Genomic DNA, 103,059 nt, shown 5'->3' with positions numbered 1-103,059 from the left:
TCTTTTCGGTCACTTGTTTGACCGCCTGGATTTTGAATTCTTCGGGATATCGCTGGTTGCTCATGGCACCTCCTAATGGGCCTCATTTTAAGGCTTGGAGGTGTCTACGAAACTAGGGGCGATTCAGTTTAAGGATTCGCCGTGCATAGCCGAGCAGTACATGGCCTTCGGGAGTGAGGCTGACATTGCGCCCGTCGCGCTGGAACAACGCGCATTTGAGCACGTCGTCTTCGAGCCGTTTCATCTGCATGCTGACCGCCGACTGCGTGCGATTGACCACTTCGGCGGCGCGAGTAAAACCGCCGTGATCGGCAATGGCGGCAAAGGTACGCAACAGGTCGGTATCGATACTGGGGAATTCGGCCATTGATCAATCTCGCAGATGTATCGCATAAGAAACATTCGTTGGATTGATCTTAAGCCCGGGCAGAAACTTGAGCCATCCCTACGGAGGTCTCAAGTGATGAAAGGTCAAAAAGGTTTTGTCTGGATCGCCCGGCCAGTCAGTCAGAAGTCCTGGGCGCAAAAGGTGATGGCTGTGATTGCCCGCTGGTACCAGCTGTCGCGCCAAAGGGCGCATCTGCGGCGGATCAGTGATGCGACGCTTAAAGATCTGGGGCTGAGCCGGGCGGATATTGAATCCGAAAGTCATCGGGCTTTTTGGGATGACCCGTTCAACAAATAAGCTTGCCGGTAAAGGTGCAGAGCCCCTGTGGGAGCTGGCAAGCCGGCTCCCGCAGTTCGCGCACAAGTCAGGCGGTTCAGCGTTTGACCTGTTTCAGCGTTTCGGCAATCAGGAACGCCAGTTCCAGCGACTGGTCGGCGTTCATGCGCGGGTCGCAGTGGGTGTGGTAGCGGTCCGACAAACCGTCTTCGGTGATGGGCTTGGCCCCGCCAATGCACTCGGTGACGTTTTGCCCGGTCATCTCGATATGAATCCCGCCGGCATAGCTGCCTTCGGCCTCATGGACCTGGAAGAACTGCTTCACTTCGCCAAGAATCTGCGCAAAGTCGCGGGTCTTGTAGCCGCTGCTGGCCTTGATGGTGTTGGCGTGCATCGGGTCGCAACTCCACAGCACTTTCTTGCCTTCGCCTTCAACCGCACGGATCAGCTGCGGCAGGTGGTCGCCAACCTTGTTGGCGCCCATGCGCACGATCAGGTTGAGGCGGCCCGGGTCGTTGTCGGGGTTGAGGATGTCGATCAGGCGCAGCAGTTCTTCGGTATTCATGCTCGGGCCGACCTTGACCCCGATCGGGTTGTTGACCCCGCGCAGGAACTCGACGTGGGCACCGTCGAGCTGGCGCGTGCGGTCGCCGATCCACAGCATGTGCGCCGAGCAGTCGTAGTAATCGTTGGTCAGGCTGTCGCGCCGCACGAAGGCTTCTTCGTAATTCAGCAACAGCGCTTCGTGGGCCGTAAAGAAGCTGGTTTCGCGCAGTTGCGGCGAGCTGTCCATGCCGCAGGCGCGCATAAAGGCCAGGGTTTCGTCGATGCGGTTGGCCAACTGGCTGTATTTCTCCGCCAGTGCCGAGTTGGCGATGAAGTCCAGGTTCCACTTGTGGACCTGATGCAGATCGGCAAACCCGCCCTGGGCAAAGGCGCGCAGCAGGTTCAGGGTGGCCGTGGACTGGTGGTAGGACTGCAGCAGGCGCTCCGGGTCGGGTACGCGGCTTTTTTCATCGAAGCCGATGCCGTTGACGATGTCGCCGCGATAGGCCGGCAGGGTCACGCCATTGATCGTTTCATCGTTGGCCGAGCGCGGTTTGGCGAATTGCCCTGCCATGCGCCCGACCTTGACCACCGGGCAGCCAGCAGCGAAGGTCATGACGATGGCCATCTGCAGCAGCACTTTGAAGGTGTCGCGAATCTTGGCCGCCGAAAACTCGGCAAAGCTTTCTGCGCAATCGCCACCCTGTAACAGGAACGCCCGACCTTCAGTGACCTCGGCAAACTGGCGGCGCAGTTCACGGGCTTCGCCGGCGAACACCAGTGGCGGATAACTCGCCAGGCTTTGCTCCACGCGCAGCAGGTGAGCGGCGTCAGGGTAGCGGGGTTGTTGCTGGATCGGCAGGGCGCGCCAGCTGTCAGGGCTCCAGGGTTGGCTCATTGCAGACTCTAGTATTGGAAGGGGATGGCCCATGTTAGCAGCAATTAGTGCGTGACCTGTTGCGCCGCAATGGCCGACAATCGGCGCTTTCTGCTCGGCGCCGAGTGGTTGTTTTTTAGAGCGATGCCCGGGTTGTGCCGGGACGCGGCAAGGAGAGGAAATGTCTGAGGAGCGCGTTGAGCGTCTGCTCGCTGAAGTTCATGATGACTTCGGCATGATTCGGGTACTGGAGGTAGCCGACTACCGCTTCCTCGAGTTTGGCGATGCGATCGAGCAAAGCTGTGTTTTTACCGCTGACCCCAGCTGGCTGGAATACGACTACACCCGCGCCATGCTGATCGGCGCGCTGTGTCATGAGGCGCCTGAAAGCGCGCTGTTTCTGGGGCTTGGCGCCGGAACCCTGACCCAGGCCTGTCTCAAGTTTTTGCCCCTTGAAGATGTTGAAGCCATCGAGCTACGACCGGATGTACCGCGCCTGGCCATTGAATACCTGGGACTGGACGATGACCCGCGGCTGTATATCCGCATCGGAGATGCCCTGGAGCTGCTGGACAGCGCGGAGCCTGCGGACCTGGTTTTCGTCGACCTCTACAACGATCTGGGGCCGGCTACCGGTCACCTGGCCTGGAAGTTTCTTGAAGACTGTCAGAAAAAACTGTCCGCCAATGGCTGGCTGGTGATCAATCAATGGGCGACCGATGACGGCAAGCCGCTGGGGGCCGCCTTGCTGCGCGGTTTGTATCACCGCCATTATTGGGAGCTGCCGGTGAAGGAGGGCAACGTCATCCTGCTGGTGCCGTCCGATCTGGATCAGACTCTGGATATCGACGCGCTCACCGCCCGGGCCCAGGCCCTGGCTCCGCGTCTGGGCTACTCGCTGGACTCGCTGATCAAGGCGATTCGCCCGGCCACCTGAGGTCCGGCGATGAAACGTTTTAGCGTTTGCCCCAGAAGGGGCAGGCGCCAGGGGATTTCACAAAGGCGAAAATATTGCCAAAGCCCGGTATGCAGAGGCATACAGACGAGTTGGTCTTAAAAAAACACTTCTTTTTTTTGATAAATCCGGTATAGTGCGCGCCGGCCTTTAGCCGGGCCACGTTTAGGTGTCGCATTTCCCGAAGCACGCTTCGGCTGCTCGTCCGTTTCGCGGACAACCCTGAACGCTCCATTCATTTAACGTTTTCGCAAATCCCCGCCGACAAAGCAGCCAGGGCGACTCTTGAGTCTTACACGGCATGCGCAGCTTTGGAGCATGGGTCTTTGCGGATGCACTTAGAGGCAGACCCATGACCCAGGAAACCGGCGGCTTCGCCGCTTTTAATCTTAATCCGAACATTCTTGCAGCTGTCATTGCGACTGGCTACGAAGAACCTTCGGCTATTCAGCAGCAATCGATCCCGATCATTATGGCCGGTCACGACATGATTGGTCAGGCGCAAACCGGTACGGGTAAAACCGCCGCGTTCGCCCTGCCGATCCTGCATCGCATCGATCCTGCTAAGCGCGAGCCGCAAGCCCTGATCCTGGCGCCAACCCGTGAGTTGGCGCTGCAAGTAGCAACCGCTTTCGAAACTTATGCCAAGCAAATGCCTGGCGTTACCGTTGTGGCCGTTTACGGCGGCGCCCCTATGGGTCCACAACTGAAAGCAATCCGTAATGGCGCACAGATTGTTGTCGCCACTCCGGGCCGTCTGTGCGACCACTTGCGTCGTGACGAAAAAGTATTGGCAACCGTGAACCATCTGGTTCTCGACGAAGCTGACGAAATGCTCAAGCTGGGCTTCATGGATGACCTTGAAGCGATCTTCAAGGCTTTGCCTGCTACCCGTCAGACCGTATTGTTCTCGGCTACCCTGCCGCAGTCGATCCGTGCCATTGCCGAACGCCATCTGCGCGATCCGCAACACGTAAAAATCCAGACCAAGACTCAGACCGTTACCGCGATCGAACAGGCTCACCTGTTGGTTCACGCTGACCAGAAGACCTCGGCTGTATTGAGCCTGCTGGAAGTCGAAGATTTCGACGCCCTGATCATGTTCGTACGTACCAAGCAAGCGACCCTGGATCTGGCAAGTGCCCTGGAAGCCAAAGGCTATAAAGCTGCTGCGCTGAACGGTGACATTGCTCAGAACCAACGTGAGCGCGTTATCGAATCCCTCAAGGATGGCCGTCTGGACATCGTTGTAGCGACCGACGTAGCGGCTCGTGGTCTTGATGTTCCACGTATCACTCACGTGTTCAACGTTGACATGCCTTACGATCCAGAGTCCTACGTTCACCGTATCGGCCGTACTGGCCGTGCAGGTCGCGAAGGTCGCGCGCTGTTGCTGGTAACTCCGCGTGAGCGCCGCATGCTGCAAGTGATCGAGCGTGTAACCGGTCAAAAGGTTGCTGAAGTCCGCCTGCCGGATGCTCAAGCTGTTCTCGATGCCCGCATCAAGAAGTTGACCAACAGCCTGACGCCACTGGTTGCTGACGCTGAATCGACCCACGGTGATCTGCTGGATCGCCTGATTGCCGATATCGGTTGCAGCCCGCGTGCTCTGGCCGCTGCCCTGTTGCGCAAAGCTACCAACGGTCAGGCTCTGACTTTGGCTGCGATCGAGCGTGACCGTCCACTGGTGCCGAACAGCGCACCGCGTGAGCGTTCGTCCGAGCGTACTGGCGACCGTCCGGATCGTGGTGATCGTGAGCGTCGTGCTCCGGTTCCATTGGCCGAAGGTCGTGCCCGTTGCCGTACTGCGCTGGGTGCGCGTGACGGTATCGCTGCCAAGAACCTGCTGGGCGCTATCCTCAACGAGGGTGGTCTGGCACGTGAAGCAATCGGTCGCATCCAGGTGCGTGACAGCTTCAGCCTGGTAGAACTGCCGGAAGTTGGTCTGGAAAGCTTGCTGGCCAAGCTCAAAGACACCCGCGTTGCCGGCAAGCAGCTCAAGCTGCGTCGCTACCGCGAAGATTAATCACTGCCTGGCTGTGATTGATCGCTAAAAAAATCCCCGACTGGTTCGGGGATTTTTTTTGCCTGCAAATTGAGGCGCGGGCGACATAAAACTCTATGGGCGGGTGTGCGTGGCCTCACCCGAACCGGTAAATATCCATCCCCAGTGCGCCCAGCGTCCAGCCCTGGTGGGCAATGCTGAAAGAGCCGCCTGCGCCGCGGGCGAAGTACAGCGGCAGAAGATGTTCGTCACTGGGATGATTTTTGGCGGCAAAAGGCGCCAGTTGCCGGTACTGGTGCAGGGCCGGTTGGTCATCGGCGGCAAGTTTTTCGATCATCCAGTCGCGAAAGGATTTGGCCCAGGGCTTTATGCTTTCCGGGCCCGCGTGCCAGTCCAGCTCGCGCAGGTTGTGGGTGATGCTGCCCGAGCCAATGATCAGGATGCCTTCGCTGCGCAAGGTTGCCAGTGCGCGGCCGATTTCAGTCAGGCCCCCAGGCCCGGGCTGACCGGGCAATGAAACCTGAACCACGGGAATATCGGCCTGCGGGTACATCAACGACAGCGGCACCCAGGCGCCATGGTCAAAGGGCCGCTGGGCGTCCAGCCGGGCAGGCAGGCCGCGCCCGGCGAGCAGTTCAACAATGCGTGCGGCCAGGGCGGGGTCGCCGGGGGCCGGGTATTGCACGGCATACAGTTCAGGCGGGAAACCACCGAAGTCATGCCATGTTTCGGGCGCAGGGTGGCTGGCTACCCTCAGGTCGCTGGTTTCCCAGTGTGCAGACACCAGAACAATGGCTTTGGGGCGGGGGAGTCCGGCTGCCAGACGTTTGAGTGCCGGGCCGCTGGCACCAGGCTCGAGTGCCAGCATGGGAGAGCCGTGGGAGATAAACAGGCTGGGCAGCATGGCAGGGGTCCTCAGGGTTAAGATGAACCATCTTCAACCTGGTATTGATCTAAATCCAATATAAGTTTTAGTGCTTATTGATCGAATTTAAAGGTGAATCATGCAGCCCGAATTTTGGCACGACCGCTGGCAGCGTAATCAGATCGGTTTCCATCAGGAGCAAGTCAATTCCTACCTGCAGCGGCTGTGGCCCCGGCTTGAATTGCCCCGGGGCGCCCGGGTGCTGGTGCCTTTGTGCGGTAAAAGCCTGGATTTGAACTGGCTGGCGGCCAGTGGTTTCGAGGTTCTGGGTGTAGAGCTGTCGCAAACGGCCGTGGAGCAGTTTTTCAGTGAGCAGGGGGTCACGCCACAGATCAGGCAGCAAGGCGGCTTCAAGGTGTACGAGGCTGGCCCGGTGAGCCTCTGGTGTGGCGACTTCTTTGCCTTGAGTGCGGCAGACGTGGCTGAGTGTGCGGGGTTGTATGACCGTGCGGCGATCATTGCCTTGCCGGCTGAAATGCGTGAGGCCTATGCCCGGCATCTGACGCAAATCCTGCCCCGGGGCTGCGAGGGACTGCTGATCAGCCTCGATTATCCCCAGGGAGAAATGCAGGGGCCGCCGTTCTCGGTGCCGGATGTCGAGATTCAGCAATTGCTGGTGCCTGCCTGGGACTTGCAGATTATCGAGCAGTCCGATGTTCTGGAGCAGAACGGCAAGTTTCTCAAGGCCGGTGTTACCCGTCTGGTGGAGCGGGTCTACCGGCTACGCAAGAACGCTTGAATGGCGGGCACAAAAAAGGGCGACTCAAGTCGCCCTTTTTCGTATTGCCGTGCTGTCAGCCGCGACGACGCAGAGCATCGATACGTTCTTCCAGTGGCGGATGGCTCATGAACATCCGCGCCAGGCCTTGCTTGAGGCCGCCGTTAATGCCAAAAGCCGCCATGGTGTCAGGCATGTGTACCGGCAGTCCCTGCTCGGAGCGAAGGCGCTGCAGGGCACTGATCATGGCCGCCGTGCCTGCCAGTTGTGCACCGGCTTCGTCTGCGCGGAATTCACGCTTGCGCGAGAACCACATGACGATGGCGCTGGCAAGGAAGCCCAGTACCAGTTCAGCGAAGATGGTCGCGACGTAATAGGCAATGCCGCGGCCTTCGTCGTTCTTGAATACCACTTTGTCGACAAAGTTACCGATGATACGGGCGAAGAACATGACGAAGGTGTTCACCACGCCCTGCACCAATGCCAGGGTCACCATGTCGCCATTGGCGACGTGGCCGATTTCGTGGGCCAGTACGGCTTTTACTTCATCGGGTGAAAAGCGTTCCAGCAAACCCTGGCTGACCGCGACCAGCGCGTCGTTTTTATTCCAGCCAGTGGCAAAGGCGTTGGCCTCGTATGCCGGGAAAATACCCACTTCAGGCATCTTGATCCCTGCTTCGCGGGACAGTTGCTCAACGGTTTGCATCAGCCATTGTTCATGGCGGGTACGAGGCTGGGTAATCACCTGGGTGCTGGTGCTCATCTTCGCCATCCATTTGGAGATGAAGAGCGAGAACAAGGACCCTGCAAAACCAAAGACCGCACAGAATACCAACAGCTGACTGAGGTTCAGATCAACCCCGTTGGCCGCCATGAACCCGTCAAAGCCGAACAGGCTCAAGGTAATGCTGGCAATCAGCACGACCGCCAGGTTAGTGGCCAAAAACAGCAGAATGCGCATCATGGTTTAAAGAATCTCCTCGACTTAAAGGTATTGCCGTATGCGGGTATATAAGGTGCTGCCACAGGCTATTCAACCGGGCGACTATTTCAAACTGTGTCCTACGGCTTGATTTTAGTAACAAACCAGTCATTTCCTGATCCGGAATGACTTTTTTTAAGCGCACAAATTCGATCGGAGCCCAGCAAACCTTGGGTGCAAGCATTTTTTTGAAGTGAAAAAGGCTGCGTAGAAGGGCAGCAGGGAAGAGTAGGTGAAGAAAGTTTTACTCGACACATGCTGTGCGATATTTCCTTGATCGCACAGCATGTGAAGGGGTTACTGACGGTAGGTCTTCAAGAAATTACCGATTCGACCAATAGCCATATCCAGTTCATCGACCCGCGGCAAGGTCACGACGCGGAAATGGTCCGGCCATGGCCAGTTGAATGCGGTGCCTTGAACCACCAGCAATTTTTCCGAGAGCAGCAGATCCAGGACGAATTTTTCGTCGTTCAGGATCGGGCATACTTTTGGATCGATGCGGGGGAATGCATACAGCGCGCCCATGGGTTTCACGCAGCTGACGCCGGGGATGTCATTGAGCAGTTCCCAGGTGCGGTTACGTTGCTCCAGCAAGCGGCCGTTGGGCAAGACCAGATCATTGATGCTCTGGTAGCCGCCCAGTGCGGTCTGGATCGCATGCTGGCTGGGCACGTTGGCGCACAGGCGCATGTTGGCCAGCATGTCGATGCCTTCGATGTAGCTTTGTGCATTGTGCTTGGGGCCGGAGATGGCGATCCAGCCTGAGCGGAAGCCCGCCACCCGGTACGACTTGGACAAGCCGTTGAAGGTCAGGCACAGCAGGTCCGGTGCCAGCGAAGCGGTGCAAATGTGCACGGCATCGTCGTACAGGATCTTGTCGTAAATCTCATCCGAGAACACCACCAGGTTGTGCTGGCGGGCCAGTTCCAGCATGCCCAGCAGTACTTCCTTGGAATACACCGCGCCCGTCGGGTTGTTCGGGTTGATGATGACCATGGCTTTGGTGTTGGGGGTGATCTTGGCTTTGATGTCAGCCAGGTCAGGCCACCAGTTGGCTTGCTCGTCACACAGGTAATGCACCGGGTGACCGCCGGCAAGGGTTACGGCAGCGGTCCACAGCGGGTAGTCGGGTGCCGGCACCAGAACTTCGTCGCCGTTGTTGAGCAGCGCTTGCAGCGACATCACGATCAGCTCGGATACGCCGTTGCCCAGATAGACGTCTTCAATGCCGACGCCTTCTACCTGTTTCTGCTGGTAGTACTGCATTACCGCCTTGCGCGCGCTGAACAGGCCTTTGGAGTCGCTATAACCTTGCGCGGTCGGCAGATTGCGGATCACGTCCTGAAGGATTTCGTCCGGCGCTTCAAAACCAAAGGGCGCCGGGTTGCCGATATTCAGCTTGAGGATGCGATGGCCTTCCTCTTCCAGTCGTTTGGCGTGCTTGAGCACTGGGCCGCGAATGTCATAGCAGACGTTGGCGAGCTTGTTTGATTTGCTGACCTGCATGGCGATGTGATCCTGAAAATGAACGATCCAGGCCGTGTGAAATCCCGGCCCTGGCTAATCCTGCCTTGCAAACACCGCATTGCTTCAAGAATCCGTTTGAATGCAGATAGAGCGGGTGCCAGACTGGCGCATTACGAGGCGCAATCATACGTGCCACCCGACCCCTGGAAAAGCCACCGGGCAGGGTTTTTCAGCGACAGAGGCAGAACCATGGAAAAGTTGAACAAAACACTGGACGAATGGAAGGCCATGCTCGACCCCGAGCAATACAACGTGTGCCGTCTCAAAGGCACCGAACGGCCATTTTCGGGCAAATACAACGCCACCAAAACCGATGGCGTCTATCACTGTGTTTGCTGCAATCAGCCGCTGTTCGATTCCAGCGCCAAGTTCGATTCGGGTTGCGGCTGGCCAAGCTTTTATCAACCGATTGGCGACAGCGCGATGATCGAGATCCGTGATGCGAGTCACGGCATGGTGCGCACCGAAGTGGTCTGCTCCAAGTGCGAGGCCCACCTGGGGCATGTTTTTCCGGATGGCCCGCCGCCGACCGGGCTGCGTTATTGCATCAACTCGGTATGCCTGGACCTGGTTCCTCGCGCCTGACCTTTGCTGGAGAGACGCCGTCATGACTGGCAACCTGCTCAATATTCCCTGCACCACCCTCAGTGGCGAGCAAAAGACTCTGGCGGACTTCCCGGGCAAGGCAGTGCTGGTGGTCAATACCGCCAGCAAGTGCGGATTCACCCCGCAGTACAAAGGGCTTGAAGCCTTGTGGCAGCAATACAGGGATCAAGGGTTGGTGATTCTCGGCTTCCCCTGTAATCAGTTCGGCAAGCAGGAACCCGGTGACGCCGCCGCCATCGCCGAGTTTTGTGAACTGAACTTCGGGGTGACCTTCCCGCTGTTCAAGAAGATCGAGGTCAATGGCAGTCAGGCGCACCCATTGTTTGCAGCGCTTAAAAAAACGGCGCCAGGACTGCTGGGGACCGAAAGGATCAAGTGGAACTTCACCAAGTTCTTGATTGGCCCGGACGGCAGCGTCAAGCGTTACGCCCCGACCACCAAACCCGAGGCACTCAGGGCGGATATTGAAGCGTTGCTGCAATAAGCCGCCACAGCCTCACGCCGCGACTCTTGCCACGGTTCAGCGCGGCGCCTGCTTGTGCATTGCTCAGGTGTTCAGCGGCACCCAGGTGTCGAGCAGGGTTTCGAGCTCTTCGCGGCGGAAGGGTTTGGCCAGGTAGTCGTTCATCCCCGCCGCGCGGCAGCGCTCACGCTCTTCGGGCATGGCATTGGCAGTCAGGGCGACAATTGGCAGCTCTGGCCAGCGGCCACTCTGACGAATTTGCCGGGTGGCTTCGTAACCATCCATGACGGGCATGTTGCAGTCCATCAGTACCAGATCGAAGTTGTTGCGCTCCAGCTGGCTCAGCGCCTCACCACCATGGGCCGCAATCACCACGTCACAGCCAAGTTTGCCGAGCATACCCTTGGCCACCAGTTGGTTGACCGGGTTGTCCTCAACCAGCAGCACTTGAGCGCGGTGCAGAACGAAGGATCTCCTGGAGTGAGTGCTCGGGTGGTTGCCGCCTTCTTTTTGCAGCAACTGCTGCAAGGTCTGATACAGCGCGTGCCGTGATAAAGGCCGGGCTTTTTGTTGCAGGGGAGCCAGGGCGTTGACCTGGTCGCCGGGCATGAAGTTGCCATAGGCGGTGACCAGTAAAATCGGGGTGCTGATGGTGGGGCGCAGGCCGAACAGGCACTCTGGGCAGTCCGTAATCAGCAGGTCCGGATTAGCGCCCGCCAGTGAGTCGTCGAGCGAGTAACGCTGGTAATCCAGGCCCCATAAAGGCAAAAAACTGCTCAATAGTTCAGTCAGACCGCTGCCCGCAGGGCTCACGGCAATTACCCGGCCAGACAAGGGCATGGGCTTGATGGCGGGAGTGTGGCAGGGTAGAGGCAGCTCGGCACAGAACTGGCTGCCGAAACCGATTTGCGAGCTGATGGTCAGTCGGCCGTGCATGACTTCACACAGGCTGCGGGTCAATGCCAGGCCCAGGCCGGTACCGCCAAACTGGCGGGTAATACCGGCCCCGGCCTGGGTAAAGGGTTTGAATATGCGTGTCTGCGCTTCGTGGGCGATGCCGATGCCCGTGTCACGCACCTCGATCCGTACCTGGTCGTTGTGCGCGCTAAGGCGTACATCAACGCGCCCGAACCGGGTGAACTTGAGGGCATTGGACAGCAGGTTGCTGACAATCTGCCGCACCCGGGTTGGATCCCCCATCACCAATGCCGGGAAGTGCGGATCAATCAGGCAGGTCAGCTCTACGCTGGGCGCCGCGTTCTGAGACAGCAGGTTGGCGGTGTCTTCGGTCAGGGTGCCGAGATCGAAAGCAATATGTTCAAGTTCCAGTTTCCCGGCGTCGAATTTTGACAGGTCGAGAATGTCGTTCAGCAGTTCGACCAGAACCTTGCCCGAGTCGTGGGCTATTGAAAGCTGCTGCAGTTGCTCGGCGTTCAGCGGGCTGTCCAGACACAGTTCCAGCATGCCCAGCAGGCCATTGAGGGGCGTGCGTATTTCGTGGCTCATGTTGGCCAGAAACGCCGACCGCGCCTGAGCCATTTTCAGTGCCGTGCTGCGGGCTGCCTCCAGTTCTTGATTGGATTGACTGAGGCGCGAATTGATTGCTTCAAGTTCCTGGGTGCGGGCCTTGACCATGTCTTCAAGCTGGGACGAATACTCGGTCAGGCGATTTTCTGCATTGCGCCGCTGCTCGATTTCCCGGGCTACGGCGTCAAATTGCTGATTGGCAGCGTTGACCAATACACCGATTTCGTCGTCTTCATGTCCGCGCGGGCACTCGATGCGCGATGGCTTGGGATTACCGGGTTTGCTTCTGCTGAGCTCGCCAATAACCCGTACCAGCGGCTTGGTCAGCATCACATAAAACAGTCCCAGCAGAATAAAGGTCAGCAGCAGGCTTCTGGCAAAACCACTGAGCAGTGTGAGCTCGGCACGGTGCAGGAATCGACTGCCAAACGGGTAGGTATCCACCTCAAGGTGAAGCACCCCCACGCTTTGCTCGGGCAAGTGGTTGAAGTACAGGCGATCGTCGAAGGTGCGCATGGAGCCGAACAGGAAATCACTCAATGCCCGGTAGCGGCCGTTATCGGGCTGCTCGCGGCCATTGGCCAGCATGTTTTTGTCGTTATCGCTGATTTGCACCCCGGTAATGGCCGGCGCGCGCATCAGGCCCATCACCAGCTCTTGTGCGAGTTCTGAGTCCAGGTTGTAGGCAATACGTGAGGCCGGGTTATGGCTGATATCCAGGAGGGATTCGATTTCACGATTGATGGCTGCGTTTTCACTGGCATAATCCATACCGATTTGCAGCAGACTGAGCATTGTCCCCAGGACAAAGCCGACCAGCACTGTCAGCCTGGCCTGTTTGTAAGACAGGCGATGGGTAAGTTTTATGTCCATGGGTGCAGCACCTGATTCCATTTCCCTTCGGCGGGCAAGAATAATCGATTAGTCGGTTAACAGGCAGGTATAGCTGCAGTATTTACAGGCAGGTTGTATCAATCACCTCATGGACGGGCGCTGCGCGCGGTCCATGTCAATGCGCTATCACTGTGTATCAGTCTGAGGAGATGTTGTGGATTCTAAACTGTATGCCTTTCTAGAGCGGGCTGAAGCGGTCCTGGCGCGTCTTGAGCCGTTGCTGCCTGCGCAGCGCGAGCCGATTGAGTGGGGCGACTGCCTGGCAGCCCGCTGGCAACGCGAAGGCCGTTCGGGTTATCTGATGCCGCTGCAAGTCAGTCTTGAGATGCGTCTTACGGATCTGATCGGAGTTGATACCCAGCGCGATCAACTGGGCCGCAATACTAAACAATTCCTCGATGGCTTTCCGGCCAACCATGCGTTGCTGTGGGGCTCGCGCGGCACGGGCAAGTCTTCGATCATTCGGGCCTTGCTGGCCGAGTACGCGCAGTCCGGGTTGCGCTTGATTGAAATCGAACGTGATCACCTGGCCGATCTGCCACGAGTGGTGGAGCAGCTACAGGGCCAAAAGCAGCGTTTTATCCTGTTTTGCGATGACCTGTCTTTCGACGCCGGTGAAGGCGATTTCCGGGTTCTGAAAAGTGTGCTCGACGGCTCGCTGGAGCAAGCCCCGGACAACGTCTTGCTGTATGCCACCTCGAACCGCCGGCATTTGGTGTCCGAAAAAGAAAGCGACAACGAAAACTGGAAGAACGTCGACGGTGAGCTTCATCCCAGCGAAGCGGTGGAGGACAAGATTGCATTGTCTGATCGCTTCGGCCTGTGGTTGTCGTTCTACCCGTTTACCCAGGAGCACTTCCTCAACGTGGTCGAGCACTGGATTGAGGTACTGGCCGGCAAGGCCGGTCTGAAGTGGCAGCGTGACGAAGCGCTGGATATTCTGGCCGTGCGCTGGGCGACCGGGCGTGGCAACCGTAATGGCCGGTGTGCTTATCAATTTGCACGTTACTGGGTTGGATTGAAATTGCTGGAGCAAAACAATGATTGATTTGAATGCCACAGGCGCCGGTCTGGATGGCTATGGTTTGCTGCGGGCCCAGTTGGAGTCCTTGCTGGCGGATGAGCGCGATTTTATTGCCAACGCCGCGCAGTTTTCGGCTTTTTTGTACCATCAATTAGATGACCTGAACTGGGCCGGTTTTTACCTTAATCGTAATGAAGAGCTGGTGCTGGGGCCTTTTCAGGGGCAGATCGCGTGTGTCCGCATTCCTTTTGGCCGGGGCGTCTGTGGCGCCGCTGCGGCTAGCAGACAGACCCAGCGGGTTGAGGATGTACATGCTTTCCCGGGGCATATTGCCTGTGACAGTGCTTCCAACAGCGAACTGGTGGTGCCTTTGATCAAGGACGGGCGCCTGATCGGCGTGCTGGATCTGGACAGCCCTAGCGTCGGCCGGTTTTCCGAGCAGGATCAGCAAGGTATTGAGGCACTGGCTGCGATCTTCCTGCGTTTGAGTGAGTGCTGATAGCTCCTGATTGTTAGGGGCCGTGGTGCTTCGACTCGGGCTGGTCAGGCTGTAGCGGCTCCAGGCACGGCCGGGCGTATAGCAACATGCTCGCGCCCAAGCCGCGGGAACAGTTGCCGCGGGCCCACTGGTGATTCACTTGGGGCCGCGGTGACGTTCGGCTCAGGTGCCGGCAGGGTGGGTGCATTCAGGCGTGTTTGGCCAGTTCGTTGATCAATGTTACCTCCAGTGCTTCCATGGCCTGCTGCACGGCACTACGGCGAGACTCCAGAGTTGCAAGGCTGGCTTGCTCCAGCGCATCGCAGCGTTTGATCAGGATGTCGGCACTCACAATGCGCGCTGCGCCCTTGATCCGGTGTGCTATGACGAAAAAAGGTTGCAGGCCGTTGTCGACGCGCAGTTCAAGCAGTGTCTTGAGATCCTGCCGATTGCTGCGCAGCAGCTCTTCGAGCAGCATTCTGATTCGCGCGTTGTCCTGTCCTGACAGTGCGTAAAAGCTCTCAATATTGAGATTGGGTGCCCTCGCGGATGGGGCTGCGGGTTCGATCGCGGCCAGGCGTTGACCCAACAGTCTCAGGCTGATGGGTTTGAACAAACAATCGTCCATCCCGGCCTGCTTGCAACGCAGTCGCTCTTCGGGCTGGGCATTGGCGGTGAAGCCCAGAACCGTACAGCGGCTGTGTCGGGATGCCTGCTCATGCTGACGGATCGCCCGGGTCAAATCGTAGCCGTTCATGACCGGCATGTTGCAGTCAGCGATAACCAGATCAAACCTCGATTGTTTCCAGGCTTTTAACCCCTCAGCTCCGTTTTTTTCACTGGTAAAGCGATGCCCCAGAAATCCCAGTTGCTGGCACAGCAACAGGCGATTGGCAGGGTGGTCGTCCACCACCAGTACATTGAGCTGGGTGGTAGCGGGGTGGATTTGCGATTCTTCGGCGGTGGGCGGCGTGCAGGGCTCCAGCGCAGGCAACCTGAGGGTTATTTGAATTTGCGTGCCTACGTTGGGCTGACTGCTCAGGCTCAGGGTACCGCCCATCATTTCGCACAAACTACGACAGATCACCAGACCCAGACCGGTGCCGTTGATCGCCAGTTTTGCGCTGTTTTGCCCCTGGGCGAAGGGCTCGAACAGGCGCTCCTGATCCTGTTGGCTGATACCTATGCCGGTGTCCCGGACCCGCAACTGCAGATCAACATGGTGCGGGGTGTCGCTCGCCAGCAAGTGCAGTTCGAGGTTTACCTGGCCGCGCTCGGTGAACTTGATGGCGTTGCTGATCAGATTGGTCATGATTTGCTTGAAGCGCAGCGGATCGATCATGACATCAGGCGCCCGGCCTTCGGGTTTGAAAGTCAGTGAGAGGTGCAGGGATTTCTGTCTGGCCAGGCCGTCAAATACCCGGATCACCGAGCTGGCCAGATCCCGCAGATTGACCCGCTCTGGAGTCAGGCTCATTCGACCGGATTCGATGCGGGCGATATCGAGAATGTCGCCGATCAACTCCAGCAGGTCTTTGGCCGAATGATAGGCGACCTCTATTGAGGGGCGGTCGAGATGACCCTGGTCAGCGCGTTTCAAGGTCAGCTCAAGCATGCCGATGACTGCATTCATCGGGGTGCGGATCTCATGGCTCATGGTTGCCAGGAATGTGCTTTTGGCCCGGTTGGCGTCTTCGGCCAGGTCTTTGGCGGTGCGCAGATCCTCCAGCAGCTGGCGGCGATCGCTGATGTCGATCCAGCCGCCGATGATGCCCTGTACTTCGCCCAGGGCATCGCGATAGGGAAGAATCCAGTGGTAGATGGTGAGGGTTTTATCGCCTGCCTGCAGTGGCCGGTCGACGATAAGCGGGGTGCCTTCCGTCATGACCCGCAGACAGTCGGCCTGATAATCATGGGCTTCGTGTTCATCACGCATAAGGCTGCAGGTTTGCATCAGCGTTTGTCCGATGGCCTCTTCGCGCCGGGTTGAAAAAGCGTCCAGGTAGCTGTCATTGCAGGTTCGCAGAACCCCGTCGCGATCTTGCATATAAATCGGATGTGGCGTGCCATTGACCAGAACCCGCAGGAACTCGAACTGATCACTGAGTGCCTGCTCGGTCATTTTCCGTTGCCGGATCTGCCGGCGCATGCAGGCGTTCCAGATCAGCAACAGCAACAGCAAAAGGCTGGCGCCAATGATGATCTGGTAAATCAGGCGATGGTAAGGGTGCCAGTAGCTCTCCGGCGCCGGGGCATGCCCACCCCAGCGGCTGTGGATAATGCCCAGTTCTTCGGGCGCAATGCCGAGCAATGCCTTGTTGAGGATAGAGCCCAGTTCTGTGGCATCCCTGGAGGTGGCCAGGGAAAACGTGGCGGGCCGGGTTCCCAGGGAGGCGCTGATCTGCAACCGGTTGTGGAGCAATTTTGAAGACAGCCAGTAGTTGGCAATGGCCAGCGAGTTGACCGCCCCCTGTACTTTTCCCGCGGCCAGGAGTTCGGTTGCCTGATAAATGTCATCGGTGTTGACCAGAACTATTTGCGGATGCTCGGTACGCAAATAGTCAGTCAGGGGGTTGCCCAGGGGCAGGGCCAGTTTTTTGCCTGCCAGTTGATCAAGACTTGCAGGTTTGCCGGAACCCTTTGCGGTGAGCAACACGAATGAGTTCTCAAAATAGGGCCGACTGAAACTCAGCGAGCTTTCTCGGGAAGCAGAGGGACTGATGGCGGCAATGATGTCGGTTTCATGCCTGTTGATCATCTGGATCATGGTCCCGAAGCTGCGTGCACGCTGTATCTCGAAAGTCAGCCCGGTACGCAGGCGAACGATCTCCAGCAAGTCGGCAGTAATGCCTCTGAAATTTCCGTCCGGGTCAAAAAATGTCAGCGGCGCCAGGGTTTCATTGACCACCACTTTGACTACCGGGTGCTGGCTCAGCCACTGCTCTTCGCGCTCGGTCAGTTGCAGTTTTTGACTGGCCAGCAAACTATTGCTGCCGGCGTTCCAGCGCCTGGCAATACTATCGCGCTCACTGCCGGGCACGGCTTGCAGGGTAGTGTTGATCATCTCCAGCAGTTGCCGATTGTCCCGGTGTACGGCAAAGCTGAAGCCATGGGGTTGCGGCTTGCCGAAGTTGGCCATTTTAATGTTCTTCAGATGACCCTTGCTGATCATGTAATGCGCCGAGACCGTGTCCCCCAGAAATACATCTGTCTGCCCGAAAGCCACCGAGTTGATGGCGTTCTGAGTGGACGGATAGGAATGGATGATGGCCTTGGGGTAGAGCGCCTTGACCTCATCCAGAGGCAGGTAGTGGTGCACCAGGCTCAGGCGCAAACCGGCAAGGTCCCGGGGCAGAGAACGGCTGTCTCCCTCGCGGGTCACCAGGACCGGCTGGTCAATTGCATAGGGAGTGGACAGCAGCAGTTGCGGGTTGTCGGCTTCAAAGCCGTTTGAAGTACCAAGCAGGTCGATGCTGCCTTCTTCAAGTGCCTTGATGGCTGCGAGTCTGGAGTGGAATCGCTGGACTTTGATGGGGAGGTCAAGGGCACTGGCCAGAATTCCCAGGTAATCGGCGGTCAGGCCTTCATAGTCCCGGGCACTGGCGGTGAGGTCGAACGGTGGATAGTCAGGGGCCGAACTGCCGACCCGTAACTCGCGCTTGCCCTGGAGCCAGGAGCGCTGCTGTTGGTCCAGAGCAACCACCATGGGGTAGGTTCCGGAACGGCTGAGCAGCACATGGCTCTCTGCCCGGGCTGTGGCGCTGAACAGGAGGGTATCCAGGAGCAGGCCTGCGATCAATGACAGGTACTTGTTTAACCATGAGGGCATTGAGTTCTTCATACCAAAGCGTTGCGTTTAGCCAGTTCGATAAGGTTGATCATTGAGCTGACTTGCAGTTTTTGCATGAGCCGTTTTTTGTAAGTGCTCACGGTCTTGTTACTAAGAAACATGTCTGTGGCTATTTGCTTGTTTGTTTTTCCCTGGGCAAAGAGTTTCAGGACCATGAGTTCGCGGTCGTTGACAAGTTTGAACAGTTGCATTTCGGACGACTCACCGTTTTCGTACTTTTCTGAACTCAATGCCTGGCCGGGGAAGTAGTGGTAGCCGGAAAATACAGCTTTGATGGCACTGACAAGTTCGCTCAGGTCTTCTTGTTTGCATACATACCCGGCTGCACCTGAATGCATGCAGCGCATGGCAAAAAGTGCAGGGGGCTGGGCCGTCAAAACCAGGGTTTTAACCCTTGTGTTCATTGTGTTGAAGCGCGCCAGCACTTCAAGACCATCGAGCTTTGGAATGCTGATATCGAGAATGACCAGGTCCGGCACGGACTCGCGGATCATCTGCATTGCATCTACACCATTATCGGTTTCCCCGACTATTTCATAACCCTCATGCTCTAACAGCATGCGGATGGCAAGTCGGATCACAGGATGGTCGTCAACAATGAATACGGTGTTCATAAAAAACCCCACAAAGTACGGTATAGAATAGGCGCACCTTAGCTTAGTTATATGGAGTGATATACGATTGGGTAGGCCAGTAAGGGTAGTATGGGAATAGTCCTACATTAAATAAGGCAGGGGTTAAGGGTTTACTTGGAAAGTTGGAGAAGGTGAGCGAGGCAGTCAAAGGTTTACTTGAAATAACGCCTGGATTTTATCGAATTTTCTTTTGTGTAAAGTGAATTTTCCTACAGTTTTTTTCTGTTTTTATACAGGGGTAGTTGAAGGGGGGTGGGAGTTCCGGGTGGCGACAAGTGTCCGCGTTTGATTCAGCTCGGCACAGGCCGGAAACACGGCGCCCCGCCCTTTTTACAAGGGCGGGGCCGTTGTCAGGTCGGGCTGGAGCGCCCGGTCATTTCCCGGGCCATCTCGGTGGCATAGCTATCGGTCATCCCGGCAATAAAGTCGATGATCCGCATAAACGCACGATGCAACGGCCATTGCGGATGGGGGGCGTTATTCCCCAGCAGGTCGAGGATCCGGCGACTCTTGAACGACGGGGTTCGTCCGCCATACTGCTCCAGTGCTGCGCCACAAAAGGCGTTCAGCAGAATTTCGAGCGTGGTGTAGGCGCCGATTTCATGCAGGGTTTTGCGTTTGTCCTGGAAGATCTTCTTGCGCGCCATGTCCTTGGCATCCAGTACACAGCGCTTGGCCGGACCGTGCATGTGCTCCACCAGATCCCCGGGCAGGGTGCCGGCCAGCAGTTGCTCTTGCTGCTCAACGAATGCCAGTGCAGCAGCGTTGGTCAGGTGCTCGATGGCTTTGCCGCGCAGAATCGCCAGCTTGCGCCGTTGGGAGTCCTGGGGGCCGAGCAGGCGATAGGTTTGCGGCAGGTCATCGCCCACCAGCCCCAGTAACAAGGATTCAACTTCGTCATACTGCAGAAGATCCATCTCCAGGCCATCTTCAAGGTCGATCAGTGCGTAGCAGATGTCATCGGCCGCCTCCATCAGGTACACCAGCGGATGCCGCGCCCAGCGCTGGTCTTCGATTTGTGGCAGGCCGAGCTTGTGGGCAATGTTTTCGAGCAGGTGCAGTTCACTTTGATAGCAGCCGAACTTGTGCTTCTTGTAGCCCAAAGCGTCCGCATGGCGTGCGGTCCAGGGGTATTTGAGGAAGGTGCCAAGGGTGGCGTAGGTCAGGCGGGTACCGCCATCGAACTGGTGGTATTCAAGTTGCGTAAGCACCCTGAAGCCTTGCGCATTACCTTCAAAACTCAGGAAATCATTGCGCTCGGCATCGCTCATGTCGTTCAGCCAGCCCCGGTCTGCTGCCTGTTGAAACCAGTTGCGAATGGCGTCTTCACCCGAGTGGCCAAAGGGCGGGTTACCAATGTCATGGGCCAGACAGGCGGACTGAACGACCATGCCCAGGTCGGCCGGATCGCACCATTCGGGCAGCGCGCTACGGATCGTTTCACCAACCCGCATACCCAGTGAGCGTCCCACGCAACTGACTTCAAGTGAGTGGGTGAGGCGGGTATGGATATGATCGTTACTGTTGACCGGATGGACCTGGGTTTTGCGTCCCAAACGACGGAATGCGCCAGAAAATATGATCCGGTCATGGTCTTTATGGAAAGGGCTGCGCCCGAGTTCTTCGGGGCTGTGGTGGGGTTTTCCGAGGCGTTCGCGGTTAAGCAGGGTTTGCCAATCCAAGGCGCAGTGCTCCGTCAGTGACTGAGGCCCCAGCTTCTCGCTTCACACAGGATGGTGCAAGCCGCAGATGGTTCCATGCATGTCCAGGGCATTATCGGTGTTGCCTCCATGTGCAGGAACGAGGCAAGCCCGCTCCTGCACATGGCCCGTCAAGGCTTGCGCGACGAGGCTGCCTGGATGACCATTTTGATCAGTGGCAACAGGCCTGTGGTCAGACCGATCCAGCGTGATGTTCCATCGCTGCCTTTGCTTTTTGCACTTCTGCCCGTCAGAAAGCCGAGTACGCTGACAAGCCCCACGGCCCACAGCGAACCGTGCTTTATCCCCAGGTTTTCTTGCCAGTTGCTGGCCATGCCGCGCACTTTTTGCAGTGGTTGCAGCAGTTGTTGCGATTCGTGACGAATCTCCTGGCGGTGCATTTCCATGCGCAGACGGATCAACAGTTTGCGCATCTCGCGCCGTGAGGCGTTTTGTGGCATTTCAGGATGGCTCATGGCATCAATCGCTCACGGTCTTTGGCCAGCTCTTCCAGCGTGGCGTTGAAAGGAGAAGACTCATCGAACACCGCCGCTTTAAGGCGCACGCCGCAGAACGCCGCCGCCAGCGCATAAAACACGCAGAGCCCGATAATGCCGCTCAGGCGATAACTGTCCCAGAGCAATATCAACACCAGCGCCGACAGACCGATCAGCAACAACAGGGCGAACACCAGTGCCAGCCCGGCAAATAACAACAGGCTGACCGTGCGCGCTTTCTGCTCTTGCAGTTCGATGCCCAGCAACTCGACATGGCTATGCAACAGACCCAGAACCGCGGCACCCAGGCGCCGCGGTGTGGAACGGGAGGAGCCGGATTCTTCAGTTGTCATATCAGCGCCGGGTGGCCAGCAGGCCAATCAGAAAGCCCACGCCCGCCGCGATGCCAACGGACTGCCAAGGGTTGGACTGAACATAATCTTCGGTGGCCACTACGGCAGCCTGGCCACGCTCCTGTAACGACTCCTTGGTATCAGCAAGCGATTCGCGGGCCTTGAGCAGGCTGTCCTGGATTTTGGCGCGTACTTCCTCAGCGCCGTCGCCGGCCAGAGTCGCAGAGTGCTCCAGCAATCTTTCCGTGTCGTTGACCAGGGCCTGGAAGTCGGCCAACAGGATTTCTTGAGCATTCTTTGCTTTTATGCGGGCCATGGGTAACTCCGTTAGTGGCTTGTTGATGGTTCGAGTGTAGGCATTCGGTGAAGGTTCACTGCATTTCTCTGACACCTTGTGGGATTGCCCAACCTGAATGCCAGAGATATCCCGCTGAGCGATTTAAAACCTTACCTCAATTTATTCATTTTCGCGGGGGAAACCAGACCCTTCCCGCGGCTCTGTACTTTCAAAGCAGCCTTCAAGCAAGTGATAGCGGTTATGCCGCACTTCATCCACCCGGCGCTGTACGGTTTTTTCTGACAGCCCCAGCATGATCAGGGCATGGGAGGCGAGCATCAGGCTCGACTCCAGCAATTCAGGTACCACTTCAGTTGCCCCGGCGGCCTTGAGCTCGGCGAGCTTACTGTCGTCGCGGGTTCTGACCAGAATGGGCACGTCCAGGGTAATGAGCCGGGCCTCCTCGAGTACGCTCATGGCCACGTCCGTGCTATCCACCGCGATAACCAGCAGGCGTGCCCGGTCCAGGCCGATAGCGCGCAGCAAATCACCCCGACGGGCATCGCCGTAGTGCACGCTGCTGTTTCCTTTGGCCGCTTCCTGAATCCGCTCCGGGTCGTAGTCCAGAGCCACGAAATGTTTGTTCTCGTTGCGCAGAAAACGCCCGATGGACTGGCCAACACGACCGTAACCGCACATCACCACATGGCCATGCAGCTCGGCACTTTGCGCGGCGATTTGTTCCAGCTCGGCTTCTTCATTGGACTTGCGGTGCAGGGCCGCGGCAATTTTAGGTGCGGCCCGCAGCAGCAGGGGAGTCAGCAGCATCGAACAGAAAGTGGCGGCCAGCAGGTAAGCGGCGATATCTGGCGGGATCAGCGAGTTGAGTTGCATCTGGGCCATCAGGGCAAAGCAGAACTCACCGCCCTGGGCCAGCGCCAGGCCACTGCGCCAGGCCGTTTCGCCATCGCTGCCGCGCAGCTTGACCAGGGTCGCGACGACAATGCCTTTGATCAGCATCAAGGCCAGGGTCAGGCCGAGAATCAGAAAGCCGTCGTGAACGAACAGTTGCAGATCGATCAGCATGCCGATACTGACAAAGAACAGCCCCAGCAAGATGTCGCGGAATGGCCGGATGTCGGCTTCAATCTGATGCCGGTAGTGGCTTTCCCCCAGCAACATGCCGGCCAGGAAGGCCCCCAGCGCAGGCGACAAACCGAGCAGGTGGGTCAGCCAGGCGGTCAGTAATACGATCACCAGTGCCAGCAGCACGAACAGTTCGGCCGATCGGGAAGCAGCAACTTCGTGAAACAGGCGTGGCAGCACGAAGCGACTGGCAAACAGCAGGCCAACAAACAAAATAACGGTTTTGCCCAAGGTGACCGGCAATGCCCAATACCAGGCCTGGTCGCTGCTGCCGGCAAATACCGGTACCAAGGTCAACAACAGCACCGCGACCACATCCTGAAACAGCAGCACGCCAATGGCGTTTTGCCCGTGGCGACTGAAAATTTCGCCCAGGCTGGTCAGTTCCTTGCTCACGATGGCCGTGGATGACAGAGAGAGGCCTGCGCCCAGCAAGAATGCGGTGTTGGCGCTCATCCCGAACGCATACAGCAAGCCGCCCAGAGCCGCGGTGCTCACCAGTACCTGCAGGCTGCCCAGGCCAAACACCACGCGGCGCAACTTGAGCATCTTGGGCAGTGAGAACTCCAGCCCCAGCGAGAACAATAAAAACACCACCCCCAACTCTGCCAGATCAGGCAGGTCCGGGCTGTCATTGACCCAGTCCAGTGCCGTCGGGCCCACCAGCAGGCCGACAGATAAATAACCCAGCACGGGGGGTAGTTGCAGGCGCCGGAACAGCGCGATCACCACCAGGGATGAGGCAAGGATGATTAACAAATTGGCGAACACGAAAGTCTTCCTTGTCAGTTCGAGTAAAAAAGTCGCGAGCATCCAGCAAACGAGCAGTGCCGGCGCTGATGTACATCATTCTTTGCTGCCAACCCCGCAAGGGGCCGGTTCTTTGCCATTGCTGGTCTAGGGTAGTCGCAAGCAGCGGTATAGAGCGATTGTATTCTTCTGCCCGGAGGGGGGCGGCCCGCAAACCCAGCGCGCCAGCAAGCGCCTCGACGTGTTGGGGCAAGGCTCTTAAACTGGACGCTTATTCAAACAAGGTCATTATTTATGCCTCCCGAATGTCAACTGTTCGGCACCCTTGGCTGCCACTTGTGTGAACTGGCCGAGGCTGAACTGATGCCTTTGGTCGAACATGGATTGCTGGTGGAGCTGGTGGATATCGCAGAAAGTGAAGCGCTGTTTGAGGCCTATGGCTTGCGCATTCCGGTACTGCGTCGGGTCGATACGGGCGAAGAGTTGAGTTGGCCATTTGATACGGCCCAAGTGGTGAATTTTCTCCAATAGCCCTGGGCGGTTGCTGTGCGCGATAATCACCGGCTGCATTTACCGTCCGAGTTATCTATGTCGACCCAGCCTTTCAACGCCGCCGAGCACCAAGCCAGCACTTTGTACCTGCCTGCCGGTAGCTGGCTGACCGTGCTCGATTGTTTGTGCGAGCATTTTCGCGCCATCAGCCGCGAGCAATGGCTTGATCGCATCGCCCGCGGCCGGGTGCTGGATGCTGACGGTGCGCCGATCAGTGCGCAGTTGCGCTACAAGGAAGGCCTGCGCATTCACTACTTTCGCGAAGTGCCCAACGAGACTCCGATCCCGGTGCAGGAAACCATCCTGTATGCCGACGAGCATTTGGTGGTGGCGGACAAACCGCATTTCCTGCCGGTCACGCCGGCGGGCGAATACGTTGAGCAAACCTTGCTGCGGCGCTTGATTCGTACCCTGGGCAATCCGCACCTGGTCCCGCTGCACCGCATCGACCGGCACACGGCTGGCCTGGTGCTGTTCTCGGCCAATCCAGAAAGCCGGTCTGCTTATCAATCGTTATTTCCCACGCGCAAGATCGAAAAACGCTACGAAGCGATTGCCAAAGCCCTGCCTGACCTTGAGTTGCCACTGGTGCACAAAAGCCGGTTGGTGGCGGGCGAGCCGTTTTTCCGCATGCAAGAAGGCCCGGGTGCCAGCAACACCGAGACCCGGGTCGAGGTGTGTGAGAAAAACGCCGATTTGTGGCGATATGCGCTGTATCCGGTGACGGGCAAGAAGCATCAGCTACGGGTGCATATGGCGGCGCTGGGGGCGGGGATATGCAATGACCCGTTCTATCCGGACGTGCTCAAGGATGCACTTGATGACTATGCCAACCCGTTGAAGTTACTGGCCCACAGCCTGCGTTTCGCTGACCCGTTGACGGGGCAGGAGCGCTACTTTGAAAGCCGGATTCATCTGGACTGGTAAACATCCCCCGCAGGCAGCCCCAGAAACAACAAAACCCGCACCAGGCGGGTTTTGTTTTGATGCGAGGCTTACAACTCTTTAACGGTACGAATCTGGTCTTTGTTGATGCGGGTTTCTTTACCGTCCAATTGTTTGAACTGGTAGAAGCCTGAATCTTCATCGTACTTTGGCGTGTCGATTGCCTGGATTTCACGACCGTCGTTGAGCGTGATCACTGTTGGCGAGGCGCAGCCGGCAAGGGCGGCCATGCCAGCAGCGAGCATGAGGGCGGCGAGAGTCCGATGAGTCATTGTGGTTCTCCAACAAATTAAAGTGCTGTTATAGATCTATCTGTCCCTGAGACGTATACAACGTCCGCAAGTTCCCTGGCTAGGGGCACAAGTGCAGCATGCCCGGTCAATCCAGTAGGTCAGGGGTGTTGAAATTGCTAAGCCGGGGGTCATTCTCTGCGCATTGCCAGGCACGGGCATTGAGCTGGAGCATGATTTTACGCGGGCTGCGCTCACCCGCGAGCCATGCCTGCTCGAAAGCCTCAGCCAGTGCCGTCGGGATCACACAGAACAGCGGCTCCCAGTGTTCGCCGTGGTGCACCATACAGGGTTGCTCCGGATATTGGCGGGCGGCGTTGAGCAGGGCGCAGAGCAAGTCACTGTCGACCCTGGGGGCGTCACAGGGCAACACCAGCAGGTGCGAGTGCCGGGCAACAGCCAGCCCGGCGCGGATACCCGCCAATGGCCCGGCAAAATCCTCATTGCCGTCACTGACCAGCACGTCTGCATAGTCTGCATACAGTTCGCGGTTGCGGTTGCAGGAAATGATCAGGTCATCGGTCAGCGGCCGCGCCACGCGCTGGGCGTGGGCGATCAGCGGCAGGCCCTGCCACATGACCAGGCCTTTGTCCTGCCCGCCCATACGCTGGCCACGGCCCCCCGCCAGCAACAGAATGGAGCATTGAAACTCGCTCATGGATGGACTCCGCGCAACCAGGCAAAAGAAGCGCTGTGATATAACACCGGGCTGTTTCTCCTACAACTGGACCTCGTCTATGAAAGCCAAGGTTGATGTGCCTTTCGTGCCTTTGAACATCGCTGTTCTGACTGTCAGTGATACCCGTACTCTCGAAACCGACACCTCAGGCCAGGTCTTTGTCGACCGCCTGAGCGAGGCCGGGCATCAACTGGCGGCCCGGGTGCTGCTTAAGGATGACCTGTATAAAATCCGTGCCCAGGTCGCGACCTGGATTGCCGATGACAGCGTGCAAGTGGTGCTGATTACCGGGGGCACCGGTTTTACTGCCCGTGACAGCACGCCAGAAGCGGTGAGCTGTTTGCTGGACAAGCAGGTCGATGGTTTCGGCGAGTTGTTCCGGCAGATCTCGGTGGCCGATATCGGCACCTCGACCGTGCAGTCCCGGGCCCTGGCCGGCCTGGCCAATGGCACGCTGGTGTGCTGCCTGCCGGGCTCGACCAACGCAGTGCGCACCGGTTGGGACGGGATTCTGGCCGAGCAACTGGACTCGCGTCACCGCCCATGTAACTTCGTGGCCCATTTAAAGCAGGCGCCGGCCTGTGATACCCGTGGATAAGCCGGGTCGCACCGGCGAGCTGATGCCCGTCGAAATCGCCCTGGCGCGATTGCTGGCGTTGGCCGAAGCAGCTCCAATTCGCCACACTGAATCGCTCGCGCTAGCGGCCTGCGAAGGCCGGGTGCTGGCCCAGGATCTGATCTCCACCCTGGATCTGCCGCCATGGCCCAACAGTGCCATGGACGGTTACGCGCTGAACCTGGCCGACTGGTCCGGCATGCCGCTGCCGGTCAGCCAGCGAATTTTTGCCGGTCAGGCCCCCGAACCTTTGGCGGCGGGTACCTGTGCGCGGATCTTCACCGGTGCACCCGTGCCCGCAGGTGCCGATTGCGTCGAAATGCAGGAAAACGCTCAGGTCCAGGCTGATGGCCGGGTAGTGTTCACTGAAGCTTTGCACGCGGGTCAGAATATTCGCCCCCAAGGGCAGGAAACCACTGTCGGGGAGATCGTGCTTGCCGCGGGCACCCGTTTGGGCCCGATCGAGCAGGGGCTGGCGGCGTCTTTGGGGTGTGCCGCGCTGGATGTGATCAGGCGGGTCAGGGTTGCGGTGTTGTCCACCGGCGATGAACTGATCGAGCCGGGCCAGGCATTGGGCCCGGGGCAAATCTACAACAGTAATCGCGTATTGCTGTGCAGCTGGCTGACGCGCCTGGGGTGTGAAGTGGTCGATGCCGGGATCTTGCCCGACGACTTGCCGGCAACCCGTCAGCGCCTGGCAGAACTGGGGGCGGTGGACCTGATTCTGTCCACCGGAGGCGTATCCGTCGGCGAGGCTGACTTCCTGGGTATTGCGCTGCGCGAAGAAGGTGAACTGGCGTTGTGGAAGCTGGCAATCAAGCCGGGGAAGCCTCTGACCTGCGGGCATTTTCGGGGTGTACCGGTGATTGGCCTGCCGGGCAATCCGGCATCGACCCTGGTGACCTTTGCACTGCTGGCGCGGCCTTACATCCTGCGCCGCCAGGGCGTACAGGCCGTCGAGCCGTTAAAGTTCCAGGTGCCGGCCGGGTTCGTCTGGCCCAAGGCGGGTAATCGCCGTGAGTACCTGCGTGGCCGGCTGGAGCAGGGGCGGGCGGTGATCTACAAAAACCAGAGTTCGGGTGTTTTGCGCAGTGCAGCCTGGGCCGAAGGGCTGGTGGAAGTGCTTGAAGGGCGAACCCTGGTTGAAGGTGACCTGGCAGGCTTCATCCCGTTAAGCGAAGTGTTGGGTTAAATCCCCGAAGACCTGCAGGCGCGAGCTTTTTATCGAGCTTAAATTGAGTAGTGAGCTCGGTATTCTTCAGAAGCTCGCTCTTGCAAAACGCTTACCGTGCCACAGGCACCCGGCCATAAATGTCGCTCAGGCGCACTATGTCGTCTTCCCCCACGTACTCACCGCTCTGCACCTCAATCATCACCAGATCAACCGCCCCGGGGTTGACCAGGCGGTGGGCTCTGCCAGGTTTGATAAAGGTCGATTCGTTACTGTTGAGCTCAAACTGACGGTCGCCATTGGTGACCTGGGCGATGCCGCTCACCACAATCCAGTGTTCGCTGCGTAGCCGATGCATTTGCAGGGACAGCGCACCTTGCGGTTTGACCACGATACGTTTGATTTTCAGCCCCGGTCCTTCTTCGAGCACCGTATAGGTGCCCCAGGGGCGGGTGACGGTGCGGTGCAGGCGATAGGCATCGTGGCCCTGAAGCTTGAGCGCCTGGGCGATGTATCTAACATCCTGGCTACGCTTGGCATCAGCGACCAGCAAGGCGTCAGGGGTATCAATGATGATCAGGTCGTTGAGCCCGACCCCGCCGACCAGACGTGTGGGCGAGTTGATATAGCAGTTGTGCACATCGTGCAGAACGCTTTCACCATTGCACTGGTTGCCGTTGGCATCCGCCGGGCTCAGCTCACGCACCGCCTGCCATGAGCCGATATCGCTCCAGCCCAATTGACAGGGAACCACCGCCACTTTTGTTGAACGTTCCATCAGCGCGTAGTCGATGGAAATATCGGGTGCCAGGGCGAAGGTGCGACTGTCCAGCTCAAGGTGCAGATCCTGTTGCCCCTCAAACGCCTGACTGTGTTCAAGGCAGTGGCTCACTGCCGCCAGCACCTGTGGCGCGTACTCCTGGAGTTCACGCAGCAGGCTGTCGACCCGCATGCAGAACATGCCGCTATTCCACAGGTGCTGGCCGCCGTCCAGAAATTGCCGGGCCGTGATGGCATCGGGCTTCTCAACAAATTGCGCCACCTGGAACCCGTCACCGTTCAGCGCCGGGCCTTTTTCTATATAGCCAAAGCCGGTTTCTGCCTTGCTCGGGCGGATGCCGAAAGTCACCAGCCAGCCCTGGTCGGCCAATCGCCGTGCGCTGTCGACGGCGTCGGCAAAGGCGGCCAGATCGGTGATCAGGTGGTCGGCCGGCAACACCAGCAGTTGCGCGTCCTCGCCGTAGCGTCGAGCTACGTGTAATGCGGCAGCAGCAATGGCCGGGGCGGTATTGCGTCCCACGGGCTCAAGAATGAAATCCAGAGCCACGGCGCCATCGTTCAGTGGGCGATAGTCATCAAGGGTGCGGAAAAACACCTCGCGACTGGTCACCGTCAGCAAGCGGTTGACGTCTGCCAGGCCAGTTGCCCGATGGAAGGTCTTTTGCAGCAGGCTCTCGCCGTCGGGCAGGCGCATAAAGGGTTTGGGCATGGACTCACGGGACACTGGCCAAAGCCGGGTGCCAGCGCCTCCGGCGATGATGCAGGGAATGAGTGTGCTCATTCAGAAGGCCTCTGGCGTCAATGGGCTGCTTTGGGCGGTGGAGTTTGACCGGTTCTGCGCGATTGATCGACTGGTTGACGACAATAGTGCGGTATCGGGCAAATAAGTCGTGGCAGCATGGGTCTTTTCGGTTCGGCTGCTGTCCAAAAATTCAGACCGCTTTTGTCGAGGGAGATAGAGATGAGTGCAGGTAAGGCATTTTTGATTTTGCACGGTAAGCAAGCGCTCAACGAAGACGTGCGGGCTGCGGTGGAGCAACGGCGCGCCATGGGCTGGGAGCTGACAGTACGCCTGACATGGGAGACCGGGGATGCCCAGCGGCTTGTGCACGAGGCTCTGGAGGCGGGCTATGGCCAGATCATCGCGGGCGGTGGCGATGGCACCTTGCGCGATATTTGCGAGGCCCTGGCATTGGCCGATACCGAGGCCGGTCTGGTGCTGTTGCCGTTGGGCACTGCCAATGACTTTGCCCGGGCTGCCGGTATCCCGCTGCAACCCGATGAAGCCCTGGCCTTGCTGGACGTCCCCGCCCAAGCCATCGATCTGGGGGAGGTGGGTGGCCAGATATTCTTGAACATGGCCACGGGCGGCTTTGGCAGCCAGGTTACGGCCAATACCTCGGAAGACCTGAAAAAGGTGCTGGGCGGGGCGGCCTATCTGTTTACCGGGCTGACGCGTTTCACCGAACTGCACGCCGCGTATGCCGAGCTGCAAGGGCCGGACTTTCACTGGCAGGGTAATTTGCTGGCGCTGGGGATCGGCAACGGTCGCCAGGCCGGTGGCGGGCAGGAGCTGTGCCCACAGGCCCTGGTCGATGACGGTTTGCTGGATATCAGCATTCTGCCTGCACCCCAGGAAGTGGTCAGCACCTTGAAAGAGTTGATGGCCGGCGGCTGGAGCCTGGATAACCTGTTTGTCCGGGCGCGTGTGCCCTGGGTTGAAATCAAGGCGGCCGAGGGGCTTTCAATGAATCTGGATGGCGAGCCGCTGGAGGGTGATGCCATGCGCTTTGAAGTACGCAAGGGCGCGTTGAAGGTGCATTTGCCAGAAAACTCTCCACTGCTCAGCACGTCGACCCCACTTGATCCCGCGCAACTGCAGGAGGGATGACAGCAGCAACTGCCAGTCATAAAGAATCAGCCAGGCCGGCCGATAACCCCGGGCATCAAGCCCTTACGCCCAGGAGTTATTCATGGCCGGCATTCTCGACACGGTAGATCAGCGGACTCAGTTAGTGGGAGAAAACCGGCTGGAACTTCTCATGTTTCGCCTGGCGGGCCGGCAACTGTTCGCGATCAACGTGTTCAAGGTGCAAGAAGTCCTCCAACTGCCCAAATTGACCCTCATGCCGCACCGTCATCCTCATGTGTGCGGTGTGGTCAACCTGCGCGGCAAAACCCTGCCGGTGATCGATCTGTCCCGGGCGATCGGCATGCGCCCGGTGGTGCCGGGGCCCGACAGCACGATCATCGTCACCGAGTACAACCGTTCAGTTCAGGCGTTCCTGGTGGGCAGCGTGGACCGTATCGTCAATATGAACTGGGAGGCCATTCTGCCGCCGCCGGGCAGTGCCGGGCGCCAGCATTACCTGACCGCGATCAGCAAAGTCGATGAACAGCTGGTGGAGATTATCGACGTGGAAAAAGTGTTGGCCGAGATCGTCCCGTACAACGCCCGGGTCTCGCGCGAAAAACTGGCAGATCCGCTGCTGGAGCAGGCCCGTGGCCGTGAAGTGCTGCTGGTGGATGACTCCAGTGTGGCGGTGGCGCAATTGCGTGAAACGCTGTCGCAGTTGGGGCTCAAAATGCATGTTGCCAGCGATGGCCTCAAGGCCTTGAATATGCTCAAGGCATGGGCGGACACAGGCCAGGTCATGACGGACAAGTTGCTGATGATTTTTACCGATGCCGAAATGCCGGAAATGGACGGTTATCGCCTGACCACCGAAATTCGTAACGACCCGCGTTTGCGCAGCCTGTACGTGGTGTTGCACACCTCGTTGTCGGGGAGCTTCAACGAGTCGATGGTGAAGAAGGTCGGCTGCGACAACTTTCTCTCCAAGTTCCAGCCGGACAAGCTGGTGGATGTGGTGCGTCAACGCTTGATGCTGGAGCAAGTGCCGGCGTAACTTCGGGGGAAAAACTGATTTTTGCTCGTATACTTTGGCTTTTTAACTCTCTCGAGGCAGGCCAATGTTGCGTCTAAGCGCGCTTTATCGTTTTCCGCTGAAATCCGCCAAGGGCGAAAGCCTGCCCCAGGCCCGTCTGGACCGGCTGGGCCTGGTTGGTGATCGACGCTGGATGCTGGTCGATGAAGCGAGCGGCAGGTTCCTGACCCAGCGTGCCGACCCTGTAATGAGTCAGCTGTCGGCACTGTGGAACGCCGCCGGCGGTTTGACCCTGAATGCCCGGGGTTTTGACCCGCTGGACGTGAAGGTGCCGGATGCCGAGTCGAATCTGCGGGGTGTCACCATCTGGCGTGACACTTTGCGAGTACCGGATGCGGGCGACGCTGCCGCTGACTGGCTAAGCCGCTTTGTCGAGAAGCCGGTACGGCTGGTGCATGTTCCGCTGGAGCGTGCGCGCACCACTGAAGCGGGCTATGGCCGTGATGATGACAAAGTGGCGTTTGCCGATGGCTACCCGCTGTTGCTGATAGGTCAGGCGTCGCTGGATGATCTTGGCGCCAGGGTCGGTCGCGAACTGGACATGCTGCGTTTTCGGCCAAACCTGGTGATTGAGGGCAGCGAAGCCTTTGCCGAAGACGGCTGGAAGCGCATCCGCATTGGTGATACCGAGTTTCGTGTGGTCAAGTCCTGCTCGCGTTGCATCCTCACGACGGTTGATCCGCACACCGGTGTGCGTGATGAACAGCGCGAGCCGCTGGCCACCTTGATGACTTATCGCAAGCAGGCAGAAGGGACTATGTTCGGTCAGAACCTGGTGAATGACGGTAACGGTGTGCTCGAAGTCGGCATGCCGGTAACCATTCTGGAGTAAACCCTTACCCTGTAGGAGCGAGCTTGCTCGCGAGCTGTTAAAAGCTCGCGAGCAAGCTCGCACCTACAGCAAATCGGTGTGTTTACTGGTCGTCAAAATAACGTTCGTGCCAGTCCACCAGCGGCTGCGGTACGTTGAGCTTTTGGCCGTAGATCACCGAATAAGACAGTACGTTCTGCACATACTGGCGTGTTTCGTCGAACGGGATGCTTTCGATCCAGACATCAAAGCCCAGGTGGTTTGCACCCTTGAGCCATTGGCGAACGCGGCCGGGGCCGGCGTTGTAGGCCGCGGAAGCCAGCACCCGGTTGCCGTTGAACTGGCCATGGACCTGACTCAGGTAGGCAGCACCCAGCTGGATGTTTTTGTCCGGGTTGAGTACTTGCTGTGGCGAGGCCAGCGGAATGCTGAATTTGCGTGCGGTTTCTTTGGCGGTGGCCGGCATCAACTGCATCAAGCCGCTGGCGCCCACACCCGAGCGGGCGTCATCCATAAAGGCACTTTCCTGGCGGGTAATGGCAAATACCCAGCTCGAATGCAGCCCACGAACTTTGGCTTCTCGTACCAGCGTGTCGCGGTGTGCCATCGGGAAGCGAACATCCAGGTCATCCCAATACTGCGCTTGCGCCATGGTACGAATGGCGGGGAAGTACCACTTCAGGTCGTAGGCCAGTTTGGCCTGGGCGACCATTTCATCGCGGCTGAACAAGCGGCTGACGTAATACCACTCACGTCGGCCATCGACGATTTGTCCGCGCTCATGAAATTCCAGTGCGCGCTGCACGCCGGGCGTGTTGCGTACTTTATTGATCAGCTGCGGGCTGAGCATCAGCGGCTTGTTATTGAGCTGATACGGGGTCTGGGCCCGGTCGGCGGCCAGAAAGCCGTAAAAATCCCGCTCACCGGCGACTTTTTTGAACAGCGCCAGCGCTTGCGGGTTTTTAGGCTCGGCCAGTTCAAGGCTGCGGGCTTGCCAGTAACGCCAGCGGCTGGTGGTTGCCAGGTCCTGGGGCAGTTTGGTGGTCAACTGGTAGGCGTCCTGCCAGCGTGCCAGGCGTAACAGCAGGCGCAGACGCCATTCGGTGACCGTGTTGTCCCGCAGTTCCGGGTCGTACTTGGTCATGATGTCCAGGCCGCGACTGTCGTAGCGACGGGCGAACGTCAGGCCGATTTCCCGGGCTATGGCGACTTTTTCGTCCCGCGAGAAATGCATGCTGCTGGCGTAGCTGTCGAGCAGGGATGCGGCTTTTTCCGGGTCCTGGCGTGCCAGACGGCGCAGGCCAAGGCCAACGGCATCAGACATGGCTTCGCTGGCGGGGGCGAAGCGCGACGGCTGGCTGAGCATGTCGGGCTTCTGGGCCACATCAATCATCAGCCTGGCTTGTGGGCCCAGCGTGTTGAGGCCGTTGGCCAGGGAGGTGGCAAGCCCGTAGTTGCGCGCTTCAGCTGCCAGCTTGACCCGCTTCCAGCGTTTTTGCTCGGTCAACTGGCCTTCGGCGGCCCACTGGCTGAACAGCGCGTCGCAGGCGGCAGGCTGTGCCTTGCCGACCATCCACAGTTTTTCGGCGTTGGCATAGCCTTCGGCCTTGAGGTTGTGCTTGAGCTGATACTGGCCGTTGAGGCAATCGAGTTCGGTGAAATTGAGCTTGGGGTCGTAATACTTTTCAAAAGTCGCCCAGTCGCCGCGCTCTGCCAGCCAGCGCAGCCAGCGCAACTTCATCCAGTTGGCCTGGGGCAGGTCGCCGTGTTGGGCCAGGAACTGCTCGATTTCAGGGTTGCTGGCCGACTTCAGACGTGCGGTCAGCTCGTCGTAGGCCAGATAGGGGGTCAGGGGATAACTGCGCAGCGCGGCGGCATTTTGAAAGTAAGGGCCGGAATCACCCTTGGCCAGGGCGCGCTTGGCATCATCGTAGAGCTGACGTTGTTGAGTGAGATCTGCAGCGTGGGCGGTTTGCACGGCGCAGGTAGTGAGAAGCAGGCAGGATAAAAAGTTGAAAAGACGACTGCGCATGTGGCTTCCGTACAAATGAAAAACGCGACAAGCGCAGGGCGACCCGCGCTGATTGTGCCGTAGCTTAGCCTTTTGCCAGCGCCCCGTGAAAGCCTTGCCGGCCAACCGGTGCTACTTGGCACTAAATGAAGGGTAGACGGGGCCGTACAAGAAATACCCGGCCGCCTGGGGGCTCAAATCAGGTAGAATGCGCGCCCAGTTTTTGGAGAAGCTCATGACCCTGCTCAAATTCAGCGATGTGTCCCTTGCTTTCGGCTCTATGCCGTTGTTGGACAAGGTGTCCTGGCAGATCGCCCGTGGAGAGCGGGTGTGCATCATCGGCCGCAACGGCACCGGAAAGTCCAGCATGATGAAGCTGGTAAAAGGTGATCAAAAACCCGATGACGGCTCTGTTTGGCGCGCGCCCGGCCTCAAGATTGGCGAATTGCCGCAAGAGTTGCCTGCGGCCGACGAACGGACCGTGTTCGACGTGGTTGCCGAAGGTCTGGACGGTGTTGGTGAACTGCTCGCGCAGTACCACCACCTGAGCCAGAACATCGTTACCGATGCTGACCTGGACAAGCTGATGCACGTCCAGCAAGACCTCGAAGCCCGCGACGGCTGGCGCTTGCAGCAATTGGTAGACAGCACCCTGAGCCGTCTGCAGTTGCCGGCTGACAAAACCCTCGCCGAATTGTCCGGCGGCTGGCGTCGTCGCGTCCTGCTGGCACAGGCTCTGGTTTCCGAACCGGACCTGCTGCTGCTCGACGAACCGACCAACCACCTGGACATCGGTGCTATTGCCTGGCTCGAAGAGGCCTTGATGGGCTTCCAGGGCGCGGTTCTGTTTATCACCCACGACCGTTCCTTCCTGCAGAATCTGGCCACCCGGATTCTGGAGCTGGACCGTGGCGGCCTGATCGACTGGAACGGCGACTACGCCAGCTTCCTGGTGCACAAAGAAGCCACCCTGGCAGCTGAAGAAACGGCTAACGCCCTGTTCGACAAGCGTCTGGCCCAGGAAGAAGTGTGGATCCGCCAGGGCATCAAGGCGCGCCGCACCCGTAACGAAGGCCGTGTTCGCGCCCTTAAAGAGCTGCGCGTTGAGCGCAGTGAGCGTCGCGAACGCACCGGCAAGGCCAATATCCAGCTTGATACTGCCGACAAGTCCGGCAAGCAAGTGATGGTGCTGGAAAACGTCAGCTTTGCTCACCCGGGTGGTCCGTTCCTGCTCAAGGACTTCTCCATGGTGCTGCAGCGTGGCGACCGTATCGGTCTGCTGGGCGCTAACGGTACCGGTAAAACTACCCTGCTGAAGTTGATGCTGGGCGGCCTGGTGCCTACCGAAGGCACGGTTGAAGAGGGGACGCGCATCGACGTGGCTTACTTCGACCAGTTGCGCCATCAGCTGGATCTGGAAAAAACCGTGATCGATAACGTGGCCGAAGGCCGCGACTTTATCGATATCGACGGTCAGAGCCGCCACGTGCTCAGCTACTTGGGTGACTTCCTGTTCAGCCCTCAGCGTGCCCGCACGCCGGTCAAGGCGCTGTCAGGTGGTGAGCGTGCCCGTCTGTTGCTGGCCAAGCTGTTCAGCAAGCCAGCCAACCTGCTGGTGCTCGATGAGCCGACCAACGACCTGGACGTTGAGACCCTGGAGCTGCTTGAAGAGGTCTTGCTGACCTTCAAGGGCACCGTGCTGATGGTCAGTCACGACCGGGCATTCCTCGACAACGTGGTGACCAGCACCCTGGTATTCCAGGGCGAAGGCAAGGTCCGTGAATACGTCGGTGGTTATCAGGACTGGTTGCGTCAGGGCGGCTCGCCGCGCCTGTTGGGTGTTACCGAGAGCAAATCCGGTAAGGCCGACCTGACTTCGGCAGTGGTCACCGCAGCACCGGCTCCGGCCGCCGCTGCACCTGCACCGGCAGCGAAAAAGAAGCTGAGCTACAAGCTGCAGCGCGAGCTGGAAGCCTTGCCAGGCGATATCGATGCGAAAGAGCAGGCAATTGCCGCCGTTGAAGCCGAAATGGCTGATGCGGGCTTCTATCAGCTGCCAGCCGCCAAAACGGCTGAAGTCATCGCCCGGCTTGAGAAGTTGCAAGCCGAGCTTGAGCAGCTGGTTGAGCGTTGGGCCGAGCTGGATGCCTGATTGAGCACCTGCTGAACTGAAAAAGCCCGGCCCTTTGAACAAGGGGGCCGGGCTTTTTTACTGTTGCGGGAGGCTTAATCAGGTTTTTTCAGGCTGACCGCCAGCACATCGCACGGAGCACCATGCAGCACATCGTTGGCAGTGGAACCCAGCAGCAGTGCCAGGCCGTGACGGCCATGGCTGCCGACCACGATCAGGTCGCAGTTTTCGGCTTTCGCGAAGCCATGGATTTCCTGGCGCGGCTGGCCATAGGCGAGTTTGCAGTTGTCTTTGGACAGTTGCGGGTAGATATCGATCAGGCGTTCAAGGCGTTCCTTGGCCTGATCAAACTGTTGTTGTTGCAGTTGCGACAGGTCCATCGGAACATCGCCGCCAAAGGCCATGGCCATAGGCTCGACGATGTGGATCAGCGACAGTTTGGCACCGTTGGCCTCGGCGCTGGCGCTGGCGCGATAGATCACCGGATCGCATTCTTCGGTCAGATCGACGGCGACTAGAATGTGGGTGTAAGGCTTTGGCGTGGACATGTGCGGCGCTCCTGTAAATGGTGAATTGTTATGAGTATGGCCCTTTTTGTAGAGCCTTGGTTCAAGTCAGGGTCAACTCGTTTAGTCAGGTAATGAGAGTACAGATATGACGGTATGGATAGTGGTGTCAATCCTGGCGCTGGTTCTTAGCCCCCTGGCATGGTTGCGGCCTTCACGTAATCAGAGTGGCCGGATGGATCTGCGCATGGAGGCGCGGCGCATGGGGCTGGCCATGCAACTGGCGCCCCAGGAGTGGCCGCACTGGCTTGAGCCGGAGCCGCCGAGTTCCTGTGCGCAATACCATCGCCCGCGCCGCAGTACTAAGCCTGATGTATGGTGCTATTGGCAATCGGCTCCGGGGAAATGGCTCAATCGCTGGCAGGAAGAATGTGTGGATGAGCGCTTGCTGGCGCAGTTTAAAAAGTTGCCGGCCAACGTCTACAAAGTTGAGGCCGATGCGCAAATGATCGTGCTGGTATGGGGCGAACGAGGCGATCCTGCGGTCTTGAAGGCCATTGATCAAGTGCTCCGGGCGCTGGCGTAGCGCTTGTGGAGCGAGCTTGCCTCGCGATGCAGGCACTGCGTTTTGCTTGAAACACCGCGGTGATGCAATGGCGGGGCAAGCCCGCTCCTGCAGGGTGGTTTTGTCATCGTTGTTTTGGACAATTGACAATCGCGGGCTTTTCCCTGAAGGTGTCGACACCCAAATCAAACGGGCGTATGAATTGAGCGTTTGTCTTCCTCGACGGCGCTCACAGAACCCCGACTATCGCGTTGGCGGGTGTGCCTGGCGGCCTGGCATCAACATTGACGCAAAGGTCAGTGACAGCCAGACGCTAGCGTCCGACGTGTACTGTTCAGCTTCCATATCGTGGAGATCAGTTGATGATTTACGAAGGTAAAGCCATCACGGTTACGGCTCTTGAAAGTGGCATCGTCGAACTCAAGTTCGATCTCAAGGGTGAGTCCGTCAACAAGTTCAACCGTCTAACCCTGAACGAATTGCGTCAGGCAGTGGATGCGATCAAGGCAGATGCTTCGGTCAAGGGTGTTATCGTTTCCAGCGGCAAAGACGTGTTTATCGTCGGCGCAGACATCACCGAATTCGTCGAAAATTTCAAGTTGCCGGATGCTGAGCTGATCGCGGGTAACCTCGAAGCCAACAAAATCTTCAGTGCTTTCGAAGACCTCAATGTACCTACCGTTGCGGCCATCAATGGCATCGCGTTGGGTGGCGGTCTGGAAATGTGCCTGGCAGCGGACTTCCGCGTCATGGCCGACAGCGCCAAGATTGGCCTGCCTGAAGTAAAACTGGGCATCTACCCGGGCTTCGGCGGCACCGTACGTTTGCCGCGTCTGATCGGCGTTGATAACGCTGTTGAATGGATTGCCTCGGGTAAAGAAAACCGCGCTGAAGACGCCCTGAAAGTCGGCGCCGTTGATGCTGTTGTCACCCTGGACAAACTGGGTGCAGCTGCGCTGGACGTGATCAAGCGCGCCATCAGTGGCGAGCTGGACTACAAGGCCAAGCGCCAGCCAAAGCTTGAAAAACTCAAGCTGAACGCAATTGAACAAATGATGGCTTTCGAAACCGCCAAAGGTTTCGTCGCCGGCCAGGCCGGACCAAACTACCCGGCCCCGGTTGAAGCGATCAAGACTATCCAGAAAGCCGCGAACTTCGGTCGTGACAAGGCGCTGGAAGTTGAAGCCGCAGGTTTCGCCAAACTTGCAAAAACATCGGCTTCACAATGCCTGATCGGGTTGTTCCTCAACGACCAGGAATTGAAGAAAAAGGCCAAGGCCTACGACAAGATCGCCAAAGACGTGAAGCAGGCAGCCGTACTCGGCGCTGGCATCATGGGCGGCGGTATTGCCTATCAGTCGGCTTCCAAAGGCACGCCGATCCTGATGAAAGACATCAACGAACACGGCATCGAGCAAGGTCTGGCAGAAGCCGCCAAGCTGCTGGTAGGTCGCGTTGATAAAGGTCGCATGACCCCGGCGAAAATGGCCGAAGTGCTCAACGGTATTCGTCCGACCCTGTCTTACGGTGATTTCGGCAACGTCGACCTGGTGGTCGAAGCTGTAGTCGAGAACCCGAAGGTCAAGCAGGCCGTACTGGCTGAAGTGGAAAACCACGTCCGCGAAGACGCGATTCTGGCGTCCAACACTTCGACTATCTCCATCAGTTTGCTGGCCAAGGCCCTCAAGCGTCCGGAGAACTTTGTCGGCATGCACTTCTTCAACCCGGTGCACATGATGCCGCTGGTTGAAGTGATTCGTGGCGAGAAATCCAGCGACCTGGCTGTAGCAACCACCGTTGCCTACGCCAAGAAAATGGGTAAAAACCCGATCGTGGTCAACGACTGCCCGGGCTTCCTGGTCAACCGTGTGCTGTTCCCGTACTTCGGCGGTTTCGCCAGGCTGGTCAGCGCCGGTGTCGACTTTGTGCGCATCGACAAAGTGATGGAAAAATTCGGCTGGCCGATGGGCCCGGCGTACCTGATGGACGTGGTCGGCATCGACACCGGTCACCACGGTCGTGACGTGATGGCTGAAGGCTTCCCTGATCGCATGAAAGACGATCGCCGCTCGGCGATTGACGCTCTGTACGAAGCCAAGCGCCTGGGCCAGAAGAACGGCAAGGGCTTCTACGCCTACGAAGAAGACAAGCGCGGCAAGCAGAAGAAAGTCGTTGATTCCAGCGTACTTGAAGTGCTCAAGCCGATTGTCTACGAGCAGCGCGACGTGACTGACGAAGACATCATCAACTGGATGATGATCCCGCTGTGTCTGGAAACCGTACGCTGCCTGGAAGACGGCATCGTTGAAACTGCGGCCGAGGCCGATATGGGTCTGGTTTACGGCATTGGCTTCCCGCTGTTCCGTGGCGGCGCATTGCGCTACATCGACTCGATCGGTGTTGCACAGTTCGTGGCCCTGGCTGATCAGTACGCTGAACTGGGCGCGCTGTACCACCCGACTGCGAAGCTGCGCGAGATGGCCAAGAACGGTCAGAGCTTCTTCGGTTAAGCGCCCCATTAGAGTGAGAGTGAAATTATGAGCTTGAATCCTAGAGACGTGGTGATTGTTGACTTCGGTCGCACCCCGATGGGCCGCTCCAAGGGTGGCATGCACCGCAACACCCGTGCTGAAGACATGTCTGCGCACCTGATCAGCAAAGTGCTGGAGCGCAACAACAAGGTTGACCCGAACGAAGTGGAAGACGTGATCTGGGGCTGCGTAAACCAGACCCTGGAGCAGGGCTGGAACATCGCACGCATGGCGTCGCTGATGACCCAGATCCCACATACTTCGGCCGCGCAAACCGTGAGCCGGCTGTGCGGTTCGTCCATGAGCGCCCTGCACACTGCTGCCCAGGCGATCATGACCGGTAACGGTGACGTTTTCGTGGTCGGTGGCGTCGAGCATATGGGTCACGTGAGCATGATGCACGGCGTTGATCCTAACCCGCACATGTCGCTGTACGCGGCGAAAGCCTCGGGCATGATGGGTCTGACCGCTGAAATGCTGGGCAAGATGCATGGCATCACCCGCGAGCAGCAGGATGCCTTTGCCGTGCGTTCTCACCAGTTGGCCCACAAGGCGACCATTGAAGGCAAGTTCAAAGACGAAATCATCCCGATGCAGGGATATGACGAAAATGGCTTCCTGAAGATGTTCGACTACGACGAGACCATTCGTCCGGATACGAGCATGGAAAGCCTGGCTGCGTTGAAGCCGGCCTTCAACCCCAAGGGCGGGACAGTGACTGCGGGCACTTCGTCGCAGATTACCGATGGTGCCTCGTGCATGATCGTAATGTCGGCCCAGCGTGCGAAAGACCTGGGTCTTGAGCCGCTGGCAGTGATCCGCTCGATGGCTGTTGCCGGTGTGGATCCTGCGATCATGGGCTATGGTCCTGTACCGGCCACGCAAAAAGCATTGAAGCGCGCAGGCTTGAATATGGCCGATATCGACTTCATCGAGCTCAACGAAGCTTTCGCTGCACAGGCCCTGCCGGTGCTGAAAGATTTGAAAGTGCTCGACAAGATGAATGAGAAGGTTAACCTGCACGGCGGTGCCATCGCCCTGGGCCATCCATTTGGATGTTCGGGTGCTCGCATCTCCGGCACTTTGCTCAATGTAATGAAGCAAAATGGCGGCACTTTCGGGTTGTCCACCATGTGCATTGGTCTTGGCCAGGGCATTGCCACTGTCTTCGAACGCGTCTAAAGCGTTGCGTTGATGGAAGCCGGGGCCATGTGCCCCGGTTTTTGTTTTTTGGATGTTTTGAATTTTTTTCTTTTAGGGAGCGCAACATGTCGGTACAACTTGGGCTCTACCAACACTATAAAGGCCCGCAATATCGGGTGTTCAATGTGGCGCGCCACTCCGAGACCGAAGAGGAGGTCGTGTTTTACCAGGCCTTGCATGGTGAATTCGGCTATTGGGTGCGTCCGCTGAAAATGTTTATTGAAACGGTCGAATATGAGGGCAAAACAGTCCCCCGATTCGCTCTGGTAAAGGCTGAACCGAGTATTTTTCCCAAGCCATGAGGCGAGGTCGCGCAGAACCCTGTGCTTGACCTCACCTTGTAGCCACTATATATAGCGGTGCCGCGTCAGGCGCGAACCGCCTTTCACTTCTAGAATTCAGGAATTTTCTGATCCATGGGCAAATCGCTGGTCATTGTGGAATCCCCGGCTAAGGCCAAGACCATCAACAAGTACTTGGGTAACGAGTACGTGGTGAAGTCGAGTATCGGCCATATCCGAGACCTGCCCACCAGCGGTTCGGCTAGCGCCAGCAAAGAACCTGCTGCCAAGCGCGGCAAGGCGGCGGCTGGTGAAGTGCCGGCCCTGTCGCCAAAAGAGAAGGCTCAAAAGCAGCTGATCTCGCGCATGGGTGTCGATCCGGAACATGGCTGGAAAGCCAAGTACGAGATCCTCCCGGGCAAGGAAAAGGTCATCGAAGAGCTGCGCCGGCTCGCCAAGGATGCTGACACCATCTATCTCGCAACCGACTTGGATCGCGAGGGGGAAGCCATTGCCTGGCACCTGCGCGAAGCCATCGGTGGTGATGACAGCCGCTACAAGCGCGTGGTGTTCAACGAAATCACCAAGAAGGCGATTCAGGAAGCCTTCTCCAGGCCGGGCGAGCTGGACATCAACCGTGTCAACGCCCAGCAGGCGCGTCGTTTCCTCGACCGCGTGGTGGGTTACATGGTTTCGCCGCTGCTGTGGGCGAAAATCGCCCGTGGCCTGTCGGCCGGTCGGGTGCAGTCGGTTGCCGTGAAGCTGGTGGTTGAGCGTGAGCGTGAGATCCGTGCCTTCAACCCTGAAGAATACTGGGAAATCCACGCCGATCTGGGCACTGCCAAGGGCGCGAAAGTGCGCTTCGACGTTGCCCGTGAAAAAGGCGAAGCCTTCAAGCCGCTGAACGAAACTCAGGCCATGGCGGCGCTGGAGAAGCTAAAAGCCTCCAGCTACACCATCTCCAAGCGTGAAGACAAGCCGAGCAGCAGCAAGCCTTCTGCGCCATTCATTACTTCCACCCTGCAACAGGCTGCGAGTAACCGCCTGGGCTTCGGGGTGAAGAAAACCATGATGATGGCCCAGCGTCTGTATGAAGCCGGCTACATCACGTATATGCGTACCGACTCCACCAACCTTTCGGCTGATGCCGTGGAAATGGCGCGCACTTACATCGAGGGTGAGTTCGGTGCTGCCTACCTGCCGCCGGCCCCCAACGTATATAGCAGCAAGGAAGGCGCGCAGGAGGCTCACGAAGCCATTCGTCCTTCTGACGTAAACACCGATCCAAGCAAGCTGTCGGGCATGGAACGTGATGCTGAGCGGCTCTACGAGCTTATCTGGCGCCAGTTTGTTGCTTGCCAGATGCTGCCGGCCAAATACCTGTCGACCACCGTCAGCGTCGCTGCTGGTGACTTTGAGCTGCGTGCCAAGGGCCGCATCCTGAAGTTCGACGGCTACACCCGGGTCATGCCGCAAATTGCCAAGCCTGGCGACGACGATGTACTGCCGGACATGGCCCAGGGCGACGTGCTGAAACTGATCGAACTCGATCCGAGCCAGCACTTTACCAAGCCGCCTGCGCGTTACTCCGAAGCCAGCCTGGTAAAAGAGATGGAAAAACGCGGTATCGGTCGTCCTTCGACCTACGCCGCGATCATCGGCACCATCCAGGATCGTGGTTACGTGGCGCTGCATAACCGCCGCTTCTACTCCGAAAAAATGGGCGACATCGTTACCGAGCGTTTGTCCGAGAGCTTCTCTGACCTGATGGACTACGGCTTTACCGCCGGGATGGAAGAAAATCTCGATGATGTGGCGCACGGTGAGCGCGACTGGAAAAACGTGCTGGACGAGTTCTATGGCGACTTCAAAAAGAAACTTGAAGTAGCGGCCGCGCCGGAAGGCGGGATGCGTGCCAACCAGCCGGTAATGACCGACATCCCGTGCAAAGAGTGCGGGCGTCCGATGCAGATTCGTACCGCGTCGACCGGTGTATTCCTGGGTTGCTCGGGCTACAGCTTGCCGCCTAAAGAGCGCTGCAAGGCCACGGTAAACCTGGTGCCTGGCGACGAAATTGCTGCCGACGACGAGGGTGAGTCCGAATCGTTGGTGCTGTTGGGCAAGCACCGCTGCCCGATTTGCAGCACCGCGATGGATGCGTACCTGCTGGATGAGAAGCACAAGCTGCACATCTGCGGTAACAACCCGGATTGCACCGGCTACGAAATCGAAGAAGGCAGCTACCGCATCAAGGGCTACGAAGGGCCAAGCCTGGAGTGCGACAAGTGCGGCAGCGAGATGCAGCTCAAGACCGGTCGTTTCGGCAAGTTCTTCGGTTGCACCAACGCCGAATGCAAAAACACCCGCAAACTGCTGAAAAGTGGTGAAGCTGCGCCGCCGAAAATGGACCCGGTAAAAATGCCGGAGCTCAAGTGCGAGAAGGTCAACGACACGTATATTTTGCGTGACGGTGCTTCGGGGTTGTTCCTGGCGGCCAGCCAGTTCCCGAAAAACCGCGAGACCCGTGCGCCGCTGGTGATTGAAATCGTGCCGCACAAGGACGAGATCGATCCCAAGTACCACTTCCTGTGTGAAGCGCCGAAGAAGGACCCGGATGGTCGTCCAGCGGTGATTCGCTACAGCCGCAAAACCAAGGAGCAGTACGTGCAGACTGAAGTTGAAGGCAAGCCGACAGGCTGGCGTGCCTTCTACGACGGCAAAAGCTGGAAGGTTGAAGACAAGCGTAAAGAGAAAGACGCTTGATTTAGCGTGACGGCTTAACAAAAAACCGCGCAAGGGCTGCATGTCTTGCGCGGTTTTTTTGTGATTGTCCTGTACGGGCCTGTGGCAACTGCAACACAAGCGCAGGATTGGCGCTTGCTCCCGTAGCCCCTGATCCCTGAGACTGCTCAGTCTGCACTTATCCAATTCGCTGTGGAGCGCGCCCGCATGGCTCATGAACTCTATACCCGCACCAATCAGAAAATTTACTTCGCCGGTCTGGCCCTGGATGCCATGAACAAGGCCGGCGAAGGTCGGGCCATGAATGCTCAGGCGCTGGTACAGGCCGAACGCGAATCAGCGGTGTTCCATTTGTATGGTGCGTTGCTCGGGCTGTGCCATGAAATCGCGGGTTTCTACCGTCTGCCTCAGGCCGGCGCGCCCAGGGTTGAACTGTTGCTCACTCAGGAGGTGCTGGAGGCAATAGCCATCCCCGAACTGGCAGAAATGGTCGAGCTGGCGCGTGCGCCGCAAACCTGGCTGGCCCAATTGATCGCCGCCCATGGGGCGTTGTACCAGCCGTTGCAGGCTCCGAAAAAGGTCAAGGCAGATGTCTTCCAGCCCTTGATCGTAGCGGTCAGTCTGGAGGACGAGACACCCGGGGAGTTAGGCCGGGAAACCCTGGAAGAGTGGCGCCAGAACTTGAAATCCCTGGCTGTCCGCTTTCGCGACGGGCTCAATGAGTGCTGATGGTCGAAGGCAAAACTGTACAGTCATTCATCAGTCTGTAATGAAACCAGCACAGTTCCTGGCAAATTCCCAGTGGATGACTGATATAATCCCGCGCTTTCGTGGAGAACAAACTTTTATGCCAACGTCCTTTCTTGAAATTGTCGAATTGCCAGACGGCCGTATCGAGTTGCGTCGGGCTGAAGACGAGGGGTCTTTGGTGACGCTGAACTTCTCTGAAGATGCCAAGGCTTTTCTTCAGGGTCAGCACGTAGAGGTGGCCAAGGCCATGCTTAGCGTAGGTGTGCAGATGGCGGGCCGACTGGCCGAAGGCGAACTCGAAAAGGATGACGGACCGCGTATTCTTCATTAAGACGCGATCCATGCCCCAGGCGTGTCACGGACCGGCTTTTGTATTCAGCAAAAGCCCTGTGACAACGTCCGCTGTTTAGCCCAGACGAATATTCAAACTTTGCCCGTGACCGGTGCGTGCTGCGCCAATCAGCTGTTGGCGGGCTGCGGCATTCAGTGGATTGATCCAGCTGACCACCGTGTGGCTTCGGCCCAGGCGCAGAGCTTCGCAGGTGAGTTGCAGCGTGCTTTTATTGCCGTTGGGCTGCAGCAGCAAAATACGTTCACGGTTGAGGCCGGCATCCCGTAGCCAGCTTTGAGTCAGGCTGGCGGGTGGCGCTATCAGTGTCAGCCAGCGGTCGTCCGGTTGTTCGCTCAGTTCGCGCAGCATGGGCGCAAGCAGGTTCAGGCAGTTTCCGGCAGCACCGCGCAGCGACAGTTCACTGAATGCTTCGGGTTCGACGCTCCAGGGTGAATCGAGCACGTCTTTGATCGCGGGGGTCATTGGTTTTGCCATGAACGCCTCGAAAAGATTGAGTTGTGCTGGCAGCGGTGTGTGTGGGAACTGCATGAAGCCTCCTTTAGCGGCGAATGACGCCGACACTCAAGCCTTCAATGACCAGTTCCTGGTCCTTGAGGTTGACTTCAATCGGGGCGAAGTCAGGGTTCTCGGCGATCAGCCAGACCTTGTTACCTTCACGCTTGAAGCGCTTTACCGTCACTTCGTCGTCGATGCGGGCCACGACAATCTGGCCGTTACGGGCTTCGCGACAGGTATGAACGGCAAGCAGGTCGCCATCAAAGATGCCGACGTCCTTCATGCTCATGCCTTGTACCCGCAGCAAATAGTCAGCGCGCGGATGGAAGAAGGTCGGGTTGATATTGCATGACTCTTCGACGTGCTCCTGCGCCAGGATCGGGGCGCCGGCAGCAACCCGGCCGATGATGGGCAGGGTGGATTCGTCGGACTTGGCTTCGAAACCGGGGATGCGAATGCCCCGCGATGCTCCCGGAGTCATCTCGATGGCACCCTTGCGGGCAAGGGCCTTGAGGTGTTCTTCGGCGGCGTTCGGCGACTTGAAGCCCAGCTCCTGTGCGATCTCGGCACGGGTGGGCGGGTATCCGTTGTCATCCAGGCATCGCTTGATGAAGGCCAGGATCTCAGCTTGGCGTGGCGTCAGTTTTAGCATGTTGATCGCTCTGTCTTTTTATACAGTGACTGGGATTATATACAGTGATAGCTGATTGGCAATCACCCATTTTCAGGAGTCCGCCGGACGGTCGCCTGTCAGGCTGCGCACTTTATCAGCTGCGACCCGGCGGGCCGAGGCTGTGGTTAAATGCGAAACCGCCCGGTCGCAATGTGAATACGTCACCTTGACTTTTTACAAGCTGAAACGTATGTTTCAAACAACTGTTTAAATGTTTGTCAGGCGGAGTAGCCATGGCCCAGTCGGAAACCGTTGAACGTATCCTTGATGCTGCCGAGCAGCTGTTCGCGGAAAAAGGGTTTGCCGAAACCTCATTGCGGCTGATTACCAGCAAGGCCGGGGTTAATCTTGCGGCTGTCAATTACCATTTCGGTTCAAAAAAAGCGCTGATCCAGGCAGTTTTTTCGCGGTTTCTGGGGCCTTTTTGCGCCAACCTCGATCGAGAACTGGAGCGCCGTCAGGCCAGGCCGGAGAATCGACCCACCCTTGAAGAACTGCTGGAAATGCTGGTGGAGCAGGCGCTGGTAATCCAGCCCCGCAGCGGCAATGACCTGTCTATCTTCATGCGCTTGCTGGGGCTGGCATTCAGTCAGAGCCAGGGGCATTTGCGGCGCTACCTTGAAGACATGTATGGCAAGGTTTTCCGCCGCTACATGTTGCTGGTCAATGAGGCCGCCCCGCAAATCCCCCCGATCGAACTGTTCTGGCGTGTGCATTTCATGCTCGGCGCGGCGGCTTTCAGTATGTCCGGAATCAAGGCATTGCGCGCCATTGCCGAAACCGACTTCGGGGTAAACACCTCGATCGAACAGGTGATGCGTCTGATGGTGCCTTTCCTCGCCGCAGGCATGCGTGCTGAAAGCGGCGTGGTTGATCCGGCAATGGCCGCCGCACAGCTTCGTCCCCGCAGCAAAACCCCGCAGGTCAGCGTCAAGGTTTGACCTGCTGCGGGTGGGCGTGGCAGCTGAGTTCCGCTAAGCTAGCTGCCATGTTCGTTCCTGATCCATTTCCTGTTGCCGACTCGTTGCTGTCTCATTCAGGTGAGGCCCGTAGCCCTGTGTCCGCTATTTTTTATTCAAAGGATTATCCATGAGTTCTGCCCTGCAAGGCTCCTTGATGGTGGACGTCGCCGGTACCTGGCTGACGGCCGAAGATCGGCAATTGTTGCGCCAGCCTGAAGTGGGCGGGTTGATCATTTTTGCCCGTAACATCGAGCACCCGCGCCAGGTGCGTGAGCTCAGTGCGTCGATTCGCGCCATTCGTCCTGACTTGCTGCTGGCGGTCGACCAGGAAGGCGGGCGGGTTCAGCGTCTGCGTCAGGGCTTCGTGCGTCTGCCGGCCATGCGCGCAATTGCCGATAACCCCAATGCCGAGTACCTGGCCGAACAGTGTGGCTGGATCATGGCCACCGAAGTGCTGGCTGTCGGGCTGGACCTGAGCTTCGCCCCGGTACTGGATCTGGATTACCAGCGCAGCGCTGTGGTCGGTAGTCGTTCATTTGAGGGTGACCCGCAGCGTGCTGCGGTGTTGGCCGGGGCGTTCATTCGCGGGATGAATGATGCGGGCATGGCTGCAACCGGCAAGCATTTCCCCGGTCACGGCTGGGCCGAGGCCGATTCCCATGTAGCGATTCCCGTAGACGAACGCAGTCTTGAGCAGATCCGCAGCCATGACCTGGTGCCATTTGCCCTGTTGAGCAAGCACCTGGCGGCAGTCATGCCGGCCCATGTGATCTATCCGCAAGTGGACAGCCAGCCAGCCGGATTTTCCCGTCGCTGGTTGCAGGATATTTTGCGCGGCGAGCTTGAGTTTGACGGCGTGATCTTCAGTGACGATCTGTCGATGGCCGGCGCCCATGTGGTCGGCGATGCTGCCAGCCGTATCGAAGCGGCGCTGTCGGCCGGTTGCGACATGGGCCTGGTGTGCAACGACCGGGCAGCGGCCGAGCTGGCACTCAGTGCAGCGCAGCGTCTGAAGGTGACCCCTTCACCGCGGATTGCCCGCATGCGTGGCCAGGCATGGGCCAGCACCGACTATCGCGAGAGCCCGCGCTGGCTGGTGGCGATGGGTGCGCTTAGAGATGCCCAGCTGATTGATTGAAGGGCCAATGCAATAAAACTGCAGGAGCGTCGACCGGCTGCTCCTGCAGCATTCACGTTGTTTCAGCGCTTTTCGATTTTCGGCGGCAACGGTGCAAACAGCGCATCGATGTCGTCGTCCTGCAGTTTCCAGTCTCCGGCTATGCGGCCATCCAGAACCCCTGCGGCCAAATCCGATTTTTCCTGCTGCAAGTGCTGGATTTTCTCCTCCACGGTGCCGCGGGCAATCATCTTGTACACAAACACCGGTTTTTCCTGGCCGATGCGGTAGGCGCGGTCGGTCGCCTGGTTTTCCGCCGCCGGGTTCCACCACGGGTCGTAGTGGATCACGGTGTCAGCCTCGGTCAGGTTCAAGCCCACGCCGCCAGCCTTCAGGCTGATCAGAAAGATTTGCAGGGTGCCGCTCTGGAAGTCCTTCACCGGTGCGCGACGGTCACGGGTTTGCCCGGTGAGGATGGCGTAGCGCACCTTGCGTTTCTGCAGTTCGGCTTCGATCAGCCCGAGCATCGAAGTGAACTGCGAAAACAGCAGGATGCGCCGGCCTTCGGCGAACAGTTCTTCAAGCATCAGCATCAGGCTGTCGAGCTTGCCGGAGGTGCTGCCTTTTTTCGGCGGGGTGTCACTGATCAGTCGCAGGTCGCAGCACACCTGACGCAGTTTGAGCAGAGCTTCAAGAATGATGATCTGGCTGCGACCCACACCTTTGCGGGTGATTTCGTCGCGGACCTTTTTGTCCATGGCCAGGCGCATGGTCTCGTACACATCGCGCTGGGCTTCGTTGAGATCCACCCAGTGGATGATCTCGGTCTTGGGCGGCAGTTCGGTCGCCACCTGCTCCTTGGTGCGGCGCAACAGAAAAGGCTTGATCCGTGCATTGAGGTGCTGCAAACGCTCGTCGCTGCCCTGGCGCTCGATGGGCACCCGGTAATCGCGGTTGAAGGTTTTGACATCGCCCAGCCAGCCGGGCAGCAAGAAGTGGAACAGTGACCACAGCTCGCCCAGGTGGTTCTCCAGCGGTGTGCCGCTCAGGCACAGGCGTTGACGTGCATTCAGTTCGCAGGCCGCCTGTGAGGCCTTGCTGCCGGGATTCTTGATGTACTGCGCCTCGTCCAGCACCAGTACATGCAGCGGCAGTTTTGCCAGCTGTTCAATGTCTTTGGGCAGCAGCGCATAGGTGGTCAGGATCACGTCATAGTCGTTGAGGTGCTCAAAGTGCTTTTTACGCGTCGCGCCATACAGCGCCAGCACCTTGAGCTGCGGGGTGAAATGCGCCGCCTCGTCGAGCCAGTTGGGGATCAGGCTGGTGGGCATGACCACCATGGCCGGGCGATCCAGGCGCCCGGCATTTTTCTCGCAGAGGATATGCGCCAGGGTTTGCAGGGTTTTACCCAGCCCCATGTCATCGGCAAGAATCCCCCCGACCTCCAGTTGACGCAGTGACTGCATCCAGCTCAGGCCTTCCAGCTGGTAGGGGCGCAGGTTGGCGTTGAGGCCCTCGGGAGCTTCGACGCTGAAGTCCTTGATATCCCGCAGGCGCTGGGCAAAGCCGCGGATGTGCTCGCCGCCTTCCCAGCGCAGGGGCAATGCATCCAGGGCGTTAAGCCGCGGTGCGTCGGCACTTTTGATCCGCAGGCTGGTGGCGCCCGGCTCTCCCAGATAAAACTCGTCCAGGGTCGCCAGCACCGGTTTCAGGCGGCCATAGGGCAGAGCCACTTGCAGCGGGCCGTGGCCACTGTTGGGAGTGGTGGGGATGTTCACCAGAATCAGTTCGTCGTCCCGGCGCCTGGCCAGTTTTTCCGGGCTCAGCAGATCGGTATGGGAGCGCATCAGGTTCAACAGGATCGGCAGCAAACTCAGGCGCTGGCCGTTGACGATGATCCCCAGTTCCAGGTCGAACCAGTCGTGCTCCGGGGCCTCGTCGACGTTGGCGTACCAGTCTTGCACCGGGCTCAGGTCAAAACCGAAGTCTTCATCGATCTGCAGTTCCCAGCCCTGTTCGCGCAGGCCGGGCATTTGATTGAGGGTGAAGTTGAGCCAGGCACTGTCGTTGACCATTTCAAACAGCTCGCCGGCGCTTTCAGGCAGCGCCTTGCTCTGGCGGGTAGCGATTTTGAAACCCAGGGTGCGCAGTTGCTCGCGAAAGGCGTTTTCCGCCTCCGGCTGGCGTTTGATGCGCAGGGTCTGGTGTTCCTGGCGAATCAGGATGTCGGCGTTTTTTTGCCCGCTGGCGTATTGCTCGAGGTAATTGAACGACAGCGCGGCGCGGTGCTGGATATAACGCTGCATCTTGCCGTTGCGCGGTTCAAAGGCGCTGAACTCGGCACTGGCCAGCCATAGGCGCGGCACCGGTTGCACGTCATCGATCAGCACTTCGGGCAGGTTGGCAGGGCGACGCGAGTCGAGTACGGCCTGGAGTTTTTCCAGAAGCTCGGCGTCCTGGGCGGCGGCAGGGTAGTTCAAGGTTTCTTCAATCTTCAGTAATACGGCAGCAGTGTGCTTGCAATTGGCCCGCACCGGGCAGGTGCAGTTGGCGCTCACCAGCAGCAATGTGCCTTTGGCCGAGTCGCGCAATTCAATGGTCTGGCGGTAGGTGTTTTCGCCCGAACCCTGACAGCTGGCAGTAATCAGGCTGTCACCGATCTGCACAATCCTGACGCGGTTTTGCCTGGCGTAGCTGCGGCCACGTTCCAGGCTTTGCTCTTTGAAGCGACTGACCCAGGTCGGTGCGAGCGGCTTGGTCAGTTGCGGGGTCAGGCTCACGGACATGGGTACTTCATTCAGGGCGACTTCGGTGTCAGGCGCTCAAACAGCGCCTCAATAGTGTTGAAGCGTTCTTCGGCACGTTCCATCGGCACCATGAACTTGAACACGGTGGCGCCTTCGAATTTGTAACGGTTGGGCTGGCCTTGAATCAGCTTGATCAACACCAGCGGGTCAACCGGGGTGTCCGCGGCAAACTCGATGCGTCCGCCCTGGGGGCCGGCATCGACCTTTTTGATCCCCAGTTGTTCGGCCTGCAACTTGAGCAGGGTAATGCGCACCAGATTTTTGCTTGGCTCGGGCAGCAGGCCAAAGCGGTCGATCATCTCGACCTGCAAATCCTTGAGACCGTCTTCGTCGCTGGCATTGGCAATGCGTTTGTAGAGGATCAGCCGGGTGTGCACATCCGGGAGATAGGCTTCAGGAATCAGCGCCGGTACCCGCAGGTTGATTTCCGGCCCGCCGCCCAGGGGCTGGTCGAGGTTGGGCTGTTCGCCCTTGCGGATCGACTTCACCGCGCGCTCGAGCATTTCCATGTACAGGGTAAAGCCGACGGCCTGGATCTGGCCGCTTTGGCCGTCACCGAGCAGTTCGCCCGCACCACGGATTTCCAGGTCATTGGTGGCCAGCACAAAGCCGGCCCCCAAGTCCTGGGTATTGGCGATGGCTTCCAGACGCTTTTGCGCGTCGCCGGTAATTTGCTGGCGCGGGGGTGTCAGCAGGTAGGCGTAAGCCTGGTGGTGACTGCGTCCAACCCGGCCGCGCAACTGGTGCAACTGAGCCAGGCCGAACTTGTCGGCGCGCTCGATGATGATGGTGTTGGCGCTCGGCACGTCGATGCCGGTCTCGATGATGGTCGAGGCGATCAGCACGTTGAAACGTTTGTGATAGAAGTCGCTCATCACCTGTTCGAGTTCGCGCTCGCGCATTTGCCCGTGGCCGATACCGATCCGTGCTTCTGGCACCAGCTCTGCCAGTTCCGCGGCGCATTTCTCGATGGTTTTGACATCGTTGTGCAGGTAGTAAACCTGGCCGCCGCGTAACAGTTCACGCAACAACGCCTCTTTGACGGTGCTGTTGTTCTGCTCCATGACAAAGGTGCGCACCGACAGGCGGCGGGCAGGCGGGGTGGCAATGATCGACAGGTCGCGCATGCCGGACACGGCCATGTTCAAGGTGCGCGGGATTGGCGTTGCGGTGAGGGTCAGAATGTCGACCTCGCTGCGCAGGGCCTTGAGCTGTTCTTTCTGACGTACCCCGAAGCGGTGCTCTTCGTCGATGATCACCAGGCCGAGGTTTTTGATTTTGACGTCGTCCTGCAGCAGCTTGTGGGTGCCGATCACGATGTCGATCTTGCCTTCGGCCAGCTGGGCCACGGCGGCGTTGATTTCTTTGGCCGATTTGAAGCGGCTCATTACCTCTACCGTTACCGGCCAGTCGGCGAAACGGTCGCGGAAGCTGTTGTAGTGCTGCTGGGCGAGCAGGGTGGTGGGCACCAGAATCGCCACCTGACGGCCGCCATGCACGGCAATGAAGGCGGCGCGCATGGCCACTTCGGTTTTGCCGAAGCCCACATCGCCACACACCAGCCGGTCCATTGGCTTGGGCGACAACATGTCGGCGCGCACGGCTTCGATGGTGGTTTGCTGGTCCGGGGTTTCTTCGAACGGGAAGCCGGCGCTGAAAGTTGCGTAATCGGCCTTCGGATCGGCAAACGCATGGCCTTCACGGGCAGCCCGGCGGGCATAGATGTCCAGCAGCTCGGCTGCCACGTCACGGACCTGTTCGGCGGCTTTGCGCTTGGCTTTTTGCCAGGTTTCCGAGCCCAGACGATGCAGCGGTGCCAGTTCATCGTCGCTGCCGGTGTAGCGGGCGATCAGGTGCAGGTTGGCCACGGGCACGTAGAGCTTGGCGCCCTCGGCGTATTCCAGGGTCAGAAACTCGGCCACCTGATTGTCGACTTCCAGCGTCGCCAGCCCTTGATAGCGGCCGACCCCGTGGTCGATATGTACCACCGGTGCGCCTTCGCGCAGTTCGGTGAGGTTTTTGATCACTGCATCGTTGTTGGCGTCGGCGCGTTTTTCGCGACGGCGACGCTGCATCACCCGTTGCCCGAACAATGGGCTTTCGGCGATCAGGGCCAGGGCCGGGTCGTCCAGCAGCAGGCCTTCATCCAGCGGCGCAATGGTAATGGCCAGGCGGTGTTTGCTGGCGACGAAGTCGGGCCAGTTTTCGACGTTTTTCGGGCGAAGTTTCAGACGTTCCAGCAGTTCGAGCAGCACTTCGCGGCGACCGGCAGATTCGGCGGTAAACAGCACGCGGCCATCAAACTGCTCTAGAAAGCCGGACAATGCCGCCAGTGGCTGATTGGCCTTGGCTTCTATCGCCAGATTCGGCAACGGCCGGGCCGGGAAGCGCTCGCGGCTGCTGCCAGTATCTACGTCGTCCTGGCTGGCGACTACCCGTGGCCAGTTTTTCAGCCGGGCGAAGCAGTCGTCCACCGGCAGGAACAGCTCGGCAGGGGGCAGCAACGGGCGGGACGGGTCGATGCGGCGTTCTTCGTAGCGGTTGCGCACGTCAGACCAGAAATTCTCCGCGGCCTGCTCGATACCGGGCAGCGAGAACACTTGCGTATCCCCCGGCAAGTAGTCGAACAGGGTCGAGGTTTCATCGAAAAACAGCGGCAGGTAGTACTCGATACCGGCCGGGGTGATCCCGCTGCTCAGGTCCTGAAAGATCGGGCAACGGCGGAAATCCACATCGAAGCGTTCGCGAAAGCGCGCCTTGAACCGGGTTACAGCATCTTTTTGCAGCGGAAACTCCCGGGCCGGCAGCAAGCGTACCGATTCGACCTTGTCGATGGAGCGCTGGGTTTCCGGATCAAAAGTGCGCAGGGTTTCGATTTCGTCGTCGAACAGATCAATCCGGTAGGGCAGTTTGCTGCCCATCGGGAACAGGTCGATCAAGGCACCACGTACCGCGAACTCGCCGTGTTCGTACACCGTGTCGACGCAGCGATAACCGCTGGCCTCAAGCCGGGTGCGCATTTGCTCGACGTCCAGCTTCTGGCCGATATCCAGCACCAGGCTGCTACCCAGCAAAAACCGGGTCGGAGCCAGGCGATGTAGGGCGGTGGTGATAGGCACTACCAAAACGCCATGACTCAGTTCCGGCAGCCGGTACAGGCTGGCGATGCGCTGGGAAATGATGTCCTGGTGCGGCGAGAACAGATCGTAGGGCAGGGTTTCCCAGTCGGGAAAATGCAGCACCGGCAACTCGGGCGCGAAAAACCTCAATTCCTGCTCCAGGCGTTCGGCGCTTTGGCTGTCGGCAGTCAGGAGCAGGGTGAAGCGCTGGGCGGCGCTGGCAGCTTCGGCGATTGCGAGGCTCAGGGCGGCACCGGGCAGATTGCCCCAGTGCTGTTTACCTGCCGTAGCAGGGAGTTTCGGTAGACGCAGGACGGGCACGGAAGGTTGAGCTCCAAGCGTTGCGACAAAGTCGGCAATTGTAACGGGCCAAGGGGCTGGCTGTCAGTTGCAGTCTTTAAAGGGGGGGTGAATTCTGTACGTGATACCGGACATGGGGCTGTCGCGGGGGAGGATCAAGGGCTGAAAACCCATGAAAACCAGGGTGTTATAAATTTTTTTACCTTTATTTGCTGGGGCTTAAACGTTTCAGTTCGGGCGTGTGACAGGCGTGCATTGCCCAGGCAGGGGCGCAACTGCATAATGTAGCCCCTTTTTTCAGCCCCTACATGTGGAAGGTTCCCGTGACTCAGAAGCCCGACCAGTGTCTTGGTGAATGGATCGACCGTGAAGCACTCGCAGAAGCGATGATCCCGCTAATCGGTCAGCTCTACCGCAATAACAATGTGGTGAGTTCGATCTATGGCCGCAGCCTGATCAACCGTTCAGTCATCGCGATTCTCAAAGCTCATCGCTTTGCCCGTCATCGCCAGTCCGATGACAGCGAATTGTCCGTACACGAAACTTTCCCTCTGCTTAAAGCAATGAGCGAGCTCAAGCTCGGTGCTGCTTCGGTAGACCTGGGCAAGCTGGCCGTTAAATTCAAGGCCGAAGCCAATGGCCGTACTGCCGAGCAGTTCGTGCGCGAAGAACTGGCCGATGTAGTGGGTCAGCAAAATGCTTCTGCCCGTAAAGGCACTGACGTTGTGCTGTACGGCTTCGGTCGTATCGGCCGTCTGCTGGCGCGCATCCTGATCGAAAAAACCGGTGGTGGCGACGGTCTGCGTCTGCGTGCCATCGTTGTGCGCAAAGGCGCCGAAAACGATCTGGTCAAGCGTGCAAGCTTGCTGCGTCGTGACTCGGTACATGGTCCGTTCGATGGCACCATCGTTATTGATGAAGTCAACAACACCATCACCGCCAACGGCAACCTGATCCAGGTGATCTACGCGAAGAACCCGACTGAAGTGGACTACACCCAGTACGGCATTCAGAACGCATTGCTGGTGGACAACACCGGTGTATGGCGTGACGCCGAAGGCCTTGGCCAGCACCTGGCTTGCCCTGGCATTGACCGTGTGGTGTTGACCGCGCCGGGCAAAGGCAAGCTGAAAAACATCGTTCACGGTATCAACCACGGCGAAATCACCGCAGACGACAAGATCGTTTCGGCGGCATCCTGCACCACCAACGCCATCGTGCCGGTGCTCAAGGCTGTCAACGACAAGTTCGGCATCGTCAACGGTCACGTTGAAACGGTTCACTCGTACACCAACGACCAGAACCTGATCGACAACTTCCACAAGGGCGACCGCCGTGGCCGTAGTGCCGCGCTGAACATGGTTATCACCGAAACCGGCGCTGCCACCGCTGCTGCCAAGGCTCTGCCCGAGCTGGCCGGCAAGCTGACCGGTAACGCGATCCGCGTTCCGACGCCAAACGTTTCGATGGCCATCCTCAACCTGAACCTTGAGAAGCCGGCTACCCGTGAAGAAATGAACGAGTACCTGCGCTACATGGCGCTGCACTCCGATCTGCACAAGCAAATCGACTACGTGAACTCCCAGGAAGTGGTTTCCACTGACTTCGTAGGTTCGCGTCACGCCGGTGTGGTCGATGCTGAAGCGACTATCTGCAATGACAACCGCGTTGTTCTGTACGTGTGGTACGACAACGAATTCGGTTACAGCTGCCAGGTAGTTCGCGTGATGGAAGACATGGCCGGGGTCAACCCGCCAGCGTTCCCGCGCTAAGCAACCGCCGCAACTGAAAACGCCCCGACTGGTTCGGGGCGTTTTTGTGTGCGCTGTAAAATTGTCAAAAACATCGCGAGGCGAGCTCGCTCCTACATGGTTTTAGCTGTTAGCCGGGATTGTGGCTTGAGCGGTGCGCAGTTCGTGTTTATTGCCGCGAAACAGCACTACGGTGGCAATCAGGCCCGGTGCAGTCGCCAGGCCAGTAGGAGCGAGCTTGTCTCGCGATCTTTTAGAAGATCAAAACATCGCGAGGCGAGCTCGCTCCCACATGGTTTTAGCTGTTAGCCGGGATTGCGGCTTGAGCGGTACGCAGTTCGTGTTTATTGCCGCGAAACAGCACTACGGTGGCAATCAGGCCCGGTGCAGTCGCCAGGCTAGTAGGAGCGAGCTTGTCTCGCGATCTTTTAGAAGATCAAAACATCGCGAGGCGAGCTCGCTCCTACATGGTTTTAGCTGTTAGCCGGGATTGCGGCTTGAGCGGTACGCAGTTCGTGTTTATTGCCACGGAACAGCACTACGGTGGCAATCAGGCCCAGTACCGCTGCGCCCGTCAGCCACAGGCCCGGTGCCGCCTTGTTGTCCAGTACGTGGATCAGGTAGGTGCAAGCCGCCGGAGTAAAGCCGCCAAAGGTCGCAGTGGCCAGGCTATAAGCCAGGGAGAAGCCTGTGGTGCGCACCTCGACCGGCATGATTTCGGTAAGGGCCACCACCATGGCGCCGTTGTACGAGCCATACAGGAACGACAACCACAGCTCGACGATCAGCAGATGGCTGAAGCTCGGGTTGGCCACCAGCCAGGACAGAGCCGGATAAGCAGTCAGGATCGCCAGGAGGGTCGCGCCCAGCAGCAGCGGTTTACGTCCTACCTTGTCGGACAGTGCGCCCATCACCGGCAGCCAGAAGAAGTTCGACAGGCCAATGCACACCGTCACCAGCAGGGCATCGAAATCCGACAGGTGCAGTTCTGACTTGCCGAAGGTCGGGGTGTAGGCGGTGATCAGGTAGAACGACACGGTGGTCATCACCACCAGGGCCATGCCGCCCAGCACCAGTCCGAAGTTCTGACCGATGGAACGAACTATTTCACGCAGGGTAGGGTGATGCGTTCGGGCTTCGAACTCAGGGGTTTCTTCCATCGATTTACGGATGACAAAGATCACCGGCACGATCATGCAGCCGATCAGGAATGGGATGCGCCAGCCCCAGTCACCCATGTCTTCCGGGCTCAGCCAGTGGTTGAGGCCAACCCCGAGCAGGCCGGCGAACACCACTGCCGCTTGCTGGCTAGCCGATTGCCAGCTAACGAAGAAGCCTTTGCGACCCGGAGTGGCGATTTCCGCCAGGTATACCGAAACGCCGCCCAGTTCCACGCCCGCTGAAAAACCTTGCAGCAAGCGCCCCAGCAACACCAGTAACGGGGCTGCGACACCCAGGGTGGCATAACCCGGCACACAGGCAATCAGCACTGTGCCCATGGCCATCAGGGCGAGGGTAATGATCAGGCCTTTGCGCCGACCGTGACGGTCGATGTAGGCGCCGAGAAAGATTGCACCCAGCGGGCGCATCAGGAAGCCTGCGCCAAAAGTAGCCAGGGCAAGCATTAATGAAGCGAAGGCGCTGTCGGACGGAAAGAAGGTTTTGGCAATGGCCGTGGCGTAGAAGCCAAAGACCATGAAGTCGAACATCTCGAGAAAGTTACCGCTGACAACGCGAAAAATCGCCTTGCCTTTGCCCGTACTGGAGCCCATCAGAAATCACCCGCTGTTATCTGTTTTATGCGTAATCCATGTTTTTTACTCGTCCACACTGCAAGATCAAGGCTTGTGCCGTTGTGCAAAACAGTTTTGTAACGATATGTGTATCCGTTGCTGTAGGCAACTGCAGTTGCAACTACAGGATGGCTCAGGGGGTATGCGCCAGCAGGGTCTGGCGCAGCTTTTCAGGAAGTCCGTCCGGGCCGAGCCAGATGCCGAGATAGGCCTTGGCCAGCTCCGGGTCAGGGCTGTTGAAGATGACTTTGCCATTGCGTTCAAGGTTCAGGCCGCGTTGCGGGTCATAGTCCAGGGCGTAGCGATCGCCCCGTTTGATATGGCCAAAGCTGGCCTGCAGTTGTTTCAGCGGTTGTTCCAGGCGGGCGAGGGTGGCGGCCGGCTGCTGGCGTTTGAGAATGGCTGCAGAAGCCCGTGTTACATCGCTGTGATCGAGGTCGCGCAGATAGAACAGTTCCAGGCGCATGGCGCGCTGTTCATCGAACGCTTGTTGCGGGGTGAGGCCGGGCCGGGTGAACAGTGCTGCGGCATAGATGTCGGCCCACAGATACGTCAGTACGATCTGGCCCCTGCGCTCCATGGGCTGCGAGCCTCCCTGCCACTGTGCGGCAAAGCCGGCTTGTTTGAGCTGCGCGGATTCATCGGCGAGGGCTGCGGCGCTAAAAGTCAGCACCAGGGCGATCAACAGCTGGCGCATGGACGCAATCCTGATCGATGGGTGGTTAAAGGTTATGCCAGTTTTGTGAAAGCATGACGAAGATCTGTGCAGGAGCGAGCTTGCTCGCGAGCATTTGATCTTGAAGAGCCCGCGAGCAGGCTAGCTCTTGCAGGGGGGGGCGCGCGTCTGAACGATGCGCCGCGGACAAAAATAGTTTTCGACCAGACCAAGGGTTAATGTTCGTGGCCTTCAGGCTTCTATAGACTGTGCCCCACGTTTTGATCCTTCATGCCGCTGGCCGCGACATGATTTAGCCGCAGGTGCCCAAATGGGGGCCGCGGCCTGTTCTGAGGAGTACGCATGGCTGTCTACAACTACGACGTAGTGGTACTGGGTTCCGGCCCGGCGGGAGAAGGTGCGGCAATGAACGCCGCAAAAGCGGGACGCAAAGTGGCGATGGTCGATAGCCGGCGCCAGGTGGGCGGCAACTGCACGCACTTGGGCACTATCCCTTCCAAAGCCTTGCGTCACTCGGTTCGCCAGATCATGCAGTTCAACACCAACCCGATGTTCCGGGCCATTGGTGAGCCGCGCTGGTTCTCGTTTCCGGACGTACTGAAAAGCGCCGAAAAAGTCATCTCCAAACAAGTGGCATCGCGTACCGGCTTCTATGCGCGCAATCGCGTAGACCTGTTCTTCGGTACCGGCAGCTTCACCGATGAGCAAACCATTGAAGTGGTGTGCAGCAACGGTGTCGTCGAAACCCTGATGGCCAAGCAAATCATCATCGCCACCGGCTCGCGTCCGTATCGCCCGGCCGATATCGATTTCTCTCACTCGCGTATCTACGATAGCGACACCATCCTCAGCCTGGGACATACCCCGCGTAAGCTGATTGTTTACGGCGCCGGGGTGATCGGCTGCGAATACGCGTCGATCTTCAGCGGTCTGGGGGTATTGATCGAGCTGGTGGACAACCGTGAGCAATTGCTCAGTTTCCTCGACTCCGAGATCTCGCAGGCGCTGAGCTACCACTTCAGCAACAACAACATCACGGTTCGCCACAACGAAGAATACGAGCGGGTTGAAGGCGTCGAAAACGGCGTGATTCTGCACCTCAAGTCCGGCAAAAAGATCAAGGCAGATGCCTTGCTCTGGTGCAACGGGCGTACCGGCAACACCGATCAGCTGGGTCTGGAAAACATCGGGATCAAGGTCAATGGCCGCGGCCAGATCAGTGTCGATGAAAACTATCGCACCACAGTGCCCAATATCTATGGTGCCGGTGACGTGATTGGCTGGCCAAGCCTGGCCAGTGCTGCCCATGACCAGGGCCGCTCCGCCGCTGGCAGTATTGTGGATAACGGCAGCTGGCGTTTCGTGAACGACGTGCCAACCGGTATTTACACGATTCCGGAGATCAGCTCGATCGGCAAGAACGAGCAGGAGCTGACCCAGGCCAAAGTGCCGTATGAAGTGGGCAAGGCGTTCTTCAAGAGCATGGCGCGGGCACAGATTGCCGGCGAGCCCCAGGGCATGCTGAAAATCCTGTTCCACCGTGAAACCCTGCAAGTGCTGGGCGTTCACTGCTTTGGCTACCAGGCATCCGAGATCGTGCACATCGGTCAGGCGATCATGAACCAGCCGGGCGAGCTCAATACCCTGAAGTATTTCGTCAATACCACGTTCAACTACCCGACCATGGCCGAAGCCTATCGGGTAGCCGCTTACGATGGCCTTAACCGGCTTTTTTGAGCGGCTCCGGCCGGTGGCCTGAGCCGGCCGGGGAGACCGATTTCAGCTTTTCCCGAGGGTGGCAGTGGCCAAACCGGGAAAGTCTGTAATCAGGCTATCTACGCCGAAGTCGGCGAGCCTGCGCATTAGTGCAGGCTCGTTGACCGTCCACACCGATACATGCAAACCCTGCTGTTGTGCTTTCTCAAGGCGCTCGGGGGTGCATAGCGTCCAGTTCAGCGCCAGCATGTCACAGCCATAACCTTGCGCGACCTTGATCGGGTCGAGCCAGGCGTATTCGGCTACCAGTCCGCGGGACAGGTCCGGGGTCAGCTCCAGCGCGGCCTTGAGCACCTCACGGGAGCTTGAGGTGACGGTGACCTTGTCCATGATGCCGTGGCGCACCGCCATTTCACGAATGGCCAGTACCGTGCTTGCAGCCCGGGTGCGGGATGCGCTTTTGACTTCCAGCTGCCAGTGCTCGAAGTTGCATTTCTCGAACAGCTCTTCAAGACGCGGGATCGGGCATGGCTGCATCCAGCCGGGGCCGCCTTTGCGCGCGTCATAGGTCGCCAGATCCGCTGCGGTATGTTCACTGACCTTGCCGCGGCGGTCGGTGGTGCGCTTGAGGGTCGAGTCGTGGATCACCATCAGCTCGCCGTCTTTGGACAGGTGCAGATCAAGTTCGCAGCGACGTACGCCGTGTTTGAGACATTGCTCAAAGCTGGCAAGAGTGTTTTCAGGTGCTTCGCCTTTGGCGCCGCGATGGCCGTAAATCAGAGTCACAATTGCTCCTTGGTGGGTAGCGCCTGAGTATTCATTCGGGCGCGGATTCGTGTTGTTCGCGGGCCAGGCGGCGTGCCTGTGCCTGTTTTTGCAAAATGTGGCGCGCTAACAACTGACGTTGGGTGTCGTTAAGGGATTCAAATTCGGTGTCGATGCTGTAGCCGCCGTCCTGCGCCAGGCATCGCACGACGCGGGCCCGCAGCAGCAGCCCCAGGGCTTGTGGCATCAGTACCAGTTTGACTGCAAGGTGGCTGTCGGTCGGGTAGGGGTGCGGGTGATGAAACTCGATTCCGCTTTCGGACAGCGTCACCGGCTGTAGCTCGCCGATTTGGCCCAGCACGGTTTGCGCCACGATCTGGCTCAGCAGATCGACGCGTTTGTTAAGGGTTTTCAGGTAGCTGGAAACAGTGCGGTCGCGCTCGCTGATCTGGCGCAGCAGGTGCTGGGACTCGAATTCGCTAAGGTGCAGCTCACTGAGTAAATTGAACAGTGGAGACGCATCTTGCAACACTTCGCTGGTAGCGGCTTCGGAGGCCCTTAGCGGGGTTATTTCCAGTGCGATCAGATCTTCGATACGGTAGTATTCGCGGCGATCTGCGTCATTTAATGTCGACATGGCGAACCCGTGATGGCGGCTGTGGTCTGAGTGTAAAGCTGCTTATCAGGCCCCGCCACAAGGACGTCTTCTTTTCCCTCGAACAAGCCCCGACATGTTCAGACCTCTCTTCGTATTTATCGGCACGCGTTATACCCGTGCAAAGCGCCGCAATCATTTTGTGTCGTTCATTTCTCTGACTTCAATGATCGGACTCGCCCTCGGCGTGGTCGTAATGATTGTGGTGCTCTCGGTGATGAACGGCTTCGATCATGAGATGCGCACCCGCGTGCTGGGCATGGTGCCCCACGCGACCATCGTTGGTGATCAACCGATCAGCGACTGGCAAAGCCTGGCCGCCAAGGTCCGGCAGAACCCCAAGGTGGAGGCGGTAGCGCCGTTCACCCAGATGCAGGGGCTGCTGACCCATGACGGCAATGTGCAGAAAGTAATGCTCAATGCCATCGATCCGGTGCAGGAACGCAAGGTATCGATCATTGACAAGTTCATGCTCGAAGGACAGCTCGACTCGCTGACCCCGGGCAGCTTCGGCATCATCATTGGTGACAAGGCGGCCAGGAAGCTCGGGGTTGCCATCGGTGACAAGCTGACCTTTGTTGCGCCGGAGGTCACCGTGACCCCGGCCGGGATGTTTCCACGCATGAAGCGTTTCACCGTGCAGGGCATTTTCCATGTCGGCGCGGGTGAAATTGACGGCTACCTGGGCGTGACCAACCTGCAGGATCTGGCGCGTTTGCAACGCTGGAAGCCTGATCAGGTACAGGGGTTGCGTCTCAAGTTTGACGATCTGTTCCAGGCGCCGCGTACGGCATGGGAAATCGCCCAGCAGCTGGGCGAGAGCCAGTATTACGCCCGCGACTGGACCCGCACCCATGGCAATCTGTATCAGGCAATCCGCATGGAAAAAGCCATGATCGGTTTGCTGTTGCTGCTGATTGTCGCCGTGGCCGCCTTCAACATCATTTCCACCCTGGTGATGGTGGTCAATGACAAGAAAGGCGACATCGCGATTTTGCGCACCCTGGGCGCCACGCCCGGCACCATCATGGCCATCTTTATGGTCCAGGGCACCGTTATCGGTGTGGTCGGGACCGCCATCGGCGCCGTGCTCGGCATGTTGGCGGCACTCAATGTGAGTGCTGCGATCTCGGCCCTTGAAGGCTTGATCGGGCACAAGTTTCTCAACGCCGACGTGTACTTTATCGACTACCTGCCGTCGCAATTGCAGGCGCAGGATGTGTTGATGGTGTGTGGCGCGGCATTGGTTCTGAGTTTCCTCGCGACCTTGTACCCGGCCTGGCGTGCTGCGCGCACCCAGCCTGCGCAGGCGCTTCGTTATGAGTGAGTTGGGCATGAAAGAACAAGCAGTGTTGAGTTGCCGCGACCTGGGCAAGAGCTACGAGGAAGGCCCGGAGTCGGTGGTGGTGTTGTCCGGCCTGCAGCTGGAGCTGCACCCGGGCGAGCGCGTGGCGATTGTCGGGACCTCGGGTTCGGGCAAAAGTACCTTGCTCAATTTGCTCGGCGGCCTCGATACCCCGTCTTCGGGCAGCGTGTGGCTGGCAGGCGAAGAGCTGTCGGCACTGGGCGAAAAGGCCCGCGGCCTGTTGCGTAACCGCTCGCTGGGCTTCGTTTACCAGTTTCACCACCTGCTGGCCGAATTCACCGCGCTGGAAAACGTCTGCATGCCATTGCTGATCGGTAAAACCCCGATCCCCGAGGCGCGTGAGCGTGCAACTGCGTTGCTGACCCGGGTTGGCCTGGGCCATCGCCTGGAGCACAAGCCGGCAGAACTGTCGGGTGGCGAGCGCCAGCGCGTGGCGATTGCCCGTGCACTGGTGAACAACCCGGGGCTGGTGATGCTCGACGAGCCCACCGGCAACCTCGATTCGCACACCGCCCAGGGCATTCAGGACTTGATGCTGGAGCTCAGCACCTCGATGCGCACAGCGTTCCTGGTGGTGACCCATGACATGAACCTGGCCCGCCAGATGGATCGCGTATTGCACCTTCAGGAAGGTCGTCTGAGCGCGATGTAATCGCCAAGCCCGGCGCCGTATTCCGGCGCCGGGTCTTTTATTTTTATACGGTGCCCGCGAATGTTCAGACCGTTATCGATTTTTATCGGCACGCGCTATACCCGTGCCAAGCGCCGCAACCGATTTGTTTCGTTTATCTCCATGACTTCGATGATCGGTCTCGCCCTGGGCGTACTGGCGATGATTGTGGTGTTGTCGGTGATGAACGGTTTTCAGCGTGAAATGAGCAACCGCATTCTCGGTATGGTGCCCCACGCGACCATCGTCGGCGTAAAGCCCATTGATGACTGGCGCCCGGTGGCCGAAGCGGCGATGAAGAATCCCGAGGTCACGGCCGCTGTGCCGTTTACCGAGATGGATGGCATGTTGTCCTACAAGGGCTCGATGCAGCCGATTCAGGTCAGCGGGGTTGATCCGGCGCTGGAAGGCCAGGTTTCGATCGTTGCCCAGCACATCGTGCAGGGCCGGCTTGAAGACCTGAAGCCCGGCGAGTTTGGCGTGGTGCTGGGAGACATTACCGCGCGACGGTTTCGCCTGGGTATCGGTGACAGAATCACCTTGATCGTCCCCGAGGCCAGCACCGCACCGGGGGGAATTACCCCGCGCCTGCAGCGCTTGAATGTGGTCGGTATCTTCAAGGTCGGGGCCGAGCTGGATGGCTCCATGGGCCTGATCCACGTTGCCGATGCCGCTGCCATGCAGCACTGGCAGCCGAATCAGGTGCAAAGCGTGCGCCTGGCGGTCAAGGATCTGTACGCGGCGCCCCAGGTGTCGAAGCAGGTGGCGGCCAGCCTGGGCGACGGCTACCGGGCGGATGACTGGACCCACACCCAGGGCAGCCTGTTCAGCGCCATGAAGATGGAAAAAACCATGATCGGCCTGTTGTTGCTGATGATTGTGGCCGTGGCTGCGTTCAACATCATCGCCACCTTGATCATGGTGGTGAACGACAAGGGGGCCGATATCGCCATCTTGCGCACCATCGGCGCCACCCCGCGTCAGATCATGGCCATTTTCATGGTCCAGGGCACGGTGATCGGTATTGTCGGTACCTTGATTGGCGGCGTATTGGGGGTGATTGCGGCGCTGAATGTCAGCGAGCTGGTGGGCTGGATGGAACGGGTTTCCGGGCAGCACATATTCAGCTCCGACGTGTACTTCGTCAGCAACCTGCCATCAGAGCTGCAAGGTGGCGATGTGGCGTTGATCTGCGGTGCAGGCTTTTTGCTGAGTTTTCTGGCGACGCTGTACCCTGCGTATCGCGCGGCGAAAATCCAGCCGGCCCACGCGCTGCGCTACTCCTGACCGCCCTTGACCTGACCTGTAGGAGCGAGCTTGTCTCGCGAGCTCTTCCTGAGTGCTGAAAAGCTCGCGAGACAAGCTCGCTCCTACAGTACGTACGGCCGCTCAATTTCCAGCCGTATCGCGCGGCGAAAATCCAGCCGGCCCATGGGCTGCGCTACTCCTGACTGCCCTTGACCTGACCTGTAGGAGCGAGCTTGTCTCGCGAGCTCTTCCTGAGTGCTGAAAAGCTCGCGAGACAAGCTCGCTCCTACAGTACATACGGCCGCTCAATTTCCAGCCGTATCGCGCGACGAAAATCCAGCTGGCCCACGCGCTGCGCTCCTACAGTACGTACGGCCGCTCAATTTCCAGCCGTATCGCGCGACGAAAGTCCAGCCGGCCCACGGGCTGCGCGACTCCTGACCGCCCTCAACCTGACCTGTAGGAGCGAGCTTTTTCTGAGTGCTGAAAAGCTCGCGAGCAAGCTCGCTCCTACAGTACGTACGAGCGTTCAATTTCCAGCCGTATCGCGCGGCGAAAATCCAGCCGGCCCACGCGCTGCGCTACTCCTGACCGCCCTTAGCCTGACCTGTAGGAGCGAGCTTGTCTCGCGAGCTCTTCCTGAGTGCTGAAAAGCTCGCGAGACAAGCTCGCTCCTACAGTACATACGGCCGCTCAATTCCCAGCCGTATCGCGCGGCGAAAATCCAGCCGGCCCATGGGCTGCGCTACTCCTGACCGCCCTTACCCTGACCTGTAGGAGCGAGCTTGCTCGCGAGCTCTTCCTGCGTGTTGAAAAGCTCGCTCCTACAGGAGGCGTCAGGTGCTCCCGGCCTTGATAGTGGGCAGTTCAAGCACGAACCGCGTCACGCCTTCCTGGGCTTCACACCTGATCTGCCCGCCATGGGCGCGAATGATTGACTGGGTGATGGCCAGTCCCAGCCCCGCATGCTCGCTGCTGCCTTCGCGCCGTGCCGGATCGGCCCGGTAGAAGCGATCAAACAGGCGTGGCAGCAACTCGGCAGCGATCCCAGCTCCGGTGTTTTCGATGCTGATGCGCACGTGGCTCGCCGTTTCTTCGATTAGCACCTTGATGGCTCCACCCCCCGGCGTGTAACGCAAGGCGTTATCCAGCAGGTTGGACAGCGCGCGGCGCAACATGCTGCGATCGCCTGCAATCTGTCCGTTACCTTCGCGGGTCAAGGCTATTTGCGAGTCCTCGGCCAGCAGTGCATAAAACTCCAGTAAAGCGTCCACCTCGCGGCCCAGATCCAGCGGCTCGCGGCGCGGAGTGAGCAGGCCATGGTCAGCCTTGGCCAGATACAGCATGTCGTTGACCAGTTGTGCCATCCACTGCAGTTCTTCGAGGTTGCTGTGCAGGGCCTCGCGGTACTCATCGATGCCCCGGGGCCGGGTCAGGGTGACCTGGGTATGGGTCAGCAGGTTCGACAGCGGGGTCCGCAGTTCATGGGCAATATCGGCAGAGAACGCAGACAGTCGCTGAAATGAATCATCCAGCCGTTCCAGCATGGCGTTGAAGGCGCTGGCCAGCTCTGCCAGCTCGGCGGGCATCTGCTGCTGGGGCAGCCGTGCGTTGAGGGAGTCGGCCGAGACGCTGGCTGCAATCGCGCTCATGCGCCGCAATGGGCGCAGGCCGCTACGGGCAGCCCAGGCCCCCAGAATGGCGGTAGCCAGCGCCGAGAGGCCGACCGTCATCCAGATCAGGTGCTGCATGCGCTGCAGGAAGTGTTGATGGTGGGTGATGTCCAGCAGCAGTGTCAGGCGCGGTGCGTTTTGTGTGTCAGGAATCGGGTTCAGAACCCGGTAATCAATGCCGTTGATTTGCAGGCTGCCAAGCCCGGGGCGCACAGCAAGCTGTTCCGGCAAACTTGGCGCGCTGTCAAACCACAGGTGCCCGTCCGGGCCGCGTACCCGCACCGTCAGGTCTGGTTGCTGGTTGAGGTGCAGGAGCAGGGCGGGCAGGCGCCGGGTGAAACTTTCCAGGGTGTCGGCGCCTTGCAGGGTGTCGCGCAGCACGGTGAGGCGGCTTTCCATCAGCTGTTGGTCGAGCTCGACGAAATGTACCTCGCTGGCGCGCCCGAACAGCACCCCGGCAAACAGTGAAACCACCGCCGTGCAGCCGGCAAACAGCAGGGCCAGGCGGCTGCTCAGGGACAGGCGACGAATCACGGAGCACGCTCTTCCAGCACGTAACCCATGCCGCGCACGGTGTGGATCAGTTTGTGTTCATGGCTGTCATCGATTTTCAGGCGCAGGCGGCGTATCGCGACTTCGATAACGTTGGTGTCGCTGTCGAAATTCATGTCCCACACTTGTGAGGCGATCAGGGACTTGGGCAGTACTTCTCCCTGGCGTCGCATCAGCAATTCCAGCAGGGCGAACTCTTTGGCGGTGAGGTCGATGCGCAGGCCATTGCGCTCAACCCGGCGCCGGATCAGGTCCAGGCGCAGGTCGGCCAGTTGCAGGTGGGTCTCTTGCGTGGTGCTGCTGCCGCGGCGCAGCAAGCTGCGCACCCGGGCCAGCAACTCGGAAAAGGCGAAGGGCTTGACCAGATAATCGTCTGCCCCCAGTTCCAGGCCGTGCACGCGGTCTTCGACGGCGTCGCGGGCGGTCAGGAACAGCACCGGCATGTCCAGCCCCGCAGTGCGCACCGCTTGCAGTATTTGCCAGCCGTCACGGCCCGGGAGCATTACATCGAGAATCAGCAATGAGTAATCGCCGGTCAGGGCCAGGTGCTGGCCGGTAATGCCGTCAGCGGCCAGTTCGGTGGTAAACCCGGCTTCGCTCAAGCCCTGGCGCAGGTACTGGCCGGTTTTGGCCTGGTCTTCGACTATCAGCAATTTCATCGGTGGCTCATCACAAAAATATCCTCAGCCTTATACATTGGCCTTGGGCGGGCAGGGGCTAGCTGACAAAGTTGTAATCTTACGGTCAGTTGAATGCCAGCGGCGCAGTTCTAAAGTCGTTGAAAATTTGTACATTCCCGGGAGTCAGTATGACTGCGCGTAACCGTTTGGCCCTCGCGGGTTGTTTATTGATGTTGAGCGTGCCGGTGCTGGCAGCGCCTGCCGGCCATTTTGATTTTGGTCAGCCGGCCCCGGCCGCCAGTGCCACGCGCACCGTGCAAGTGGATATGACCGATATTGCCTTCACTCCCACATCACTGGACGTGAAAGCAGGGGAGACCGTGCGTTTTGTACTGGTCAATAAAGGGCAGTTGTTGCACGAATTCAACCTGGGCAATGCAGCCATGCACGGGGCGCACCAGAAAGAAATGCTCGCAATGCAGCAAAGCGGCATGCTCACGCCGACCGGGATGAGTCACGCCGGCATGGACCACGGCGCCATGGGCATGCAGCACGACGACCCCAACAGTGTGTTGGTCGGGCCGGGTAAAACTGCCGAGCTTACCTGGACCTTCAGTCGCGCCGACAACCTGGAGTTTGCCTGCAATGTGCCCGGTCACTACCAGGCCGGAATGGTCGGCAAGGTCAAAGTTGAGCCTTAATCAGCCCTGATCGTCTGCTGGCGCTGAAAGCCTGGCGTAAACCCGATAGAATTGCCGGGTTTTTCTAGCCAGGTTTTTGTCATGCATCCCGCAGCCGAACATTCGCCGCTGGGCAAGTCCAGTGAATACATCAGTACCTACACCCCGTCCTTGCTGTTCCCTATCCCGCGTGCGGCGAAATGGGCCGAGCTGGGGCTCAGCGCCGAGACCCTGCCGTATGTCGGGGTGGACTTCTGGAATTGCTTCGAGCTCTCATGGTTGTTGCCGTCAGGCAAGCCGGTGGTGGCCATTGGCGAGTTCTGCTTTGCCGCCGATTCGCCGAACATCGTCGAGTCCAAGTCTTTCAAGCTGTACCTGAACTCGCTCAATCAGAGCGTTTTCGCCGATACACCAAGTCTGGTGCAGACGTTGCAGGCAGATTTGTCAGCCGCATCCGGCAAGCCCGTCGGCGTACGCGTGCGTAGCCTGGATGAGGTTCAGGCAGATGGCACCGGGGTTTTGCCCGGTCTGTGTATCGATGATCTGGACATCAGTGTCAGCGATTACCAGCAGCCGCGACCTGAATTGCTCAAGTGCGATGAAACGCGGGTGATCGAAGAAAGCGTCTACAGCCACCTGCTCAAATCCAACTGCCCGGTCACCAGTCAGCCTGACTGGGGCACAGTGGTGGTGGAGTACCGTGGAGCGGCACTGGATCACGCCAGTTTGCTGGCGTATCTGGTGAGCTTCCGTCAGCACTCGGATTTCCATGAGCAATGCGTGGAGCGGATTTTTCTCGACCTGCAGCGTTTGCTCAAGCCGGAAAAATTGACCGTGTATGCGCGCTATGTGCGTCGTGGCGGGCTGGACATCAACCCGTACCGCAGTACCGAAGCGGTCGAATTCCAGAACCTGCGGCTGGTACGTCAGTAAAGTCCTGTGACCCTGCAGGGGCGAGCTTTTGATCTTTTAAAAGATCGCGAGGCAAGCTCGCTCCTGCTGCGGGAGTATCAGGCCTGGTTCAGCGCCCTGGCCTGTTCCAGCACTGCTTCAACATGGCCGGGCACTTTCACGCCGCGCCATTCGTGACGCAACACGCCGTTCTTGTCGATCAGGAACGTGCTGCGGTCCACGCCCAGGTATTCCTTGCCGTACAGCTTCTTCAGCTTGATCACGTCAAACAGCTGGCACAGGGCTTCGTCCTTGTCGCTCAGCAATTCGAACGGAAAACCCTGCTTGGCCTTGAAGTTCTCATGGGACTTGAGGCTGTCGCGCGACACGCCAAACACTTCGGTGTTGGCCGCCTGGAATTCGGCGTAGTGGTCACGAAAGCCCTGGCCTTCAGTGGTGCAGCCCGGCGTGCTGTCCTTGGGGTAAAAGTAAATCACCACCTGCTTGCCCTTGAGTGCCGCCAGACTGACGGTTTGCTCACTGGTAGCCGGGATCTGGAAGTCGCCTACGGGTTGGTCAATTGCAACGGCCATGGGGGGAGCTTCCTTACATTGGGTTTTGTGGGCGCCAGGGTTCGATCAGCGCATCGAGGTTCAGCGCGTCGGCGAAGTCCAGGAACTGATCGCGCAACCAGCTGATCTGGATACCGGCCGGCAAGGTCACGGTGAAAGTGGCGTTGAGCATGGTGCCGCCGGTTTGTGGCGCCTGATAGGTGTCGCAGGTCAGGTTTTCAAGTTCGACGTTGTGGTCCATGAAGAACTGGCACAGCTCGTTGATGATGTCCGAGCGGTAGGCCGAGCTGACATAGGCCACGTACGGCAGCGCCTGCGGGCGAGTCTCAAGGGCGGCACTGCGCACCACATTGACGCTGAACGCGTGTTTTTTGGCCAGTGCGGGCAAGCCGGCTTCAAGGCGGGCCAGGGCATCCCAGCTGCCAGTGATTTCCAGAACCAGTGCGCTGCATTCGCCGTGGCGAGTGAGGCGGGAGGTCACGACGGCGCAGCGATTTTCATGGCTGGCGCGGCACAGGACGTTAGTCAGCTCCATTGGGTTGGCGCCAAGGGCACTGATGACAAGGAATTGTTCGCGGACTGTGGGGGTGGACATGCAACCTTCCTAAAGCGATGAGCGGTCAGTACGGTGGATGAATGCGTCGCGACTAGCAGGCTCTCAACAAATGCCTGAACCCTGCCAATACGCCGTCGTAGACAGTCTGCAGGCTCTGCAAACCGCTCCTGGCGGTGTTTGGGGCGGGCTTTTGGCGCTGGATAAAGACCTGTGAAACAGCCTTGCGCACTCATCAGTACCAATCAAAGGCTGAAGGGTAGCGAAAAGCAGCGCCAAGGGGAATGCTCATCGGGCGCGCTGTTGCTTGTGCAAGGGTCATGGCGCCAGTACCATTACGGCTCTCTTTTTCCGGCAGGAGCGGTTGCATGATTGCGGGCAGTATGGTGGCACTGGTCACACCTATGGATGCACAAGGCCGTCTGGACTGGGACGCACTGCGCAAACTGGTGGACTTTCACCTGCAAGAGGGCACCAACGCCATTGTTGCCGTTGGCACTACAGGTGAATCGGCAACGCTCGATGTGAACGAACACATTGAAGTGATTCGTCACGTGGTCAAACAGGTGGCAGGACGTATCCCGGTCATTGCCGGCACGGGCGCCAACTCGACGCGTGAAGCGATCGAGCTGACCACCAATGCCAAGGCTGCCGGCGCCGATGCGTGCCTGCTGGTCACACCGTATTACAACAAGCCGACCCAGGAAGGGCTGTACCAGCACTTCAAGGCCATCGCCGAAGCGGTCGACATCCCGCAGATCCTCTACAACGTGCCGGGCCGTACCGCCTGCGACATGCTGCCGGCCACGGTTGTGCGCCTGTCGAGCGTGCCGAACATCATCGGCATCAAGGAAGCCACCGGCGACCTGTCGCGCGTCACTGCCATCCTGGCCGGTGTCAGCGATGACTTCCTGGTGTACTCCGGTGATGACGCCACCGCAGTCGAGCTGATCCTGCTCGGCGGCAAGGGCAATATCTCGGTGACCGCCAACGTCGCCCCGCGTGCCATGAGCGAACTGTGCGCCGCTGCGATGCGTGGTGACGCCGTCACCGCCCGCGCGATTCACGAAAAGCTGATGCCGCTCAATAAAACCCTGTTTATCGAATCCAACCCTATCCCCGTGAAATGGGCGCTGCATGAAATGGGCTTGATGCCGGACGGTATCCGTCTGCCGCTCACCTGGCTCAGCGCACCCTGCCACGAACCGCTGCGTCAGGCCCTGCGCCAGTCCGGTGTTTTGGTTTAATTGAGGAAGCATTACGCATGAAGCGATTGGCCGGACTTTCCGCACTAGCCGTGATTATTTCGAGCACCAGCGGCTGCGGTTGGCTGTGGGGTCCAGACGGGTACTTCCGGGACCGTGGCAGCGACTATCTGGAGGCGCAACAAACCGCTCCAATGAAACTGCCGCCAGGTGTAGTGACTGACAAGCGCCTTGTGCCGCTGTTGCCGATCCCGAGCAACGTGCCCGATGACACCGTCAAGGGCGAGTTCGAGGTTCCGCGGCCATTGCCGCTGGCGACAGTTGCCGGTGCCAGCGACTACACCCTGCAAAGAAGCGGCGACAGCCGTTGGGTGATGGCGCAGCACGTACCGTCAGAAGTCTGGCCGGTAGCGATGCAGTTCTTCCAGGACAACGGCTTCCGTATCGATGAGCAGCGCCCGCAAACCGGCGAGTTCACCACCACCTGGCAGCGCGCTGACGAACTGTCCGCGCCAATGGCTCGCCACCTCGGCACCAGTGGCCTGGCAGCTGACAGCGAAACCCGCGTGCGGGTCCGTATCGAGCCGGGCGTACAGCGCAACACCAGCGAAATTTATGTGGTGAGCGCCAATCGTCCAGCCGGCAGCACCGCCAACGTCGATTTCGGCCAGCGTTCGGTCAATACCGGCCTGGACGCGGCACTGGTGGACGAAATGCTCATCAGCATGAGCCGCAGCGCCGAGAAGGGCGGTTCGGTTTCGTTGCTCGCAGCACGTGATTTTGACACCCCGACCCGCGTCAGCCTGAGCGAAGACGGCAGTGGCAACCCGGTATTGAGCCTGACCGAAGACCTCGATCGTGCCTGGTCCGGCGTAGGTCGCGCACTTGAACAGGGCGAGTGGCGGGTTGAAGATATCAACCGCACCTTGGGCCTGTACTACATCAACCTGGCCGAAAAAGCCGAGAAGAAGGACGAGAAACCCGGTTTCTTCTCCAGCCTTTTCGGCAGCAAACCGGCCAAGGAAGAAGTGGAAGCCCGCGCCCAGCGCTATCAGGTTCGCCTGAGCAAGGTCGGGGACAGCGTGCAGGTGACTGTCGAAGAAAACATCAACAAGGTTGCACCGCCAGAAGTGGCGCGCAAAGTGTTGGGCGTTATTCAAGACAACCTGGGCTGATCCTGTGCGTTTTGCCGTTCTCGGTAGTGGTAGCCAAGGGAATGGCACGCTGGTAGCCAGCGACAGCACCTGTGTACTGGTGGATTGCGGTTTCTCTTTGCGGGAAACCGAACGCCGCCTGGTGCGTCTGGGTATCAGCCCGCACCAGCTGAGCGCGATTCTGGTCACCCACGAACATGCTGATCATGTGCATGGCGTGGGGATGCTGTCCCGGCGCTACAATGTGCCGGTGTACATGAGTCGTGGTACCCAGCGCGGGATGCGCAAGCCGCTTGAACCTGCCGGCTTCGTGGCAGGTGGCGAAACGTTGCAGATCGGTGCCTTGACCATCAGCGTGACCCTGGTTGCCCATGATGCCCAGGAACCCACCCAATACGTATTCAGTGACGGCAAGCGGCGTTTCGGCCTGCTGACCGACCTGGGTTCGTACTGCGATGGCGTACTGGACAGCTATCGCGGCCTGGACGCGTTGATGATCGAGGCCAACCATTGCCGCGACCTGCTCGCCCGTGGTCACTACCCCTGGTTTCTCAAACAACGGGTAGGTGGTCAGGAAGGACATTTGAACAACCACCAGGCCGCAAGCCTGGTGGCCGAGTTGGGCTGGAAACACCTGCAACACCTGGTACTGGCCCACCTCAGCAGCAAGAACAACCTGCCGCAGCTGGCCCGGCAATGTTTTGTCGACACCCTCGGGTGCGACCCGGACTGGCTGCAACTGGCCGATCAAGATTCAGGGCTCGACTGGCGCACAATCGCCTAGCCCACCTACTTAGCATGCGGAGCCCATCATGGAAAAACGTGAAGAACTCTATCGCGGTAAAGCGAAATCGGTTTACACAACTGACGACGCCAACCGCTTGATCCTGTTGTTTCGCAACGACACCTCAGCGTTCGACGGCAAGCGCATCGAACAGCTGGACCGCAAAGGCATGGTGAACAACAAGTTCAACGCCTTCATCATGCAGAAACTCGAAGAAGCCGGCGTGCCGACCCAATTCGACAAACTGCTGGGCGATAACGAATGCCTGGTGAAAAAACTCGACATGATTCCGGTCGAGTGCGTTGTGCGTAACTACGCGGCCGGCAGTCTGGTCAAGCGTCTGGGTGTGGAAGAGGGCATGAAGCTCAACCCTTACACCTTTGAGCTGTTCCTCAAGGACGACGCCAAGGGCGACCCGTTCATCAACGAATCCCACGTCGTGGCGTTCGGTTGGGGCACTGCCGAGCAACTGGTGCGCATGAAAGAACTGTCGCTCAAGGTCAATGAAGTGCTGAACAAGCTGTTCGATGACGCCGGCCTGCTGCTGGTGGACTTCAAGCTCGAGTTCGGCGTATTCCACGACGGCAGCATCGTGCTGGGTGACGAATTCAGTCCGGACGGCTGCCGTCTGTGGGACAAGGCCACCGGCAAGAAGATGGACAAGGACCGCTTCCGTCAGGGTCTGGGCGACGTGATCGAAGCCTACGAAGAAGTTGCACAGCGCCTCGGCGTCCCGCTTTAAGCGGTCATGAAGCGCCTGGAGGCGGGTTCGCGCAACCGCCTCTGCCAGAGCCTCACGCCGACAGTGCAAGCTGTCGGTTAGAGGCGCGGCGTACGCCAGGTACGCCGTCGCCTGGCAATGCAATCCAACCGCTGTTCCGGACACAAATCGCAACCGCAATCACAAGCCAAAAGGCAGTGCAGGCTACAGGCGAATCATCCGCGCCAGGCACAGGCTGGTTTGCCTCCGTACTTCCTGTCGTGGAGCGCAAACCTTCAATGCGCATCAATCTGACGACCCGATATCTCTCTTCAGTGACTCGCCGAGCTCTGCTCTCAGGCGTCGAAGTCCTCCCCTTGCTGTGTCTTCCTGCGTTCGCATAAAGGCTGTCTGTCGATACGCCGAGACGTGCTGCCCCATCAGCGATCTGCTGCGCGCAGGTATATCCTGCAATAACTTCTAGCTTCCCGCGATTTATCAAAACGCAGGTTTATTTTTACACCAGAAGAAGTATCAATACTTTTAGGTGGACTAAAGGCATCAGGAATATCAGGGGTATTAGGAGTATTCCGATATAACGATTAGGAATGTTTCGTTAAGGTTACTGCTCGTTGCGCGACATGCTTGGTTGGGCCGGTCGGGGCACGAATATTAAGTATTTTTAAGTAATCTAAGGCGTAATACGTCTCGGCTCGGAAGTCTCTATGTCCCTTTTCAAAAAAACTATTCTGACGCCCTTTGTACTTGCTGTCGGGGTATTGAGTGTTCAGGCCCATGCTGCACCGATCAATCATACGGTTCAGTTGTCTTCCTTCGTTCCGACAGCAGATTTTTATGTATTGCCAAGTGACAGCAGCTGGATCGGCGAGACTCAGGCGCTCTCTTACAATATAAACACTCAAGAAATGGCTTCATTGGTTAAAACATTTGACGCTGTTCATTCTGCAGGCTCAATCAGTGCACAACTGTTGGCCCCGGCTTACTTGGCTGCGGGTGCCAATAGTGTTGTTCTGGATGTCAAGTTCAACGGCAAGTCGTTGACCACTACCGCCCAGACGGTACTCACCGCAGCCGAAGCAGCTACTGTAAAAGTAGTGAATCTGGAAATTATACCGACCAGGCCGGCAACCGGCTATGAGTCGGGTAGCTATCTGGGCAATGTCCAATTGTCTTTTGATGCCGTCATCTAAGTTCAAGTTGTTGAGCATCGGTTGTATGGCTTGTTGCGCGATCACGTAATCGGTCAGTACCGGTGCGGGCAGTAAGCGACTGATTGACTCTCTCCGACATCGTGTGCAGCGCATGTCGGAGTTTTTTTTTGCCGCTATAAGCAAGGTGTTACGGAGTGAGTCGGTATACTGATTTGTCATTGGCTATTGCCTTTGCAAGTGCTGCAGGTTTTTGCCAGGCTTCCATCGCAGCAACACCTAGTTATACCACTTTGCTGGTTCAGGCAGACGGGTTGCCTAAAGAGTTTCACGAGCATTTCTTTGACGTGCCATTGGCCGTACGGGTAATGCTTGATAATCAAGTTCTGGGTGAGGCCATGGTGGTTCTAAGCCGGGACGAGCGCATGACGCTTATCGAGTTTACGGATACCCGTGACAGCGACATTAGTCCGGCCGAACGTGAAGTCTGGCAACTGCTGTTACAGCAAGGTGTCGTACTGGGTCCCTGTGCAAGTCAGTGTGCAGAAGATCTGTTGGCTGTGCATTACAGCCTCAACAACTCAGAAGTCTCGATACTTACCGGCAGAACCGAGCGCAAAACCATCGAATCTGAACACTACGCCCAACCCCAGGGCGGTAGCAGGGGGTTTATGCTGAGTAATCAGTTGAACCTGTCTGGCGGGCAGGGCCAGGATCTCGCTGCGCACCTGGGGCTAGGGGCTGTCTCAAGCCTGGGCAACTGGACCCAGACTGTCAGAGGCCAGCTTAGCAAGATGGGGGGGGACGAAAACCAGCTGATGCACTCAGTGTACGAACTGCATAGCCAAAGGGAGTGGCGCGACAACTTTCTGCGCCTGGGGTACTTCACCCCGGAGTCGGTGGGTCTCAGCCGTCAGCCGCGTACATTTGGTAACAGCCCCGACACAACCCTGGGCGTCATGCTGGGCAGTTCCGACAGTCTGGCCAAAGGTGGACTGCAACCTTCTGTCTACCCGGTTTTTGTGACTGCCAATCGTGAAGCAACCGTAGAAATTTACCGTAATGGCGTTCTGATCAACAGTCAGCAAGTTGCGCCAGGTCTGCAGGCCCTTGATACGCGCCCTCTGCCAGGTGGCATCTACGATATTGAAGTCAGACTTATCGAAGACGGCATAGTCACCTCCACGAGCGATGAGTTGGTGTACAAGCCCAGCAATTGGAGCAATACCAGCCAGCGCTGGCGCTATAACGTGTTTTTTGGTCGAGAGACCAGCCTGCTGAGCAACTGGGACAAGCAGGAAGATGGCGACACCACCGTCGGTACTGCGGTCAACTATCTGTTACACCCTCGGGCAGTGGTCGGTGTTTCGGCACGCCAGACCAAAGGGCAGAATCAACTCGGCACTTCTCTGGATCTCGGCCTGGCAAGCCGCACGAGTCTGTACACCAGTGTGTATCGCAGCCAGGACCACGGCACGGGAATGGAGGTGCAAGCGCTGCACAGTTACAGTTCGGGCAGTGTCGTTGCCAGCCACAATCGTAGCTGGCTGGACACGCGCAACACGTGGGAAACCCTCCTTGACGGCAGCCGGGTACGTCAACGCTCCCCCTATAACGGCAACGTCAGCAATTCGGCGCTGAGTATCAGCCACCGCCTGCAAGGGCATAACAGTGTTAACGCCCGAATATCCCATAGCGAAGGCCAGATAAGCGGCATTAGCCTGGACCTGGGATGGATGCGTACGACTCAATTGTTCGCCAATGACATTAACTGGCGGTTCTCTGTATTTGACCGGGCTGCTGCTGTCAGTAGCGGCAATCAGCGTAATCGCGGTTTCGATCTGAGCTTCAACATGGCGCTTGGAGAAGCCAGCAAGCGTATGACCGCCAGTGTCGGCTCCCGCGCTTCGCGTAGCGGTGATACAGATCGCAATGCCTCCCTCGGCTATCAGCAAAACTTTGAAACGGGCACGGTGCGCAGTGTCCGCGGCTCCGTGCAGACTGACACTTATGGTGTCGGGCTGGCCGGCAGTGCGCAGTTTGAAGGTCGCTATGCCTCTGGCGATGTGCAAGTGCAGCGCTCGTCTTACAGCCGGGGAGTGTCGGGCAGCCTGAACCTGACGAGCAGCCTGGTAGTGGGGGCCGGCAACATTGCCTTGAGCGGCCAGCAGGCGGGCAATCAGGCCAGCATGATTATCGATGTGGAGTCGGATATTGACGATCTGGAGCTGCGGGCTGACGACCTGAGTGGCAGCGGTACGATTCTGCGCCCGGGCCGCAACGTGATTCCTGTCAGTGCTTATCGCGACGGCGTAGTCCAGCTCGACTTCCTTGGCGTCGACGCGCCAGCGGCAACCATTCGGCCTGCCCGCGCCCGCTATCACTTGAACAAAGGCGGCGTGGCTTACCAGCGCGTCAGCGTCATCAATACCCTGACCCTGTTAGGCCGTGTGGTGGATGCTGATGGCCTGCCACTGAAAGGACATCACGTAATCAACCACGCCAGCCGTGGCGTAACCGAGGTAGACGGGTTCTTCTCCATGGAGCTCAGTGCTGACACCCCGACCCTTGAAATCGTTCGTGGCGAGCGTGTGCTGTGCCGGTTTGATCTTGACCCCAAGGTTCTGAAGCTCGAAGGCGATGTTTTGATGGCCGGCGACCTGCGCTGTGTCGAGGGCTCGATGGCCGGAAAACTGGCGCACAACTGACGCCAAAACCACTGGACCAGACCTCATAAATCCAAGGCCGCTGCCACAGTTTGAAGCGGCTTCACATTCAAATGTTGAACGCCGGCGGTGACATTTTGTTTATCAAAGCGCTGATGGTCGCCGGCTTTTTACCGAGGATCTCCTTCGTGCATAAATTTTTATACCTGCTGGGCCTGGGCCTGTTTGCGTCGACGGTCCAGGCAGGGCCCAGTATCAACATCGGCACCATCTATGACTATATGGCCTCCGACAAGAGCTCGTATCTCAAGCGCATCAATAACGTCGGTGACAGCACGGCCTTTGTGCGAGTCAATATTTACGAAATGACCTTTGATGCCGACGGCAAGGCGACTGAAACCGCGCTGGACAACCAGGGGCCCTTGAGCGCAGAGCGCAAAGGTTTGGTGGCGAGCCCGGCGCGACTGATTATCCCTGGCAAGGGGATGCAAGGTACCCGGCTGCTCTATCTGGGGAATCGGGATGTGGAGCGTTACTATCGTGTGCGATTTGTTCCGGTCGTTCCTGAAAAGGAAGACCAGTTTGCGGTGCCCGAGGAGGAGCGCAAAGCCTATAAAAACTCGATGTCGGCCGGCGTTAATATACTGACCGGTTACGGCTCTGTGTTTTTCGTCAGGCCGGAAAATACCCGGTTCACTACCCGGGTCCACAACAGCGCTATTGAATACCGCGTTGAGAATGCGGGAAACAGCACCATAGAACTGGATGGGTTCAAAGACTGCTCGATGAGCCAGGCCACTGACTGCAAGGCCACCCGCAAGATTCATCTGCGGCCCGGGAAAGACTTTGCGTTCAACAAAGAGCCCGGACGAACATATTCGTATAACTTGATAGAGGGTGGTGCCTCGAAAAAAGTGGATGTGAAGCCATGAAGATGCTCGCGATAGCCAGGTTTTCCTGCGCGCTGGCGCTGGTGCTGAATTCCACTTTCAGTTGGGCAGAATCGATCGATATTACGGCAGTCTTCACCCCGGACCCAAGGAATCCGGGTAACACTGAATTCATTAATACAACACCCAGCACGGGGCATTGTTTAAATATTGCATGTGCTGCCGGGCGTCATAGTCTTGCCCCGAAAATTAAAACCCTGCCCGCTGACATAAAGGCCAATGCCGCGGATTTGCGCCAATCAGCCTTGTTTAAAATGCCAACAGAGATCAAGAATGTAACCATTGTATCTACGGATGGCCAAACCCAGCAGCTGGGATTCCAGATAGTCGGGGCTGGAGCGCGCCTCCAGTTCAATAAAAGTGTTGGTGCCATAAGCGGGGGCGGGCACGCTGACATTTGGGTGGGCGGCTCGTGGTTGTATGCGGGTGCTGGAGGATGCTCGGGTACTGGCTATTCCAGGCTATCGACTACCTTCTATAGCTTTTTCTGGGGCGTTGGCCCGCCAGCCAACTGCGGGAGAATATCCAGGTTTGATCTGGAGGATTTCCGCTACGAAAATTTCACTTTCATATATCAGCTCATCACCCCAAACCCTCTTTCAATGAAGTCAGGGGTATATCGGGGGCAACTTGATCTTTCGGTAGGTCCCGGAGGTGATTTGGACTTCGGTGACGTCATGTTGCCTGATGATGACCGCCTGACCTTGAATTTTATACTTGAAGTTTCTCATGTACTGCAGGTGGCATTTCCTGCGGGCTCGCAACATTTAGCATTGGTACCTCAAGGTGGTTGGCAGCAATGGTTGGAGCGTGGTCGGCGCCCGGAGAAATTGTCGGCAGTGCAAAATTTTTCACTCTGGTCATCCATGCCATTCAAAATGCTGCTCCAGTGTCAATATTCCGTTGGTAATCAGTGCGCACTGGAAAATGAAGTGGGTCATCAAGTGGCGGTAGACACTCGGGTTACGTTGCCCCCGGGTTTTTCCACCTATATGGCCGGGGGGCCTGTTAAAGACCTTCCACTGAGCAGCAGCACACCGACTGTCATTGATGTCACCCAGTACATGGATAACGCCAGGGGCAGTCTTGATTTTGCAATTGATCGCGACGGGGTGGAGAAGATGATCGTACATGCCGGGAGCCGGTACAAAGGCGATGTAACAGTGATCTGGGATGGTGACATCCCTTAGGTTCTGGCAAGGCTGCTGCCAGTAAAATCAACAAAGAACGCTTCCATCAGGGGTTGGGCGACTTTATCCAGGCCCGTGAAGAAATTGCGTGGCGCAGGGTTTTGAGCTCCAAAGGCGTGCAAGTAATTGATAGCAGGCATTTTTTTGAAATAAGGCTTTGCCAGAAAGATAAACCGCTGTTATGATGCGCGCCGTTGGAGAGATGCCAGAGTGGCCGAATGGGACGGATTCGAAATCCGTTGTACTGGCGACAGTACCTAGGGTTCGAATCCCTATCTCTCCGCCATTATTACGAAAGCCCCGCAGATCAAGGTCTGCGGGGCTTTTTCGTTTTCGGCATTTGACCACTCAGTTTGACCACTCCCATTCCCTCCCTCTTCAAGAAATCCAACTGGTCATTTCTGATCAATCTTTCGGATTGGCAGGTGGAAAATCCTCAGGAGGGTGATCGCCAGCGTTAAGCCTGTAGTCGTGAGTTTAAGCGGTATCCACCTCATGAAAAATGAAATCCCGCCAGTTCATTGTCGGCACAGCGGTCAACTGGCTATTGGCTGATTTGGTTCTTCAGTGAAGCTCCAGCGCTCAATTCGACGTTGTTGTAGTTTGGGGTGCTCCTATAAGGAAGGGTGCGCATTATCACGTTATTGGGTAGCTCACAATCGACATGCTTTCAGCCATTAAAAGAAACTGATTGCCTTTCAGCCCGACTGCGGGAAAGGTGGAGAAGTCGATGTTTGAGGCAGAAAGGTCGACGAATAACGACTTATCGGATAGATCAAGCTTGATTGCTCCGGCTGGGTAAATGCCTTTGCCTTTCTCGGTCAGAAGGAACGCGAGCGGAAAGAAAGACAGTAGGCTCATGCTGCACTCATTGCCTTCATTTGCCATTCTGAATATCTTGATGCTTTGGTGATGTTTGTGGGGGAAGAACCAATAGTAAATGTCATGGGTATCTTCCAGCGCGTGGTCATCACCAAGAACAAATTGTTGCAGTGGCGTGAAATACGGAGCTTCACAAGGTTCTCTTCGGCATTCGGTTACTGAAGTGGCGGCGAGAATATGGCCGATCATTGCACGGCAGTATTTGACTGCATTGAATGGCGTATAAACGTGGGAGACGGGGCTGTTTGCGGCTCTGAAGAAGTGATTGATTTGCCGGGTTAGTGCTTTGCATACATCGGCAATTTCACCGTCGTTCTCACCTAAGGCCGTCATATTGCACTCGCGGCAGATTGTCCTGAACTTACTTCCATTTGTCGACGGAATACCTTTTACCGGATTGGCGTTTAATCCAAATACCTCCGTTAGATGTACCTGCTCCACTTTGGTTACGGTGATGCTACCTTGCGGCGGAACGTGGTCTTTGGAAAGACGTCCGTATTTCCCGCATATCACGCAATAACCGTTGGTGATCTGCGTGTGCTTGCTGCGTTCCGACAGCATCTTCGCGTGATTGCCCATTCACTGTGCTCCCTACCCATATTTCCCTTGTTTATATCATGCATGCACTTGGATTATGGGTATCAGCTCCAGTATGGAGCGACCAATCGCCATTGTTTCAACGGCTACAGCGCTGTTTAAGCGGCGTTCACCACACAACCCTTGCAACCCCATTGCTTCGGTGATCGCGCGTCTGATTGGCCCAACAGTGGGTTATGTTCTATTCCAGTGGCGCTTAACTGTGGCAATGCCGATTCTAAGCTCTGATGCCACTTCTGACTGTGACATGCCTTCGGCTTTGAGGCCCTGTACGGCGGCTGTGGTGTCGTCAGCTTTGGGGCGACCCAACGTCTTACCTTCGGCCTTGGCACGCTTCAAACCGGACTGTGTGCGCTCGATCAGCAGGTCACGTTCAAACTCAGCCACTGCACCCAGCACTTGCATGGTCATCTTGCCCGCTGGGCTGGTGAGGTCTACACCACCAAGGGCGAGACAGTGAACACGAATGCCTGTTGCTTCAAGGCTTTCAACTGTCTGGCGTACGTCCATAGCGTTGCGACCCAAGCGGTCAAGCTTGGTGACGATCAGCACGTCTCCACTTTCCATGCGCTCAAGCAGCTTTTGGAAGCCGGCACGCTCCTTAGCGGCAACACTGCCTGACACAGTTTCCTCAATCACTCGACCGGGCTGTACGTCGAAACCTGCGGCTTTAACTTCCTGCACTTGGTTTTCGGTGAACTGTGTTGCGGTGCTGACTCGGCAGTACAGGAAGGTGCGTGACATGGTTATCTCCTTGAAAAGTGGTATCGCTTAAGGTGGTATCACGATAAAGGTATCGCAAAGTATGGTCAACCCTTATTTTACGATACCAAAATACACCCTGTTTCACTGGTGTCGTTAAACGGTCGTTTGTTGATACCGGTGCTTTGTTTGCTGGCGCTGGATTGGCTGGCAAAAGCATCAGTAGCTTTCTCGCTTATCGCTCAATGGTTTAAGAGCAACGGCAAAAGCTGCCCGGCACTAAGGCCAATCCTTATCAGCCTTGGAGGATTTGTAGTGGAGGTGGTGTAGCGGAGGCGTGTAGTGCAGGTCAGAAGTCGTCTGGAGCAGACGTGACCGGTGTTGTGTGTTTGTACTGCATGCTTGGATCAATAAGGGGTTTGTTCAGAACGCTCCAACGGCGCACTGAAGGCTTCTCAAAGAACTCTGCAAGGTTGTGAGCTGGTTCACGTTTGATTGTGGCAGCAGCGCCATCACGGCGACTATCAGGCAAGCCACGACCGAGAGTGTTCATTGGCTGCTTGAATGTTTTACAAGCCAGCTCAGTTAGTCCATGAACCTTGCCAGTTGTGTAAATGACCATGATGGCTTGCAGCTCATCTTTACCCAGCAACTGGATGCGGCAAAGGAAGGGTTGATCTGGCGCATGCTTCCTCAGCGCTTCTTTGAACCTCACCTGCTCCGTTAAAAGACCAACGCTGTCTTCTGGGGTGGCGTAGAAGACGGTGTGCTGGTAACGCCACTGGGTGCTCAAGTGGAATTTTAGGTACTGTCGCACCGTTCTGTCTGATGGGGATTCGCTCAATTTTCAGTCCTTCTTCATGTATACCTATACTGCATCTCAGCTCATGCTTTTTGTGCAACCCAAAGAATCGAGCAAACGCCCGCCAGTAAAGGCTGGGGTTGGCAAATTTCAAGAGGTTTTCGGGATGAGAACTTGAGGTGATTTTCCGTAGTATGACGGTAAACCATGTTTTTGGAAAGATCGGAGGACGTGCCTAACAATCAGCATGACGACAACCAATGAACATCGAGGTTTGAGGAGCTTCTACGTGAAATGTGAGATGTTGGCAGGGGAGTTATGCCCTGCTTTCAACCCTGTTTACGGTCAGGCTTCAGGGAAGACCAGCGGTGCATAACAATCAGCCACCTCTTTCTGTAAGCGTGCCAGTAACTTCTCCTTGGCAGATGCTGCCGCTTTGGCCTGCTTCTGTTCCTCAGCTTGAAGTAGCTGCTCAAGCAGGAGACTTTGATACTTGGCGCGATCAGCTTCAAGTTCAGCCTTGTATGATTCGCGAACTTCATTATTGATAGTTGCAATATCAACTTCCTGCATTGCTGGTGGCTTCACTAAGTGTGCCGAGTAATTTAACGATTCCATCACTATGGGGTATTTTGAGAGAGTGTACCCTGCTGCCATTTTGTCAGAAACTGATTGCAGGAGTTGCTGGGGGATTGCTGCTCTGATTATCTCGCAACATTGGCTGGTCTGTGTGTATGCCCATTGTGATTGTTGTTGGCGACGTTCCAGCTCGTTTGGATCAAACTTCGCTGGGATGCCTTTGATTACAATCTTGTCTGTATTGGTGTTGGTCATTGATAACTCCTTATGTTATGTTGTTTGAATAGTATGGCGTACAAGCTCCTGAGAGGCTCCGTGAGGACTCTTGCGACTCTACTGGCAAGTTGGGTTGGATCTTGATGTGTCGTCGCTCTGTGCGGCTTATATGCGACCTGTTGCCGACATCACTTTGTCTTTGGCTTGGGCTTCGATAGATCGAGTTCAAAGACATTGATCATCTGCGCCACCACGTAGTTTTCATTCTGTTTGCCAACTAAGTACATGATGTTACTTAGTTGCGCAGAAGCTTTATCAGAAAGCTTGATGGTCATGCTGTTGCTCCTTGTGTGTTGTGAGTGACCTTGCTCAGTAAGAATGCGTTGATCAAAAGCCCGCTAACATCAGCCTCAGCCTTCCACTTAATGAACTGAGCATTTGGCACGGATAGCTTAATTGAAACAGTGCGCTCCTGATTGAGCCGCCATCGTGCAACCCTATGGGCAGCATTGCAGTACTTGGCATCTACTCGTTTATTGATAAGCATTTTTCCGCAATGCAAGCAGAGTTTGTTGTTGGTCATGTGTCTATCCTCCTTTGAAGAAGTTATTGGTATGGGGGTTGGTGTACGAATGTTATTGCAGACAAACAAAAACACCACAGCATTGCGCATGTGGTGTCTTGTGTATTGATCAATTGGAAAGGAAGGCTGTAGCTGACAAAGAGGGTAGTGCCAACTACAGCAATGACCACATGGGTTGGGTCATAACCTTCAGACCGACTCAAGCATCAACTGGAAGGGAAGTGCTGAGGTTCTGAAGAGTTTCTCTTCCTTATGTACGTATTGTACAACAATTCATGCGCTTTGTCAATCTATAAGTGCAAATCGATAGAGTTTATCTATTTCATGTGCCCTGAAAATCACCAGTCCGCGCTAACAGTTGAAGTTGAAATCAAGGTTGCTCAAGGCAGCTTGCTTCTGTTTGGGGCTGGCGCCTTCGTCGTAAACGTCGAATGTCACCAATCCAGTTTCATGACCCACAATGTTGGCAACCGTAGGGCCAGGTACACCAGCACGAACGAGGAGTGTGACTACCATTGCCCGCACGCTGTGAAATACATGACGACTGCCAAAACCTTGTGCTGTTTTCAGCCTACTGAATGCTTTGCTGTGTGGATCGGATCGAATGCCGTACTTGTTGCCTGATGAACTTGGTAGCAGGAAGCCGTCAGTGCTCTTGTCTATGAGTCGATCAACGACTTCTGCCAGTGACGGGTGGATGGGAATCTCTCGGATGCCAGCTACCGTCTTACTGTCACTGATCTTGAAGGTTCTGATGCCTTCCACAGTGATTATCGAGTCCTCGCGAAGCTGGGCAATCTCCTCAATGCGGCAGCCTGTATAAGAGCCAAGCATTATCAGGTCGCACAGCGTGTCGTTCCCACTCAACTTGGCAGCGGCGTAAAGGCTTTCAATCTCTTCTGTTGTGAATGCCTTTCGAGCTGACTCAGCTTTATCTTTGGCACGCACCTTCGGGAGTTCTTGCCCTGTGAAGGGGCTGTCTTTCTCTGAGTAGTCGCTCCGCCAGTGGGTGTCGTGTTTGATTGCCCATTGCCAGAACGTTGAGCCTGCCAACAAGTATTGAGCCTTCGTCTTGCTGGATAGACTCATTGTGTCGAGCCAAGCAGCCACAGTTGCACGTGTCAGAGGTGAGCCTTGATCCCTCAGGTAGCCAGACAGTTTTTTGAGCTTGCTTTCCTGTTGGTCGATGGTTTTGTCCGCCACCCCTGACTTCACTCTGTACGAGCGAAATGCGGCTAGGCGGGGTGCAGTGATTGGGCTGCTTTCTGGCGCGGCTGACTTCATGTTGGCTGAGGCTGGTGGGGGTAAGACACTTTTGCTTTTTGAGACGATTCTTATTTTTGTGGCGGGAAGCGGGCATATCATAACGCGCGATTCTTTGCCCTTAGTGTTGGTGCGGGTTTTGGCTTTGACTCTGGTTGAAGTGCTGGTACGAACGCCCCTGATAAAGGGTCATATGGAGTAATACCTGGTTCAGCAACGCTGAGAGGTAAAGAGGAAGTTGCCATGGCATCCATGTTGAACCCGATTCGCTTGATGTTGCTTGATGATCATGCGCTGATTCTGCAAGGGTTTTCTCGGTTACTCACCCCCCATAAAGATATGCAGATTGTCGGCTGTTTCACCCGCAGCCGGCAGTTGATGGACGCGTTGAGAGCGCAAAGTGTGGACGTGGTGGTGATGGACTACTCCCTGAGCCCCGGCGAAGTTGACGGCCTGAATTTGATTCGCGGTCTGCGGCTCCGGTATCCGGGGGCGCGCCTGCTGGTGGTTTCGGCCCTGCATACGCCGGCAACGGTAGCCCTGGCGATGCGCTGCGGTGCGAGTGGGTTTCTGGGCAAGGATACAAGCTCTGATGAAGTCGTACTCGCCATCAGAAAAGTCGCCGCCGGCCAGATTTATTTACATTCTGCGATGGCGCTGGAGCTCAAACATAACGAAATTTCGACCCGCAGCAGCCTGGAAACCTCTGCCGACAGCGGGTCAGACCAGGGGGGACTGACCGGTTTGAGTACCCTTTCCATTCGTGAGCGCGAAGTGCTGCGCTGCTGTCTTGAGGGCATGTCGGTGACGAAAATCGCCGGGAAGTTTTCCCGCAGCATCAAGACCATCAGCACCCAGAAGCAATCGGCCTACAAAAAGCTGGGTGTGACCAGCGACAATGAATTGTTCAAGATCCGCTCGCAGTTCGAGAACGGCTGATGGCAGTCACTGATGGTTGTGGGAGCCCGGCTCCCACAACCATTAGATGGCGGGGTATTCGTCACTGGCGTCGGGCCAGGGGCTGAGCACTTCGAAACCGTCATCCGTCACGGCAACCATGTGTTCCCACTGGGCCGACAGCGACTGATCCTTGGTCACTACGGTCCACTGGTCCGCCAGGGTTTTGACATGGCGTTTGCCCGCATTGAGCATGGGCTCAATGGTGAAGATCATGCCGGTTTTAAGCTTCATGCCCTGGCCCGGGTAGCCGTAGTGCAGGACCTGCGGCTCATCATGGTAGACCTTGCCGATGCCATGACCGCAGTACTCGCGGACCACACTGAACCCTTCCTTTTCGGCCAGCGACTGGATGGCATGGCCAATGTCGCCCAGGGTTGCGCCCGGGCGAACCACACGAATCCCGGCACACATGGCGTCGTAGGTGGTTTTCACCAGGTGACGGGTTTGCGGATCGACATCGCCGACCAGGTACATGCGGCTGGTATCGCCGTACCAGCCATCCTTGACCACGGCGATGTCGATATTGACGATATCCCCGTCCTTGAGCGGCACTGCGTTCGGGATGCCGTGGCAGACGACTTGATTGACCGAGGTACAGACCGTTTTCGGGAAACCGTGATAGCCCACGTTACCGGGAATGGCCTTCTGCACATTGACGATGTAGTCGTGGCAGATCTGGTCCAGCTGGTCGGTAGTGACGCCCGCTTTGACGTGGGCGCCGATCATGGCCAGCACTTCGGCGGCCAGCTTGCCGGCAATCTTTGACTGGGCGATCTGCGCCGGGCTGTTGATCACGACACCGGCTCTCATTGATCGACTCCTGCAGTGGCTTGGGTGGCGGCGCACAACTGTTTCAAATCGAGGCCTCCGTCCAGTTCGGCGGCAATCAGCAGGCGGCAGATCTGGTTGTGATCCAGGCCTGGATGCAATTCGGTCAGCATGCCGATACGCATCCAGTGCTCCGCTTGTGCGTTGATCGAGCGGCTCAAAGCGTTGCTGGCCAGCCGCAGGTTCTCGTGCATGGCGTCCGAGATTTTTACAATGCCCATCTAAATGCTCAATATGAAATGTATATGAAACGTATATTAGGCGATGGCGGGGCCACATCGCAACCTTGCCGGGTCAAGCGCCCAGCTCCTGCAACGGGTAGGGGGTATCAGCCGGTATTCATGAAGCTCCATCACTAATCTCTGTAGGATGTTTGATCATTCTTTGTAACAACCTGATTTATCGAAGGTCTAGGTGTCAGCCTTTATTTTTGATGATCAAGGAGATTTATGTGATATCCCGCAGAAAGTTACTGTCTTCTGGCGCTGCCATAACCGGTGCCGGACTTCTTTCTTCATCCTGGGCGGGTTCGGTTCTGGCGCAAGGCATCAATAATGCCGCCACTGATGATGTCGAACTTTTGCACCAGCTTTCACTGTTCCTCACCGAGCGCGATGCGCTGGACCCGAGCCTCACGCTGCGCGTGCTGGCACGCTGTACCGAGGCCGATCCATTGTTCCAGGAAAAGGTCAGGGGGCTGTGGGGCAGCATCCGCCAGCATGGTTTGAGCCGGGTCTCGATGTTGAGCGCCAGCCCGGTTTATCAGAACCCGCAGTACAAGGACACGGTGCAAAAAATCGTCCGCGCCTGGTACCTGGGCTATACCGGCACTCCGGTCAGCATGCGGGCCGTGGACGACACCCGGCTGGTGACCTTCACCGGTGCGCTGGCGTACACGCCGACCCTGGATGCCACCGTGATCCCCACCTACTCCCGGGGGCATACCAACTATTGGGTTGATCCGCCGTCTACAGTCGCTAACGATTAAAACAAGGGGTACCCATGAGTCAGGTCTTTGATGCTGATGTCATTGTTGTTGGGTCCGGAGCCTTGGGCAGCAACGCAGCTTTTGAATTGGCCAAACAAGGCAAGTCAGTGATTATTCTGGAAGCAGGTGAGTCCATTCCCCGCTGGAAAATCGTTGAAAACTTTCGCAACTCTTCGAACAAGAGTAACTACAACTCGCCGTATCCGAATGAGCCATGGGCGCGTCATTCCTACGATGAGCAGTACATAGAAAATATCGGCTCGTTCGAGTTTCGTCCGGGCATGTTGAAACTGGTCGGCGGCACCACCTGGCATTGGGCGGCAGCCTGCTGGCGTTACCTGCCCAACGACATGAAGCTCAACACCCTGTACGGGGTTGGCCGCGACTGGCCGATGGAGTACAGCGAGCTGGAACCCTATTACGCACGGGCCGAAGTGGCGCTGGGCGTATGCGGCAGTGATACCCAGGATCAAAGCGGGCATGACAGCGAGGCCTTTCCGCCGCGTTCGACGCCGTACCCCATGCCGCCAGAAGGCGATACCTACCTGTTCCAGCGCCTTCGCGCGCGTCTGGCCCCGGCCGGCTATGTGTTCCTACATGAGCCCAACGGTCGTGCCACCATGCCCTATGACGATCGCCCTGCGTGCAGCGGCAACAACAACTGCATGCCGGTATGCCCCATTGGCGCCATGTACAGCGGTGATGTGCATGCCCGGCACGCGCAGCAGGCGGGGGCCAGACTGCTGACCGACGCCACGGCATACAAGCTGGAGAAAGGCGAAGGCGGCAAGATCGTTGCCGTGCATTACCGCAGCTCCAAGGGCGATAACGTGCGGCTCACCGCCAAGTACTTTGTGGTGGCCGCCAATGGCCTGGAAACCCCCAAGCTGCTGTTGATTTCCGAGGTGGCCAACTCCTCGGACCAGGTGGGGCGCAACCTGATGGACCACACTGGTCAGGGGCTGCAGTTTCTGGCCGACGAGCCGGTATGGCCGGGGCGCGGAGCGGTGCAGCAAGGCGGGATTTTCAACCGTCGCGATGGCGCGTTCCGCAAGGAACGGGCGTCGGTCAAACATGCCTTTGCCAACAACGTGCCGAACATGGCCGTGGCCAATCGTCTGATCGAGCAGGGCATTTTCGGCAAGGAACTGGACGAGCGAATTCGTCACGATTCGGCACGCTGGGTGGATGTGTCGACGGTGTACGAAACCTTGCCGCTGGCGAGCAACACCATCCGCCCGAGTACCACCCGCACCGATGCCCTGGGCATCCCGATGATGGTGATCAATTACGAAGTGGGTGATTACGTCAAAGCCGCCAAGCCCGGGGTGGACGCCGACTATGCCGACTTCGTCAAAGTCATGGGCGGTACCGTGGTTGAGGGCAACACCGGCTGGCAGAACCGCGACCACCTGATGGGCACCGTAATCATGGGCACTGATGCCAAGGACTCGGTGGTCAACCACGAGTGCCGCACCTTCGATCATCCGAACCTGTTTTTGGCCACCACCGGGGTGATTCCGGCATCGGGCACCATCAATCCGACGCTGACCGGGGTTGCCTTGAGCATTCGTGTGGCCGACATCATTGCGCGGGAGGTCTGAGCCATGAATCCCTACCTCTGCGCGCTACGCCCCCTGGTTGCCCTGTGCAGCCTGTTTGCTTCGCTGTCCGTGTGGGCGGTCGAAGATACTGCCGCGCTGATCAAGCAAGGCGAATACGTGGCCCGGGCTGCCGACTGCGGGGCCTGTCACCGTACGGTGGAAAAAGACGGCCCGGCGCTGGCCGGTGGTTATGCCATCGACTCGCCCATGGGCAAGATCATTGCCAGCAACATCACACCGTCCAGGACCCACGGCATTGGTGATTACACCGAGCAGCAACTGGCCGATTCCTTGCGCAAAGGGGTCAACGCCAAGGGCCAGCAGTTGTATCCGGCCATGCCCTATACCTCCTATCAGGGCATGAGCGATGAAGACATTCACGCGCTGTATGTGTACCTGCAACAGGGGGTTAAACCGGTAGACGCAGCCGTGGCGCCGACCCGACTGGCATTCCCGTTCAATATCCGGCCGTTGATGTTTGGCTGGAACCTGCTGTTTCTCGACAACCAGGGTTTTGTTGCCAAAAAACCGGACGATGCACAGCTGACCCGCGGGCAATACCTGGTCGATAGCCTGGCCCACTGCGGTGCCTGCCATACCCCGCGTAATGCTCTGATGGCGGAAGACTCCGAGCGCTATTTGTCGGGCGCTGCACTGGGCGGCTGGATCGCGCCTAACATCACCCCGGACAAAGCCACCGGCCTGGGCGGCTGGAGCAATGACGAGGTGGTGGCGTTCCTGAAAAACGGCCACGTCACCAACAAGGCACAAGCGGCGGGCGGCATGGCTGAAGCGGTGGAAAACAGCCTGCGGTTTTTGACCGATGATGACCTGTACGCCATGGCCGGCTACCTGAAAACCGTCCCGGCGATTGCCACCGGGAACCATGTCGCCAGCACCCCGCGGGTGGTGACGCCGATCGACATGACCACTCTCGAAACCGGTCAGCTCGATCAGGCAACCCTGGCCGATGCCAGCGAAACCGATGGCGCCCGACTCTACAACTCGGCGTGCGCCAGTTGCCACGGGCGTGACGGGCAGGGCACCGGCGACGGGTTCTATCCTTCCTTGAGCCAGAACAGCGCCTTGACCGGGTTGCATCCGAATAATCTGGTGATGGCGATAATTGAAGGGGTGGAGCGTAAAGGGGCCGACCTGCAAGTCAGCATGCCGGCATTGGGTGGTGACCTGAATGATCAGCAAGTGGCGGCGATTGCCAACTACAGCCTGCAACGTTTCGGCAACCCGTTGCTCAGTGTTGATCAACAGACCGTGGCCAGCCTGCGTCGTGGTGGTGATGCGCCGCTGTTGGTGGTGGCAATGCCTTACGTGATCTGGGGTGGCAGCGGGTTGTTGCTGTGCCTGATTGTCTGGGGCCTGGTGGTACGCAGCCAGCGCAAGCGGGAGCGCGAGATCCTGGCCAAAAGAATGGCGCTTAACCGGCGCTTTCATTCGCGCTAATACCGCAACGACGTAATCCTGTAGGAGCGAGCTTGCTCGCGAGCATTTGGTTGATTGGCTGAAAAGCTCGCGAGGCAAGCTCGCTCCTACAGGTGTCGGGGTTGTTTTCAGCGCAACAAATTGACCTTGGCCAGGTCGATCCGTCCATCGCGGTCATACCGCCACGTTGTAATTCTGTAGGAGCGAGCTTGTCTCGCGAGCTTTTGGTTGATTGGCTGAAAAGCTCGCGAGGCAAGCTCGCTCCTACAGGTGTCGGGGTTGTTTTCAGCGCAACAAATTGACCTTGGGCAAGTCGATCCGTCCATCGCGGTTATACCGCCACGTTGTAATTCTGTAGGAGCGAGCTTGTCTCGCGAGCTTTTGGTTGTGTGGTTGAAAAGCTCGCGAGGCAAGCTCGCTCCTACAGGTATCGGGGGTTGTTTTTAGGGGAATAATTTGACCTTGGCCAGGTCGATCCGTCCATCGCGGTTATACCGCCACGTTGTAATTCTGTAGGAGCGAGCTTGTCTCGCGAGCTTTTGGTTGATTGGCTGAAAAGCTCGCGAGACAAGCTCGCTCCTACAGGTGTCGGGGGGTTGTTTTCAGCGGAATAAATTGACCTTGGGCAAGTCGATCCGTCCATCGCGGTCATACCGCCACGCTGTAATCCTGTAGGAGCGAGCTTGTCTCGCGAGCTTTTGGTTGATTGGCTGAAAAGCTCGCGAGGCAAGCTCGCTCCTACAGGTGTCGGGGTTGTTTTCAGCGGAATAAATTGACCTTGGCCAGGTCGATCCGTCCATCGCGGTCATACCGCCACGTTGTAATTCTGTAGGAGCGAGCTTGTCTCGCGAGCTTTTGGGTGTTTGGCTGAAAAGCTCGCGAGGCAAGCTCGCTCCTACGGGTGTCGGGGTTGTTTTCAGCGGAATAAATTGACCTTGGCCAGGTCGATCAGCTCCCGGGCACGACCGTCCATTACGGTCTTGAGCATGAACAGGCTAAACCCCTTGGCTTGTTCGAAGGTTTTGCTCGGTGGCATCACCAGCTCCTGACGGGCACTGACCACGTCGACCAGTACCGGGCCGTCATGGCTCAGGGCTTCACGCAGGGCCGCTTCCAGCTCGTCTGGATGCTCGACACGAATTCCCTTGACCCCCATCGCTTCGGCCATGGCGGCGAAGTTCGGGTTGTTCAGTTCGCAGCCCACATCCGGGAACCCCGCCGCTTTCATTTCCATTTCTACAAAGCCCAGGGTGCCGTTGTTCAGCACTATGACTTTTACCGGCAAGCCGACCTGATTCAGGGTCAGAAAATCTCCCATCATCATGGTGAAACCACCATCGCCAGACATGGAAATTACCTGGCGGTCGGGGAAGGTCGCTTGTGCGCCGATGGCCTGCAACATCGCATTGGCCATGGAACCGTGGTTGAACGAGCCGATCAGACGACGCTTGCCGTTCATTTTCAGGTAGCGCGCAGCCCATGCAGTGGGCGTGCCCACATCGCAGGTGAAGATCGCGTCTTCATCCGCCAGCTCGTTGACCAGACGATTGAGGTACTGCGGATGGATGATTGAGCTGCCAGGGCCGCTTTCAGCCAGGGCGTCGAGGTCTTCGCGGGCTTTTTTGTAGTCCTTGAGGGCGGTATCCAGATGCTCGCGCTCAGGGTTTTGCAGCACTTTTGGCAGCACCGCCTGCAAGGTCAGCTGAACATCGCCGATCAGACCCAGCTCCAGCGGGCAGCGATTGCCCAGGGCTTCGGAGCGCAGGTCGATTTGCGCGATATAGCCATGCTCCGGGTAAAACTGGCGGTACGGAAAATTGGTGCCCAGCATCAGCAAGGTGTCACAGTTGGCCATCGCCTTGTAACCCGATGCAAAACCGATCAACCCGGTCATGCCGACGTCATAGGGGTTGTCGTATTCGACATGCTCCTTGCCGCGCAGCGCATGCACGATCGGTGCATTCAAGCGTTCGGCCAGGGCCAGGATTTCGCTGTGGGCACCGGCGCAGCCTGCGCCGCAGAGCAAGGTGACTTTTTTGCCGGCATTGAGAAATGAGGCCAGCCGGTCGATGTCGGTATCGTGCGGACGAATCATCGGCAGGCTCGGCTTGAGCCAGTTGGGCACTTTGGCGTCGCAGGCCTGCAGCGCCACGTCCCCCGGAATCACCACTACCGCCACCCCGCGCTTGGCGATGGCCATGCGCATGGCGCGCTCCAGCACTTGCGGCAGCTGCTCGGCCCGCGACACCAGCTCGACGTAATGGCTGCATTCCTGGAACAGGCTTTCCGGATGGGTGGCCTGGAAGTAATCAATGCCGATTTCGCTGCCGGGAATATGCGCGGCCAGCGCCAGCACCGGTACACCGCTGCGATGGGCGTCGAACAGGCCATTGATCAAATGCAGATTGCCCGGGCCGCAACTGCCGGCGCAGACTGCCAGTTCTCCAGTCAAATGCGCCTGGGCCCCGGCGGCAAAGGCTGCGGACTCTTCGTTGCGCATGTGAACCCACTGGATTTGTTCCTGGCGCCGCAGCGAATCGGTGAACGCATTCAAGGAGTCTCCCACTACTCCGAATACACGTTTGACACCTGCCTGCTGCAGGGTTTCAGTGATGAAGTCGGCAACCGTTCTGGTCATGGGAGGTTCCTTGAAGTAAGAATGCGGAGGAAAACAGAGTAGACGCAGCATCCGACCCTGCAGGTTTTTAAAACGTTCGATGAACAAGTGTTCATCTGCATAACGCGCGCTGCTGTTGTGGCTGCAGGCTTGCCTGCGATCCGGGCAGCGGGGTTGATCAGCTGCCACAGCCATTGCTTCCCGGAGGATCAAATATGACCCGCACTCTTTCTGTGCTGCGCGGCCGAGGCAGACATGACAGTGGCAAGGTCGGCATGGTCGAGCTGTTTTTCGACCTGGTGTTTGTGTTTGCCGTGACCCAGCTGTCCCATTCTCTGCTGGCCAATTTAACGGCCCTGGGTGCGGTGCATGTGGGCTTGCTGCTGGTTGCCGTGTGGTGGGTGTGGATCTTTACTTCATGGGTGACCAACTGGCTCGACCCCGAGCGCATCCCGATCCGTATTGGCTTGTTTGTGCTGATGGTGGCCGGGTTACTGCTGTCGGTGTCTATCCCCCACGCCTTCACGGATCGCGGACTGCTGTTCGCCGGGGCCTTCGTATTTATGCAGGTGGCACGCTCGGCGTTTGCCATGTGGGTGGTGCGCGCCGAGTCGCCCGGGCTGGCGCGAAACTTTCAGCGCATTTTGATCTGGATGCTGTTGTCAGGGGTGTTCTGGATTAGCGGTGGTTTGCTCGAAGGCAATCAGCGACTGGCCTGCTGGGCCGTGGCGCTGGCCATCGAGCTGGTGTCGCCGTCGTTGTTCTTTTGGGTGCCGGGGCTGGGGGCTTCGACCCTGGACGACTGGAACGTTGAAGCTAATCACATGGCTGAGCGCTGCGGGCTATTCGTGATCATTGCCCTTGGCGAGTCCTTGCTGGTGACGGGGGCCACTTTTGCCCGGTTGAGCTGGAGCCTTGCTGGCTTTGCGGCCTTTGTGGTGGCGGTGCTGGGCAGCATCGCCATGTGGTGGATCTATTTTGACAGCGGCGCCGAGCGGGCCCATGAACGCATTGCCCACGCCCGTGACCCGGGGCGTCATGCGCGTCTGGCCTACACCTACATTCATGTGCTGATGATTGCCGGGGTGATCGTCAGCGCGGTGGCCGACGAGTTGGTGTTGATGCACCCCGGGCACGCAACGACTGGGGCGGTGATCACCATGATTGCCGGGCCATTCCTGTTTTTGCTGGGGTGTGCATTTTTCAAATGGGTGATGTCGGACCGCCCGCTGCCGCCGTTTTCCCATATGGGGGGCATGTTGCTGCTGTTGATTCTGCTGCCAGCTGCCCTGGAACAGGTATTTTCAGGACTGATCCTGGGGGCGCTGACCACCTTGATCCTGCTCATCGTCGCGGGGTGGGAGGCGGTGTCCTTGGGTCGCGGTCCGATGCCCAATGTTTAGTCGCAGTGCAACCAAAGGTATAAATGTCTGTATTTGACCTGCCCGGGCTGGCGTGTGAGGCTGGGTGTTCTTTGTAGGCAATGGTTTTGGCGATGAGGCTTGGCCCGATCAGGATTGGCGACCACTGGCTGTCGGACGTTTTAACGTCAAGCGCTGTGCCTTGCCCTGATTTTTTTGCCTGTGCAACGGCCTCTGCCTGCGGCCTCCCTTCAAAACTGGCCTTTTGGGCCTTGTTCCACTGCCGGCATGCCCGCCCGCCGGATGCTCGTATCTAACGTTGAGTCTGTGGGTTTACGCCCGAAATGGCGTGCCTGTACGCCTGTCTTATACGAATTTACGAGAATTGCCATGAGTGCCACCCCTGCGTTTGCCCCGCTGCAAGAAGCCCAGGATTTTCTGGAACTGAACCCGGATGTCGAGATGTTCGAGTTGTTCATCCTCGACAATAACGGCGTGCCCCGGGGCAAGTTGTTGCACCGCGATGAGTTGCTGGAGGTCTACAAAAACGGCCGCCCGCTGCCGAGCACGATTCTGGGCCTGAGCATCAATGGCGACGACGTTGAAAATACCGGTCTGGTGTGGGATGTGGGCGATATCGACTGCCGTGCCTTCCCGATCAGTGGCAGCCTGCAGCGCATGCCGTGGCGCCTGATTCCCATGGCGGCGGTGCAAGTGAGCATGCACCCGCAATCGGGGATGCCGGCGACGGTGGCCGACCCCCGGCACTTGTTGTCCAAAGTGATCGATGGCTTGAAAGCCGATGGCTACTACCCGGTGATGGCGGCGGAGCTGGAGTTTTATTTGCTCGATCAGCAGCGGGACAGCAACGGTCGCCCGCAACCGGCACGGGATGCCGACGGTCAGCGTCCGCGTGCAACCCAGGTCTACGGGCTGCGGGAACTGGAACAGATCGAGCCGTTTCTGGCTGACCTGTATAGCGCCTGCAAGCTGCAGGGGATTCCGGCGCGCACGGCGATTTCCGAATACGCACCTGGGCAGGTTGAAATCACCCTGGAGCATCGCAACGACGCGTTGCAGGCGATGGATGAGGCCGTGCGCTACAAGCGCTTGGTCAAAGGTGTGGCGCACAAACACGGGATGGTCGCCTGTTTTATGGCCAAGCCGTTTGATGACCTGGCCGGTACCGGCATGCATATGCACGTAAGCCTGGCCGATCAGGAGGGCAACAACCTGTTCGCCAGTGAAGCGCCGGACGGCACGCCGCTGCTCAGGCACGCCGTGGGCGGGATGCTCGACACCTTGCTCGATTCGTTGTTGATGTTTTGCCCGAACGCCAATTCCTATCGTCGGTTTCAGAGCAACAGCTATGCCCCCCTGGCCGCGACCTGGGGCGTGGATAACCGCACCGTCAGCTTGCGCGTGCCAGGCGGGCCCGCGTATTCGCGCCATATCGAACACCGTATCTGTGGCGCTGATGCCAACCCCTATCTGGCTGCCGCCGCGATTCTGGCCGGTATTCATCGCGGGATTCGTGAACAGCGCGATCCGGGGGCTCCGGTTGAGGGCAACGGTTATGCCCAGGCCACTGAGATGCTGCCGACCGACTGGCTGACCACATTGCGTGCGCTTGAAGGCTCATCCTGGGCCAAAGAGGCGTTCGGGCCGGAGTTTTTGAAGGTCTATCTGGCAGTCAAAAACGCCGAGTACCGCCAGTTCATGGGCGAAGTCGGCGAGCAGGACTGGCGCTGGTATCTGCAGCAGGCGTGATTCGGTGTTGCGGGATCGAGCAAGCTCGCTCCCGCAGAATTGATCAATTTTCTATCCGGGTTTTATGGTTTTCTGACAATTTTTTCACTGGTGCCCCGCTAGTCTCTGTGTCGAACATAACCAAACACTAGAGTTCGCGGGCCATGTCATCGCAGCTACCTTCCACCGTTGAGCTTGAATTCGCCGAACGCTACGACCGCGAGCATGCGCAAGTGTGCCGCGAAGTGCGGCCGCAGGGCATTGTCCGGAGGCTGGCGTTATGGCGTGAAAAACGGCTGGTTCGCCGGGCGCTCAAGGTGGCGGGCGAGCCGGGGCTGGTGCTGGATCTGGCGTGCGGTGCCGGGCGTTTCTGGCCCGTGCTGGCAGAGCACGGTAACCGGGTAATCCTCGCCGCCGATTCTTCCCAGGGCATGCTCGATCATGCCCAGACCCACCATCCGCTCAGCTTGCTGGCGCGCATCAAACTGTTCAAGAGCTCGGTGTTTTCCATCGACATGTCCGAAAACGCGGTGGACAGCATCTTCTGCATGCAGCTGTTTCACCATGTTCGCGACAGCGAACATCGCCTGGCCATCCTGCGCGAACTGCACCGCGTGAGCCGCGACAGCCTGATCCTGTCGGTATGTGTGGGGCGCTCTGTGGATCAGTGCAGGGACTCGCAACGGATTGTCGTGCGCAAGGAAGAAATTGAATCCCAGTTTGCCCTGGCAGGTTTCAGCATCCTCAAGCATTACGATGTGCTGCCCGGTTATGCACTGGGCAGCATCTACATCGTGCGCAAAGAGGCTTAGTCGAGGGCGTTGAGGATTTTATACGCCAGTTCGATGCGGGCACTGTTGGGGTAGTTCTTGTTGGCCAGTATGACCACCGCCTGTTTTTTCACGGGTATCAGCGCCACATAGCCGCCAAAGCCACCGGTGGAGCCTGTCTTGTTGATCCACACCGCCTCCTGTGGTGCCAATGGCGGGTGCAGGGCGATGGCGTCATTGTTCTCGTAGGCCATTTTGTCCGAATTGCCGAGCAGCAGATTCTTCAGCGTGACCGGGTAGGCGTATTGCTCCCAGATCAAATCCTGGGTCATGGGCCCGATCCGGAAGTAGCCGGTGTGAGTGTCGCCAATGGCCTGCTGGATTTTTGTCGACGGCTTGCCCGGCAAGGCATTCAATTGTGCAAAGTGAATCAGGTCACGGCTACTGGTTTTGACTCCGTAGGCTTCGTTGCCCAGCATGCCGGAATTGAGCCTGACCGGTTGATCCTGCTTGTCATAGCCTTGGGCATAGAGGGCCATCTTGCTCTTCGGCACATCGATATAGGTGCTGTGCAGGCCCAGTGCGGGGAACAAGGTGTTTTCCATGGCTTGGGCAAAAGGCTGGTTCATGCTCCTGGCGGTAATCAGGCCCAGCATGCCGATGCTCGGGTTGGCGTAGCTTCTTTGGGTACCTGCGGGGTAGACCGGTTTCCAGGCCTTCAAGTAGTCCATTAACTGTTGTTCATTCTGTACGGCGTCTGGCACCTGCAACGGGAAACCGCCAGCGGTGTGGGTGGCCAGATGGGTCAGTTGCACCTTGCCAAAAGCCGTGCCTTGAAGTTCGGGAACGTATCGGGAAACCGGGGCGTCGAGTGACAGCTGACCATTGATCTGAGCATAGGTGGCCAGGGTGGCGGTCAGGGTTTTACTGATCGAACCGACCTCAAACAGGGTGTCGGAACTGATGCGCACCCGGGTGTCCCTGGAGGCTACGCCGAAGTTGTAGAAGTGCTGCTTGCCATTGACGCTGACGGCAATGCTCAGACCCGGAACACCATAGGTCTGCATCAACTGTGTGGCACCTTCGGTCACGGCGGCATCGAGTCCGGGAACAAGGTCTTGCGCCAGTGCTGCAGTGCTGAAGGCGCAAAGGCCCACCAGCACCAAAGTAATACCGGACAGCTTGCGGGGGACAGGCATGGGTTAATCCTCGACTCTTGTTTGCGTGGACACTGACGGGTGTTCTTGCGGTTTCAAAGCACCGTACCCTGCAGGTTTGGGAAATCACCCGGCTCAGGAATAAAAATTGTGACGGTAGTTGCCTGAAATTGTGTAGGTTTTTCGTCGCTTAGAGTGTCAGTCAATGCCCGGAACTCCCTGGCGGCGATATATACTGCGCGCCATTCTTCAAGGGAGAGCCGTGTGGCCATCGATATTCACTGGATTCGCGACAACGATAGCCTCGGCCAGCATTGCGCCGAATGGCAGAGCCTGCCATTCGTAGCCCTCGACACCGAATTCATGCGGGTCGACACCTTTTACCCGATTGCCGGTCTGATCCAGATTGGCGACGGTGAGCGCGCTTACCTGATCGACCCCCTGACCATCGACAACTGGCAGCCTTTGTCCGACCTGCTGGAAAACCCGGCAGTGGTCAAAGTGCTGCACGCCTGCAGCGAAGACCTCGAGGTTTTGTTACGCCTGACCGGCAGCCTGCCGGCGCCTCTGTTTGACACGCAACTGGCCGCGGCCTACCTGAACCTGGGCTTCTCCATGGGCTACTCGCGCCTGGTCAAGGAAGTCCTTGACCTCGACCTGCCCAAAGGTGAAACCCGTTCTGACTGGTTGCAGCGTCCGCTGTCGGAAACCCAGATCAGCTATGCCGCCGAAGATGCCCTGCATCTGGCCGAGGTGTATGTGTTGCTGCGTCCGCGCCTGTCGGATGAAAAGTACGCCTGGGTGCTGGAGGACGGCGCCGAACTGGTGGCCAATCTGCGCCGTGAAGTGGACCCTTACGAGGTGTACCGTGAGGCCAAGCTGGCCTGGAAGCTGTCACCTGCGCAACTGGCAGTACTGCGTGAAATTTGCGCCTGGCGCGAACAGCAGGCACGGGCCCGTGATCTGCCGCGCAATCGTGTAGTGCGTGAGCATGCGTTGTGGCCATTGGCGAAAACCCAGCCCGACAATCTGGTGGCCCTGGCGCGTATTGAAGATATGCACCCGCGCACCGTGCGTCAGGATGGCGAGTTTTTGCTGGACATGATCAAGCGCGCTGCCAGTCTGCCGCCAGAGCAATGGCCGCCGGCTGTGCCTGAGCCGTTGCCGGTTGAAGCCGCCGCGTTGATCAAGCGCCTGCGTGCCATCGGTCAGGCAGAAGCTGAACGTCTGAACATTGCGCCGGAACTGATGCTGCGCAAGAAAACCCTGGAAGCCCTGCTTAAAAGCGGCTTTCCCAATGGCCCTTATCACTTGCCGGACTCACTGCGCGGATGGCGCCGTGAGCTGATGGGCCAGGCTTTGCTCGATAGCCTGGCCACCGCTGGAGAACCTTCTTGAAACGTATTTGCTCTATCTACCGCAGCCTCAAACGCAACGAAATGTACCTGTACGTGCTTAAGGCCGATGCTCTGGAGCGTGTGCCCGAGTCCCTGATGAATGCCTTTGGCAAGCCGCACCACGCGTTCGATCTGGTGCTGAGCCCCGAGCGCGCCCTGTCCCGTGAAGACATTCACAAGGTGCTGGAAAACCTGGATACCCAGGGCTATCACCTGCAGATGCCGCCGGCCGAGGACGAATATATCGAGCACTTGCCCGAAGAGCTGTTGCGTCGTAACGACCCGATGTAAATGCCCGGCGCCCGGCGCCCGGTTCCGGGCGCCTGTCGCAAAAGGCTCATTTTGATTGGCGGTGGCCGAACGCTACGGGGGCGATCCCGGCGGCGGGCGCTGCAGTGTTTTAGGAAGGTTACAAGCATGCGCGTCCTGATTGCCGAGCACGATTACCCGCTTTACGCCCAACTCTTGCAGCAGGCCGCACCCGAACTGGAAGTGCAGACCAGCGGCGATTCGGCGCAATTGGCGAAGATGGCTGCAGATTGCCCGGTGTGGCTGGGGCAGCCGGACCTGCTGGCGACCCTGTTGCGTCAAGGGCACAAACCACAGTGGGTGCAATCAACCTGGGCCGGCATCACCCCCTTGCTGGCCGACGGCCTGCAGCGCGATTACCGGTTAAGCCGGGCAGTCGGCATCTTTGGCCAGGTGATGGCCGAGTATGTGCTGACCTATATGCTCGGCCATGAGCGTGAAGTCATAGCGCGCCTGCTGAGCCAGGTTGAACGCAAGTGGGACAACCGCACCGGCCGCAGCCTGGTAGGGCGCAAGGTGTTGATTGTCGGGGCAGGGGACATTGGCCAGAGCGTGGCACAGTTTCTTGTACCCTTCGGGGTTGAGCTGTACGCCATTGCCAGCACTGCCCGGGAACAGGCGCCGTTCCGGGAAGTTGCCACATTGAGCGATTTGCCGCGGCTGGTGGGGCAGATGGATTACGTGGTCAACCTGTTGCCCAACACGCCGCAAACCCACGACCTGTACGACGCCGAACTCTTTGCACTGTTCAACCCCGAGGCTGTGTTCATCAATGCCGGGCGCGGTGTGGCCGTGGTGGATGCAGACCTGGTTGAAGCCTTGCGTGTGGGGCATCTGGCGGGCGCGATCATTGATGTCTGCCGTCAGGAGCCGTTACCGGCCAAGCATCCATTCTGGACGGCCTGGGGTTTGCTGCTGACCGGTCATAGCTCGGCGCCGACATCGCCGTCGTTGATGGTGCAGCTGTTTGTCGACAACCTGCGGGCGTTCCAGGCGGGTGAGGCACTGCGCGGCGAAGTGGATTTCGCACGCGGGTATTAAAGAAATGGTCAGCTTTGTGGGAGCTGGCTCCCACAGGGCCCATACACCATTGTGGGAGCTGGCTTGCCAGCGATGCCGGTGACGGGGCTCGTCTGATACAGCGCACCGCTACCATCGCCAGCAAGCTGGCTCCCACAGGGTTGGGGTGTTCCAGGCGGGTGAGGCACTTGTGGGAGCTGGCTTGCCAGCGATGCTGGTGACGGGACTCGCCTGATACAACGCACCGCGACTATCGCCAGCAAGCTGGCTCCCACAGGGTTGGGGTGTTCCAGGCGGGTGAGGCACTTGTGGGAGCTGGCTTGCCAGCGATGCCGGCGACGGAGCTCAGCTGATACAGCGCACCGCGACTATCGCCAGCAAGCTGGCTCCCACAGGGCCCATACACCATTGTGGGAGCTGGCTTGCCAGCGATGCCGGCGACGGGGCTCGGCTGATACAGCGCACCGCTACCATCGCCAGCAAGCTGGCTCCCACAG

90 protein-coding genes, 1 tRNA gene and 1 pseudogene are annotated in these 103,059 nt (G+C 58.2%); 51 read left to right on the top strand and 41 right to left on the bottom strand.

The genetic code is table 11. From position 1 onward, the window contains the following. Positions 1-121: 121 nt before the first annotated feature. Positions 122-367 (bottom strand): annotated as a pseudogene (locus tag EQV90_RS14660) (LysR family transcriptional regulator); the annotation flags it as partial. Between the two features lie 96 nt (positions 368-463). Here EQV90_RS14660 and EQV90_RS14655 point away from each other — a divergent pair. Continuing rightward, the gene (locus EQV90_RS14655) at positions 464-685 is read left to right on the top strand and encodes a DUF1127 domain-containing protein (protein ID WP_010656831.1); all 222 of its coding nucleotides are present in this window, start codon (positions 464-466) and stop codon (positions 683-685) included. Positions 686-761: 76 nt separating this feature from the next. Here the strand turns inward: EQV90_RS14655 and EQV90_RS14650 are convergent, their stop codons facing one another. Continuing rightward, on the bottom strand, positions 762-2,108 hold the full coding sequence (locus EQV90_RS14650) for a 3-deoxy-7-phosphoheptulonate synthase class II (RefSeq protein WP_003446569.1): 1,347 nt from the start codon (positions 2,106-2,108) through the stop codon (positions 762-764). A gap of 160 nt (positions 2,109-2,268) precedes the next feature. Here EQV90_RS14650 and EQV90_RS14645 point away from each other — a divergent pair, with 160 nt between their 5' ends. Together EQV90_RS14645 and EQV90_RS14640 are read left to right on the top strand one after the other, a co-directional pair. After that, positions 2,269-3,024 carry a spermidine synthase gene (locus EQV90_RS14645; protein WP_127195833.1) on the top strand — a complete coding sequence of 252 codons (756 nt, stop codon included), beginning with the start codon at positions 2,269-2,271 and terminating at the stop codon, positions 3,022-3,024. Positions 3,025-3,394: 370 nt separating this feature from the next. Beyond that, positions 3,395-5,068 carry a DEAD/DEAH box helicase gene (locus tag EQV90_RS14640; RefSeq protein ID WP_003446572.1) on the top strand — a complete coding sequence of 558 codons (1,674 nt, stop codon included), beginning with the start codon at positions 3,395-3,397 and terminating at the stop codon, positions 5,066-5,068. 115 nt (positions 5,069-5,183) lie between these two features. Here the strand turns inward: EQV90_RS14640 and EQV90_RS14635 are convergent, their stop codons facing one another. Further along, on the bottom strand, positions 5,184-5,951 hold the full coding sequence (locus tag EQV90_RS14635; protein WP_240878323.1) for a dioxygenase: 768 nt from the start codon (positions 5,949-5,951) through the stop codon (positions 5,184-5,186). A 100-nt stretch (positions 5,952-6,051) separates the two neighbouring features. Between EQV90_RS14635 and EQV90_RS14630 the strand changes: the two genes are divergently transcribed. Continuing rightward, on the top strand, positions 6,052-6,711 hold the full coding sequence (locus EQV90_RS14630) for a thiopurine S-methyltransferase (protein ID WP_240878322.1): 660 nt from the start codon (positions 6,052-6,054) through the stop codon (positions 6,709-6,711). Between the two features lie 55 nt (positions 6,712-6,766). Here the strand turns inward: EQV90_RS14630 and htpX are convergent, their stop codons facing one another. Both htpX and EQV90_RS14620 read right to left on the bottom strand, forming a co-directional pair. Then, entirely contained in the window at positions 6,767-7,654 is an 888-nt protein-coding gene (gene htpX / locus EQV90_RS14625; RefSeq protein ID WP_003446575.1) for a protease HtpX, read from the bottom strand. A 315-nt stretch (positions 7,655-7,969) separates the two neighbouring features. Continuing rightward, positions 7,970-9,181, bottom strand: a complete 1,212-nt coding sequence (locus tag EQV90_RS14620) for a pyridoxal phosphate-dependent aminotransferase (RefSeq protein WP_003446576.1) — start codon at positions 9,179-9,181, stop codon at positions 7,970-7,972. Positions 9,182-9,391: 210 nt separating this feature from the next. On the opposite strand from EQV90_RS14620, the gene msrB reads away from it, so the two are divergent. After that, positions 9,392-9,787, top strand: a complete 396-nt coding sequence (msrB, locus tag EQV90_RS14615; RefSeq protein ID WP_003446577.1) for a peptide-methionine (R)-S-oxide reductase MsrB — start codon at positions 9,392-9,394, stop codon at positions 9,785-9,787. Positions 9,788-9,809: 22 nt separating this feature from the next. Next, on the top strand, positions 9,810-10,292 hold the full coding sequence (locus tag EQV90_RS14610; RefSeq protein WP_010656828.1) for a glutathione peroxidase: 483 nt from the start codon (positions 9,810-9,812) through the stop codon (positions 10,290-10,292). A 63-nt stretch (positions 10,293-10,355) separates the two neighbouring features. On the opposite strand, the gene EQV90_RS14605 is transcribed toward EQV90_RS14610, so the two are convergent. Beyond that, complete coding sequence (locus EQV90_RS14605) at positions 10,356-12,671, bottom strand: response regulator (protein ID WP_240878321.1); 2,316 nt, start codon at positions 12,669-12,671, stop codon at positions 10,356-10,358. Between the two features lie 175 nt (positions 12,672-12,846). Between EQV90_RS14605 and EQV90_RS14600 the strand changes: the two genes are divergently transcribed. After that, positions 12,847-13,740, top strand: coding sequence for an ATP-binding protein (locus EQV90_RS14600; protein ID WP_003446582.1), 894 nt, complete (start codon positions 12,847-12,849; stop codon positions 13,738-13,740). Beyond that, positions 13,733-14,215 (top strand): GAF domain-containing protein, encoded by a 483-nt coding sequence (locus EQV90_RS14595; protein ID WP_010656826.1) that lies wholly within the window; start codon positions 13,733-13,735, stop codon positions 14,213-14,215. Before EQV90_RS14600 ends, EQV90_RS14595 begins: the two co-directional genes overlap by 8 nt. A 187-nt stretch (positions 14,216-14,402) precedes the next feature. Here the strand turns inward: EQV90_RS14595 and EQV90_RS14590 are convergent, their stop codons facing one another. From EQV90_RS14590 to EQV90_RS14560, 7 genes are all read right to left on the bottom strand, one after another. Further along, positions 14,403-18,023 (bottom strand): transporter substrate-binding domain-containing protein, encoded by a 3,621-nt coding sequence (locus EQV90_RS14590; protein WP_240878320.1) that lies wholly within the window; start codon positions 18,021-18,023, stop codon positions 14,403-14,405. A gap of 8 nt (positions 18,024-18,031) precedes the next feature. Beyond that, positions 18,032-18,658: a response regulator transcription factor gene (locus EQV90_RS14585; RefSeq protein ID WP_010656824.1), complete on the bottom strand. Its 627-nt coding sequence runs from the start codon at positions 18,656-18,658 to the stop codon at positions 18,032-18,034. A gap of 371 nt (positions 18,659-19,029) precedes the next feature. After that, a complete protein-coding gene (locus EQV90_RS14580) occupies positions 19,030-20,361 on the bottom strand; it encodes a deoxyguanosinetriphosphate triphosphohydrolase (RefSeq protein ID WP_003446591.1) in 1,332 nt (443 codons plus the stop codon). Between the two features lie 149 nt (positions 20,362-20,510). After that, entirely contained in the window at positions 20,511-20,855 is a 345-nt protein-coding gene (locus EQV90_RS14575; RefSeq protein ID WP_003446593.1) for a hypothetical protein, read from the bottom strand. Then, positions 20,852-21,229 carry a phage holin family protein gene (locus tag EQV90_RS14570; RefSeq protein ID WP_003446595.1) on the bottom strand — a complete coding sequence of 126 codons (378 nt, stop codon included), beginning with the start codon at positions 21,227-21,229 and terminating at the stop codon, positions 20,852-20,854. The genes EQV90_RS14575 and EQV90_RS14570 overlap by 4 nt, the downstream gene beginning before the upstream one ends. A 1-nt stretch (position 21,230) precedes the next feature. Beyond that, a complete protein-coding gene (locus tag EQV90_RS14565) occupies positions 21,231-21,545 on the bottom strand; it encodes a YqjD family protein (RefSeq protein WP_003446596.1) in 315 nt (104 codons plus the stop codon). Positions 21,546-21,686: 141 nt separating this feature from the next. Beyond that, the gene (locus EQV90_RS14560) at positions 21,687-23,423 is read right to left on the bottom strand and encodes a monovalent cation:proton antiporter-2 (CPA2) family protein (protein WP_003446598.1); all 1,737 of its coding nucleotides are present in this window, start codon (positions 23,421-23,423) and stop codon (positions 21,687-21,689) included. Between the two features lie 273 nt (positions 23,424-23,696). Here EQV90_RS14560 and EQV90_RS14555 point away from each other — a divergent pair, with 273 nt between their 5' ends. After that, positions 23,697-23,933, top strand: coding sequence for a glutaredoxin family protein (locus EQV90_RS14555; protein ID WP_003446600.1), 237 nt, complete (start codon positions 23,697-23,699; stop codon positions 23,931-23,933). Positions 23,934-23,990: 57 nt separating this feature from the next. After that, a complete protein-coding gene (locus tag EQV90_RS14550; RefSeq protein WP_127195840.1) occupies positions 23,991-24,881 on the top strand; it encodes a pseudouridine synthase in 891 nt (296 codons plus the stop codon). 68 nt (positions 24,882-24,949) lie between these two features. Here EQV90_RS14550 and EQV90_RS14545 read toward each other — a convergent pair whose 3' ends face one another. Together EQV90_RS14545 and mobA are read right to left on the bottom strand one after the other, a co-directional pair. Then, a complete protein-coding gene (locus EQV90_RS14545; protein WP_003446602.1) occupies positions 24,950-25,171 on the bottom strand; it encodes a YgdI/YgdR family lipoprotein in 222 nt (73 codons plus the stop codon). A gap of 106 nt (positions 25,172-25,277) precedes the next feature. Beyond that, on the bottom strand, positions 25,278-25,847 hold the full coding sequence (gene mobA / locus EQV90_RS14540; protein ID WP_003446603.1) for a molybdenum cofactor guanylyltransferase MobA: 570 nt from the start codon (positions 25,845-25,847) through the stop codon (positions 25,278-25,280). Between the two features lie 79 nt (positions 25,848-25,926). On the opposite strand from mobA, the gene moaB reads away from it, so the two are divergent. After that, on the top strand, positions 25,927-26,466 hold the full coding sequence (moaB, locus tag EQV90_RS14535; RefSeq protein ID WP_240878319.1) for a molybdenum cofactor biosynthesis protein B: 540 nt from the start codon (positions 25,927-25,929) through the stop codon (positions 26,464-26,466). Then, entirely contained in the window at positions 26,450-27,676 is a 1,227-nt protein-coding gene (gene glp / locus EQV90_RS14530) for a gephyrin-like molybdotransferase Glp (protein WP_240878318.1), read from the top strand. Before moaB ends, glp begins: the two co-directional genes overlap by 17 nt. 91 nt (positions 27,677-27,767) lie before the next feature. Here glp and EQV90_RS14525 read toward each other — a convergent pair whose 3' ends face one another. Beyond that, positions 27,768-29,216: a mannose-1-phosphate guanylyltransferase/mannose-6-phosphate isomerase gene (locus EQV90_RS14525; protein WP_240878317.1), complete on the bottom strand. Its 1,449-nt coding sequence runs from the start codon at positions 29,214-29,216 to the stop codon at positions 27,768-27,770. A gap of 180 nt (positions 29,217-29,396) precedes the next feature. Here EQV90_RS14525 and yegS point away from each other — a divergent pair, with 180 nt between their 5' ends. The 3 genes from yegS to EQV90_RS14510 all read left to right on the top strand — a co-directional run bounded on the left by yegS (position 29,397) and on the right by EQV90_RS14510 (position 32,215). After that, positions 29,397-30,326, top strand: a complete 930-nt coding sequence (yegS, locus tag EQV90_RS14520; RefSeq protein ID WP_240878316.1) for a lipid kinase YegS — start codon at positions 29,397-29,399, stop codon at positions 30,324-30,326. A gap of 82 nt (positions 30,327-30,408) precedes the next feature. After that, the gene (locus tag EQV90_RS14515) at positions 30,409-31,344 is read left to right on the top strand and encodes a chemotaxis protein CheV (RefSeq protein ID WP_161720058.1); all 936 of its coding nucleotides are present in this window, start codon (positions 30,409-30,411) and stop codon (positions 31,342-31,344) included. Positions 31,345-31,408: 64 nt separating this feature from the next. Continuing rightward, positions 31,409-32,215 (top strand): MOSC domain-containing protein, encoded by an 807-nt coding sequence (locus tag EQV90_RS14510; protein ID WP_240878315.1) that lies wholly within the window; start codon positions 31,409-31,411, stop codon positions 32,213-32,215. Positions 32,216-32,297: 82 nt separating this feature from the next. Here the strand turns inward: EQV90_RS14510 and EQV90_RS14505 are convergent, their stop codons facing one another. Next, entirely contained in the window at positions 32,298-34,226 is a 1,929-nt protein-coding gene (locus tag EQV90_RS14505) for a transglycosylase SLT domain-containing protein (RefSeq protein WP_003446610.1), read from the bottom strand. Between the two features lie 214 nt (positions 34,227-34,440). On the opposite strand from EQV90_RS14505, the gene EQV90_RS14500 reads away from it, so the two are divergent. Continuing rightward, a complete protein-coding gene (locus tag EQV90_RS14500; RefSeq protein WP_003446611.1) occupies positions 34,441-36,357 on the top strand; it encodes an ATP-binding cassette domain-containing protein in 1,917 nt (638 codons plus the stop codon). 74 nt (positions 36,358-36,431) lie between these two features. On the opposite strand, the gene EQV90_RS14495 is transcribed toward EQV90_RS14500, so the two are convergent. Continuing rightward, entirely contained in the window at positions 36,432-36,884 is a 453-nt protein-coding gene (locus EQV90_RS14495) for a universal stress protein (RefSeq protein WP_003446612.1), read from the bottom strand. A gap of 106 nt (positions 36,885-36,990) precedes the next feature. Between EQV90_RS14495 and EQV90_RS14490 the strand changes: the two genes are divergently transcribed. The 7 genes from EQV90_RS14490 to EQV90_RS14460 all read left to right on the top strand — a co-directional run bounded on the left by EQV90_RS14490 (position 36,991) and on the right by EQV90_RS14460 (position 45,245). Continuing rightward, positions 36,991-37,428, top strand: a complete 438-nt coding sequence (locus EQV90_RS14490; RefSeq protein WP_240878314.1) for a hypothetical protein — start codon at positions 36,991-36,993, stop codon at positions 37,426-37,428. 341 nt (positions 37,429-37,769) lie between these two features. After that, positions 37,770-39,917, top strand: a complete 2,148-nt coding sequence (fadB, locus tag EQV90_RS14485; protein ID WP_127195845.1) for a fatty acid oxidation complex subunit alpha FadB — start codon at positions 37,770-37,772, stop codon at positions 39,915-39,917. Positions 39,918-39,944: 27 nt separating this feature from the next. Beyond that, a complete protein-coding gene (fadA, locus tag EQV90_RS14480; protein ID WP_003446615.1) occupies positions 39,945-41,120 on the top strand; it encodes an acetyl-CoA C-acyltransferase FadA in 1,176 nt (391 codons plus the stop codon). A gap of 86 nt (positions 41,121-41,206) precedes the next feature. Next, positions 41,207-41,443 carry a DUF1653 domain-containing protein gene (locus EQV90_RS14475; RefSeq protein ID WP_003446616.1) on the top strand — a complete coding sequence of 79 codons (237 nt, stop codon included), beginning with the start codon at positions 41,207-41,209 and terminating at the stop codon, positions 41,441-41,443. A gap of 114 nt (positions 41,444-41,557) precedes the next feature. Next, positions 41,558-44,185 carry a type I DNA topoisomerase gene (topA, locus tag EQV90_RS14470; protein ID WP_240878313.1) on the top strand — a complete coding sequence of 876 codons (2,628 nt, stop codon included), beginning with the start codon at positions 41,558-41,560 and terminating at the stop codon, positions 44,183-44,185. Between the two features lie 186 nt (positions 44,186-44,371). Continuing rightward, positions 44,372-44,893 (top strand): DUF6586 family protein, encoded by a 522-nt coding sequence (locus EQV90_RS14465; protein ID WP_240878312.1) that lies wholly within the window; start codon positions 44,372-44,374, stop codon positions 44,891-44,893. A gap of 118 nt (positions 44,894-45,011) precedes the next feature. Then, the gene (locus EQV90_RS14460) at positions 45,012-45,245 is read left to right on the top strand and encodes a hypothetical protein (protein WP_003446620.1); all 234 of its coding nucleotides are present in this window, start codon (positions 45,012-45,014) and stop codon (positions 45,243-45,245) included. 75 nt (positions 45,246-45,320) lie between these two features. On the opposite strand, the gene sulA is transcribed toward EQV90_RS14460, so the two are convergent. Both sulA and lexA read right to left on the bottom strand, forming a co-directional pair. Further along, complete coding sequence (gene sulA / locus EQV90_RS14455; RefSeq protein WP_003446622.1) at positions 45,321-45,794, bottom strand: SOS-induced cell division inhibitor SulA; 474 nt, start codon at positions 45,792-45,794, stop codon at positions 45,321-45,323. 10 nt (positions 45,795-45,804) lie between these two features. Further along, positions 45,805-46,413: a transcriptional repressor LexA gene (lexA, locus tag EQV90_RS14450; protein ID WP_003446624.1), complete on the bottom strand. Its 609-nt coding sequence runs from the start codon at positions 46,411-46,413 to the stop codon at positions 45,805-45,807. Positions 46,414-46,667: 254 nt separating this feature from the next. Between lexA and EQV90_RS14445 the strand changes: the two genes are divergently transcribed. Beyond that, complete coding sequence (locus EQV90_RS14445) at positions 46,668-47,375, top strand: TetR/AcrR family transcriptional regulator (protein ID WP_003446626.1); 708 nt, start codon at positions 46,668-46,670, stop codon at positions 47,373-47,375. A 160-nt stretch (positions 47,376-47,535) separates the two neighbouring features. Beyond that, positions 47,536-48,534: a beta-N-acetylhexosaminidase gene (gene nagZ, locus EQV90_RS14440; RefSeq protein ID WP_177412936.1), complete on the top strand. Its 999-nt coding sequence runs from the start codon at positions 47,536-47,538 to the stop codon at positions 48,532-48,534. Between the two features lie 62 nt (positions 48,535-48,596). On the opposite strand, the gene EQV90_RS14435 is transcribed toward nagZ, so the two are convergent. Both EQV90_RS14435 and mfd read right to left on the bottom strand, forming a co-directional pair. Then, on the bottom strand, positions 48,597-51,299 hold the full coding sequence (locus tag EQV90_RS14435) for a DEAD/DEAH box helicase (RefSeq protein WP_240878311.1): 2,703 nt from the start codon (positions 51,297-51,299) through the stop codon (positions 48,597-48,599). A gap of 11 nt (positions 51,300-51,310) precedes the next feature. Next, positions 51,311-54,760 carry a transcription-repair coupling factor gene (gene mfd / locus EQV90_RS14430; protein WP_240878310.1) on the bottom strand — a complete coding sequence of 1,150 codons (3,450 nt, stop codon included), beginning with the start codon at positions 54,758-54,760 and terminating at the stop codon, positions 51,311-51,313. 287 nt (positions 54,761-55,047) lie between these two features. Between mfd and EQV90_RS14425 the strand changes: the two genes are divergently transcribed. Continuing rightward, entirely contained in the window at positions 55,048-56,511 is a 1,464-nt protein-coding gene (locus EQV90_RS14425; RefSeq protein ID WP_029612746.1) for a glyceraldehyde-3-phosphate dehydrogenase, read from the top strand. Between the two features lie 452 nt (positions 56,512-56,963). Here the strand turns inward: EQV90_RS14425 and EQV90_RS14420 are convergent, their stop codons facing one another. Both EQV90_RS14420 and EQV90_RS14415 read right to left on the bottom strand, forming a co-directional pair. Further along, entirely contained in the window at positions 56,964-58,262 is a 1,299-nt protein-coding gene (locus EQV90_RS14420) for an MFS transporter (protein ID WP_003446635.1), read from the bottom strand. Between the two features lie 154 nt (positions 58,263-58,416). After that, the gene (locus tag EQV90_RS14415; protein WP_240878309.1) at positions 58,417-58,980 is read right to left on the bottom strand and encodes a chalcone isomerase family protein; all 564 of its coding nucleotides are present in this window, start codon (positions 58,978-58,980) and stop codon (positions 58,417-58,419) included. Between the two features lie 321 nt (positions 58,981-59,301). Between EQV90_RS14415 and sthA the strand changes: the two genes are divergently transcribed. Then, positions 59,302-60,696 carry a Si-specific NAD(P)(+) transhydrogenase gene (gene sthA / locus EQV90_RS14410; protein WP_003446640.1) on the top strand — a complete coding sequence of 465 codons (1,395 nt, stop codon included), beginning with the start codon at positions 59,302-59,304 and terminating at the stop codon, positions 60,694-60,696. A 42-nt stretch (positions 60,697-60,738) separates the two neighbouring features. Here sthA and EQV90_RS14405 read toward each other — a convergent pair whose 3' ends face one another. Continuing rightward, entirely contained in the window at positions 60,739-61,461 is a 723-nt protein-coding gene (locus EQV90_RS14405) for a glycerophosphodiester phosphodiesterase (RefSeq protein WP_003446642.1), read from the bottom strand. Between the two features lie 31 nt (positions 61,462-61,492). Then, a complete protein-coding gene (locus tag EQV90_RS14400; RefSeq protein WP_240878308.1) occupies positions 61,493-62,077 on the bottom strand; it encodes a PilZ domain-containing protein in 585 nt (194 codons plus the stop codon). Positions 62,078-62,171: 94 nt separating this feature from the next. Between EQV90_RS14400 and EQV90_RS14395 the strand changes: the two genes are divergently transcribed. The 3 genes from EQV90_RS14395 to EQV90_RS14385 are packed head-to-tail and all read left to right on the top strand — an operon-like array spanning position 62,172 to position 65,418. After that, on the top strand, positions 62,172-63,422 hold the full coding sequence (locus EQV90_RS14395) for a lipoprotein-releasing ABC transporter permease subunit (RefSeq protein ID WP_003446647.1): 1,251 nt from the start codon (positions 62,172-62,174) through the stop codon (positions 63,420-63,422). 7 nt (positions 63,423-63,429) lie between these two features. Further along, a complete protein-coding gene (lolD, locus tag EQV90_RS14390; RefSeq protein ID WP_165439647.1) occupies positions 63,430-64,113 on the top strand; it encodes a lipoprotein-releasing ABC transporter ATP-binding protein LolD in 684 nt (227 codons plus the stop codon). Positions 64,114-64,173: 60 nt separating this feature from the next. Then, complete coding sequence (locus EQV90_RS14385) at positions 64,174-65,418, top strand: lipoprotein-releasing ABC transporter permease subunit (protein ID WP_060781737.1); 1,245 nt, start codon at positions 64,174-64,176, stop codon at positions 65,416-65,418. A gap of 797 nt (positions 65,419-66,215) precedes the next feature. Here EQV90_RS14385 and EQV90_RS14380 read toward each other — a convergent pair. Both EQV90_RS14380 and EQV90_RS14375 read right to left on the bottom strand, forming a co-directional pair. Further along, the gene (locus tag EQV90_RS14380; RefSeq protein WP_165878350.1) at positions 66,216-67,583 is read right to left on the bottom strand and encodes a heavy metal sensor histidine kinase; all 1,368 of its coding nucleotides are present in this window, start codon (positions 67,581-67,583) and stop codon (positions 66,216-66,218) included. Then, a complete protein-coding gene (locus EQV90_RS14375) occupies positions 67,583-68,263 on the bottom strand; it encodes a heavy metal response regulator transcription factor (RefSeq protein WP_240878307.1) in 681 nt (226 codons plus the stop codon). The genes EQV90_RS14380 and EQV90_RS14375 overlap by 1 nt, the downstream gene beginning before the upstream one ends. 149 nt (positions 68,264-68,412) lie before the next feature. On the opposite strand from EQV90_RS14375, the gene EQV90_RS14370 reads away from it, so the two are divergent. Together EQV90_RS14370 and queF are read left to right on the top strand one after the other, a co-directional pair. Then, entirely contained in the window at positions 68,413-68,925 is a 513-nt protein-coding gene (locus tag EQV90_RS14370; RefSeq protein ID WP_003446665.1) for a cupredoxin family protein, read from the top strand. A gap of 81 nt (positions 68,926-69,006) precedes the next feature. Beyond that, positions 69,007-69,837, top strand: coding sequence for an NADPH-dependent 7-cyano-7-deazaguanine reductase QueF (gene queF / locus EQV90_RS14365; RefSeq protein WP_003446667.1), 831 nt, complete (start codon positions 69,007-69,009; stop codon positions 69,835-69,837). A gap of 77 nt (positions 69,838-69,914) precedes the next feature. Here queF and EQV90_RS14360 read toward each other — a convergent pair whose 3' ends face one another. Continuing rightward, on the bottom strand, positions 69,915-70,388 hold the full coding sequence (locus tag EQV90_RS14360) for a peroxiredoxin (RefSeq protein ID WP_003446668.1): 474 nt from the start codon (positions 70,386-70,388) through the stop codon (positions 69,915-69,917). A 13-nt stretch (positions 70,389-70,401) separates the two neighbouring features. Next, the gene (locus EQV90_RS14355; protein WP_003446670.1) at positions 70,402-70,962 is read right to left on the bottom strand and encodes a glycine cleavage system protein R; all 561 of its coding nucleotides are present in this window, start codon (positions 70,960-70,962) and stop codon (positions 70,402-70,404) included. A 326-nt stretch (positions 70,963-71,288) separates the two neighbouring features. Here EQV90_RS14355 and dapA point away from each other — a divergent pair, with 326 nt between their 5' ends. The 9 genes from dapA (at position 71,289) to EQV90_RS14310 (ending at position 81,024) form a co-directional block, all read left to right on the top strand. Next, complete coding sequence (gene dapA, locus EQV90_RS14350) at positions 71,289-72,167, top strand: 4-hydroxy-tetrahydrodipicolinate synthase (RefSeq protein ID WP_003446672.1); 879 nt, start codon at positions 71,289-71,291, stop codon at positions 72,165-72,167. 17 nt (positions 72,168-72,184) lie between these two features. Further along, a complete protein-coding gene (gene bamC, locus EQV90_RS14345; RefSeq protein WP_003446674.1) occupies positions 72,185-73,300 on the top strand; it encodes an outer membrane protein assembly factor BamC in 1,116 nt (371 codons plus the stop codon). Positions 73,301-73,304: 4 nt separating this feature from the next. Beyond that, positions 73,305-74,063 (top strand): MBL fold metallo-hydrolase, encoded by a 759-nt coding sequence (locus EQV90_RS14340; RefSeq protein WP_003446676.1) that lies wholly within the window; start codon positions 73,305-73,307, stop codon positions 74,061-74,063. 28 nt (positions 74,064-74,091) lie between these two features. Continuing rightward, on the top strand, positions 74,092-74,805 hold the full coding sequence (purC, locus tag EQV90_RS14335; protein WP_003446678.1) for a phosphoribosylaminoimidazolesuccinocarboxamide synthase: 714 nt from the start codon (positions 74,092-74,094) through the stop codon (positions 74,803-74,805). Positions 74,806-75,488: 683 nt separating this feature from the next. Then, complete coding sequence (locus EQV90_RS14330) at positions 75,489-75,974, top strand: CS1 type fimbrial major subunit (protein WP_003446680.1); 486 nt, start codon at positions 75,489-75,491, stop codon at positions 75,972-75,974. A 155-nt stretch (positions 75,975-76,129) separates the two neighbouring features. Next, a complete protein-coding gene (locus tag EQV90_RS14325) occupies positions 76,130-78,640 on the top strand; it encodes a TcfC E-set like domain-containing protein (protein ID WP_240878306.1) in 2,511 nt (836 codons plus the stop codon). A gap of 146 nt (positions 78,641-78,786) precedes the next feature. After that, entirely contained in the window at positions 78,787-79,530 is a 744-nt protein-coding gene (locus EQV90_RS14320; protein ID WP_191985178.1) for a molecular chaperone, read from the top strand. Beyond that, on the top strand, positions 79,527-80,738 hold the full coding sequence (locus EQV90_RS14315; RefSeq protein ID WP_240878305.1) for a hypothetical protein: 1,212 nt from the start codon (positions 79,527-79,529) through the stop codon (positions 80,736-80,738). The genes EQV90_RS14320 and EQV90_RS14315 overlap by 4 nt, the downstream gene beginning before the upstream one ends. A gap of 196 nt (positions 80,739-80,934) precedes the next feature. Beyond that, positions 80,935-81,024, top strand: a tRNA-Ser gene (locus tag EQV90_RS14310). 350 nt (positions 81,025-81,374) lie between these two features. Here EQV90_RS14310 and EQV90_RS14305 read toward each other — a convergent pair. The 7 genes from EQV90_RS14305 to EQV90_RS14275 form a co-directional block, all read right to left on the bottom strand. Further along, positions 81,375-82,199, bottom strand: a complete 825-nt coding sequence (locus tag EQV90_RS14305) for a metal-binding protein (protein ID WP_169869708.1) — start codon at positions 82,197-82,199, stop codon at positions 81,375-81,377. 192 nt (positions 82,200-82,391) lie between these two features. Next, a complete protein-coding gene (locus EQV90_RS14300) occupies positions 82,392-82,961 on the bottom strand; it encodes a recombinase family protein (RefSeq protein WP_169869707.1) in 570 nt (189 codons plus the stop codon). A 307-nt stretch (positions 82,962-83,268) separates the two neighbouring features. Further along, positions 83,269-83,763: a hypothetical protein gene (locus EQV90_RS14295; RefSeq protein ID WP_169869706.1), complete on the bottom strand. Its 495-nt coding sequence runs from the start codon at positions 83,761-83,763 to the stop codon at positions 83,269-83,271. A 303-nt stretch (positions 83,764-84,066) separates the two neighbouring features. Then, positions 84,067-84,555, bottom strand: a complete 489-nt coding sequence (locus EQV90_RS14290) for a hypothetical protein (RefSeq protein WP_169869705.1) — start codon at positions 84,553-84,555, stop codon at positions 84,067-84,069. Positions 84,556-84,704: 149 nt separating this feature from the next. After that, positions 84,705-84,851, bottom strand: coding sequence for a hypothetical protein (locus EQV90_RS14285; RefSeq protein ID WP_240878304.1), 147 nt, complete (start codon positions 84,849-84,851; stop codon positions 84,705-84,707). Beyond that, the gene (locus EQV90_RS14280; protein ID WP_169869703.1) at positions 84,848-85,099 is read right to left on the bottom strand and encodes a hypothetical protein; all 252 of its coding nucleotides are present in this window, start codon (positions 85,097-85,099) and stop codon (positions 84,848-84,850) included. The genes EQV90_RS14285 and EQV90_RS14280 overlap by 4 nt, the downstream gene beginning before the upstream one ends. A 351-nt stretch (positions 85,100-85,450) precedes the next feature. Next, entirely contained in the window at positions 85,451-86,302 is an 852-nt protein-coding gene (locus EQV90_RS14275) for a tyrosine-type recombinase/integrase (protein WP_240878303.1), read from the bottom strand. Between the two features lie 303 nt (positions 86,303-86,605). Here EQV90_RS14275 and EQV90_RS14270 point away from each other — a divergent pair, with 303 nt between their 5' ends. Continuing rightward, positions 86,606-87,301 carry a response regulator transcription factor gene (locus EQV90_RS14270; protein WP_240878289.1) on the top strand — a complete coding sequence of 232 codons (696 nt, stop codon included), beginning with the start codon at positions 86,606-86,608 and terminating at the stop codon, positions 87,299-87,301. A gap of 42 nt (positions 87,302-87,343) precedes the next feature. Here EQV90_RS14270 and map read toward each other — a convergent pair whose 3' ends face one another. Beyond that, entirely contained in the window at positions 87,344-88,132 is a 789-nt protein-coding gene (gene map / locus EQV90_RS14265; RefSeq protein WP_003446743.1) for a type I methionyl aminopeptidase, read from the bottom strand. Then, the gene (locus tag EQV90_RS14260; protein WP_003446744.1) at positions 88,129-88,371 is read right to left on the bottom strand and encodes a ParD-like family protein; all 243 of its coding nucleotides are present in this window, start codon (positions 88,369-88,371) and stop codon (positions 88,129-88,131) included. Before EQV90_RS14260 ends, map begins: the two co-directional genes overlap by 4 nt. A 230-nt stretch (positions 88,372-88,601) precedes the next feature. Between EQV90_RS14260 and EQV90_RS14255 the strand changes: the two genes are divergently transcribed. Genes EQV90_RS14255 through EQV90_RS14245 form a run of 3 tightly spaced genes read left to right on the top strand, consistent with a single transcriptional unit; the run spans position 88,602 to position 92,203 of the window. Then, the gene (locus tag EQV90_RS14255; protein WP_240878288.1) at positions 88,602-89,138 is read left to right on the top strand and encodes a sorbitol dehydrogenase family protein; all 537 of its coding nucleotides are present in this window, start codon (positions 88,602-88,604) and stop codon (positions 89,136-89,138) included. Between the two features lie 14 nt (positions 89,139-89,152). Continuing rightward, on the top strand, positions 89,153-90,742 hold the full coding sequence (locus tag EQV90_RS14250) for a GMC family oxidoreductase (RefSeq protein ID WP_240878286.1): 1,590 nt from the start codon (positions 89,153-89,155) through the stop codon (positions 90,740-90,742). A gap of 3 nt (positions 90,743-90,745) precedes the next feature. After that, positions 90,746-92,203, top strand: coding sequence for a cytochrome c (locus EQV90_RS14245; protein WP_240878284.1), 1,458 nt, complete (start codon positions 90,746-90,748; stop codon positions 92,201-92,203). Between the two features lie 895 nt (positions 92,204-93,098). Here EQV90_RS14245 and poxB read toward each other — a convergent pair. After that, the gene (gene poxB, locus EQV90_RS14240; protein ID WP_060781739.1) at positions 93,099-94,820 is read right to left on the bottom strand and encodes a ubiquinone-dependent pyruvate dehydrogenase; all 1,722 of its coding nucleotides are present in this window, start codon (positions 94,818-94,820) and stop codon (positions 93,099-93,101) included. A 194-nt stretch (positions 94,821-95,014) separates the two neighbouring features. On the opposite strand from poxB, the gene EQV90_RS14235 reads away from it, so the two are divergent. From EQV90_RS14235 to EQV90_RS14225, 3 genes are all read left to right on the top strand, one after another. Then, positions 95,015-96,202 (top strand): low temperature requirement protein A, encoded by a 1,188-nt coding sequence (locus EQV90_RS14235; protein ID WP_240878283.1) that lies wholly within the window; start codon positions 95,015-95,017, stop codon positions 96,200-96,202. A 348-nt stretch (positions 96,203-96,550) separates the two neighbouring features. Further along, complete coding sequence (locus EQV90_RS14230; protein WP_240878282.1) at positions 96,551-97,930, top strand: glutamine synthetase family protein; 1,380 nt, start codon at positions 96,551-96,553, stop codon at positions 97,928-97,930. A 143-nt stretch (positions 97,931-98,073) separates the two neighbouring features. Next, positions 98,074-98,721, top strand: coding sequence for a class I SAM-dependent methyltransferase (locus tag EQV90_RS14225; protein WP_003446756.1), 648 nt, complete (start codon positions 98,074-98,076; stop codon positions 98,719-98,721). Here the strand turns inward: EQV90_RS14225 and ampC are convergent. Further along, the gene (ampC, locus tag EQV90_RS14220; protein ID WP_202210400.1) at positions 98,718-99,878 is read right to left on the bottom strand and encodes a class C beta-lactamase; all 1,161 of its coding nucleotides are present in this window, start codon (positions 99,876-99,878) and stop codon (positions 98,718-98,720) included. The two genes, EQV90_RS14225 and ampC, sit on opposite strands and share 4 nt — an antisense overlap. A gap of 222 nt (positions 99,879-100,100) precedes the next feature. Between ampC and rnd the strand changes: the two genes are divergently transcribed. The 3 genes from rnd to EQV90_RS14205 all read left to right on the top strand — a co-directional run bounded on the left by rnd (position 100,101) and on the right by EQV90_RS14205 (position 102,583). Beyond that, positions 100,101-101,234 carry a ribonuclease D gene (rnd, locus tag EQV90_RS14215; protein WP_003446760.1) on the top strand — a complete coding sequence of 378 codons (1,134 nt, stop codon included), beginning with the start codon at positions 100,101-100,103 and terminating at the stop codon, positions 101,232-101,234. Further along, positions 101,231-101,524 (top strand): YcgL domain-containing protein, encoded by a 294-nt coding sequence (locus EQV90_RS14210; RefSeq protein WP_240878281.1) that lies wholly within the window; start codon positions 101,231-101,233, stop codon positions 101,522-101,524. The genes rnd and EQV90_RS14210 overlap by 4 nt, the downstream gene beginning before the upstream one ends. A 126-nt stretch (positions 101,525-101,650) precedes the next feature. Then, the gene (locus EQV90_RS14205; RefSeq protein WP_240878280.1) at positions 101,651-102,583 is read left to right on the top strand and encodes a D-2-hydroxyacid dehydrogenase; all 933 of its coding nucleotides are present in this window, start codon (positions 101,651-101,653) and stop codon (positions 102,581-102,583) included. Positions 102,584-103,059 lie beyond the last annotated feature (476 nt).

It is taken from the genome of Pseudomonas sp. TMW22089 (assembly GCF_022496645.1).
Classification (GTDB): domain Bacteria; phylum Pseudomonadota; class Gammaproteobacteria; order Pseudomonadales; family Pseudomonadaceae; genus Aquipseudomonas; species Aquipseudomonas paraversuta.
The sequence above is the reverse complement of the archived record's forward strand: the minus strand, read 5'-3'. Positions and strand labels throughout refer to the sequence as shown.

Excerpts from the sequence above, each read along its gene's own strand:
- EQV90_RS14655 (WP_010656831.1), top strand. The coding sequence starts at position 464 with ATGAAAGGTCAAAAAGGTTTTGTCTGGATCGCCCGGCCAGTCAGTCAG.
- EQV90_RS14650 (WP_003446569.1), bottom strand. The coding sequence starts at position 2,108 with ATGAGCCAACCCTGGAGCCCTGACAGCTGGCGCGCCCTGCCGATCCAG.
- EQV90_RS14645 (WP_127195833.1), top strand. The coding sequence starts at position 2,269 with ATGTCTGAGGAGCGCGTTGAGCGTCTGCTCGCTGAAGTTCATGATGAC.
- EQV90_RS14640 (WP_003446572.1), top strand. The coding sequence starts at position 3,395 with ATGACCCAGGAAACCGGCGGCTTCGCCGCTTTTAATCTTAATCCGAAC.
- EQV90_RS14635 (WP_240878323.1), bottom strand. The coding sequence starts at position 5,951 with ATGCTGCCCAGCCTGTTTATCTCCCACGGCTCTCCCATGCTGGCACTC.
- EQV90_RS14630 (WP_240878322.1), top strand. The coding sequence starts at position 6,052 with ATGCAGCCCGAATTTTGGCACGACCGCTGGCAGCGTAATCAGATCGGT.
- htpX (WP_003446575.1), bottom strand. The coding sequence starts at position 7,654 with ATGATGCGCATTCTGCTGTTTTTGGCCACTAACCTGGCGGTCGTGCTG.
- EQV90_RS14620 (WP_003446576.1), bottom strand. The coding sequence starts at position 9,181 with ATGCAGGTCAGCAAATCAAACAAGCTCGCCAACGTCTGCTATGACATT.
- msrB (WP_003446577.1), top strand. The coding sequence starts at position 9,392 with ATGGAAAAGTTGAACAAAACACTGGACGAATGGAAGGCCATGCTCGAC.
- EQV90_RS14610 (WP_010656828.1), top strand. The coding sequence starts at position 9,810 with ATGACTGGCAACCTGCTCAATATTCCCTGCACCACCCTCAGTGGCGAG.
- EQV90_RS14605 (WP_240878321.1), bottom strand. The coding sequence starts at position 12,671 with ATGGACATAAAACTTACCCATCGCCTGTCTTACAAACAGGCCAGGCTG.
- EQV90_RS14595 (WP_010656826.1), top strand. The coding sequence starts at position 13,733 with ATGATTGATTTGAATGCCACAGGCGCCGGTCTGGATGGCTATGGTTTG.
- EQV90_RS14590 (WP_240878320.1), bottom strand. The coding sequence starts at position 18,023 with ATGCCCTCATGGTTAAACAAGTACCTGTCATTGATCGCAGGCCTGCTC.
- EQV90_RS14585 (WP_010656824.1), bottom strand. The coding sequence starts at position 18,658 with ATGAACACCGTATTCATTGTTGACGACCATCCTGTGATCCGACTTGCC.
- EQV90_RS14575 (WP_003446593.1), bottom strand. The coding sequence starts at position 20,855 with ATGAGCCATCCTGAAATGCCACAAAACGCCTCACGGCGCGAGATGCGC.
- EQV90_RS14570 (WP_003446595.1), bottom strand. The coding sequence starts at position 21,229 with ATGACAACTGAAGAATCCGGCTCCTCCCGTTCCACACCGCGGCGCCTG.
- EQV90_RS14565 (WP_003446596.1), bottom strand. The coding sequence starts at position 21,545 with ATGGCCCGCATAAAAGCAAAGAATGCTCAAGAAATCCTGTTGGCCGAC.
- EQV90_RS14555 (WP_003446600.1), top strand. The coding sequence starts at position 23,697 with ATGCCTCCCGAATGTCAACTGTTCGGCACCCTTGGCTGCCACTTGTGT.
- EQV90_RS14550 (WP_127195840.1), top strand. The coding sequence starts at position 23,991 with ATGTCGACCCAGCCTTTCAACGCCGCCGAGCACCAAGCCAGCACTTTG.
- EQV90_RS14545 (WP_003446602.1), bottom strand. The coding sequence starts at position 25,171 with ATGACTCATCGGACTCTCGCCGCCCTCATGCTCGCTGCTGGCATGGCC.
- mobA (WP_003446603.1), bottom strand. The coding sequence starts at position 25,847 with ATGAGCGAGTTTCAATGCTCCATTCTGTTGCTGGCGGGGGGCCGTGGC.
- moaB (WP_240878319.1), top strand. The coding sequence starts at position 25,927 with ATGAAAGCCAAGGTTGATGTGCCTTTCGTGCCTTTGAACATCGCTGTT.
- EQV90_RS14525 (WP_240878317.1), bottom strand. The coding sequence starts at position 29,216 with ATGAGCACACTCATTCCCTGCATCATCGCCGGAGGCGCTGGCACCCGG.
- yegS (WP_240878316.1), top strand. The coding sequence starts at position 29,397 with ATGAGTGCAGGTAAGGCATTTTTGATTTTGCACGGTAAGCAAGCGCTC.
- EQV90_RS14515 (WP_161720058.1), top strand. The coding sequence starts at position 30,409 with ATGGCCGGCATTCTCGACACGGTAGATCAGCGGACTCAGTTAGTGGGA.
- EQV90_RS14510 (WP_240878315.1), top strand. The coding sequence starts at position 31,409 with ATGTTGCGTCTAAGCGCGCTTTATCGTTTTCCGCTGAAATCCGCCAAG.
- EQV90_RS14505 (WP_003446610.1), bottom strand. The coding sequence starts at position 34,226 with ATGCGCAGTCGTCTTTTCAACTTTTTATCCTGCCTGCTTCTCACTACC.
- EQV90_RS14500 (WP_003446611.1), top strand. The coding sequence starts at position 34,441 with ATGACCCTGCTCAAATTCAGCGATGTGTCCCTTGCTTTCGGCTCTATG.
- EQV90_RS14495 (WP_003446612.1), bottom strand. The coding sequence starts at position 36,884 with ATGTCCACGCCAAAGCCTTACACCCACATTCTAGTCGCCGTCGATCTG.
- EQV90_RS14490 (WP_240878314.1), top strand. The coding sequence starts at position 36,991 with ATGACGGTATGGATAGTGGTGTCAATCCTGGCGCTGGTTCTTAGCCCC.
- fadB (WP_127195845.1), top strand. The coding sequence starts at position 37,770 with ATGATTTACGAAGGTAAAGCCATCACGGTTACGGCTCTTGAAAGTGGC.
- fadA (WP_003446615.1), top strand. The coding sequence starts at position 39,945 with ATGAGCTTGAATCCTAGAGACGTGGTGATTGTTGACTTCGGTCGCACC.
- EQV90_RS14475 (WP_003446616.1), top strand. The coding sequence starts at position 41,207 with ATGTCGGTACAACTTGGGCTCTACCAACACTATAAAGGCCCGCAATAT.
- topA (WP_240878313.1), top strand. The coding sequence starts at position 41,558 with ATGGGCAAATCGCTGGTCATTGTGGAATCCCCGGCTAAGGCCAAGACC.
- EQV90_RS14465 (WP_240878312.1), top strand. The coding sequence starts at position 44,372 with ATGGCTCATGAACTCTATACCCGCACCAATCAGAAAATTTACTTCGCC.
- EQV90_RS14460 (WP_003446620.1), top strand. The coding sequence starts at position 45,012 with ATGCCAACGTCCTTTCTTGAAATTGTCGAATTGCCAGACGGCCGTATC.
- sulA (WP_003446622.1), bottom strand. The coding sequence starts at position 45,794 with ATGCAGTTCCCACACACACCGCTGCCAGCACAACTCAATCTTTTCGAG.
- lexA (WP_003446624.1), bottom strand. The coding sequence starts at position 46,413 with ATGCTAAAACTGACGCCACGCCAAGCTGAGATCCTGGCCTTCATCAAG.
- EQV90_RS14445 (WP_003446626.1), top strand. The coding sequence starts at position 46,668 with ATGGCCCAGTCGGAAACCGTTGAACGTATCCTTGATGCTGCCGAGCAG.
- EQV90_RS14435 (WP_240878311.1), bottom strand. The coding sequence starts at position 51,299 with ATGTCCGTGAGCCTGACCCCGCAACTGACCAAGCCGCTCGCACCGACC.
- EQV90_RS14425 (WP_029612746.1), top strand. The coding sequence starts at position 55,048 with ATGTGGAAGGTTCCCGTGACTCAGAAGCCCGACCAGTGTCTTGGTGAA.
- EQV90_RS14420 (WP_003446635.1), bottom strand. The coding sequence starts at position 58,262 with ATGGGCTCCAGTACGGGCAAAGGCAAGGCGATTTTTCGCGTTGTCAGC.
- EQV90_RS14415 (WP_240878309.1), bottom strand. The coding sequence starts at position 58,980 with ATGCGCCAGCTGTTGATCGCCCTGGTGCTGACTTTTAGCGCCGCAGCC.
- sthA (WP_003446640.1), top strand. The coding sequence starts at position 59,302 with ATGGCTGTCTACAACTACGACGTAGTGGTACTGGGTTCCGGCCCGGCG.
- EQV90_RS14400 (WP_240878308.1), bottom strand. The coding sequence starts at position 62,077 with ATGTCGACATTAAATGACGCAGATCGCCGCGAATACTACCGTATCGAA.
- EQV90_RS14395 (WP_003446647.1), top strand. The coding sequence starts at position 62,172 with ATGTTCAGACCTCTCTTCGTATTTATCGGCACGCGTTATACCCGTGCA.
- lolD (WP_165439647.1), top strand. The coding sequence starts at position 63,430 with ATGAAAGAACAAGCAGTGTTGAGTTGCCGCGACCTGGGCAAGAGCTAC.
- EQV90_RS14385 (WP_060781737.1), top strand. The coding sequence starts at position 64,174 with ATGTTCAGACCGTTATCGATTTTTATCGGCACGCGCTATACCCGTGCC.
- EQV90_RS14375 (WP_240878307.1), bottom strand. The coding sequence starts at position 68,263 with ATGAAATTGCTGATAGTCGAAGACCAGGCCAAAACCGGCCAGTACCTG.
- EQV90_RS14370 (WP_003446665.1), top strand. The coding sequence starts at position 68,413 with ATGACTGCGCGTAACCGTTTGGCCCTCGCGGGTTGTTTATTGATGTTG.
- queF (WP_003446667.1), top strand. The coding sequence starts at position 69,007 with ATGCATCCCGCAGCCGAACATTCGCCGCTGGGCAAGTCCAGTGAATAC.
- EQV90_RS14360 (WP_003446668.1), bottom strand. The coding sequence starts at position 70,388 with ATGGCCGTTGCAATTGACCAACCCGTAGGCGACTTCCAGATCCCGGCT.
- EQV90_RS14355 (WP_003446670.1), bottom strand. The coding sequence starts at position 70,962 with ATGTCCACCCCCACAGTCCGCGAACAATTCCTTGTCATCAGTGCCCTT.
- dapA (WP_003446672.1), top strand. The coding sequence starts at position 71,289 with ATGATTGCGGGCAGTATGGTGGCACTGGTCACACCTATGGATGCACAA.
- bamC (WP_003446674.1), top strand. The coding sequence starts at position 72,185 with ATGAAGCGATTGGCCGGACTTTCCGCACTAGCCGTGATTATTTCGAGC.
- purC (WP_003446678.1), top strand. The coding sequence starts at position 74,092 with ATGGAAAAACGTGAAGAACTCTATCGCGGTAAAGCGAAATCGGTTTAC.
- EQV90_RS14330 (WP_003446680.1), top strand. The coding sequence starts at position 75,489 with ATGTCCCTTTTCAAAAAAACTATTCTGACGCCCTTTGTACTTGCTGTC.
- EQV90_RS14315 (WP_240878305.1), top strand. The coding sequence starts at position 79,527 with ATGAAGATGCTCGCGATAGCCAGGTTTTCCTGCGCGCTGGCGCTGGTG.
- EQV90_RS14305 (WP_169869708.1), bottom strand. The coding sequence starts at position 82,199 with ATGGGCAATCACGCGAAGATGCTGTCGGAACGCAGCAAGCACACGCAG.
- EQV90_RS14300 (WP_169869707.1), bottom strand. The coding sequence starts at position 82,961 with ATGTCACGCACCTTCCTGTACTGCCGAGTCAGCACCGCAACACAGTTC.
- EQV90_RS14290 (WP_169869705.1), bottom strand. The coding sequence starts at position 84,555 with ATGACCAACACCAATACAGACAAGATTGTAATCAAAGGCATCCCAGCG.
- EQV90_RS14285 (WP_240878304.1), bottom strand. The coding sequence starts at position 84,851 with ATGACCATCAAGCTTTCTGATAAAGCTTCTGCGCAACTAAGTAACATC.
- EQV90_RS14280 (WP_169869703.1), bottom strand. The coding sequence starts at position 85,099 with ATGACCAACAACAAACTCTGCTTGCATTGCGGAAAAATGCTTATCAAT.
- EQV90_RS14270 (WP_240878289.1), top strand. The coding sequence starts at position 86,606 with ATGGCATCCATGTTGAACCCGATTCGCTTGATGTTGCTTGATGATCAT.
- map (WP_003446743.1), bottom strand. The coding sequence starts at position 88,132 with ATGAGAGCCGGTGTCGTGATCAACAGCCCGGCGCAGATCGCCCAGTCA.
- EQV90_RS14260 (WP_003446744.1), bottom strand. The coding sequence starts at position 88,371 with ATGGGCATTGTAAAAATCTCGGACGCCATGCACGAGAACCTGCGGCTG.
- EQV90_RS14250 (WP_240878286.1), top strand. The coding sequence starts at position 89,153 with ATGAGTCAGGTCTTTGATGCTGATGTCATTGTTGTTGGGTCCGGAGCC.
- EQV90_RS14245 (WP_240878284.1), top strand. The coding sequence starts at position 90,746 with ATGAATCCCTACCTCTGCGCGCTACGCCCCCTGGTTGCCCTGTGCAGC.
- poxB (WP_060781739.1), bottom strand. The coding sequence starts at position 94,820 with ATGACCAGAACGGTTGCCGACTTCATCACTGAAACCCTGCAGCAGGCA.
- EQV90_RS14235 (WP_240878283.1), top strand. The coding sequence starts at position 95,015 with ATGACCCGCACTCTTTCTGTGCTGCGCGGCCGAGGCAGACATGACAGT.
- EQV90_RS14230 (WP_240878282.1), top strand. The coding sequence starts at position 96,551 with ATGAGTGCCACCCCTGCGTTTGCCCCGCTGCAAGAAGCCCAGGATTTT.
- EQV90_RS14225 (WP_003446756.1), top strand. The coding sequence starts at position 98,074 with ATGTCATCGCAGCTACCTTCCACCGTTGAGCTTGAATTCGCCGAACGC.
- ampC (WP_202210400.1), bottom strand. The coding sequence starts at position 99,878 with ATGCCTGTCCCCCGCAAGCTGTCCGGTATTACTTTGGTGCTGGTGGGC.
- EQV90_RS14205 (WP_240878280.1), top strand. The coding sequence starts at position 101,651 with ATGCGCGTCCTGATTGCCGAGCACGATTACCCGCTTTACGCCCAACTC.